98 protein-coding genes and 8 pseudogenes (2 of these 106 running past the window's edge) are annotated in these 115,343 nt (G+C 70.0%); 79 read left to right on the forward strand and 27 right to left on the reverse strand.

All coding sequences use genetic code 11. The features are described from left to right. Positions 1 to 540, reverse strand: the start of a protein-coding gene (locus Drose_RS00790; protein WP_260726260.1) for a DUF3352 domain-containing protein. It extends 1,122 nt beyond the left edge of the window; only the first 540 of its 1,662 coding nucleotides appear in the window; the start codon lies at positions 538 to 540; the stop codon falls past the left edge of the window. A 319-nt stretch (positions 541 to 859) separates the two neighbouring features. Here Drose_RS00790 and Drose_RS00795 point away from each other — a divergent pair. After that, positions 860 to 1,430 (forward strand): annotated as a pseudogene (locus Drose_RS00795) (AAA family ATPase); the annotation flags it as partial. A gap of 22 nt (positions 1,431 to 1,452) precedes the next feature. Here the strand turns inward: Drose_RS00795 and Drose_RS00800 are convergent. Next, entirely contained in the window at positions 1,453 to 1,770 is a 318-nt protein-coding gene (locus tag Drose_RS00800) for a helix-turn-helix domain-containing protein (protein WP_260726261.1), read from the reverse strand. A 96-nt stretch (positions 1,771 to 1,866) separates the two neighbouring features. Here Drose_RS00800 and Drose_RS00805 point away from each other — a divergent pair, with 96 nt between their 5' ends. Continuing rightward, a complete protein-coding gene (locus Drose_RS00805; protein ID WP_260726262.1) occupies positions 1,867 to 3,579 on the forward strand; it encodes an ATP-binding protein in 1,713 nt (570 codons plus the stop codon). A gap of 169 nt (positions 3,580 to 3,748) precedes the next feature. Beyond that, positions 3,749 to 4,244 (forward strand): annotated as a pseudogene (locus Drose_RS00810) (AAA family ATPase); the annotation flags it as partial. A gap of 35 nt (positions 4,245 to 4,279) precedes the next feature. On the opposite strand, the pseudogene Drose_RS38685 reads toward Drose_RS00810, so the two are convergent. Further along, a pseudogene (locus Drose_RS38685) lies at positions 4,280 to 4,696 on the reverse strand (hypothetical protein); the annotation flags it as partial. A gap of 142 nt (positions 4,697 to 4,838) precedes the next feature. Between Drose_RS38685 and Drose_RS00815 the strand changes: the two are divergent. After that, on the forward strand, positions 4,839 to 6,224 hold the full coding sequence (locus Drose_RS00815; protein ID WP_260726263.1) for an ATP-binding protein: 1,386 nt from the start codon (positions 4,839 to 4,841) through the stop codon (positions 6,222 to 6,224). Positions 6,225 to 6,357: 133 nt separating this feature from the next. Next, positions 6,358 to 7,134 (forward strand): helix-turn-helix domain-containing protein, encoded by a 777-nt coding sequence (locus Drose_RS00820; RefSeq protein WP_260726264.1) that lies wholly within the window; start codon positions 6,358 to 6,360, stop codon positions 7,132 to 7,134. Between the two features lie 223 nt (positions 7,135 to 7,357). On the opposite strand, the gene Drose_RS00825 is transcribed toward Drose_RS00820, so the two are convergent. The 5 genes from Drose_RS00825 to Drose_RS38920 form a co-directional block, all read right to left on the reverse strand. Next, the gene (locus Drose_RS00825; RefSeq protein WP_260726265.1) at positions 7,358 to 7,864 is read right to left on the reverse strand and encodes a DEAD/DEAH box helicase family protein; all 507 of its coding nucleotides are present in this window, start codon (positions 7,862 to 7,864) and stop codon (positions 7,358 to 7,360) included. A gap of 552 nt (positions 7,865 to 8,416) precedes the next feature. Then, entirely contained in the window at positions 8,417 to 8,845 is a 429-nt protein-coding gene (locus Drose_RS00830) for a GNAT family N-acetyltransferase (RefSeq protein WP_260726266.1), read from the reverse strand. Positions 8,846 to 8,914: 69 nt separating this feature from the next. Then, the gene (locus tag Drose_RS00835; RefSeq protein WP_260726267.1) at positions 8,915 to 10,009 is read right to left on the reverse strand and encodes an FxsB family cyclophane-forming radical SAM/SPASM peptide maturase; all 1,095 of its coding nucleotides are present in this window, start codon (positions 10,007 to 10,009) and stop codon (positions 8,915 to 8,917) included. Positions 10,010 to 10,218: 209 nt separating this feature from the next. Further along, complete coding sequence (haaT, locus tag Drose_RS00840; RefSeq protein ID WP_260726268.1) at positions 10,219 to 12,888, reverse strand: cyclophane-containing RiPP biosynthesis TPR protein HaaT; 2,670 nt, start codon at positions 12,886 to 12,888, stop codon at positions 10,219 to 10,221. An 81-nt stretch (positions 12,889 to 12,969) separates the two neighbouring features. Then, entirely contained in the window at positions 12,970 to 13,251 is a 282-nt protein-coding gene (locus Drose_RS38920) for a helix-turn-helix domain-containing protein (RefSeq protein ID WP_390891296.1), read from the reverse strand. On the opposite strand from Drose_RS38920, the gene Drose_RS00850 reads away from it, so the two are divergent. The 5 genes and pseudogenes from Drose_RS00850 to Drose_RS38690 all read left to right on the forward strand — a co-directional run. Next, on the forward strand, positions 13,250 to 13,423 hold the full coding sequence (locus tag Drose_RS00850; RefSeq protein WP_260726270.1) for a hypothetical protein: 174 nt from the start codon (positions 13,250 to 13,252) through the stop codon (positions 13,421 to 13,423). The genes Drose_RS38920 and Drose_RS00850 overlap by 2 nt on opposite strands. A 661-nt stretch (positions 13,424 to 14,084) precedes the next feature. After that, positions 14,085 to 14,597: pseudogene (locus Drose_RS00855) on the forward strand (replication-relaxation family protein). Then, positions 14,569 to 14,811 (forward strand): replication-relaxation family protein, encoded by a 243-nt coding sequence (locus tag Drose_RS38925; protein WP_390891297.1) that lies wholly within the window; start codon positions 14,569 to 14,571, stop codon positions 14,809 to 14,811. The pseudogene Drose_RS00855 and the gene Drose_RS38925 overlap by 29 nt, the downstream one beginning before the upstream one ends. A 10-nt stretch (positions 14,812 to 14,821) precedes the next feature. Continuing rightward, complete coding sequence (locus Drose_RS00860; RefSeq protein ID WP_260726271.1) at positions 14,822 to 14,971, forward strand: hypothetical protein; 150 nt, start codon at positions 14,822 to 14,824, stop codon at positions 14,969 to 14,971. 116 nt (positions 14,972 to 15,087) lie between these two features. After that, a pseudogene (locus Drose_RS38690) lies at positions 15,088 to 15,165 on the forward strand (DUF2637 domain-containing protein); the annotation flags it as partial. A 403-nt stretch (positions 15,166 to 15,568) separates the two neighbouring features. Here the strand turns inward: Drose_RS38690 and Drose_RS00865 are convergent. The 3 genes from Drose_RS00865 to Drose_RS00875 all read right to left on the reverse strand — a co-directional run bounded on the left by Drose_RS00865 (position 15,569) and on the right by Drose_RS00875 (position 20,000). Next, complete coding sequence (locus Drose_RS00865; RefSeq protein ID WP_260726272.1) at positions 15,569 to 17,632, reverse strand: HelD family protein; 2,064 nt, start codon at positions 17,630 to 17,632, stop codon at positions 15,569 to 15,571. Positions 17,633 to 17,865: 233 nt separating this feature from the next. Further along, a complete protein-coding gene (locus tag Drose_RS00870; protein ID WP_260726273.1) occupies positions 17,866 to 18,729 on the reverse strand; it encodes a hypothetical protein in 864 nt (287 codons plus the stop codon). Between the two features lie 5 nt (positions 18,730 to 18,734). Then, positions 18,735 to 20,000 carry a recombinase family protein gene (locus tag Drose_RS00875; RefSeq protein ID WP_313900033.1) on the reverse strand — a complete coding sequence of 422 codons (1,266 nt, stop codon included), beginning with the start codon at positions 19,998 to 20,000 and terminating at the stop codon, positions 18,735 to 18,737. A 27-nt stretch (positions 20,001 to 20,027) separates the two neighbouring features. Between Drose_RS00875 and Drose_RS00880 the strand changes: the two are divergent. The 3 genes and pseudogenes from Drose_RS00880 to Drose_RS00890 all read left to right on the forward strand — a co-directional run. Continuing rightward, positions 20,028 to 21,446, forward strand: a pseudogene (locus Drose_RS00880) (HelD family protein); the annotation flags it as partial. A gap of 185 nt (positions 21,447 to 21,631) precedes the next feature. Then, positions 21,632 to 22,219: an ArsR/SmtB family transcription factor gene (locus tag Drose_RS00885; RefSeq protein ID WP_260726274.1), complete on the forward strand. Its 588-nt coding sequence runs from the start codon at positions 21,632 to 21,634 to the stop codon at positions 22,217 to 22,219. Between the two features lie 60 nt (positions 22,220 to 22,279). Continuing rightward, positions 22,280 to 23,524, forward strand: a complete 1,245-nt coding sequence (locus tag Drose_RS00890; protein ID WP_260726275.1) for an MFS transporter — start codon at positions 22,280 to 22,282, stop codon at positions 23,522 to 23,524. Here Drose_RS00890 and Drose_RS00895 read toward each other — a convergent pair. Beyond that, on the reverse strand, positions 23,436 to 24,290 hold the full coding sequence (locus Drose_RS00895; protein WP_260726276.1) for a hypothetical protein: 855 nt from the start codon (positions 24,288 to 24,290) through the stop codon (positions 23,436 to 23,438). The genes Drose_RS00890 and Drose_RS00895 overlap by 89 nt on opposite strands. 66 nt (positions 24,291 to 24,356) lie before the next feature. Here Drose_RS00895 and Drose_RS00900 point away from each other — a divergent pair, with 66 nt between their 5' ends. Next, entirely contained in the window at positions 24,357 to 25,214 is an 858-nt protein-coding gene (locus tag Drose_RS00900; RefSeq protein ID WP_260726277.1) for a menaquinone biosynthetic enzyme MqnA/MqnD family protein, read from the forward strand. A gap of 158 nt (positions 25,215 to 25,372) precedes the next feature. Here Drose_RS00900 and Drose_RS00905 read toward each other — a convergent pair whose 3' ends face one another. Further along, entirely contained in the window at positions 25,373 to 26,251 is an 879-nt protein-coding gene (locus tag Drose_RS00905; RefSeq protein ID WP_260726278.1) for a serine hydrolase, read from the reverse strand. Positions 26,252 to 26,497: 246 nt separating this feature from the next. Between Drose_RS00905 and paaA the strand changes: the two genes are divergently transcribed. The 7 genes from paaA (at position 26,498) to Drose_RS00940 (ending at position 31,692) form a co-directional block, all read left to right on the forward strand. After that, positions 26,498 to 27,517, forward strand: coding sequence for a 1,2-phenylacetyl-CoA epoxidase subunit PaaA (gene paaA, locus Drose_RS00910; protein ID WP_260726279.1), 1,020 nt, complete (start codon positions 26,498 to 26,500; stop codon positions 27,515 to 27,517). After that, positions 27,510 to 27,788 (forward strand): 1,2-phenylacetyl-CoA epoxidase subunit PaaB, encoded by a 279-nt coding sequence (gene paaB / locus Drose_RS00915; protein WP_259860692.1) that lies wholly within the window; start codon positions 27,510 to 27,512, stop codon positions 27,786 to 27,788. Before paaA ends, paaB begins: the two co-directional genes overlap by 8 nt. Beyond that, positions 27,785 to 28,489 carry a 1,2-phenylacetyl-CoA epoxidase subunit PaaC gene (paaC, locus tag Drose_RS00920; RefSeq protein ID WP_260726280.1) on the forward strand — a complete coding sequence of 235 codons (705 nt, stop codon included), beginning with the start codon at positions 27,785 to 27,787 and terminating at the stop codon, positions 28,487 to 28,489. Before paaB ends, paaC begins: the two co-directional genes overlap by 4 nt. After that, positions 28,486 to 28,959: a 1,2-phenylacetyl-CoA epoxidase subunit PaaD gene (gene paaD, locus Drose_RS00925; protein WP_260726281.1), complete on the forward strand. Its 474-nt coding sequence runs from the start codon at positions 28,486 to 28,488 to the stop codon at positions 28,957 to 28,959. The genes paaC and paaD overlap by 4 nt, the downstream gene beginning before the upstream one ends. Then, positions 28,956 to 30,053, forward strand: coding sequence for a 1,2-phenylacetyl-CoA epoxidase subunit PaaE (gene paaE, locus Drose_RS00930; RefSeq protein ID WP_260726282.1), 1,098 nt, complete (start codon positions 28,956 to 28,958; stop codon positions 30,051 to 30,053). The genes paaD and paaE overlap by 4 nt, the downstream gene beginning before the upstream one ends. A 275-nt stretch (positions 30,054 to 30,328) precedes the next feature. Further along, a complete protein-coding gene (sigK, locus tag Drose_RS00935) occupies positions 30,329 to 30,949 on the forward strand; it encodes an ECF RNA polymerase sigma factor SigK (protein ID WP_260726283.1) in 621 nt (206 codons plus the stop codon). A 35-nt stretch (positions 30,950 to 30,984) separates the two neighbouring features. After that, positions 30,985 to 31,692 (forward strand): anti-sigma factor, encoded by a 708-nt coding sequence (locus Drose_RS00940; protein ID WP_260726284.1) that lies wholly within the window; start codon positions 30,985 to 30,987, stop codon positions 31,690 to 31,692. A 4-nt stretch (positions 31,693 to 31,696) separates the two neighbouring features. Here Drose_RS00940 and Drose_RS00945 read toward each other — a convergent pair whose 3' ends face one another. After that, a complete protein-coding gene (locus Drose_RS00945; RefSeq protein ID WP_260729560.1) occupies positions 31,697 to 32,653 on the reverse strand; it encodes an aldo/keto reductase in 957 nt (318 codons plus the stop codon). Positions 32,654 to 32,721: 68 nt separating this feature from the next. On the opposite strand from Drose_RS00945, the gene mqnC reads away from it, so the two are divergent. Together mqnC and Drose_RS00955 are read left to right on the forward strand one after the other, a co-directional pair. Next, positions 32,722 to 33,933: a cyclic dehypoxanthinyl futalosine synthase gene (gene mqnC / locus Drose_RS00950; RefSeq protein ID WP_260726285.1), complete on the forward strand. Its 1,212-nt coding sequence runs from the start codon at positions 32,722 to 32,724 to the stop codon at positions 33,931 to 33,933. After that, positions 33,930 to 34,622 carry a demethylmenaquinone methyltransferase gene (locus tag Drose_RS00955; RefSeq protein ID WP_260726286.1) on the forward strand — a complete coding sequence of 231 codons (693 nt, stop codon included), beginning with the start codon at positions 33,930 to 33,932 and terminating at the stop codon, positions 34,620 to 34,622. Before mqnC ends, Drose_RS00955 begins: the two co-directional genes overlap by 4 nt. 10 nt (positions 34,623 to 34,632) lie before the next feature. On the opposite strand, the gene Drose_RS00960 is transcribed toward Drose_RS00955, so the two are convergent. Next, entirely contained in the window at positions 34,633 to 35,562 is a 930-nt protein-coding gene (locus tag Drose_RS00960; protein ID WP_260726287.1) for a hypothetical protein, read from the reverse strand. 312 nt (positions 35,563 to 35,874) lie between these two features. Here Drose_RS00960 and Drose_RS00965 point away from each other — a divergent pair, with 312 nt between their 5' ends. The 19 genes from Drose_RS00965 (at position 35,875) to Drose_RS01055 (ending at position 56,988) form a co-directional block, all read left to right on the forward strand. Next, positions 35,875 to 37,149 carry a geranylgeranyl reductase family protein gene (locus tag Drose_RS00965; RefSeq protein WP_260726288.1) on the forward strand — a complete coding sequence of 425 codons (1,275 nt, stop codon included), beginning with the start codon at positions 35,875 to 35,877 and terminating at the stop codon, positions 37,147 to 37,149. 145 nt (positions 37,150 to 37,294) lie between these two features. Further along, positions 37,295 to 37,660, forward strand: coding sequence for an NADH-quinone oxidoreductase subunit A (locus Drose_RS00970; RefSeq protein ID WP_260726289.1), 366 nt, complete (start codon positions 37,295 to 37,297; stop codon positions 37,658 to 37,660). A 3-nt stretch (positions 37,661 to 37,663) separates the two neighbouring features. Next, entirely contained in the window at positions 37,664 to 38,347 is a 684-nt protein-coding gene (locus tag Drose_RS00975) for a NuoB/complex I 20 kDa subunit family protein (RefSeq protein WP_260726290.1), read from the forward strand. Next, positions 38,344 to 39,042, forward strand: coding sequence for an NADH-quinone oxidoreductase subunit C (locus Drose_RS00980; protein ID WP_260726291.1), 699 nt, complete (start codon positions 38,344 to 38,346; stop codon positions 39,040 to 39,042). The genes Drose_RS00975 and Drose_RS00980 overlap by 4 nt, the downstream gene beginning before the upstream one ends. A gap of 73 nt (positions 39,043 to 39,115) precedes the next feature. Further along, complete coding sequence (locus Drose_RS00985; RefSeq protein WP_260726292.1) at positions 39,116 to 40,432, forward strand: NADH-quinone oxidoreductase subunit D; 1,317 nt, start codon at positions 39,116 to 39,118, stop codon at positions 40,430 to 40,432. Beyond that, positions 40,429 to 41,214, forward strand: a complete 786-nt coding sequence (nuoE, locus tag Drose_RS00990; protein WP_313899986.1) for an NADH-quinone oxidoreductase subunit NuoE — start codon at positions 40,429 to 40,431, stop codon at positions 41,212 to 41,214. Before Drose_RS00985 ends, nuoE begins: the two co-directional genes overlap by 4 nt. Then, positions 41,211 to 42,533, forward strand: a complete 1,323-nt coding sequence (gene nuoF / locus Drose_RS00995; RefSeq protein WP_260726293.1) for an NADH-quinone oxidoreductase subunit NuoF — start codon at positions 41,211 to 41,213, stop codon at positions 42,531 to 42,533. Before nuoE ends, nuoF begins: the two co-directional genes overlap by 4 nt. After that, complete coding sequence (locus Drose_RS01000) at positions 42,533 to 44,995, forward strand: NADH-quinone oxidoreductase subunit G (protein ID WP_260726294.1); 2,463 nt, start codon at positions 42,533 to 42,535, stop codon at positions 44,993 to 44,995. Before nuoF ends, Drose_RS01000 begins: the two co-directional genes overlap by 1 nt. Then, positions 44,992 to 46,341 carry an NADH-quinone oxidoreductase subunit NuoH gene (nuoH, locus tag Drose_RS01005; protein WP_260726295.1) on the forward strand — a complete coding sequence of 450 codons (1,350 nt, stop codon included), beginning with the start codon at positions 44,992 to 44,994 and terminating at the stop codon, positions 46,339 to 46,341. Before Drose_RS01000 ends, nuoH begins: the two co-directional genes overlap by 4 nt. 4 nt (positions 46,342 to 46,345) lie before the next feature. Further along, positions 46,346 to 46,894 carry an NADH-quinone oxidoreductase subunit NuoI gene (gene nuoI, locus Drose_RS01010; protein WP_313899987.1) on the forward strand — a complete coding sequence of 183 codons (549 nt, stop codon included), beginning with the start codon at positions 46,346 to 46,348 and terminating at the stop codon, positions 46,892 to 46,894. Beyond that, complete coding sequence (locus tag Drose_RS01015) at positions 46,891 to 47,664, forward strand: NADH-quinone oxidoreductase subunit J (RefSeq protein ID WP_260726296.1); 774 nt, start codon at positions 46,891 to 46,893, stop codon at positions 47,662 to 47,664. Before nuoI ends, Drose_RS01015 begins: the two co-directional genes overlap by 4 nt. Next, positions 47,661 to 47,960, forward strand: a complete 300-nt coding sequence (nuoK, locus tag Drose_RS01020; protein WP_190254991.1) for an NADH-quinone oxidoreductase subunit NuoK — start codon at positions 47,661 to 47,663, stop codon at positions 47,958 to 47,960. The genes Drose_RS01015 and nuoK overlap by 4 nt, the downstream gene beginning before the upstream one ends. Before the next feature lie 7 nt (positions 47,961 to 47,967). Then, positions 47,968 to 49,884 (forward strand): NADH-quinone oxidoreductase subunit L, encoded by a 1,917-nt coding sequence (gene nuoL, locus Drose_RS01025; protein ID WP_260726297.1) that lies wholly within the window; start codon positions 47,968 to 47,970, stop codon positions 49,882 to 49,884. Continuing rightward, positions 49,881 to 51,410, forward strand: a complete 1,530-nt coding sequence (locus Drose_RS01030; protein ID WP_260726298.1) for an NADH-quinone oxidoreductase subunit M — start codon at positions 49,881 to 49,883, stop codon at positions 51,408 to 51,410. Before nuoL ends, Drose_RS01030 begins: the two co-directional genes overlap by 4 nt. Positions 51,411 to 51,457: 47 nt before the next feature. Continuing rightward, the gene (gene nuoN / locus Drose_RS01035) at positions 51,458 to 52,942 is read left to right on the forward strand and encodes an NADH-quinone oxidoreductase subunit NuoN (protein WP_260729561.1); all 1,485 of its coding nucleotides are present in this window, start codon (positions 51,458 to 51,460) and stop codon (positions 52,940 to 52,942) included. 94 nt (positions 52,943 to 53,036) lie between these two features. Next, a complete protein-coding gene (locus Drose_RS01040) occupies positions 53,037 to 54,059 on the forward strand; it encodes a polyprenyl synthetase family protein (RefSeq protein WP_390891299.1) in 1,023 nt (340 codons plus the stop codon). A 688-nt stretch (positions 54,060 to 54,747) separates the two neighbouring features. After that, positions 54,748 to 55,530 carry an IclR family transcriptional regulator gene (locus Drose_RS01045; protein ID WP_260726299.1) on the forward strand — a complete coding sequence of 261 codons (783 nt, stop codon included), beginning with the start codon at positions 54,748 to 54,750 and terminating at the stop codon, positions 55,528 to 55,530. Positions 55,531 to 55,681: 151 nt separating this feature from the next. Then, complete coding sequence (locus Drose_RS01050) at positions 55,682 to 56,197, forward strand: sigma-70 family RNA polymerase sigma factor (RefSeq protein WP_390891300.1); 516 nt, start codon at positions 55,682 to 55,684, stop codon at positions 56,195 to 56,197. Then, positions 56,194 to 56,988: an anti-sigma factor gene (locus Drose_RS01055; RefSeq protein WP_260726300.1), complete on the forward strand. Its 795-nt coding sequence runs from the start codon at positions 56,194 to 56,196 to the stop codon at positions 56,986 to 56,988. The genes Drose_RS01050 and Drose_RS01055 overlap by 4 nt, the downstream gene beginning before the upstream one ends. A 15-nt stretch (positions 56,989 to 57,003) precedes the next feature. Here Drose_RS01055 and rarD read toward each other — a convergent pair whose 3' ends face one another. The 3 genes and pseudogenes from rarD to eccE all read right to left on the reverse strand — a co-directional run bounded on the left by rarD (position 57,004) and on the right by eccE (position 60,280). Then, entirely contained in the window at positions 57,004 to 57,942 is a 939-nt protein-coding gene (gene rarD, locus Drose_RS01060) for an EamA family transporter RarD (RefSeq protein WP_260726301.1), read from the reverse strand. Positions 57,943 to 58,085: 143 nt separating this feature from the next. Beyond that, positions 58,086 to 58,433: pseudogene (locus Drose_RS01065) on the reverse strand (phage holin family protein); the annotation flags it as partial. 80 nt (positions 58,434 to 58,513) lie between these two features. Next, entirely contained in the window at positions 58,514 to 60,280 is a 1,767-nt protein-coding gene (gene eccE / locus Drose_RS01070) for a type VII secretion protein EccE (RefSeq protein ID WP_260726302.1), read from the reverse strand. A gap of 67 nt (positions 60,281 to 60,347) precedes the next feature. Here eccE and eccB point away from each other — a divergent pair, with 67 nt between their 5' ends. Then, positions 60,348 to 61,691 (forward strand): type VII secretion protein EccB, encoded by a 1,344-nt coding sequence (eccB, locus tag Drose_RS01075; protein ID WP_260726303.1) that lies wholly within the window; start codon positions 60,348 to 60,350, stop codon positions 61,689 to 61,691. Here the strand turns inward: eccB and Drose_RS01080 are convergent. After that, positions 61,685 to 62,482, reverse strand: coding sequence for a DNA adenine methylase (locus Drose_RS01080; RefSeq protein ID WP_260726304.1), 798 nt, complete (start codon positions 62,480 to 62,482; stop codon positions 61,685 to 61,687). The two genes, eccB and Drose_RS01080, sit on opposite strands and share 7 nt — an antisense overlap. 208 nt (positions 62,483 to 62,690) lie before the next feature. On the opposite strand from Drose_RS01080, the gene Drose_RS01085 reads away from it, so the two are divergent. Together Drose_RS01085 and Drose_RS01090 are read left to right on the forward strand one after the other, a co-directional pair. Beyond that, positions 62,691 to 63,014: a WXG100 family type VII secretion target gene (locus Drose_RS01085; RefSeq protein WP_260726305.1), complete on the forward strand. Its 324-nt coding sequence runs from the start codon at positions 62,691 to 62,693 to the stop codon at positions 63,012 to 63,014. 13 nt (positions 63,015 to 63,027) lie between these two features. After that, complete coding sequence (locus tag Drose_RS01090; protein ID WP_260726306.1) at positions 63,028 to 63,327, forward strand: WXG100 family type VII secretion target; 300 nt, start codon at positions 63,028 to 63,030, stop codon at positions 63,325 to 63,327. A 3-nt stretch (positions 63,328 to 63,330) separates the two neighbouring features. On the opposite strand, the gene mycP is transcribed toward Drose_RS01090, so the two are convergent. After that, positions 63,331 to 64,521, reverse strand: coding sequence for a type VII secretion-associated serine protease mycosin (gene mycP, locus Drose_RS01095; protein ID WP_260726307.1), 1,191 nt, complete (start codon positions 64,519 to 64,521; stop codon positions 63,331 to 63,333). A 211-nt stretch (positions 64,522 to 64,732) separates the two neighbouring features. On the opposite strand from mycP, the gene Drose_RS38930 reads away from it, so the two are divergent. Together Drose_RS38930 and Drose_RS01105 are read left to right on the forward strand one after the other, a co-directional pair. Then, positions 64,733 to 68,143 carry an SseB family protein gene (locus tag Drose_RS38930; protein WP_390891301.1) on the forward strand — a complete coding sequence of 1,137 codons (3,411 nt, stop codon included), beginning with the start codon at positions 64,733 to 64,735 and terminating at the stop codon, positions 68,141 to 68,143. Continuing rightward, entirely contained in the window at positions 68,140 to 68,505 is a 366-nt protein-coding gene (locus Drose_RS01105; RefSeq protein WP_260726308.1) for a hypothetical protein, read from the forward strand. The genes Drose_RS38930 and Drose_RS01105 overlap by 4 nt, the downstream gene beginning before the upstream one ends. 4 nt (positions 68,506 to 68,509) lie before the next feature. Here the strand turns inward: Drose_RS01105 and Drose_RS01110 are convergent, their stop codons facing one another. Continuing rightward, on the reverse strand, positions 68,510 to 69,433 hold the full coding sequence (locus Drose_RS01110) for an alpha/beta fold hydrolase (protein ID WP_260726309.1): 924 nt from the start codon (positions 69,431 to 69,433) through the stop codon (positions 68,510 to 68,512). Between the two features lie 50 nt (positions 69,434 to 69,483). Here Drose_RS01110 and Drose_RS01115 point away from each other — a divergent pair, with 50 nt between their 5' ends. The 3 genes from Drose_RS01115 to Drose_RS01125 all read left to right on the forward strand — a co-directional run bounded on the left by Drose_RS01115 (position 69,484) and on the right by Drose_RS01125 (position 74,342). Beyond that, on the forward strand, positions 69,484 to 70,638 hold the full coding sequence (locus Drose_RS01115; protein WP_260726310.1) for a C45 family autoproteolytic acyltransferase/hydolase: 1,155 nt from the start codon (positions 69,484 to 69,486) through the stop codon (positions 70,636 to 70,638). A gap of 305 nt (positions 70,639 to 70,943) precedes the next feature. Further along, on the forward strand, positions 70,944 to 72,944 hold the full coding sequence (locus Drose_RS01120) for a DUF1800 domain-containing protein (protein WP_260726311.1): 2,001 nt from the start codon (positions 70,944 to 70,946) through the stop codon (positions 72,942 to 72,944). Between the two features lie 9 nt (positions 72,945 to 72,953). Beyond that, positions 72,954 to 74,342, forward strand: a complete 1,389-nt coding sequence (locus tag Drose_RS01125; RefSeq protein WP_260726312.1) for a DUF1501 domain-containing protein — start codon at positions 72,954 to 72,956, stop codon at positions 74,340 to 74,342. Between the two features lie 1,322 nt (positions 74,343 to 75,664). Here Drose_RS01125 and acs read toward each other — a convergent pair. After that, on the reverse strand, positions 75,665 to 77,629 hold the full coding sequence (gene acs, locus Drose_RS01130) for an acetate--CoA ligase (RefSeq protein WP_260726313.1): 1,965 nt from the start codon (positions 77,627 to 77,629) through the stop codon (positions 75,665 to 75,667). Between the two features lie 149 nt (positions 77,630 to 77,778). Here acs and Drose_RS01135 point away from each other — a divergent pair, with 149 nt between their 5' ends. Beyond that, positions 77,779 to 78,522 carry a Fic family protein gene (locus tag Drose_RS01135; RefSeq protein WP_260726314.1) on the forward strand — a complete coding sequence of 248 codons (744 nt, stop codon included), beginning with the start codon at positions 77,779 to 77,781 and terminating at the stop codon, positions 78,520 to 78,522. Positions 78,523 to 78,834: 312 nt separating this feature from the next. On the opposite strand, the gene Drose_RS01140 is transcribed toward Drose_RS01135, so the two are convergent. Further along, a complete protein-coding gene (locus tag Drose_RS01140; protein WP_260729564.1) occupies positions 78,835 to 79,662 on the reverse strand; it encodes an HAD family hydrolase in 828 nt (275 codons plus the stop codon). Positions 79,663 to 80,420: 758 nt separating this feature from the next. Here Drose_RS01140 and ssd point away from each other — a divergent pair. From ssd to Drose_RS01175, 7 genes and pseudogenes are all read left to right on the forward strand, one after another. Next, positions 80,421 to 81,515: a septum site-determining protein Ssd gene (gene ssd, locus Drose_RS01145; RefSeq protein ID WP_260726315.1), complete on the forward strand. Its 1,095-nt coding sequence runs from the start codon at positions 80,421 to 80,423 to the stop codon at positions 81,513 to 81,515. Continuing rightward, positions 81,512 to 82,645 carry a TadA family conjugal transfer-associated ATPase gene (locus Drose_RS01150; RefSeq protein ID WP_260726316.1) on the forward strand — a complete coding sequence of 378 codons (1,134 nt, stop codon included), beginning with the start codon at positions 81,512 to 81,514 and terminating at the stop codon, positions 82,643 to 82,645. Before ssd ends, Drose_RS01150 begins: the two co-directional genes overlap by 4 nt. Further along, positions 82,642 to 83,466, forward strand: a complete 825-nt coding sequence (locus Drose_RS01155; protein ID WP_260726317.1) for a type II secretion system F family protein — start codon at positions 82,642 to 82,644, stop codon at positions 83,464 to 83,466. Before Drose_RS01150 ends, Drose_RS01155 begins: the two co-directional genes overlap by 4 nt. Further along, on the forward strand, positions 83,463 to 84,068 hold the full coding sequence (locus tag Drose_RS01160) for a type II secretion system F family protein (RefSeq protein ID WP_260726318.1): 606 nt from the start codon (positions 83,463 to 83,465) through the stop codon (positions 84,066 to 84,068). The genes Drose_RS01155 and Drose_RS01160 overlap by 4 nt, the downstream gene beginning before the upstream one ends. A gap of 44 nt (positions 84,069 to 84,112) precedes the next feature. Beyond that, a complete protein-coding gene (locus Drose_RS01165) occupies positions 84,113 to 84,292 on the forward strand; it encodes a DUF4244 domain-containing protein (protein WP_260726319.1) in 180 nt (59 codons plus the stop codon). After that, positions 84,289 to 84,705, forward strand: coding sequence for a TadE family type IV pilus minor pilin (locus tag Drose_RS01170; protein WP_260726320.1), 417 nt, complete (start codon positions 84,289 to 84,291; stop codon positions 84,703 to 84,705). The genes Drose_RS01165 and Drose_RS01170 overlap by 4 nt, the downstream gene beginning before the upstream one ends. Further along, positions 84,702 to 85,010: pseudogene (locus tag Drose_RS01175) on the forward strand (Rv3654c family TadE-like protein); the annotation flags it as partial. The gene Drose_RS01170 and the pseudogene Drose_RS01175, both read left to right, overlap by 4 nt. 155 nt (positions 85,011 to 85,165) lie before the next feature. On the opposite strand, the gene Drose_RS01180 reads toward Drose_RS01175, so the two are convergent. After that, on the reverse strand, positions 85,166 to 87,484 hold the full coding sequence (locus Drose_RS01180; RefSeq protein WP_260726321.1) for a DEAD/DEAH box helicase: 2,319 nt from the start codon (positions 87,482 to 87,484) through the stop codon (positions 85,166 to 85,168). Between the two features lie 152 nt (positions 87,485 to 87,636). Between Drose_RS01180 and Drose_RS01185 the strand changes: the two genes are divergently transcribed. The 6 genes from Drose_RS01185 to topA all read left to right on the forward strand — a co-directional run bounded on the left by Drose_RS01185 (position 87,637) and on the right by topA (position 95,817). Beyond that, a complete protein-coding gene (locus Drose_RS01185) occupies positions 87,637 to 88,011 on the forward strand; it encodes an STAS domain-containing protein (RefSeq protein WP_260726322.1) in 375 nt (124 codons plus the stop codon). Positions 88,012 to 88,015: 4 nt separating this feature from the next. Beyond that, positions 88,016 to 88,495, forward strand: coding sequence for an ATP-binding protein (locus Drose_RS01190; protein WP_260726323.1), 480 nt, complete (start codon positions 88,016 to 88,018; stop codon positions 88,493 to 88,495). Between the two features lie 221 nt (positions 88,496 to 88,716). After that, positions 88,717 to 91,077, forward strand: coding sequence for a sodium-translocating pyrophosphatase (locus Drose_RS01195; RefSeq protein ID WP_260726324.1), 2,361 nt, complete (start codon positions 88,717 to 88,719; stop codon positions 91,075 to 91,077). Positions 91,078 to 91,166: 89 nt separating this feature from the next. After that, complete coding sequence (locus Drose_RS01200) at positions 91,167 to 91,700, forward strand: hypothetical protein (RefSeq protein ID WP_260726325.1); 534 nt, start codon at positions 91,167 to 91,169, stop codon at positions 91,698 to 91,700. After that, positions 91,691 to 92,782, forward strand: coding sequence for a hypothetical protein (locus Drose_RS01205; RefSeq protein ID WP_260729980.1), 1,092 nt, complete (start codon positions 91,691 to 91,693; stop codon positions 92,780 to 92,782). The genes Drose_RS01200 and Drose_RS01205 overlap by 10 nt, the downstream gene beginning before the upstream one ends. Positions 92,783 to 93,030: 248 nt before the next feature. Beyond that, positions 93,031 to 95,817, forward strand: a complete 2,787-nt coding sequence (gene topA, locus Drose_RS01210) for a type I DNA topoisomerase (protein WP_260726326.1) — start codon at positions 93,031 to 93,033, stop codon at positions 95,815 to 95,817. A 159-nt stretch (positions 95,818 to 95,976) separates the two neighbouring features. Here the strand turns inward: topA and Drose_RS01215 are convergent, their stop codons facing one another. Next, positions 95,977 to 97,281 carry a D-arabinono-1,4-lactone oxidase gene (locus Drose_RS01215; protein ID WP_260726327.1) on the reverse strand — a complete coding sequence of 435 codons (1,305 nt, stop codon included), beginning with the start codon at positions 97,279 to 97,281 and terminating at the stop codon, positions 95,977 to 95,979. Positions 97,282 to 97,508: 227 nt separating this feature from the next. Here Drose_RS01215 and Drose_RS39315 point away from each other — a divergent pair, with 227 nt between their 5' ends. The 10 genes from Drose_RS39315 to nadC all read left to right on the forward strand — a co-directional run bounded on the left by Drose_RS39315 (position 97,509) and on the right by nadC (position 106,830). Then, a complete protein-coding gene (locus Drose_RS39315) occupies positions 97,509 to 98,054 on the forward strand; it encodes a TetR/AcrR family transcriptional regulator (RefSeq protein ID WP_260729565.1) in 546 nt (181 codons plus the stop codon). 131 nt (positions 98,055 to 98,185) lie between these two features. After that, positions 98,186 to 99,088, forward strand: coding sequence for a Rossmann-like and DUF2520 domain-containing protein (locus Drose_RS01225; RefSeq protein WP_260726328.1), 903 nt, complete (start codon positions 98,186 to 98,188; stop codon positions 99,086 to 99,088). Then, a complete protein-coding gene (gene panC, locus Drose_RS01230; protein ID WP_260726329.1) occupies positions 99,085 to 99,909 on the forward strand; it encodes a pantoate--beta-alanine ligase in 825 nt (274 codons plus the stop codon). The genes Drose_RS01225 and panC overlap by 4 nt, the downstream gene beginning before the upstream one ends. Next, positions 99,906 to 100,331 (forward strand): aspartate 1-decarboxylase, encoded by a 426-nt coding sequence (gene panD / locus Drose_RS01235; RefSeq protein ID WP_260726330.1) that lies wholly within the window; start codon positions 99,906 to 99,908, stop codon positions 100,329 to 100,331. The genes panC and panD overlap by 4 nt, the downstream gene beginning before the upstream one ends. Positions 100,332 to 100,430: 99 nt before the next feature. Beyond that, entirely contained in the window at positions 100,431 to 101,354 is a 924-nt protein-coding gene (locus Drose_RS01240; RefSeq protein WP_260726331.1) for a septum formation family protein, read from the forward strand. A gap of 93 nt (positions 101,355 to 101,447) precedes the next feature. Beyond that, on the forward strand, positions 101,448 to 102,359 hold the full coding sequence (locus Drose_RS01245; RefSeq protein WP_260726332.1) for a septum formation family protein: 912 nt from the start codon (positions 101,448 to 101,450) through the stop codon (positions 102,357 to 102,359). Positions 102,360 to 102,370: 11 nt separating this feature from the next. Then, a complete protein-coding gene (locus Drose_RS01250) occupies positions 102,371 to 103,261 on the forward strand; it encodes a septum formation family protein (protein WP_260726333.1) in 891 nt (296 codons plus the stop codon). A 17-nt stretch (positions 103,262 to 103,278) separates the two neighbouring features. After that, entirely contained in the window at positions 103,279 to 104,166 is an 888-nt protein-coding gene (locus tag Drose_RS01255; protein WP_260726334.1) for a septum formation family protein, read from the forward strand. Positions 104,167 to 104,314: 148 nt separating this feature from the next. Continuing rightward, positions 104,315 to 105,955 carry an L-aspartate oxidase gene (locus Drose_RS01260; RefSeq protein WP_260726335.1) on the forward strand — a complete coding sequence of 547 codons (1,641 nt, stop codon included), beginning with the start codon at positions 104,315 to 104,317 and terminating at the stop codon, positions 105,953 to 105,955. Then, positions 105,952 to 106,830, forward strand: a complete 879-nt coding sequence (gene nadC, locus Drose_RS01265) for a carboxylating nicotinate-nucleotide diphosphorylase (protein ID WP_260726336.1) — start codon at positions 105,952 to 105,954, stop codon at positions 106,828 to 106,830. The genes Drose_RS01260 and nadC overlap by 4 nt, the downstream gene beginning before the upstream one ends. Before the next feature lie 16 nt (positions 106,831 to 106,846). On the opposite strand, the gene Drose_RS01270 is transcribed toward nadC, so the two are convergent. Then, positions 106,847 to 108,760, reverse strand: coding sequence for a hypothetical protein (locus Drose_RS01270; protein WP_260726337.1), 1,914 nt, complete (start codon positions 108,758 to 108,760; stop codon positions 106,847 to 106,849). A gap of 74 nt (positions 108,761 to 108,834) precedes the next feature. Between Drose_RS01270 and Drose_RS01275 the strand changes: the two genes are divergently transcribed. After that, positions 108,835 to 109,596 carry a type III pantothenate kinase gene (locus tag Drose_RS01275; RefSeq protein WP_260726338.1) on the forward strand — a complete coding sequence of 254 codons (762 nt, stop codon included), beginning with the start codon at positions 108,835 to 108,837 and terminating at the stop codon, positions 109,594 to 109,596. Positions 109,597 to 109,603: 7 nt separating this feature from the next. On the opposite strand, the gene Drose_RS01280 is transcribed toward Drose_RS01275, so the two are convergent. After that, positions 109,604 to 109,816, reverse strand: a complete 213-nt coding sequence (locus tag Drose_RS01280) for a hypothetical protein (RefSeq protein ID WP_260726339.1) — start codon at positions 109,814 to 109,816, stop codon at positions 109,604 to 109,606. Between the two features lie 113 nt (positions 109,817 to 109,929). Between Drose_RS01280 and lysS the strand changes: the two genes are divergently transcribed. From lysS to Drose_RS01300, 4 genes are all read left to right on the forward strand, one after another. Then, a complete protein-coding gene (gene lysS / locus Drose_RS01285) occupies positions 109,930 to 111,381 on the forward strand; it encodes a lysine--tRNA ligase (RefSeq protein ID WP_390891410.1) in 1,452 nt (483 codons plus the stop codon). An 89-nt stretch (positions 111,382 to 111,470) separates the two neighbouring features. Then, on the forward strand, positions 111,471 to 111,827 hold the full coding sequence (locus Drose_RS01290; RefSeq protein ID WP_260726341.1) for a histone-like nucleoid-structuring protein Lsr2: 357 nt from the start codon (positions 111,471 to 111,473) through the stop codon (positions 111,825 to 111,827). A 407-nt stretch (positions 111,828 to 112,234) separates the two neighbouring features. Then, positions 112,235 to 114,769: an ATP-dependent Clp protease ATP-binding subunit gene (locus tag Drose_RS01295; RefSeq protein WP_260726342.1), complete on the forward strand. Its 2,535-nt coding sequence runs from the start codon at positions 112,235 to 112,237 to the stop codon at positions 114,767 to 114,769. Between the two features lie 166 nt (positions 114,770 to 114,935). Then, positions 114,936 to 115,343, forward strand: the start of a protein-coding gene (locus Drose_RS01300; protein WP_260726343.1) for a hypothetical protein. 468 nt of this gene lie beyond the right edge of the window; the window shows 408 of its 876 coding nt (coding positions 1-408); it begins with the start codon at positions 114,936 to 114,938; its stop codon lies beyond the right edge, outside the window.

The raw sequence follows: 115,343 nt of genomic DNA on the forward strand, positions 1-115,343 counted from the left end.
GTCCGATCCTTGCTTCTGCTGTACGGCGGCGAGGCTCTTCTTCGCCTTCTCCGAGTCCTTCGCGGCGACGGCGGCGAGCACCGTGGGCTTGCCGGCGGCGTCCGGCCAGACGGCGATGCCGATCCGGTCGTCGAACCAGGCGGCGACGTCGTCGTAGAAGATCGGGGCCCGGAGGTCGCCGAACGCCTGGCGCTTGGTCTCGTCGACCGACTTCGGGCCGCTGCCGCCCGCGCGGCGCAGCAGGGCGTCGAACTTGACCCGCTGCCCGATGCCGGGCGCCAGGTCCAGGCGGGCGAACGCGGCGACCGAGGCCGGCATTACCGCCTCAGGGAGGGTGCCGACCGGGCCGTTCCAGTAGCGGACGACGGCGAACGCGCCGCCGGCCACGAGCACCGCGGTGGCGACGCCGGCGGCGGCCAGGATCGCGCCGAGGCGGCGGGGCTTGACCGGGGCCGGTGCGACGCCGTCCTGGAGCGGGGTTCCGTCCGCAAGCATCACCCCGGCGGATACAGGGACCCCGGCGAGCAGGGTCGCGTCCACCGGCGCCGGACTGTCACCGACCGCCGGACCGTCGCCGAACGCGGAGCCGTCGCCAAACGCCGGACCGGCGCCGGCCGCTGGAGCTTCGCTGGCCGCTGGAGCTTCGCTGGCCGCTGGAGCCGAGGCACCTCCGGGCGACAGGCCGGCGCCGGGAAGGGCCGGATAGTCGCCCGGCGCCGGGGCAGCGGCGGTCTGCGAAGCAGGAGGACCCTCAGGAGCTTCGGAACCGGGCATAGACATACGACATTTCCTCCCCCGCGGACGTGATTGGCATTGTAGCGACGGACGCCCATGTCCGAGGTCCCCCGAACAGTCACAGCTCTACGCCAGCGGCGCCTCGATCGCCGGTGACCCGTTCGCCGCAGAGACGCTCGGCATCACGCTGGCACGGCGAGTTGCCGAGCTGGCCGACGACCCGCGTACACCGCTCTTCTTCGGCCGGCTGGACCTCGACGGAGCGGCCCATCAGCGGTCCGCAGGGCGGCGGCGCCCCTGCCGTCGAAGAAACGCTGAGCGGCCGGTTCTGCATCGGCCGTCGCCATGTCACCGACGAGCGCGGCGAGCCGCTCGTCCTGGACTGGCGCGCTCCGGTCAGCCGGGCCTTCTACCGGGCCAGCGCCCGTGATCCGCAGGGCGCCCAGATCCGCCGCGGGTTCGGCTTCTCCGTAGGTGAGCTGACCAGCTTCGAAGATGTGCACCTCGACCGCGGCGAGGAGCTGGGCACCGCCAGCCGCATCCTCACCGAGGAGATCGAGCGGCCCCGTGTCGGACCGATGCGCGACATCGTCGCCACCATCCAACCCGAACAGGACGAACTCGTCCGCGCCGAACTCGACGAGTCGATCTGCGTCCAGGGCGCACCGGGCACCGGGAACCCCAACCCCGGAATTTGGCACACATTTATGCGCGCCATCAAGCGATAGCGGCGGTGTCTCCATCATCGAAGTAGATGGCCTGGTGCAGCCGACCGCCCAGCGCGGCGGCGTAGCGGGCTACCACGTCCTGGCCGGAGATCTTGCCCTGCTCGATCTGCGAGACGCGCCCCTTGGTGACACCCATCCGCTCGGCGACCTCCTGTTGCGTGAAGCCGCGAGTACGACGAACCTCCGCCAGGCGGTGCCCCACCACCTGCGCCAGCAACTCCTGCTTGCCCGCTTCGAACGCCTCTTCACCACCGGCCCGCTCGACATGCTCGGCCCGGATATCTTTCCACCGCACGTAGCCGCTCACCGGCCTTCCTCCGACCGAGGAGCGGTTGCTAAAGTCTTGTGCAAAAGACTTTAGCAACCGGGGGGCCAAATGGGCGGTCCAGAGCTAGCACGCCTGGTGGCGTTGCTACGTCAGGCCGGGACCGACCTGGCCGATGTCGAGGTGAAAGCGGCCGTCGGCGGCTTGCCGAAGTCGGTGCGGGACACCTTGAGCGCGTTCAGCAATGATCGTGGCGGCACGCTCATCCTCGGGCTGGAAGAAGAACATGACTTTCGCCCGGCTCCTGGATTCGACGCCGCGCGCATCTGCGACGCACTTGCCGCTGCGTGCAATGACGACATGCATCCACCCGTGCGTGCCGAGATCGAAATCGTCAGTCTTGACCATGCCCTGGTCGTGACAGCCGAAGTCGGCGAACTCGACCCTCGATTCAAACCCTGTTACGTAGCCGCTCGCGGCGAGTACAACGGCTCCTTCACTCGTGGCGGCGACGGCGACCGCAGGCTGACAGATTTCGAGATCCACCTGCTCCACACCAACCGTGGCCAGCCCGACGACGACCGCCAGGCAGTGACCGAAGCAACGCTGGCTGATCTCGACCCGACATCGTGCCAGTTGCTAGTAGCTCGAGTTCGCCAGCGGCAACCCGGAGCATTCGCCGGCCTGCCCGAGGACAAGGTGCTACGAAGGCTCAACGTCATCAGGGACGATGTCAACGGCGTGACTCGGCCCACGCTGGGCGGTCTGTTGGCGCTGGGTGCCTATCCACAACAGTTCTTCCCTCAACTGAACGTAACGTTCGTCGTTTATCCAGGGATCTCCACAGAAGACGTTCCAGTCGGCGGACCGCGATTCCTCGACAACCGCTCGTTCGACGGGCCCATCCCGGTGATGGTGGATGAAGTTGTCACCGCCGTCCTGCGCAACACCTCGGTACGGTCCTTTGTGGATGGAAGCGGCCGCACCGATGTGTACGACTATCCGGCAGAGGTGGTACGCGAGGCCGTTGCCAACGCGCTACTACACCGCGACTACTCACCCTACTCGCGCGGAACACCGGTACAGATCACGCTTTACGCAGACCGTCTGGTGGTCGCCAACCCAGGTGGGCTGTTCGGAGCGATCACCGAGGATGACCTCGGCGGCGAAGGGGTCACATCCACCCGAAACCCAGTTCTTGCGAAGTTACTTCAGGACGTCCGACTGCCCGAAACCGGCCGGATGGTGTGCGAGAACCGCGCCAGTGGCATTCCCACCATGCTTCGAGAACTCCGCCGCGCCGGCTCCCCGCTTCCCGAGTTTCATAGTCGGATCACCCGCTTCAAGGTGATCATGCCGAGGTACTCATTGCTCGACGACGAGACAATGGCGTGGATTGCAAATCTAGGGCAGCCGGGGCTGACACCGACCCAGCATCTCGCACTCGCAGAGATGCATGCAGGCCGGCCGGTCACCAATGGAACGATGCGCAATCTCGGTCTCGAGGCCCACCGCGCCACGACCGAACTGTCCGACCTAGTCAACCGTGGCATCGCGGTGCGAATTGGCGAACGTCGCCATGCGAGATATCTGCTTGCCCCTGATGTCGCGCCGATGCCGCCGACACATGAGCCGACCGGCCAACTCGGCAACGACGCTGAAGAACTGATCTGGCAGGCGCTCGCGGACAGCGCCGAACTTAGCCGTCGCGATCTGGAGGCACGCACCGGCCTCAGCTACATGAAGGTGCTGCGTGCACTCAAGAATCTGGAGATCACGGGCCGCGTCACAGCTACTGCGCCTGCACGATCTCCGCATCGACGTTACCGGCGTGTCTCCTCGGCACCATGAGCAGGCCGGAACCAGCGGCAAGGAATTCAGTGGAACGGACCCGGCACGGCGCGTATCGTGGTTGCCGCTTGACGGGCGCGGTGAGGTAGGCACCGCAGCGGGCGTCCCACGCGCCAGGGATCTTTCTGGATACGCGAGCGAGCCGACCGACACCTCCAAGAGGATCAACGTGCCCGCAACCGAAGAACGCCACCAAGAACGCCTCGAAGAGGAGCTCGCCGCCGAACGGGCCCACCTCGACGCCTCACGAAAAGCACTCCGCCGGATGCGCGAACGCGCCGAAGACCTCTTCGCCACCGGGGACAAAGTTGCCGGCGACGCGTACACCGCCGAAACGCTCGGCCGGCACATGGCCCACCGCATCGCCGAACTCGCCGACAACCCCAACACACCCCTGTTCTTCGGACGCCTCGACATCGACCACGGCCAGTTCCACGTCGGACGCCGACACGTCACAGACGCCGCCGGCGAGCCCATGGTGCTCGACTGGCGGGCACCGCTGTCGCGGCGGTTCTACCAGGCCAGCGTCAAAGGACCCGCAGGACGTCGACGTCCGGCGCCGGTTCGGCTTCGTCAAAGGCGAGCTGACCAGCTTCGAGGACGAGCACCTGAGGCAGGGCGAGGAACTGGGCACCAACAGCGCGATCCTGACCGCCGAAATCGAGACGCTGCCGGCCTCGATCTGCGACACCCGGGCCACCGAGACGCCCATCCGGGATGCGACCTGTTCCTGGGTCATCTCGCGCCGCTTCCGCAGCTCGGCCAGCCGCCAGCCGCGAGCTTCGTCGAGCATCGCGCCGACCGCGGCATCGTACGCCTCGCGGCCGCCAGCGGTTTTGACTGCACGATCCAGGTGATCGGTGTCCCGCCACCGCTTAACGCCGCTCATCGCCGATCTCGTTCTCTCGCGTGTGGGTCTCGCGTTGGTCGGTCTGGGCCACACCCAGCAGGTCCAGGTACCCGTGTACCGCGTCCCACAGGTGGGTCTCGGGATAGACCCCAATCCCCGGTGGGCCCGGCGCCAGTCGCGCTCCCAGAAACCTGCTTCGATCCGCCGCAGGTGGGCCAGGGACCGTTCGCACCCGGCGTACCGCGGTCCCATGTCGCACTGAGCCATCTTGCCGCAGGCACGACCGCGCGTCACCGACGCCGCCCGGACGCCGACGTTGTAGCGGTCGGCGTTGCTCGACAGCTTGCATTACGAGCGATTCGTAGTACAAGCTGCTTGTAGCACAAACTGTTTGTAGTAGCTTGTCACTGTGAACCCCATAGGACGCGCGAACGAGCTGGCGGAACTGGCGACCGCCTGGGACCGAGTCGTCGCCGGCGCGCCGGAACTGGCGGTGGTCTGGGGTCGTCGCCGTGTGGGCAAAACCTACCTGCTCACCCATTTCGCCCAGAACAAGCGGTCGGTCTACTTCACCGCGACCCGTCAGGACACCGACGACCGACAACTCCGGCGGTTCGCCGAAGCGCTACGCGAGCAGCTGGGAGACGAGGTCGCCGACCTGGCCCCACCGACGTTCCCCACTTGGGAGGCCGCCCTGCGGTTCGTTGCGGGCATCGCCCGCGCCGAGCCCCTCTTGGTGGTGCTCGACGAGGCGCCTCGCCTCTCCGGTGGGCATGCCGACTTCGCCGACACTGTCTCGGCGGTCTGGGAAAACCACATCCGAAACCAACGGCTGATGCTCGTCCTCTCGGGCTCGGCCGTCGCAGTAATGGAGCAGATGCTGGGTCCGCAGGGCGGACTGCACCGCCGGGCCGGCGTCGAGCGGCGGATGGATCCATTCCCACTGACCGATGCACGGGCGTTCCTGCCGGATCTGCCGCCGGCAGACTTCATCCAGGCGTATGCGGCTTGCGGTGGCTATCCACTGCACCTCAGGCGCTGGTCGGCGCAGCGGTCCACCGATGAGAATCTTGACGATCTGGCCTTCACCCCGGGCGGACTGTTACTGCGTGACGCACCAGACATTCTCTCGGAAGACCTCGACTGGCGCGGCGGGTATGAGCGAGTCCTCACGGCGATGGCCGGCGGCGCACGGCGGCGGTCCAAGATCGCCGGGCGGGCGCAGCAGCGCATCGACTACACGCTTGACCGGCTACGGCGTGCCGGCTACGTACGGACGGTCCGTGCCCTCGGCACTGGCGGCTCTCCCGATCCGTTCTACGAAATCGCCGACGACTACCTCGCCTACTGGTTCGCCGTGCTCCGCGACGACGCCGACCTGATCGACGGCGGCCAGGGTCCGGCCGTAAGGCAGCGCACCTCTGGACGATGGCAGACCCATCTCGCCCGCGTCTTCGAGGCGGCTGCCCGCGATCACGCGCAACGGCTGGTAGCGGCCGGCACTCTGCCTAGTGACACGGTGATCGGCCGCTGGTGGAAGGACGAGACCGTCGAAATCGATGTACTAGGGCTCACGGGTGATCGACCAGTGCTCGTCGGCGAATGCCGATGGCAGGCCAAACCGCTCACGCAGCGCGATCTCGGTGACCTACGGCGCCGGGCCGCCCACCTGGCGTCACCGGGCTCGGCTGGACTGACATTTGCATTCTGGTCTCGCGGTGGGGTGGACGAGACGCTGACCAACCATCCCGAGATTCGGAGTTTCACCCCTGCCGACATCGTGAGCACCGGCTGAAGTCGCCGCTGCCGCGCGGTGAACCACGGCCGGCCAACGCCGAGCAGCCAGATAAGGTAGCCCGACAAGGCTGTCGGCCGCCATGGGACGAATGGCCCACATGAGATCCGGCCGGCTGCGCGAGTGTGACTCTTTGAAGTTCGTCGCCTATGTTGATCCAGGCCGCTGGTTGCTTCCGTCGCGAGGGGTGCTGAAGATGACCGACGACGCATTGCTGGACCAGGTGCGGCAGATGCGTGAGCAGGGCAGGTCACCGAAGCAGATCGCCAAAGAACTCGGGCTGCGCCCGGCTGCCGTCGCTTCGCTGGTCCGCCAGGTCGCCATACTCCAGCAGTCGCACGACAACCCGGCCGACCGGGTCCTGCTCGGGTGCTGGATCAGCCCCGGCTGGAGCGTCGGGCTGGGGTTGGACGAGACGCCGCCGACGTGGGCGGCGCTCGACCCGCTCGGCACTGCCAAGTCTCGGTTGGCCGGCTTGGCGAATGTCCTGATCGTCCGTCAGGAGCGGGCAAGCCGGGTGACTGCCTGCGGGTTCCTAGTGGACGTGTACTGCCTGGGCGTCAAGGATGCGGTGGGGCCGTTGCCGATGGGCTCCAGCGCCATCGAGCAGTTCGGCCGCAAGTTCTTCAGCGCCTTCGACGACCCACCCGTGTCCGTCCCGCTCGAACTCGCTCAGGCCGTGGTGCACGGCGCGGCGGCATACGCCCGCACGTTGGGCTTCGAGCCTCACCCAGACTTCGATGCTGCGGCGCCCTACCTCGGTGCACCGGCCGCTCCCAGTCCCATTCGCTTCGGGCGGGAGGGCAAGCCGTTCTACATCTCCGGCCCATACGACAAGCCTCGGAACGTGCATGACACGTTGGAAACCACCGTCGGCGCCGGCAACTACGACTACATGGTGCATATATAGGCGCTGCTCACTCTCTCGTTGGGCTACGTGTGGGTGTCGGGCTGGTGGGTCTGGGTTGCATCCAGCAGGTCCAGGTAGCCGTGTACCACGTCCCGCAGGTGGTTCTCCGGGTAGACACCCAATCCGCGGTGGCCGAGCGCCAGCCGCGTTCCCAGAAGCCCGCTTCGACCCGGCGCAGGTGCGCAAACTCGCGGCCAGTTCGGCCATCAACTGCTCATGCCGCTCAGCGTTGGTGGGCGCCGTTGTACGCCACGGTGACCGGTGCGTCGGGCACGTAGTCGTCCAGGCCAGGGCCGTCGCCTTCGGGTACCGCCTCCCCCGACAGGACCCGGTAGACGCGCTGGATCGTGGAGATCACCACGCTGGAGCTGGCGAGCATGCCAGCGCTGGTGAGCTTGTCGACGTTGTACAGCTCGGTGAAGCGTCGGCCGTCGCCCGGAGTGCGGTAGTTCTGGAACTCGGCGAGGGTCTGGTCGGCGAGGTTATTGCGGTCGACCAGGAAGAGAATCCGGGTAAAACCACCGTGCTTGAGGAGCCGGTAGCACCCCGTCACGGCGGTGTAAGTCTTTCCCGCGCTGGTGGCCATTTGCACGAGCGACCGGTCGAAACGCTGCTCCGCCAACGAACGCTCGATACCCTCGATCGCAGTGATCTGCGCCGGCCGCAGCGGATCGATGTCCAGGGGTGGCAGCGCGAGGTCGGGTGCTGCGGGTCCGTATCGACGTCCCACGGGATGCGCTTGAGTGTCGCCGTCCGAGGGAATGCGAAGATCCGCCGCGCTCTCGGTGCCGGATCGTAGCCATTCGTAAAATGGGTCTCCGATCCGCTGGCCTCAAAGACAAATGGGAGTCGGCCATCCAGGGCGAGTGCCCGCAAGCGCACGTTGGCTGGTAGCCCCTCGGCGTATATGGCCGACTGCCACTCGACACCGGAGAGCGGAGTGCCCTGGGACTTGGCTTCGATCACCCCGACGACCCGCTGGTCCACATACAGCAGGTAGTCGGCTCGGCCGTGTCCGGCCGCCATGATCGCCTTGCGCACAGCGATGCCTTGGCCTGCGAAAAGATTCAAATCAACGCGGTCCTGCACCGCCCAGCCAGCATCTCGGAGCTGGCCATCGATCAGGACTCGTGCGCACTGCTCCGCCTGCAGCCGAAGATCTTCCGCCGATGGGCTCACAACCGAAAGGCATTCAGCCGGATCAACTTCTGTCACCCCGGCTCGGCGGGAATGTATCCATCGACGAGCAGGTCTACCAGAAATGCTGAAAGCCCGTGGCGACTCAGCCGAGTTGGTCCGGATCAGTGCAAGCTACACGGTAGTTGACCTTTCCTTCGAATTCTTCGAACCCGAGGCGCCGGTAGAAGGCGCGTGCGCCGTCGTTGTCCCGGTCGGTCATCCACTCCACGCGGCTGCAGCCCGGCCGGTCAGCCGCGATTGCCCGCAGCTCGCGCATGAGTCGCGTCCCAGTGCCCAGTCGACGCCCGTCCGGTCGGACGTACAGCTCCTTGAGGAACAGGGAGTGCGTCGATCCTGCTGCCGGCCACAGGAAGGAGTACGCCGCCAACCCCACCACCTCACTGTCGGCGACCGCTAGCACGCAGTACGCCAGCGGTGGTGTGCCGAACAGCGCAGCTTCAACCTGTGCCAGCCGCTGCTCGAACGGCTGGATCGTCGTGGCGCCGTAGTACCGCTCGATCTCCTCGATCATCGCTGCGATGGTCTTGGCGTCACTCGGCTCGGCGTGGCGGACGACGAGGTGCTGCACGGTGCTCCTCCTTCAGGCTGGAAGCGTGGCTTGGACGTGCCGGATGAGGTAGGCGAGATCCTGACAGTAGACGGACGGGTTGCGGTATCCGCGCTCGGCGCTCAGCCGGTGCGGCAGATAGCCGCCACCGCAGACAGACACCAGTGGACAGCGCTGGCACTCCTCCGCCAAGGCCGCCGCGCCGGTCTGGCGTTGCCGGATCGCCGGATGCCGGGCCACCTCGTTGAAGGTGTGGTCGAAGACGTTGAGGCCGAGGCCAGCGGCGCCCGGGGCGGCGGCTTTGAGCGTGTCGACGTTCTCGATCGAGCCGTCGGACTCGACCACGACGATGTCGGCTGGTGCGAGACCGAGCGACTCGACGGAGCCCTTCGCTCCGAGGCTGAGCGCCACGATGTCTTCGAGTATCCGCACCGAGTGGGTGGAAGAGTCGGCGCCGATCCAGGCGTCGTAAACGCGGCTCAGCCACCGGCCATACTCCGGCTCGTCGGGATCAGTACGCCGTGGCGGGGAGTCGTGCGTGGCGTGGGGCAGGTTGAAGTCAATGACCGCCGGTCCGAGTGCTGCGAGATCGTCGTGGACCTCGACCGGGTCGTTGTGGAGGTCAACGACGGCCAGGATGCCGGCGAACAGGTGGGGCCGGCCGCGGAGCAGCTCGATTCCGTGGACTGCCGTGTCGAACGTGGACCGGCCGCGATGGCTGACACGATGGCGGTTGTTGGCGGCCGGTGGTCCGTCGAGGCTCACGCCGACCTGGACACCGAACTGCTCGAAGAGGTCGAGCCATTCGTTGTCGATCAGCATGCCGTTGGTCTGCAACTCGAAGCTGACGAACGGCAGATGGTCGCGAAGGATCTGCAGGATGGCGCCGAGGTGGCGCGGCCCGGCGAGCAGCGGTTCGCCACCGTGCAGCACCACGTCGATGTGGTCGAGGTCGTGGGCCGTGGCGTGCTCGGCGATCCGTTGCGCTGCGGCGTAGGCCACGTCGGTGCTCATCCGCACGGGCAGTTCGCGCCACGACTGGTCCGGTCCGTGGAAGACGTAGCAGTAGTCGCAGTTGATGTTGCAGCGGTTGACCACCTTGAGGATGAAGGTCCGCAGTGGTGGCATGTCCGCGCTCCGCAGTAGGTCAGGGATGCTCGGGAATCGAGGCTGAATGTGCGGCTCGAACGGCGTCGGGCTTGACCTGCTCAGCCGCAATTCGGACCCGGACCCTCTGCAGCACCTTGGCAAGCACTGGCTGCACGGTTGACGTGGTTGGCTGCTGCATGGCCGCCCCCTTCACTCTCCTACGGTGACGATACCGATACGGAATGAGATCACGCATGTCGATTTCCGAGCCGTTCATAAAGCACTTGGGCGGCGCTGCGGAGCTCGGCCGCTTGCTCCGGTCGGCCTCGCGCGAGTTCGCAGCGTACGAGGCCGTCCAGCGCATGAGCCTCCTGCAGCGGCACGCCCAGTTCCCGCGCGAGGGACAACGCACGCTCGTATCGGTCTGTCGCTTGATCGTGTTCGCCGGCGTCGAGGTGCAACGCGCCGATGTGGTTGTGCACTTCGAGTTGGCCGGTCCGGTCGCCGAGTTCGGCGTACCACGCAGCAGCGCTGTCCAGCGCGCTTCTTGCGGCGACGAGGTCGCCGTCGAGACGACGCAAAACGCCCAGCTCGGCCGTGGCGGCGGCCAGACCGCCCCGGCTTTCAAGTTCGATGTAGATGGCGCTCACCTGTTCCTGTGCCTCGATCGCCGCGGCCCGGGCTCCTCGGAGCCGATGTAGTACGCCGAGGTGCCGGATGGCGTTCGCCTCGCCGAACCGGTCACCGAGTTCGGCGTACTTGGCCAGGGCTTCCTCATGCGCCGCGGTCGCACCGTCGAGGTCGCCCTGCAAGCGACGGGCGACGCCCAGTTCGTTAAGTGCGTACGCCTGGTGCACCGGATCGCCGATCTCCGCGTAAATGGCCAGCGCTTCGCGGGCGTGGCGTTCCGCGTCGACGTGGTCGCCGGTCAGCGCCCGGACCAGGCCGAGGTCGCGCAACGCGTTCGCCTCGCCATAGCGGTCGCCGATCCGCCGATAGATCTCCAACGCCTCGATCGACGCCTCGGCGGAGCTTTCGAGGCTCCCCGTCATCCGTCGCACCATGCCCAGGTCGGCCAGCGCGTTGGCCTGCCCCAGCAGATCACCCGCCACACGGCAGATCTCCAGCGCCTCGATCTGGGCCTGCGCCGCCTGGTCGTACGCGGCGGTCAGGTAGTACACGATGCCGAGCTGATTGAGCACGAACGCCTGGCCGTCGAGATTGCCCGTATCGCGGTAGACGCCCAGCGACTCGTCAAGGGTGTCCACGGCCGTGCGGTACCGGGCCATGAGACGGTGCACCATGCCGAGGTTCGCCAACGCGTTGGCCTCGGCGTCTCGGTCTCCGGTTCGGCGTGCTGCGGTGATCGCGGTGCGGTGCAGGTCGGCCGCCTGATCCCAGGGGCCGGCGTGGCGGAGGTACGGCGCCATCGCGGCGGCGAGGCCGACGACCAGGCTGTGCCGTTCCCGGCGGACACATTCCTCGACGCAGGCCAGGACGTTGGCGCGTTCGGTGTCGAGCCAGGCCGAGGCCGCGGCCAACGAGTCGAATCGGGTGGTCGTGGCTGTGCCGCCACGGCCGATGTAGGTGTTCGCGGCGCCGATGGTCGTCAGGTAGTGATCCGCGAGGCGTTCGATCGACATCGTCCCGTCCTGCTCGTCGTCGTCCGCGAGGCTGCGTCCGTAGTCCCTGACGAGGTCATGGAATCGGTACCGTCCGTGTTCGGTCTCATCCAGCAGGTGATCCTCGTAGAGGGCTTCGAGGTCGAGCCGGGCCTGCGCCACGGGCACGGCACCGAGCGCGGCAGCGGCCTCGTCGTTGACGTCGAGGCCGGGGAATCGGCTGAGCCTGCGGAAGAACCGTTGCCGCCCGGGCGGCAGGTCCTGATACGACAGGTCGAACGCCGCCGCGACGGCACGCTCGCCGGCCCGCAGCTCTGACAGTCGGTGCTGCGCCGCGAGCAGTCGGTCCTTGAGGTGTTCGACGGTCCAGGATGGGTGGTGCCGCAGGCGTGCGGCCAGCAGCGAGACAGCCAGCGGCAAGGAGCCGCAGGTGCTGACGAGCGCGGCCACCGCCGAGGCGTCGAGCTGTCCACGCCCGGCAAGCCGGGTGAAGAGAGCGGCGGCATCCGCCGCCGACAGCGCCCGCATCTGGAGGGTGGCTGCCTCGGGTGCGGCGAGCCTGCGGCGGCTGGTGACCAGCACGAGGCTGCCTGCGGTACCGGGCAGGAGGTGCTCGACCTGTGCGTAGGTGGCGGCGTTGTCGAGGATGAGCAGCATGCGCCGGTCGGCGACCCGCGTGCGCCACATCGCCGTGCGGGCCTCGGTCACCGCCCACAGGTCATCGCCGTTGGGAACTTTCTGCGGCGCGACACCGTCGGCGAGCAGCAGGGAGGCCAGCGCCTCGGCAGGCCGCACCGGCTCCCGCCCCGGCGTGTGCCCGTTGAGGTTGAGGAAAAGCTGACCGTCCGGGAACTTCGGCGCCAGCAGGTGACCGACGTGAATGGCGAAAGCGGTCTTCCCAACGCCCGGCATACCGTCGATCGTGCGTACCGGCATGACGGGCTCGGTCGTCGCCACGTCGTTGAGGATCTGCTCGATCTCGTCCTGGCGGTTGGTGAAGCCGGCGATGTCACGCGGCAAGGTCCGCAGGACCACCGCCGAGCCAACCGACGGCGAAGGGACAGCGTGCGTGGCGGGCGGCGTGGCGGCGGAAACGGCGGGCAGCGTCGCGGCGAGCGCCACGGCGACGACGGCGAGCAGCGCGAACGACGGCCACGGGTACCGCTGCACCAACGACAGCCATCCGGGCCACTGCTGCTGTTCGGAGGCTGCGTTGGTTACTAGGCCGACCATCAACGTCACAGCGGCGACTCCGGCAGCAACCAGTGCTGCCATGGTTACCCGACGCAACTTCACGATCAGCACCGTAGTGCACATCGACAAGGAGCACTATGAGCCTGTCGTCAGATGGATTTGGAACTGCGCGGCAATACCCACCTAACGGATACCGTGGCGCCCTCGCACACGTTGCAACTCCAGCAGCGGTACATCCAGGCTCGCGGCAAGCGCCTCCAGCGCCGAACGACGCGGCCGCCGGACATCGCGTTCGTAGCGGGAGAGCTCATGGCGGGTCACTGTTGTGCGACCCAATGCCGCGCAGACCCGGTCGGCGAGGTCACGCTGACTGAGACCGAGTTGACGCCTACGCCGGGCGATCAGATGTGCGAACGACTCGCCGTCGGCATGACGCGGCACGGTGTTGTCTGCGATTGAGGCCATGGCACTGATCTCCTGGCTGGCGACGGAGTGGAGCGTGGACGTCGATCCACGCTCGACTTCCCGCGAAGGTCAAGTCGTCGCACCATCGCCCGTCGCCGCCGACTCGCCTTCGCAGTGGAGCGCAGGCCGGCGTTTTGTCGACGGCGTCAAGCGGGGCGAGTTCGACCTGTAGCCGCCAACCTCGTGGACTAGGCAGAACGAAACAGCACGGAATCGCGCCGTTTAGCACACAGTCGAGACATCGTCAATAACCGAAATCAAATCGTGACCCATACCCGATTGACCAATGAAGTGTTGATGTTGCCCAATAGAGGGGTTCCGTGTGGCTGATCGCCTTCCCCACTGGTCCGTACGCAAAGCGGTGACGGGCTGGGAAGAGTAGTCGGTTGACGTCGGGGCGACCCGTCGGCCATAGGGCGGACCTCCTTCCGGAGGGACCGACGTCGGCGAGTTGAGGCCCGGTGTCCGGCGCACCGCAACCACTGCGGCGTGTCGGCACCCTGTGCGCTCCTCGCGGCCGCTTTCAACGATGCCGTGCCGCGACCGTGCTCTCTGCGGTCGCGGCGGTCGGTCGTGGGTTGGCGCACTCGTGCGGCACGCGCATCTATCCACGTTCTGACCAGGAGTCATCTTGTCCCGCTCCCTGCTTGCCCTCCACCCGATCGTCCCGTTCCCGGTCCTCGTCGACTTCCGATTTCGACCGGACACCCAACCGGACCCCTCGAACCCGCTCACAGCCCAGGTCAACGGCGCTGTCAGCCACTGCGCCAACGCTGCGACAGACCCTTGTCTCGGGATCTCCCCTGGGGTACCCCAGGCGTATGGGGTGGCCCATGGGTGATCCCGTCCTGCGCGTGCAGGCCCAACTGACCAGCCGCGACCATCTGCTACTCGGCTGGCTCGCCGACCACGGCGTACTGCTCTCGTTCCAGATCGCTCGCGCACTCTTCCCGTCCATCGACTACGCGCAGGAGCGCCTGCGTAAGCTCACCGCCCTCGGCGTGCTCGACCGGTTCCGGTCGTAGAGGCCCGACGGCGGCTCGTACCCCTACCACTACGTCCTGGCACAGCTCGGCGTCGACGTGGTTGCCGCGCAGCGCGGAGAGGACCTGCCAAGACGGAATCACGCCCGGCTACGTCGCTGGCACCTGACACAGCGGGCCAATCTGCCGCACCTGCTGGGTACCAACGGGTTCTTCACGGATCTCGCCGGCCACGCCCGCGTACACCCGGCCTGTGAGCTGCAGTGCTGGTGGCCAGCCGCCCGCTGCCAAGGCATGGGCGCGTTCGCGCAGCACGGCGACGGCGTCCACGTCCGTGCCTACGCCCCCCAGCGTCCGGCCTGACGGCCACGGCGTGTGGGCAGCGCAAGCCCGGACGGTGCCGTTCTTCTTGGAGTACGACACCGGCACCGAGCGCCCGCTCAGCCGTCTCGTCGACAAGCTCGATGGGTACACCGACCTCGCCCGCGTCACAGGCCGGGTGTGGCCGGTCCTGTTCTGGTTGCATTCCGCCGGCCGGGGAGCGCCGCCTGCACCAACTCCTCGCCGAGCGGGGTAGCTACCCGCTGGTGGCCACCGCGACGTACGACGTGGCCACCGCGACCGGCGGTGCCGATCCCGCCGGGGCGGTGTGGTGGTTGTACCGGCATGCCGGTGGACCGCTGCGCCTGGCGGACCTGGCCGACCATGTCCTCGTATCGACGGCGGGTCGCCGCTGATGCGGGCTGAGAGAACGGTGGGACTCACTGACAGCGCCGAACCCGTTGATCTGACAGCGTCGGGAGGTAGCATCCGCTCCTCGCGACGGGCCGAGGGGGTCGTCCAGATCGTCATCATGCTCGCAATCGGCAGTGCGGCCGGCGCCGCGAGCTTCACTCACGTCCACAACGTCGCCGCTTCTCACGGCCAGCCTTAAAGACCGAAACCCAGTAACGCTTCGAACCTCATCCGTACCTACAAAGGAGACCGATCGAGCCATGCCTACGACGCCCGCCATCCGCATCGGTATACGCCGAGGAGTCTCATGCAGCCACGCAGTTCGCGTGCTGCCGCACGCCGTACTGCACCACGTCCACGACGGACGCCCAAGACCCAGGCCGATCCACCCACCAACGACACGAAGGTCTCAGAACCTCCGCCGTCGAAGACCGACCTCGCCATCGAGGCGGCCATCAAGGCGCTGGTCGAGTCCGCGCCACCTCTGAGCCCGGAAACCCGCGAACGCCCCGCCGACCTGCTCTCCGCGAGCCGACGCAAGCTCCGTCCATAGCCGAGCTGCCGGTCGGGACGGAGCCGATTCGGTCCCGACCGACGGCTCAGCCGACGAGCGCGGCCGGCAGCGGTTCGCGGTGCAGCACGCTCAGCCGAGACACCGCGCGAGTGAGCACCACGTACAGTCGGTGCAGACCACGCGGCTCAGCGGCGACGATGGCGGCCGGCTCGATCACGATGACGTGGTCGTACTCCAGGCCCTTGGCGAGGGTCGCCGGCACGACGGTGACCTGGCCGGCGACGGGGCTGTCGAGGTCGACGGGCTGCATGCCCGCCAATTCGAGCGCGGCACGAATCTGATCGATCTGGTGGTCAGCGGCGATCACGCCGATGGATCCGGGGTAGGCCATCGCGGTCTTGGCCTCGGCGACCGTGGCGGTCGTGAGGTCGTCAACTGCTTGGACGGTCAGTTCGCCGTCGCGGCGCAGCGAAACGGCTGGCGGAATGTTGACGGCGAGGGCGGGCAGCAGCCGGTTGGCGAGGGTGACGACCGCGTCGGGCACCCGGAAGCCGACGCTGAGCGGGACGACGCCGGCGTTGGGTTTGCCGAGGTGGCGCAGCGACTCGGTCCAGTCGGTCGCGGCCCAGGGCGCGGTGCCCTGGGCGAGGTCGCCGAGGAGGGTGATCGAGCCGTGGGTGCTGCGGCGGGCGATCGCGCGGCACTGCATCGGCGAGAGATCCTGTGCCTCGTCGAGAACGATGTGACCGACACTCGCCTGGCGTTCGATGAGCCCGGCCGCCTCGTCGATGAGCACGAGGTCCGCGGCACTCCACTTGGCGCTGCGGGCGGTCTTGGCCGGCTTCGGCCAGACGATCGCGGCCTGCTCGTCCGCGGTCAGGATGCCGTCGGCAGCGCGGGCGAGCAGTTCGGCATCGCGAAGGAGGTCGAACACGAGGCCTTCCGGTGTCACCGCCGGCCACGCGCCGTCCAGCACCTCGGTCAACGGCTTCGCCTTGCCCATCTTCCGAGCCCAGGTCTCCGGCGGCGACTCGCCGGACTTGGCTTCGGCCTGGCGCTGCAGCAGCGACACGATGCGCGCCCGGGCCCGCTCTCGGCCGAGCGCGTAGTGGGGGCCCTCGCGCCATACGTCGTCGACGACACGACGCAGCGCTTCGACGCTGACCCGCCAACGGTATGCGCCGTCGGAGACTTGCAGCGGCTCCTCAGGCCGAGTCAGGCGGGACCACAGCGCCCGCCGGAGCACCTCGGCCATGCGGGGGTCGTGCTTGACCACTTGAGCCTTGACCGGGTCCGTCGCTCGGACCGGTACACGGCCGATGAGGTCTTCGATCGTGGACTGCTGGACTTCGAGCTCGCCCAGGGCGGGCAGGACCGCGGCGATGTAGCCGAGGAATGCCTGGTTCGGCCCGACGATCAGCACCCCGGCCCGGCGAAGGCGCTCGCGGTGGAGGTACAGCAGATACGCCGCACGGTGGAGTCCGACAGCGGTCTTTCCTGTGCCGGGGGCGCCCTGGACGCAGACCGAAGTGTCGAGGTCGGCGCGAACCAGCTCGTCCTGCTCCGGCTGGATGGTGGCGACGATGTCGCGCATCGGGCCGACGCGGGGCCGCTCGATCTCCTCCGTGAGGATGCGGCTGGCGGTGCCGAGCTCCTCGCCGCGGTCGAGGTGCTCGTCCTCGAAGCTGGTCAGCTGCCCCTCGACGATGCCGAACCGGCGCCGGATCTGTACGCCCTGCGGGTCTCGGGCACTGGCCCGGTAGAACGCCCGGCTGACCGGTGCGCGCCAGTCCAGCACGAGTGGCTCGCCGTGCTCGTCGGTGACGTGCCGGCGACCGATGTGAAATCGGCCGCCCAGAGTCTCGTCGACCGGCAGTGCGCCACCGGTCTGCGGGCCGCGAATCGGCGCGTCGAGGAGATCCAGTCGGCCGAAGAACAGTGGCGTGCGCGGGTTGTCTGCCAGCTCGGCGACGCGGCGCGCCAAGGCGATGCCGAGCGTCTCGGCGGCGAACGGGTCGCCGGCGACGGAGGCGCCACTGGCGTAGAGTTGCTCCGCGCGCAGCCGCATCGCGTGCAGGGCGGCCCGGGAGGTGGTCAGGTGGGCGCGCTCGGCGTCGAGCTGAGCGTCGAGGTCGTTCTCTGCAAGCACGTTGATCCCCTTCGAGGGCTCGGTCTGCTCGCTTGCGTATCCGGGTCAGATGGCCGACTTCCGGCGCGGGGACGTCCGCTGCGGTGGCTACCTCACCGCGGCCGTCAGCGGTCAACCAGCTTATGCGCGCTCAGTCAGCTCCACCACCGAATAAACAGCACGGTGCGGTACGGCAGGCTCACCGCGTCCGTTCAGCTCGTCAACCCGCTGGAGTTACAAGCCCCCGTGCGGTTTCAATCCGAGTCTTCGGACGTCGGAGGTGCGCTGTCGGTCTGCGATGGCCACGACGTCGGAGGTGGGCCAAATGCGCGACGACCGGCTCTCACGGCCAGCATGGCGAGGGCAGCGTTGGCTCCACCACCGATCGCAGCGCCGATACCGAACGGTGCCACTCGACCGAGAACGATGATTCCCTGCTTGGTCCCGTACTTCGTGATGAAGTGCTTTCCCAGGATCCCGTTGATCCGACGCAACGTCTCGGCAGGCACCTTGGCGACAATCTGACGTCCCCAGTGTTGCCCCGTACGCTCGGCGACCTTAGAGATGGTGGCGGAGCCGGATCCGCCGAGCATGATGCCCATCACGATCGTTCGGCGACGCTCGAGCTCGTCGAGGGGAACTCCGTGGACTTCGGCGATCGAGAGCGCGAAGAGGGCACTCAGCTCAAGAGATGAGAGAGCCTCGCCTGCCGACAACGCCAGCGCGACTCCCGTGCCGACTCCGGGCGCGGCTGCAGCCCCTCCAATAGCAGCGCCCGACCCGGTCAAGGCACTTACGTACATTCGCTCCAGATTGCGGATCACCTGTGCTGGTGTCGCCTCTGGGTTCCGCTGACGGGCCCTGGCAATGTTCTTTCGCACCAGTGGGCCTTGAACGCCGATTGCCTTGTCCAAGAGGTCGAGGACTCGCTGCCCACGTCCACCTGCTGCCGGAACCGGTCCTTCGAGGGCATCTGTTGCCATGCCTTGGACTCCTTCGATCGCCAGGTCCCACCTGGGTTTACCACTCAACCAGCCGAGCGAACCGTGCGCCAGATCGTTGATTGAGGTGTCCGCGGCGTGGGCGGTTCGAACAGCGTCCACCTGGATCGCAGTCAATCAAACTACGCAGTGGCGCGCGGCCGTCCTTTCCAGCGAATTTCCACCGCAGCCGGGTCGAAGCCACGGCCCTTACGCCCGGTGGGAAGGATCCGAACGGTCACCAGTTCCTTGACCACGAGCCGCTGGTGGCTGAGCGGCAGCCCATCCCACATCGCCCGGACATCCTCCGCCTCGATCAACGGCCTCAGCGGCGAGTTGACCACCGCCGCCTGTAGCTCACGCTCGATCTCTGTTAGCCGTGCCTGCCCCGCCGCCGTCGCGGCGATGAGCTGGCCACGGTCGATGAGCCCAAGAGCCTTGTCGGCAGCCATCTCGTCCAGGTTCTTGCGGATCGCCTTCCTCTCGGCCCGCAGCCCTTTGACATTCACCTCGGGCACAGCCGGCCTGATGAGATCCGCCGCGTCGTCCTCCGCCAGCCGCTTCAAGATCGCGCCCACAACGTACTGGTCGGTGTACTTCACCGAACGCACGAGGTGCGCTTTGTCGCCGCATCGATACGCCGGCACCCGTGAGCCCACCCGCACGTGGTAGGTGACTCGGACGCTCAGATCTTCTGGCGTGCAGGCCCCGCACATGTAAAGCCGACTGCCCAGCCACTTCGGCGCGGCGCCCGGATTGATGACCCGCCCTGGCTCCGTAAGGATCCGCTGGACCGCCCGGAAGGTCTCCAGCGGCACGATCGGCCCCCAAGGCGCATCGCCGATCTCCTCTCCCCGGTAGACGATCCGCGCGGCGTTGCGAGCCCGCAACAGCACCTCGCGCAGCCCTTCGGCTCGCCACGGCGCACCGGCTACGGTGACCAGTCCGCGCTGACGAAGATCCAGAGCGACGGACCGCAACGAGGCACCCTGGACCAGCCGCTCGCTGCACTCGGCGATGACCGCAGCCTCGTCGGGCCGGATCGTCCGCCCGTCATCCTCGAAGCCGTACGGCCGCCCGCCGCCGTACTGCCCAGCAAGCGCCTGACGTTCACGAGCAGCAGCGACCCGTCGCGCGGTGTCCCGCGAGGACTTGTTCGCCATCGCGACCATGACCCGCGCCATCGTGATGTCCGCGTCGGTGGCGAGCCGCAGCGATCCGGTCACCGACTCGACCGGAATCTTGAACTGCTCCGCGACGTCGATGAGATCCTCAAGATCCCGCGGATCCCGCACTACTCGGTCGAGGTCGAGCGCCAGCAGCCCATCGTGCGTGCCGCCGGCCAGCAGCGCAAGGCTCTCCCGGAACGCCGGTCGGAAGGTCCTCCACTCGCTCCGTCCGTCCGGCAGCGTGCTCCGTTAGTGTGGCGAAATCAAGGGTCCGGGAAGACCGCTGTCGGTCTGCACCGGGCGGCCTACCTGCTGTACCTGCACCGCGAGCGCCTTCGCCGGGCCGGGGTGCTGATCGTCGGGCCGAACCAGGCGTTCCTCGGCTACATCGCCGCGGTCCTGCCCGCCCTGGGCGAGCTCGAAGTCCAGCAGTCCACGATCGAGGACCTGATCGCCCGGATGCCGGTCCGCGCCACCGACCCGGTCGAGGCGCAGGTGGTCAAGCACGATCCGCGCATGGCGCAAGTGCTGCACCGGGCGCTGTGGTCACTGCTATCCCGGCCGGAGGAGCCGCTGCAGGTCTCCGACGGCGCGTACCGCTGGCGGGTCAGCGTCGAGGCTCTCCGCCGGGTCATCGACGACGTCCGGAGAGAGGATCCGCCGTACGCACTGGGCCGGGAGCGGGCCCGGGCGCGCATCGTGTCACTGCTGCAGCGCCAGGCCGAAGCCAAGTCCGGCGAGTCGCCGCCGGAGACCTGGGCACGCAAGATGGGCAGGTCCCGGCCCGTGGTCGAGGTCCTGGACACATCCTGGCCTGCGGTGACGCCAGATGGGCTCGTCTTCGACCTCCTCCGCGATCCCGAAGCGCTCGCCCGGGCGGCAGACGGCGTCGTGACCGCGGACGAGCAGGCCGCGATCGTCTGGCCGAAGCCGGCCAAGACCGCCCGCAGCGCCAAGTGGAGTGCCGCCGACCTCGTGCTCATCGACGAGGCGGCCGGGCTCATCGAACGCCAGGCGAGTGTCGGTCACATCGTTCTCGACGAGGCACAGGATCTCTCGCCGATGCAGTGCCGCGCGATCGCCCGCCGCAGCACCCACGGCTCGATCACCCTCCTCGGCGACCTCGCCCAGGGCACCGCGCCCTGGGCCGCGACCGACTGGACCGAGTCGCTGCGCCACCTCGGCAAACCCAACGCCGGCGTCGTCCCGCTCAGCGTCGGCTTCCGGGTGCCCGACGCGGTCGTCACCCTCGCCAACCGGCTGCTGCCCGCCCTCGCCGTCAACATTCCGCCAGCCGTTTCGCTGCGCCGCGACGGCGAACTGACCGTCCAAGCAGTTGACGACCTCACGACCGCCACGGTCGCCGAGGCCAAGACCGCGATGGCCTACCCCGGATCCATCGGCGTGATCGCCGCTGACCACCAGATCGATCAGATTCGTGCCGCGCTCGAATTGGCGGGCATGCAGCCCGTCGACCTCGACAGCCCCGTCGCCGGCCAGGTCACCGTCGTGCCGGCGACCCTCGCCAAGGGCCTGGAGTACGACCACGTCATCGTGATCGAGCCGGCCGCCATCGTCGCCGCTGAGCCGCGCGGCCTGCACCGGCTCTACGTGGTGCTCACCCGCGCCGTGTCCCGGCTCAGTGTCCTGCACCGCGAACCTTTGCCGAGCGCGCTCGTCGGCTGAACCGTGGGTGGTCAACCGGTGGCGAGGAGGTCCTCGGCGGGTATCTGGTACTCGGTAGAAGTCCGCGGCGGTCGTCGCGTCACCGGTGCTCTGACTTCCTGATCGTCTGAAGGGTCACAGATTCCGGTCGGATCCGGTCGTGCGCCGTCCGTCGGCGCGGTCAGGGCGTTACTACGCTTTGTCGGGTGGCTGACGAAACTTCTCCGCGGTCGGATCCGCAACGGGCGCAGGTGCGCGACGCGGCGACCATGCGTGCCCTCGCGCACCCGGCCCGGATCGCGATCATCGACCGGCTCTTCAGCGGGGAGTCAGCCACCGCCACCGAGTTGGCCCAGGTCAGCGGGTTGTCGCCGAGTGCGACCAGCTATCACCTGCGTGCGCTTGCCAAGGCCGGGCTGATCGAGGAGGCACCCAGCCGAGGTGACGGGCGTGAGCGGGTCTGGCAGAGCCAGTTGCGGGGGCTCAACGTGGAGACGCCGCCGGAGCGCGGGGCGGCCGAGCGGGCGGCGGACCGGGAGCTGGCCGAGGTGTTCATGGATCTCGAGAACCAACGGGCCCGGGCGTGGCTGGCCCGCCGTGACGGCGAGCCCTACGAGTGGTATCAGGCCGCCACCGCCGCGGGTGTCCAGCTCGTGGTCACCGCCGAAGAGCTGCGGCAGCTCAACGACCAGGTGCTGAGCGTCCTGGAGCCGTACGCGCGGCGGAACCGCACCGATCCGCCGCCCGGTGCCCGGCGGGTGGATGTGACCTACCGCGTCGTGCCGAGGGCCTGACAGCAGTACCACCGGCACAGGGCCTTGTGCCGGCTAGATGTGAAGCATTATTTTCAAAGTATGTCTTTCGCGTCTCCGCGCGACGTGTACCTCCTCGCCACCGCCCGCGGCATCTCCTACCTCGGCGACTTCATGGCGGCCACCGCCTTGGTGCTCGCCTTCCAGGACCGCGGAGCCGGCGGCACGGCCGTCGCCGCGGTGCTCGTCGCCTCGGTGCTGCCGGTCGTCGCCTTCGCGCCGCTCGTCGGGCGGCTCGTCGACCGCGTCGACAGCCGTGTGCTGCTCACCGTGGTCGGGCTCGGGCAGGCCGTGTGCTGCGCGGGGATGGCCCTCACCACCAGCACCTGGCTGCTCGTGGCGCTCGTCGCGCTGCTCGCGCTGGGCGTGGCGATCACCACGCCGACGTTCAACGCCCTGCTGCCCGAGATGGCCGGGCCGGACGGGGTCGGCCGGGCGATGGCGATCGGGCAGACCGCCAACTCGATCGGTTCGCTCGCCGGACCGGCCCTCGCCGGGGTGCTGGTCGGCGCGTTCGGGCTGCGCGTACCACTGCTCATCGACGCGGTCACCTATCTCGCCGTGGTCGGCGCCGGGCTGCTGCTTCGCACGCGGCGCAGCGTCACGGCGCAGGAGCGCGCCTCAGCCGGTACCACCCCATGGAAGATCCGGCAGGATTCCATGCTGCTCGCGTTGACCGCCCTGATCGCGGCCCTCGTGCTGGCCATCAACGTCAGCATGGTCGTCGGGGTGTTCTTCATCCGTGAGACGCTCGGCGGGAGTCCTGCCGAGTTCGGGCTGGTCGAGGCGGCGTGGACGGGCGGGATGCTGGTCGGTGGCTGGTTCGCCGCCGCCCGCGCGCGCACCGACGCGGCGCTCGGCCGCCTGCTGGTGGTGCTGCACCTGGTGACGGCGCTGGTAGTCCTGGCGTCGGGCTTCGCGACGATGGTGTGGATGGTGTACCCGCTGTGGCTGCTGGGCGGCGCCACGAACGGGGCCGAGAACAACTTCCTGGGTGTGATCGCGGCACGGCGGGTGCCGGCGGCCCTGCGCGGCCGGTTCTTCGCGCGGTTCGGCGCGGTCGTCAACGCGGCGAACCTGATCGGTTACGGTGCCGGTGGCCTGCTGGTCGAGCGCTTCGAGCCGCGGCAGGTCGTCATCGGCTGCGGCGTGGCCGGGGTGCTGGCCGTGGTCGCGTTCGGGCCGGCGCTGTGGCGGGCTAGTGCTGCGTCAGGAGCTGCTTCGTCACTTCCCGGCACGTCTTCGCCCCGTAGTCCTTCCCCAGTGAGCTCGGGTAGTGCGCCATGACGCCGATGCTCCAGCCGTCGCCGAGGGCCATGCAGGCGATGTGCCACTGACCGTCGTCACGGGCCAGCCAGCCGTTCTTGATCGCGGTCGTCTTCTGCGCGTCGGCCGGCAACGCCTCGATCGGCCCGAACCGGCCCGGGCCGCGCACGTTGCGCATCTCGTTGAGCAGCCAGCCAGTCCACTTCGGGCCCGCCGCCCGGCCGTCGCCGATGCACTTCGCGAGCCGGGTCACGTCGCGGGCCGACATCTGTGTCAGGCTCCACGAGTTTTGTGTGCCCTTCGTCTCGGTCAGGCCACACAGCGTGATCATGCGCTTGATCGAGCTCAGGTTGCCGTTCTGGACGTGGTACTTGAAGGTGTTCTCGGTCTCGGAGTCCCGGATCATCCGGCTGATCTCGTTGAGCGCGGCGCTGCTGGGCTGCTTGTTCTGCTCTCCCTGGCGGCGCAGCCAGTCCGCCGCCACCCACGCCTTGGCCATCGAGGCCGTGTCGCTGGTCGTGAAGGGCGCGGATCCGTACAGATGATCGGTCCTGTGCTCGAAGAACGCCCACGACCAGTAGCCCTTGACGTTCATCGTCACGGTCGCGGTCGGCGTGAACAGCGGGCCGCTCGGCTTGGGGCCCGGGCTCGTGCCGGGCTCCGCGGCACTCGGTGACGACTCGGCCGAGGCCGTCGCGGGGGATGCGTGCTCCTGGTCGGCCGGGGCCCTAGAGCAGCCGGCCAGCAGTGTCAAGGCGGCAATGATCACGCCGAGTGGGCGTCGCACCCCACGAGGGTACGCCGCTGTGAGAATCACCGCCTTGACCGCTTGACCGGTCACGGTTGGGGCAACATGGGCTCTGTGTCTGCACTGCAGCGGCCCCGTGTCGGCCACATTCAGTTCTTGAACTGTCTTCCGATCTACTGGGGACTGATGCGCTCAGGCGCGCTGATCGACGTGGATCTGCACAAGGACTCGCCGGAGCGGCTCAACGCCGCGCTCGTCGCGGGTGACCTCGACATCGGCCCGATCTCGCTGGTGGAGTATCTTCGCAGCGCCGGGGACCTGCTCCTCCTGCCGGACCTCGCGGTCGGCAGCGACGGACCTGTCCTGTCCGTCAACATCGTGTCGACGGTCCCGCTGGACCGGCTCGACGACCGGCCGGTGGCCCTCGGCGCGACCTCGCGCACCGGCGTCCTGCTCGCGCAGATGTACCTCGAGACGTACGTCGGTGTCCGCCCGACGTACTTCCGCAGCCCGCCCGACCTGGCCCGCATGCTGGACGAGGCGGACGCCGCCGTGATCATCGGCGATGTGGCCCTGCGGGCGCTGCACGACTCGCCGCAGCACGGCTGGCAGGTCACCGACCTGGGCCAGGCCTGGCGCGACTGGACCGGCCTGCCGATGGTCTTCGCCGCCTGGGCGGTGCGCCGGGACTTCGCCACCGCGCACCCCGGCCTGGTCAAGGACGTGCACGAGGCGTTCCTGCGCTCGAGGGAGCTCTGCCTGACCGAGCTCGACGAAGTCGCCGAGGCGGCGGCGCGCTGGGAGACGCTGTCGGCGGCGACGCTGGCGCACTACTTCCGCACGCTGGACTTCTCGCTCGGTGATCGGCAGGTGGCCGGGCTGCACGAGTTCGCCCGGAGGGCCGCCGCGCTGGGCGCGGTGCCCCCGCTACCGCCGGCCGGCCCGGCCTTCTTCAAAGGCTGACCCGCCCCGCACACCCCCCATCTACGTCGATCATGCGCAGCGCAACGCCGCCGCCCCCTTCTGCGTTGATCATGCAGTTATGGTGCCTTGACACTCCCAGAATGTCGGGTTTGTCAGGCACCACAACTGCATGATCAACGCAGAAAGGGGGCGGGCGGTCAGGCCTGGAGTTGGCGGGTGACGGTGGAGCAGATGTTGGCGCCGTAGTTCATGCCCTTCGACGCCGGGTACACGGTCAGGACGCCCAGCACCCAGTCGGTGCCGATGGCCATGCAGTTGACGTGCCACTTGCCGTCGCTGCGGGCGATCCAGCCGTTCTTCACCGCAGTCGTCGCCTTCTCGGTCTCGGGCAGTGCCGGGACGATGCCGAACTCCTGGCTCGACGACACGTTGCGCATCTCGTTGAGGACCCAGTCGGTCCACTTCGGACCGGCGGCGCGGCCGTCGCCGATGCAGGCGCCCATGCGCACGGCGTCGCGAGCCGAGACCATCGTGCTGGCCCAGTCGATGTAGTACCTGCTGTCGGTCAGCCCGCAGATCTGGACCAGCCGCGCGATGCTCGCCGCCCTGCCGTTGAGGCCCCAGAAGTACGAGGCGGCGGTGTTGTCGCTGTTGCGGATCATGATGCTGAGCTGCCGGAGGTTCGACTGGCTCGGGTTGGTGGTCCGGCGCAGGTAGTCGGACGCCAGCCACGCCTTGATCATCGAGGCCGTGCGCTGCGTCGTCGCGGCGTTCGCCGAGCCCGCCATCTCACCGGTACGGCGGTCGAGCACGGTCCACGACCAGAAGCCCGTCGCGTCGACGGCCACCGTCGCGGGGTGCAGTAGCGCCGGGGGGAACGCGGGCGCGGGCGGAGGCGCCGGTGCGGCCTTGCGAGCCGGGGCGTCCGACGGCGCCGGACTCCCGGCGAACGGGGCCGGGGCGGCGGCGTCCGACCGGTTGTGGCTCAGCACGTCGCTGCCCCACAGGTACGGCACCACGACCAGCGCCGCGCCGAGGAGTAGTACGAATATGACAAATCCGACGCGCTTGCGCATGGATCGGTGATCCTTCCCTGGCGATCGGCCCTATTGCAGCGATCGCCGGTCATGAGCAGGTGTTGCCGGTGTTAACACCTCGTATGGGACATCTGGGTTCCATGGGACGCGAGGGACAGTCTCTCGTTCCGGGGCGCGGCTTGCAGGCCAAACAGGCTCAAAAGTCACTGGTGGTTGACTCAAGTCGGCGTCGTGCGACTGTGACAATTTCTTGCAGTGGCGGTCGGTTGCTGTAACACTGAGGGGGTGTACGGCAACGATTTCGGCCCACTCCTCGATCAGGTCGACAGCGCCGAGCGTGACCTCCGGCAGGCCGCTGACCGGGCCGTCGAAAACGACGGTGACCCGCAGGGATACTTCGACGCGATCGTCGCCGCCGACCAGAAGGTCGAGCCCCGGGACTGGATGCCGGAGGCGTACCGCAAGACGCTGATCCGGCAGATCGCGCAGCATGCGCACTCCGAGATCATCGGCATGCAGCCCGAGGGCAACTGGATCTCGCGCGCGCCGTCCCTCAAGCGCAAGGCGATCCTGCTGGCCAAGGTCCAGGACGAGGCCGGCCACGGGTTGTATCTCTACGCGGCGGCCGAGACGCTCGGCATCTCCCGGCAGGAGCTGGTCGAGATGCTGATCGAGGGGCGCCAGAAGTACAGCTCCATCTTCAATTACCCGACGCTGAGCTGGGCGGACGTCGGCGCGATCGGCTGGCTCGTCGACGGGGCCGCGATCGTCAACCAGGTGCCGCTGTGCCGCTGCTCCTACGGACCTTATGCGCGGGCGATGATCCGCATCTGCAAGGAGGAGTCGTTCCACCAGCGTCAGGGGTACGAGATCCTGTACACCCTGTCGCACGGCACGCCCGAGCAGAAGGCGATGGCCCAGGACGCGGTCGACCGCTGGTGGTATCCGTCGCTGGCGATGTTCGGCCCGTCCGACAGCGACTCCACCCATTCCGAGCAGTCGATGACCTGGAAGATCAAGCGGTTCTCCAACGACGAGCTGCGGCAGCGGTTCGTGGACATGTGCGTGCAGCAGGCGGGCGTGCTCGACCTGCGGATTCCCGACCCGGACCTGCGCTGGAACGCCGAGCGCGGCGCCCACGACTACACACAGCCCGACTACGACGAGCTCATGCAGGTCATCAAGGGCAACGGTCCGTGCAACCGGCAGCGCATCGAGCACCGCAGGCGTGCACATGAAGAGGGCGCCTGGGTGCGCGAGGCCGCTGCCGCCCACGCCGCGAAGAAGGCGGTGGCGCATGTCTGAGCCGCTGTGGGAGGTCTTCGTCCGGCCGCGCCGGGGACTGTCGCACGCCCACGTCGGCAGCCTGCACGCCCCCGACGCCGAGATGGCGCTGCGCAACGCGCGTGACGTCTACACGCGCCGCCAGGAGGGCGTGTCCATCTGGGTCGTTCCGGCCGGCGCGATCACGGCGAGCAGTCCCGACGAGAAGGACGCGTTCTTCGACCCCGCGGCCGACAAGGTGTACCGGCATCCGACGTTTTACGCCGTGCCGGAAGGTGCTGAACACATATGATCCGGTTTGGGGACGTGCTGGGTCTCGCCGACGACGCGCTGATCGCGGCGCAGCGGCTCGGCGAGTGGTGCTCACGCGCGCCGGAGATGGAAGAGGACATCGCGCTGGCCAACATCGCGCTGGACCAGCTCGGCGCGGCGCGGCTGCTATTCGCCTACGCCGGTGAGCTGGAGGGCCACGGCCGCAGCGAGGACGACTTCGCCTTCCTGCGCGGCGATCGCGAGTTCCGTAACGTGCAGCTCGTCGAGCTGGCCAACGGCGATTTCGCGGTCACCATGGCCAAGCTGCTGTTTCTCTCCGCCTACCAGCGGTTGCTCTACGACCGCCTGGCCGGCGGCACCGACGAGCGGCTGGCGGCGATCGCGGCGAAGGCTCGCAAGGAGTCCGCGTACCACGTCGACCACAGCTCCCGCTGGGTCGTCCGCCTCGGTGACGGCACGGACGAGTCGCACCGCCGCATGCAGAGCGGGGTCGACGCCGTCTGGCCGTACACGCACGAGTTGTTCGAGGGTTCCTCGGCCGACCTCCGCGAGCCCTGGCTGGCCGAGATCGACAAGGTGTTCGCCGAGGCCACCCTGACCCGGCCGGCCGACGGCTGGGCGCCGACCGGCGGACGGCGGGGCCTGCACACCGAGGCCCTGTCGCGGCTGCTCGCGGAGATGCAGGTGCTGCACCGGGCACACCCGGGGGCGACGTGGTGACGACCGCTCAGGTCGTTGATCTCGTCGCGGCGGTCCGCGATCCTGAGCTGCGGGTCGTCACGATCGGTGAGCTGGGCATCGTGCGGGACGTCGCCGTGCGCGACGACCGCGTCACCGTGACAATCACACCGACCTACTCCGGCTGTCCCGCCATGGACATGATCCGCTCCGACATAGAGGCGGCCCTGCACGCCGCCGGGTTCGCCGAAGTCGCTGTCGACACCGTGCTGTCACCGGCCTGGAGCACCGACTGGATCAGCGAGCCGGGCCGGCGGAAGCTGGCCGAGGCCGGCATCGCGCCGCCCGCCGCCGGTGGCCACCGACCCGTGTCGCTGTCCCTGACCGTCCGATGTCCGCGGTGCGGGTCGCCGGACACCGAGGAACTGTCCCGGTTCGGGTCGACCGCCTGCAAATCACTGCGGCGCTGCCGCGCCTGTCTCGAGCCTTTTGATGCGGTGAAGACCCTATGACCGTTTCCATCACGCGTCCCGCCAAGCGGCGACCCACGTTCCACCGGCTGGCGGTCGTCGACGTGGAGCGCCTGACCGACGACGCGGTCGCGGTGACGTTCGACGTGCCGCCCAGGCTGCGGCCGGTGTTCGAGTTCCGAGCCGGGCAGCACCTGACCGTCCGCCGGGAGGAGATCCGCAGGTCGTACTCGATCTGCTCCACCCCGGCGACGCTCGCCGAGGAAGGCGTCCTGCGCATCGGGATCAAGCGGGTCCCGGGCGGGGCGTTCTCGACGTTCGCCCTGTCGGCACTCGCCCCCGGCGACGAGGTCGACGTGATGCCGCCGTTGGGCCACTTCACCAGCGCGTTCTCCGCCGAGCGGACCCGGCACTATGCGGGCGTCGTCGCAGGGTCGGGGATCACGCCGGTGCTGTCGCTGACGGCGACCGCCCTGGCCGTCGAGCCCGGCAGCCGGTTCACGCTGATCTACGGCAACCGGGCCGCCGGCACCGTCATGTTCGCCGAGGAACTGGCCGACCTGAAGGACCGGTACCGGGATCGGCTGCACGTCATCCATGTGCTCTCCCGTGAGGCGCAGGAGTCGCCGCTGCTGTCCGGTCGGCTCGACCAGGAGCGCATCGGGCGGATCCTCGACGCGCTGGTCCCGCCGGGGACGGTCGACGAGTGGTTCCTCTGCGGGCCGTACGGCATGGTTCTGGACACCCGCGTCGCGCTGAGCGTGCGCGGGGTGCCCGACGCCCAGGTGCACACCGAACTCTTCCACGTCTCCGACACGCCGCCGATCGCCGCCGAGGAGCCGACGCCCGCGGAGGGGCCCGGCGCGGAGGTCACCGTCGTGCTCGACGGGCGGAAGTCGACGTTCACGATGGCGCACGACGAGCGGATCCTAGACGCGGCGATGCGGCGGCGGCCCGAGTTGCCGTACTCGTGCAAGGGTGGCGTCTGCTCGACCTGCCGCGCCAAGATCGTCGAGGGTGAGGTCGAGATGGCTCGGAACTTCGCCCTGGAGCCCGACGAATTGGCCGCCGGCTATGTCTTGACCTGTCAGGCGATGCCGATCACCGAACGCGTCGTGGTCGACTACGACGCCTGACATTCTCTCCACGTCTGAAGGCGGGGATTCCAGCGGTCGCTCGCTGGGTTTCCTGCTTCGCCGACGACCGCTTCGTCCGAGAGGACTCTCGTTGAGGTCGCACACCGCCTCCACAGGCAATCACGGAGAGCCCCTCCGCGACCATGTGGCGGTTCTTGCGGTGGCGCGGACTTTCCTGTCCTGCTCCGCAGGGGTTCCGTTTGCTTTCCACGGCCAAGCCGGGGGTTTCCACGGAGGTTTCCGATGAGACCAATCCGGGTCGGTGGTCGCTCCGAATGAGCGACATGAGACCCGAGCACGAGGAGCTGCCCACGCAGCGGCTCGTCGCGGTGCCGACCCCGCAGCGGCGCGTCGACGCCGACGAACTGCTGGCCAGGGCCGCGCGCGGTGACGAGCGCGCCTTCGCCGAGCTCTATGGCCTGGTGTCGGCCCGCGTGTACGGGCTGATCCGCCGCGTCCTGCGCGACCCCGCCCAGTCGGAGGAGGTCATGCAGGAGGTGATGGTCGAGGTGTGGCGGACCGCCGCCCGCTACGACGGCACCCGCGGCAGCGCCACCGCCTGGGTGTTCACGATCGCGCACCGGCGGGCCGTCGACCGGGTCCGTTCCGAGCAGGCCGGCATCGAGCGCGTACGGCGGGTGGCGGCGGTCAGCGCCGAGACGCCGTACGACGACGTGGTCGAGTCGGCGACGGCGCGCATCGAGCAGCAGCAGGTCCGCCGATGTCTCGACGGCCTGACCGACCTGCAGCGGGAGGCCATCACGCTGGCCTACTACGGCGGCAACAGCTATCGGGAGGTCGCGGACCAGCTCGGCACGGCCCTGCCGACCATCAAGACGCGGATGCGGGACGGTCTGATCCGCATGCGGGACTGCTTGGGGGTGGCGCTCTCATGACCGGCCCGGAGCGGCCGGAGCGGAGCGGAGGGCGCATGACCGGGACCGTGGACATTCACGCGCTCGCGGGCGCCTACGCGTTGGACGCCGTGGACGACCTGGAGCGGGCCGCGTTCGACCGGCACCTGCGCGACTGCCCGTCCTGCGCCGTCGAGGTGGCGGAGCTGCGGGAGACCGTGGCGTGGCTGACACACCCGGTCGCCGAGGCGCCGCCGCCGCGGCTGCGGGAGTCCGTCATGGCGGAGATCGCGCGCACCCCGCAGGAGCGCAGCCGCCGGGCGCCGACCTCGCCCGGCCGCACGGCCCGGGACCGGCTGCGCCGCTGGGGCGTGACGGCGGTCGCCGCCGCCGTGCTGGCCGCCGGCGTCGGCGCCGGCACCTGGGTGGTGGCCCAGCAGCAGGTCACCAACCTTCGCGACGAGAGCGCCCGCGTCGACGCGGTCCTGGCCGCGGCCGACGCCCGGCTGGTCAGCAAGGACATGGGCGGCGGCCGGGTCACGGTGGTGGTGTCCCCGTCCCGCGACGCGGCCGTCGCCGTGCTCGACGGCCTGTCGTCTCCCGGCGACGGCAAGGCGTATCAGCTATGGATGATCGGCGATTCGCCGCGGCATGCGGGCCTGGTCCCCTCGGGAACCGGCCGTGTCTACGTGCCGTTCCTGGCGAAGGCCTTCGGCGTCACGGTAGAACCGGCCAACGGCTCTACCAAGCCAAGCTCCCCGCCGGTGGGCATCATCGACCTCTGACCGGCTACCGCTCGTTACCCTTGAGTAGCTCGTCCAGGGCCTTCATGTCGTCCTCGGACGGCTGCCAGGAGACGGCCGCGACGTTGGCCGCGACCTGAGCGGCCGACGTCGCCCCGGCGATCACGCTGGCCACCGCCGGCTTGGCCGCCAGGGCCCCGATCGCGAGGGTGAGCAGGTCGATGCCGTGCTCGTGGGCGAACGCCTCCAGCCGCTCGATGACGTCCCACGGCGCCTCGGCCAGGACCTTCGCGTAGCCGACCCGGTCGAGCCGCGAGCCGACCGGCGCCGACTCCCCACGGTGGTACTTGCCGGTCAGTAGCCCGCTGGCCAGCGGAAAGTACGGCAACAGGCCCAGCCCGAACCGCTGCGCCGCCGGGACGAGCTCCTGCTCCGGCTCGCGGTGCAGCAGCGAGTATCGGTTCTGGGCGCTCACGAACGGTGTGAGCTGCTTCGTCCCGGCGACCCAGGCGGCGTCGGCGGTCTCCCAGCCGGTGAAGTTGGAGTGACCGAGGTATCGCACCTTGCCCGACCGCACGAGGTCGTCGAGCGCGCCGAGGGTCTCCTCGATCGGTGTTTCCGGGTCGGGCGCGTGCAGTTGGTAGAGGTCGATGTAGTCGGTGCCGAGGTTGCGCAGCGACGCCTCGACGGCTCGGAAGATGTATCGCCGGCTGCCCCGCGCGCCCCAGTCGGGCCCGTAGGCGCCACGCACGTCCATGCCGAACTTGGTCGCGACGACGGCCTCGTCGCGGCGCTTGCCGAGGCTCGCACCCAACGTCCGCTCCGAGTCGCCGGGTGCGTTGCCGTAGACGTCAGCGGTGTCGAAGAGCGTGACGCCATGGTCGAGCGCGGCGTGGACGACCTCCGCCGCTTGGGTCGCGTCGATCCGGCCGCCGAAGTTGTTGCAGCCGATTCCGAGCACCGAGACGGGAAGCCCGGACCTGCCGAGACGGCGATAGCGCATGTCAGTCACACTCGTGATCCTAAGCACGGCTGAACGCCACGGCTCACCCGCTGGGTACGCTCTGGGTTGTGACGGAAACTCCGGTGATCAGCGAGATACTGCAGCGAGCGGCCGGCGGCGGGCGGATCAGCCCGGAAGAGGCGCTGCTGCTCTACACCGACGCGCCGTTCCACGAGCTCGGTGAGGCCGCCGACACCGTGCGTCGCCGACGCTATCCGGACAACATTGTCACCTACATCATCGACCGCAACATCAACTACACCAACGTCTGCGTGACGGCCTGCAAGTTCTGCGCGTTCTACCGGGCGCCGAAGCACGCCGAGGGCTGGACCCACAGCACCGAGGAGATCCTGCGCCGGTGCGCGGAGGCGGTCGAGCTCGGTGCCACGCAGGTGATGTTGCAGGGTGGACATCATCCCGACTTCGGCGTCGAGTACTACGAGGAGCTGTTCTCCGCCGTCCACTCCGCCTTCCCGGACCTGGTCATCCACTCGATCGGGCCGTCCGAGGTGCTGCACATGGCGAAGGTCTCCGGCGTCTCCATCGACGAGGCGATCACCCGGATCAAGGCCGCGGGCCTGGCCTCCATCGCGGGTGCGGGCGCGGAGATGCTGCCCGCCCGGCCGCGGCGCGCGATCGCGCCGCTGAAGGAGTCGGGCGAGCGCTGGCTCGAGGTCATGGCGGCGGCGCACCGGCTCGGTGTGTCGTCGACCGCGACGATGATGATGGGCACCGGCGAGACCAATGCCGAGCGGATCGAGCACCTGCGCCTCATCCGGGACGTCCAGGACCTCGCGGTCGGCAACGGCTACGAGGGCAGCTTCCGGTCGTTCATCCCGTGGACCTATCAGCCGGAGAACAACCACCTGAAGGGCCGCACACAGGCCACCAGCCTGGAATACCTGCGGTTGATCGCCGTGGCGCGGCTGTTCTTCGACAACGTGGACCACCTGCAGTCGTCCTGGCTGACCACCGGCAAGGACGTCGGCCAGGTGTCGCTGCACATGGGTGTCGACGACCTGGGCTCGATCATGCTCGAGGAAAACGTGATCTCCTCCGCCGGTGCCCGTCACCGCTCCCGCCTCACCGAGCTGGTGCAGATGATCCGCGACGCGGACCGCGTCCCGGCCCAACGCGACACCGAGTATCGGCACATGCGGGTCCACTGGACCCCCGCCGACGACCCGACCGACGAGCGGGTGCAGTCGCACTTCTCCTCGATCGCCCTGCCCGGCGGCGGCGCCGGCCGCTCCCTGCCGCTGACGCCGGTGAACTCATGACCCGCGCCTCGCTGGAGAAGGAGCCGCACGAGGTCGCGGCGATGTTCGACGGGGTGGCCCGTCGCTATGACCTGACCAACACCGTGCTCTCGGGCGGCCAGGATCGCATGTGGCGGCGTGAGACGCGGCTCGCCCTGGGCCTGAAGCCGGGGGAGCGGGTGCTGGATCTCGGCGCCGGAACCGGCGTCTCCACCCTCGAGCTGGCCAAGTCCGGCGCGTTCGCCGTGGGCGTGGACCTGTCGATCGGGATGCTCCAGGCCGGCCGCGCGAGGCGCCCGACGGTGTCGCTGCTGGCCGGCGACGCGCTGGCCCTGCCGTTCGCGGACGAGACCTTCGACGCGGTGACGATCTCCTTCGCGCTGCGCAACGTCAGCGACACCGAGGCCGCCCTGCGTGAGATGGCGAGGGTCACAAAACCCGGTGGCCGATTGGTCGTCTGTGAGTTCAGCCACCCGACCTGGCGACCGTTCCGTGGTGCCTACATGGGCTATCTGATGCGCGCCCTGCCCCAGGTGGCGAAACGGGTGTCGAGCAACCCGGACGCCTACGTCTATCTGGCCGAGTCGATCCGTGCCTGGCCGGACCAGGAAGGACTGTCGGCCCGGATCGCCGGCAGCGGCTGGCGCAAGGTGGCGTGGCGCAATCTCACCGGCGGTGTGGTGGCGCTGCACCGCGGCTTCCGGATCTGACCGCACCGCCTCACCACCGCACCGGGGTCAGGCGGTCGAGGCAGGCCCGCAGCTCGGCCACGACCTCGGTGGGGTGACCGGTCAGGTCGCCCCAGGTGAGCGCGGTGACCGTCCATCCGGCGGCTGCCAGCCGGACGGCTCGCTCCCGTCGCCGGGCGGCGATCTCCTGCTTCGGCTCCGCGTCGTCGGTGCCCAGCTCCGGCCCGGGTCCCAGGTCGAGCACCAACTTGGCCTCCGGGAAGACGACGTCGCCGAGGCCGATCAGGCCCCACCGGTCGTTGATCGGCTCGTGCAACTGCCAGCCCCAGATCCCGGCTCGCTGCAGCAGCCGGACCATGAGTTGCAGCGCGGCGCTGCGGTCGCCGAAGGCCACCGTCCTGATCAGGCGGACGAGCCGGGGAGTGCCGTGGCGGCCGGTCATGTCCCGGATGCGCTCGGCCAACTCGGGCATCGTCGTCCAGCCCTCCTCCAACGCCTTGGTCAGCAGTGCCGTCGCGGCCGCGTCCGGCAGCAGGCGGGCGCAGTCGAACAGCGTGCGACCCAGGGTGGTCGTCGCCACTCCGTCCACCTGGACGACGTCCGTGGGCGGTGGCTCCTCATGGAGCACGTGCACCTGCCGGCGCCGGATCCGCCGGGGATAGGCGACGAAGGTGGCGGTGCTCGGCACCTCGATGCGGTGCCACCGGGCGGCCGACGGGCCGGCGAGGACGGCGCCGGGCAGCGCCAGCACGGCCGCCGCGTCCCGCAGCCTGGGGGTGATCTCCAGGCCTCGGTCGGCGTAGACGTCCCGAACGACGACGGTCCAGTCGCCGGTCCGGCACTTCGTCTTGATCTTGGATTCGCTGTATCCGCAGTTCAGGGCCTGTGTGCGGGTGAAGAGTCCGCGCTGTGCGGTGGCGTGTGCGTCGAGCCGGTCACGGTCCGGCTGCCCGGGGTTCATGATGACCGAGGATTGTCATCCGGTCGCCGGCTGTCGACAGTAGAGATTTTCCTGTGGATAACCCAGAGCCATGATCACGATTTGTCGGGCAGAACGCCCACCGAGCAGCGATGCTGTCGACCGAGTCGGCGATCTAGGTGACGCCCTGGGTGAAAAATTAGGGTCGCCTAACTGACGGTGGGCCACCCAGCGGTTCTAGACTTCCCCCGGAGTACTTTGTGAAGACTTTCACGAGCGGGATGACAGCAGTGGCCAACGGCGGCCAGGCGAAGAACGACAGGTAGAACCGAAGGGCAAGGAGGTGTGACGGCTGTGACCGACACCGGGAAAGACGCGGATGTCATCGTCGTCGGCGCCGGACCTGGCGGCTCTTCCGCCGCGTTCCACCTGGCTCGCCACGGCCTGCGGGTGCTGCTGCTGGAGAAGACCGAGTTCCCGCGGGAGAAGGTCTGCGGTGACGGGCTGACACCCCGGGCCGTCAAGCAGTTGATCAAGATGGGGATCGACACCACCGAAGAGAAGGGCTGGCTGCGCAACCGTGGCCTGCGTGTGATCGGTGGCGGCATCCGTCTTGAGCTCGACTGGCCCGAGCTCGCGAGCTTCCCCGACTACGGGTTGACCCGCACGCGCATGGACTTCGACCAGATGCTCGCGACCGCGGCGACCGACGCCGGCGCCATCCTGCGCACAGGCACCAACGTGGGCGGCCCGATCCTCGACCGCACCGGTCGTGTGGTCGGCGTGACGGCGACCGGGCCGGACAAGGAGCCGCTGGAGTTCCGTGCGCCGCTGGTCATCGCCGCCGACGGGGTCTCCGGCCGGTTCGCACTGGCGCTGGGCATCGCCAAGCGTGAGGACCGCCCGATGGGCGTCGCCGTCCGGCAATACTTCCGCAGCGAGACGCGGCACGACGACGACTACCTCGAGTCGTGGCTCGAGCTGCGCAGCCGTGAGTCGGGCGACAAGCTTCTGCCGGGTTACGGCTGGATCTTCGGCCTGGGTGACGGCCGCGTCAACGTCGGCCTCGGCGTGCTCAACAGCAGCGTCGCCTACGGCAAGACCAACTACCGCACGCTGCTGACCGACTGGGTCGACAACACGCCCGCCGAGTGGGGGCTCTCCGACCCGGCCAACGCCGAGGGCAAGCCCCAAGGCGCGGCGCTGCCGATGGGCTTCAACCGGGTGCCGCACTACTCCCGGGGCGTGCTGCTCGTCGGTGACAGCGGTGGCATGGTCAACCCCTTCAACGGCGAGGGGATCGCCTACGCCATGGAGTCCGGCGAGCTGGCGGCGGAGATCGCCGTCCAAGGTCTCGCCCGCCCTTCGGGCACGGCGCGGGAGCGCGCGCTCGCCCACTATCCGGCCGAGCTCAAGGCCCGCTACGGCGGCTACTACCGGCTCGGGAACATCTTCGTGAAGCTCATCGGTCAGCCGCAGATCATGCGGGTGGCCACCAAACATGGCATGCCACACCCCACCCTCATGCGGTTTGTGCTCAAGCTCCTCGCCAACCTCACCGACCCGCGAGGGGGCGACGCCATGGACCGCGTGATCAACGCAATGACCCGGCTGGCACCGGCTGCCTAGCCGCAAATGCACAGCCCAAGGCCACATTTGGGGTGCCCCGGACGAAGCCGTCCGGACATCACCGAATAGTGTAAACCCGCATACAGCTTGAGTGGTCCCAGCGGCAACCACCCCGCCGGGCTCGCCGAAAGGACGGAGCAGCACGATGTCGCTCGCGCCGTACGTACCGATTCTCGGGCTCTTCGCCCTCGCCGCAGCCTTCGCGCTGTTCTCGGTGGCGGTCGCCCCGTTCGTCGGGCCGCGCCGGTTCAACAAGGCGAAGCTCGACGCCTACGAGTGCGGCATCGAACCGACGCCGCAGCCCGTCGGCGGTGGCCGCTTCCCGATCAAGTTCTACTTGACCGCGATGCTGTTCATCGTCTTCGACATCGAGATCATCTTCCTCTACCCGTGGGCTGTGAACTTCGACGCGCTCGGCCTCTTCGGGTTCGTGGAGATGGTGCTGTTCATCGTCACCGTGTTCGTCGCCTTCGCCTACGTGTGGCGGCGCGGCGGGCTGGATTGGGACTGAGCCATGGGCATCGAGGAAAAGGTACCGACCGGCGTTCTGCTGACCACCGTCGAGAAGCTGGTCAACTGGTCACGTAAGGCGAGCTTCTGGCCGGCCACGTTCGGCCTGGCCTGCTGCGCCATCGAGATGATGGCGACCGGCGCGGCACGCTACGACCTGGCGCGTTTCGGCATGGAGGTCTTCCGGGCCAGCCCCCGCCAGGCCGACCTGATGATCGTCGCCGGCCGCGTGAGCCAGAAGATGGCCCCGGTCCTGCGCCAGATCTACGACCAGATGCCCGAGCCCAAGTGGGTGCTCTCGATGGGCGTCTGCGCGTCGAGCGGCGGCATGTTCAACAACTACGCGATCGTCCAGGGCGTCGATCACATCGTGCCCGTCGACATGTATCTGCCTGGCTGCCCGCCGCGGCCGGAGATGCTGATCGACGCGATCCTGCGGCTGCACGACAAGGTCATGGCCGAGCCGCTTGGCGACCGGCGCCGCCGCGCGATCGAGGCGCGGGTCAAGGCGCGGGTCGAGCGCGACGGCGCCCCGGTGGTGGCCCCCGGCGCGATGCCGTCGAGCTACCGGTTCAACAAGGCGAAGCGCGCCGAGTGGACCAAGGCCGCCGAGCAAGGGCGCGAAGAGCAGTTGCGCATCCAGAAGTGGATGGAAGAGCGGGCGAACCTGTCCGGAGGTACGAAGTGACTGAGGTAGAGCCGGTCGGTGCCGAGCTGGGCGCCTCCGCGCAGCAGCCGCCGTCGAGCGGCGCCGGGCGGGGCATGTTCGGCGTGCAGGGAACCGGTGACACGTCCGGCTTCGGCGGTCTCCAGCGGCGCCGCGCGGTGGAGCTCGACTCGCCCCGGCCGTTCGGCGGCGAGTTCGACGAGGTCGTCGACGCGCTCGAAGAGGCCTACACCGGCTTCAACGACGCGATCGAGCGGATCGTGGTCGACCGCGGCGAGCTGACGCTGCACATCGTGCCCGAGCGCATCGCCGAGGTCTGCCAGGCCATGCGCGACGACCCGGCCCTGCGGTTCGAGCTGTGCTCCTCCGTCTCCGGCGTCGACTACCTCGGCTCCGACGGCCGTCGGCTGCACGTGACGTATCACCTGACGTCGCTGACGTTCCGCCGCCGGGTCCGTCTCGAGGCGGCCGTGACCGCCGAGGTTCCGCACCTGCCGAGCGTCACCCAGGTCTACCCGACCGCCGACTGGCAGGAGCGCGAGACCTACGACATGTTCGGCGTCGTCTTCGACGGTCACCCCAACCTGACCCGGATCCTCATGCCGGACGACTGGGAGGGCTTCCCGCAGCGGAAGGACTACCCGCTCGGCGGCGTGCCGGTCGAGTACAAGGGTGCGGAGATCCCACCGCCGGACCAGCGGAGGAGTTACCAGTGACGGAGCGGATGCGGAGTCACAAGATGGCTCAGGTTTCAGGGCGTCGGGACGCCGAGCGAAGCGAGGTGGCCCGATGACCACCGATTACGCGAGCTCGCGCGAGACCACCGAGGGCCGGGTCTTCACCGTCACGGGTGGCGACTGGGACACGGTCGTCGACGAGGCCGGCTCCGAGGAGCGCATCGTCGTCAACATGGGGCCGCAGCACCCCTCGACGCACGGCGTGCTCCGCCTGGTGCTCGAGCTGGAAGGCGAGACGGTCACCGAGGCGCGCACCGTCATCGGCTACCTGCACACCGGCATCGAGAAGAACCTCGAGTTCCGCAACTGGACGCAGGGCTCGACGTTCGTCACGCGCATGGACTACCTCGCGCCGATGTTCAACGAGACCGCCTACTGCATGGCGGTCGAGAAGCTGCTCGGCATCGAGGACCAGATCACCGAGCGGGCGAAGACGATCCGGGTCCTGATGATGGAGCTCAACCGGATCTCGTCCCACCTGGTGTGGCTCGCCACGACGGGCATGGAGCTCGGCGCTCTGTCGATGATGATCTACGGCTTCCGTGAGCGTGAGTACGTCCTCGACATCTTCGAGCTGACTTCCGGCCTCCGGATGAACCACGCGTACATCCGTCCCGGCGGCCTGGCGCAGGACCTGCCGGACGAGGCGGCGGCGAAGATCCGCGAGCTCCTCGAGTGGATGCCCGAGCGCATCGACATGTACGAGGACCTGCTCTCCGGCAACACCATCTGGCGGGAGCGCACGCAAGGCGTGGCCGTCCTCGACATGGCCGGCTGCCTGGCGCTGGGCATCACCGGTCCGGTGCTGCGCTCCGCCGGCCTGGCCTGGGATCTCCGCAAGACGCAGCCGTACCTCGGATACGAGACCTACGACTTCGCGGTGCCCACCGAGCCGACCGGTGACGCGTGGGGCCGCTACAAGGTCCGGCTCAACGAGATGCGGGAGTCCGTCAAGATCATCCGGCAGGCGATGGACCGCCTGGAGCCGGGTCCGATCATGATCGGCGACAAGAAGATCGCGTGGCCCGCACAGTTGGCCATCGGCGGCGACGGCCTGGGCAACTCGCTGGAGCACGTCGCGAAGATCATGGGCCAGTCCATGGAGGCCCTGATCCACCACTTCAAGCTGGTGACCGAGGGCTTCCGGGTCCCGCCCGGTCAGGTCTACGTGCCGATCGAGGCGCCCCGCGGCGAGCTCGGCGTGCACGCCGTCTCCGACGGAGGCACGCGCCCCTTCCGCGTGCACTACCGCGAGCCCAGCTTCGTCAATCTGCAGGCGATCCCGGTCATGGCCGAAGGCGGACTCCTCGCCGACGTCATCGTGGGCGGCGCCTCGCTCGACCCCGTCATGGGTGGGTGTGATCGTTGATGGTGTTCAGTGAGGTCACGCGTGACCGCGCGCGTCAGATCATCGCGCGCTACCCCGAGGGCCGCTCGCGCTCCGCGCTGCTGCCGCTGCTGCACCTGGTGCAGTCGGAAGAGGGCTACGTCTCCGCGGACGGCATCTCGTTCTGCGCGGAGGTGCTCGGCCTGACCAAGGCTGAGGTCGGCGCCGTGGCGACGTTCTACACCATGTACAAGCGTAAGCCGACCGGCGACTGGCTGGTCAGCGTCTGCACCAACACCATGTGCGGCGTGCTCGGCGGCGACAAGGCGTACCAGGCCCTGAGCGACTACCTCGGGGTCGGCCACGACGAGACGACCGCCGACGGGCGGATCACGCTGGAGCACGCCGAGTGCCTCGCGGCCTGCGACTACGCGCCCGTGATGACGGTCAACTACGAGTTCTTCGACCAGGTCACCGAGGACAGCGCGCTGGGGCTGGTCAAGCAGTTGCAGAACGGCGAGCGCCCGCAGCCGACCCGTGGCACGCGGCTGTGCACGCTGAAGGAGATGGCGGTGCAGCTCGCCGGCTTCGCTGACGACCGCGGCGACGAGGTCGTCGCCGAAGGCACCGCGGGCGGCCCGACGCTGGCCGGCAACCGGCTCGCCGAGCGGTTCGCGATCGCCGTCCCCGGGTTCGACCCCGAGACGCCGATCGCCAAGAAGGCCGACGCGCCGCCACCCAAGGCACCGGAGACCGCACCGAAGCCCGCCTCCGACGCGAAGCCGGCAGGTGACGGTCCGCTGCCGCAGAAGGAGGCCAAGTGACCCTCGACTACCAGCCCTCGCAGGAGTCGCTGTCGAAGCTGACGCCGGTGCTCACCAAGCGCTGGCTGTCGCCCGACGCGTGGAAGATCGACGTCTACGAGCGCCTCGACGGCTACACCGCGCTGCGCAAGGCGCTGAAGGCCCACCCGGACGAGCTGATCCAGCTCGTCAAGGACTCGGGCCTGCGCGGCCGTGGCGGTGCCGGCTTCCCGACCGGCATGAAGTGGGGCTTCATCCCGCAGAACGACGGCAAGCCGCACTACCTGGTCGTCAACGCCGACGAGGGCGAGCCGGGCACCTGCAAGGACCTGCCGCTGATGATGGCCGACCCGCACGCGCTGGTCGAAGGGGTCATCATCGCCTCCTACGCGATCCGGGCCAACTTCGCCGCGATCTACATCCGGGGCGAGGCGGTCCACGCGGCCCGCCGGCTGCGTGCGGCGGTTCAGCAGGCCTACGCCAAGGGCTACCTGGGCACCAACATCCTGGGCAGCGGCTTCGACCTCGACGTGGTCGTCCACAGCGGAGCCGGCGCCTACATCTGCGGCGAGGAGACGGCGCTGCTCGACTCCCTGGAGGGGTACCGCGGACAGCCCCGGCTGCGCCCGCCCTTCCCGGCGACGCACGGGCTCTACGCCTCGCCGACGGTCGTCAACAACGTCGAGACGATCGCCAGCGTGCCCTACATCGTGCTCGGCGGCTCCCAGTGGTTCCGCAGCATGGGCACCGAGAAGTCGCCGGGCCCGAAGATCTACTCGATCTCCGGGCGGGTCAACAGTCCGGGTCAGTACGAGTGCGGCCTCGGCGTCACGCTGCGGCAGCTCATCGACCTGGCGGGCGGCATGCAGCCCGGCCACAAGCTGAAGTTCTGGACGCCGGGCGGCTCTTCGACGCCGATGCTCACCGACGAGCACCTCGACACGCCGATGGACTTCGAGGGCATGGCGGGCGTCGGCACGATGCTCGGCACCACCGCCGTCCAGGTCTTCTCCGACCAGGACGACATCGTCTACGCGACCTACCGCTGGATCGCGTTCTACCACCACGAGTCCTGCGGCAAGTGCACCCCGTGCCGCGAGGGCAACTACTGGATGGTGCGGATCCTGCACCGCATCCTCGCCGGCCAAGGCACCCACCGGGATCTCGACACCCTGCTGGACGCCTGCGACAACCTGCTGGGCCGCTCGTTCTGCGCGCTCGGTGACGGTGCGACCAGCCCGGTGACGTCCTCGATCAAGTACTTCAAGCAGGACTACCTGGACTACATCGAGGGCCGCAAGGCCCCGATGTTCAAGGGCGAGCTGGTAGGAGCCCACTGATGACCGACGTGGTTCCCAAGGTCGACACCGTCAAGCTGACGATCGACGGCATCGAGGTCGAGGCGCCCAAGGGTGCACTCGTCATCCGGGTCGCCGAGCAGATGGGCATCTCGATCCCGCGCTTCTGCGACCACCCGCTGCTGGCCCCGGCCGGTGCCTGCCGGCAGTGCCTGGTCGACATCGAGGGGCAGCGCAAGCCGGTGGCGTCCTGCACGCAGCCGGTGGCCGAGGGTATGGTCGTACGGACCCAGATGACCTCCGACGTGGCCAAGAAGGCCCAAGAGGGCATCATGGAGTTCCTCCTGATCAACCACCCGCTCGACTGCCCGGTGTGCGACAAGGGTGGCGAGTGCCCGCTGCAGAACCAGGCGATGAGCAACGGTCAGGCGGAGTCGCGGTTCGTCGAGCACAAGCGGGAATACCCGAAACCGCTGCCGATCAGCACGCAGGTGCTGCTCGACCGCGAGCGGTGCGTGCTCTGCCAGCGCTGCACCCGGTTCTCCGACGAGATCGCCGGTGACAAGTTCATCGACCTGATGGAGCGGTCGTCCAACGAGCAGATCGGCGTCTTCCGCGGCGACCCCGACTCGCCGGCCGACGACGCGCCGTTCAACTCCTACTTCTCCGGCAACACCATCCAGATCTGCCCGGTCGGCGCGCTGACCAGCTCGCAGTACCGCTTCCGCGCCCGGCCCTTCGACCTGGTGTCGACGCCGAACACGTGCGAGCACTGCGCGGCCGGCTGTGACCAGCGGGCCGACCACCGCCGCGGCAAGGTCATGCGCCGCCTGGCCGGCGACGACCCGGCGGTCAACGAAGAGTGGAACTGCGACAAGGGCCGGTTCGCCTTCCAGTACGTCAACGCAAATGACCGCCTGACCACGCCGCTGGTGCGTGACGGCAAGACCGGGGAGCTGCGTGCGGCGAGCTGGCCCGAGGCGATCGCCACCGCGGCGGCCGGCCTGGCGGCGGCGAAGGACAACGGCGGCGTCGGCGTCCTGACCGGTGGCCGGCTGACCGTCGAGGACGCATACGCGTACTCGAAGTTCGCCCGCATCGCCCTCGGCACCAACGACATCGACTTCCGCGCCCGGCCGCTGTCGGCCGAGGAGACCGAGTTCCTCGGCTCGCACGTCGTGGGCCGGGCCGAGGTCACCTACGCCGATATCGAGCGGGCCCCCGCGGTGGTCTTCGTCGGGCTGGAGCCCGAGGAGGAGTGCCCGATCATCTTCCTGCGGACCCGCAAGACCTATCTCAAGCGCGGCCTGGCCAGCTACGCCGTCGCGCCGTTCGTCAGCCGCGGGTTCGAGAAGCTCGGCTCCACCGTCATCCTCACCGCGCCTGGTGCCGAGGCGGAGGTGCTCGGCGCGTCCGAGCAACTGCGCGAGGCGCTGTCGGCGGAGGGCGCGATTCTGTTCGTCGGCGAGCGGCTCGCGAGCGTCGAAGGCGGCCTGTCCGCCGCGGCGCGGCTCGCCGAGTCCACCGGCGCCCGGCTCGCGTGGGTTCCCCGCCGAGCCGGCGACCGGGGCGCGGTCGAGGCCGGCGCGCTGCCGACCCTGCTGCCCGGCGGTCGACCGGTCTTCGACCCGGCCGCGCGCAGCGAGGTCGCGACGGCGTGGAGCCTCGACGCGGGTGTACTGCCCAGCGCCTCCGGCCGTGACACCGACGGCATCGTCGCCGCCGCGCGCGACGGCCGGCTCGGGGCGTTGCTCGTCGCCGGCGTCGACCCGGCCGACCTGGCCGACCCGCTGGCGGCCGAGGAGGCCCTCGACAACGTCGGGTTCGTGGTCAGCCTGGAGCTGCGGGCGAGCGCCGTCACCAGGCGGGCCGACGTCGTCTTCCCGGTCGCCGCGGCGGTCGAGAAGAGCGGCTCCTTCGTCAACTGGGAGGGCCGGGTCCGGCCGTTCGGCACCGTGCTCAAGACCCCGGCGATGAGCGACGCGCGGGTGCTCGACACGCTGGCCCGCGAGTTGGGCGTCCAGTTGGGCGTCGGCGACGTCACCACGGTCCGTGCGCAGCTCGCCGCGCTGGCCCAGCTACCGCTGCCGGGCACGGCGACGGTCGGCCTGGTCGGTGCCGGCACCAGCACCCGGGGCACCGCCCCGTCGGTGGCGCCCGGCACGGTCGCCCAGCCGGCCGGCGGCCAGGCGATCCTCGCCTCCTGGCACCACCTGATCGACAACGGCTCGCTGCAGGACGGCGACGGCCACCTGGCCGGCACCGCCCGCCCCGCCGTGGTCCGGATCTCCAAGAGCACCGCGGCCGACCTCGGTGTGGTCGACGGCGACGCGGTGACGGTCGGCACCGGGCGGGGTGCGATCACCCTGCCGGCGCTCGTCACCGACATGGTCGACGGGGTCGTGTGGATCCCGACGAACTCACCGGGCTCGACCCTGCGCCGCACGCTCGGCGTCGCCGAGGGCGCGCTGGTCGAGATCAGCACTGGGGGTAGCACAAAATGACGCCTCTCGCGTACGGCAACCTGGACCAGTTCGGCAAGGACCCATGGTGGCTGGTGCTGGCCAAGGTCGTCGTGATCTTCGCCTTCCTGGTCGTCATGACGCTCTTCGCCATCTGGTACGAGCGGCGCGTCGTCGCCCGGATGCAGGTCCGGCCCGGCCCGAACCGCAACGGCCCCTTCGGTCTGCTGCAGTCGCTGGCCGACGGCCTGAAGCTGGCGTTCAAGGAAGACATCATGCCGAAGATGGCCGACAAGGTCGTCTTCTTCTTCGCGCCGGTCATCTCGACCGTCTGCGCGTTCACCGCGTTCTCGGTCATGCCGTTCGGCCCGACGGTGTCGATCTTCGGCCACCAGTCGCCGCTGCAGCTCACCGACATCCCGGTGGCGGTGCTGCTGGTGCTGGCCTGCTCGTCGATGGGCATCTACGGCATCGTGCTGGGCGGCTGGGCCTCCGGCTCGACCTACCCGTTGCTGGGTGGTCTGCGGTCGAGCGCGCAGATGATCTCGTACGAGGTGGCGATGGGCCTGTCCATCGTCTCGGTCTTCCTGGTGGCCGGCACCATGTCGACCTCGGGGATCGTCGAGGCGCAGGCGGGCAACGGCACGATCGGCATCGGTAGCTGGACCTTCGACGCCCCGGCCTGGTACGCGATTTTGCTGCTGCCGAGCTTCCTGATCTACTTCACCTCCGCGGTCGGTGAGACCAACCGCGCACCGTTCGACCTGCCCGAGGCCGAGTCCGAGCTGGTCGGTGGCTTCCACACCGAATACTCGTCGCTGAAGTTCGCGCTGTTCTTCCTCGCCGAGTACATCAACATGGTCACCGTCTCCGGCCTGTGCGCGACGCTGTTCCTCGGCGGCTGGCGGGCCCCGTGGCCGATCTCGCTCTGGGACGGCGCGAACCACGGCTGGTGGCCGGTGCTCTGGTTCACCATCAAGGTCCTCCTGCTGCTGTTCGTCTTCGTGTGGCTCCGCGGCACGCTGCCCCGGCTGCGCTACGACCAGTTCATGCGATTCGGCTGGAAGGTGCTGATCCCGGCCAACCTGGTGTGGATCCTGGCGCTGTCGGGCATCCGCCTCATGCAGAAGGGCGAGCTGAGCACCGGCAACCGGGTCGGCATCGGCGCCGGGATCGCCGTGCTGGTCCTGCTCGTGCTGGTCATGGTCGGCATGCAGCGCGGCCGCAAGGACGTCCTCGCCGACATGCCGAAGCCGGACCCCGGCGGCCGGGTCGGCGGTGCCAACGGCTTCCCGCTGCCTCCGATGAACCTCGAGGTGCCGCCGAGCCCGCGGGCCAAGCGCGTGATCGTCGAGCGGGAAACCGTCTCGACCAGCAAGGAGAGCTGACAACATGAGCATCGGTGGGACTCTGAAGGGTTTCGGGGTCACCTTCTCGCACATGTTCAAGAAGGTGGTCACCGAGGAGTACCCGGAGCAGCGCAAGCCACCAGCGCCGCGCTACCACGGGCGGCACATCCTCAACCGGTGGCCGGACGGTCTCGAGAAGTGCATCGGCTGCGAGCTGTGCGCGTGGGCCTGCCCCGCGGACGCGATCTTCGTCGAGGGCGCCGACAACACCGAAGAGGCTCGCTTCTCGCCCGGTGAGCGGTACGCGCAGACGTACCAGATCAACTACGCGCGCTGCATCTTCTGCGGCCTGTGTATCGAGGCCTGCCCGACCCGTTCGCTCACCATGAGCAACGAGTACGAGCTGGCCCGGGACAACCGCCGCGACCTGATCTTCACCAAGGAGCAGTTGCTCGCGCCGCTGCTGCCGGGGATGGAGCGCCCGCCGCACGACATGCGGCTCGGCGACTCCGAGAAGGACTACTACGTCGGCGCGCTGGAGAACCCCGGCACCTCGGCCGGCGCCGAGCGGTACAAGGGGGCCGGCTCGTGAACCTCTCACTGCAGCTACTGGCCGCGTCCGGCGACGTGAAGGGCGGTGAGGCCGCCGCCTTCTGGATCCTCGCGCCGCTCGCGGTGCTGGGGGCCATCGGCATGGTCTGGGCCCGCAACGCGGTGCACTCCGCGCTGTTCCTGGTGATCACGATGATGTGCCTGGGCGTGTTCTACGTCCTGCAGGCCGGGCCGTTCATCGGCATGGTACAGATCATCGTCTACACCGGCGCGATCATGATGCTGTTCCTGTTCGTGCTGATGCTCGTCGGTCGTGACTCGTCCGACTCGCTGATCGAGACGTTGCGCGGGCAACGGATGGCCGCCATAGCGCTGGGCGTCGGCCTGGCGCTGCTGCTGGGTATCGGCCTGTACCGCGCGCTCGGCGGCAGCACCCCGCAGGGCCTCGCGAACGCCAACTCGGCGGGCAACGTGATCGGCATCTCCCGGCTGTTGTTCACCAAGTACGTCTTCGTCTTCGAGGTCACCTCGGCGCTGCTGATCACGGCGGCGGTGGGCGCGATGATCCTGGCCCACATCGAGAAGCGCAAGGAAGACAAGGTCAGCCAGCCGGAGCTCATGGTGGCGCGGTTCCGCCCGGGCAACTACCCGGCGCCGAAGCCGGGCCCCGGCGTGTTCGCCACCTCCGACTCGGTGGCGACGCCCGCGCGGCTGCCTGACGGTACGCCGGCGGACCGCAGCATCTCCAAGATCCTCCCGACCCGGGAGTTGACGTCCGCCGACGTCGCACCTAAGGGGACCGAGAAGTGACTCCGACGTACTACATCGTCCTCGCGGCGATCCTGTTCACGATCGGTGCAGTCGGCGTGCTCATCCGCCGGAACGCGATCGTGCTGTTCATGTGCATCGAGTTGATGCTGAACGCGGCCAACCTCGCGCTGGTCACGTTCAGCCGGATCAACGGCACGCTCGACGGGCAGATCATGGCGTTCTTCGTCATGGTCGTGGCGGCGGCCGAGGTCGTCGTCGGCCTGGCGATCATCATGTCGATCTTCCGGACTCGGCGCTCTGCCAGCGTCGACGACGCGAACCTGCTGAAGTACTAAGGAGCGGGTGGTGGAGGAAATCGCCTACTCGGCGGCGACCGGGTGGCTGGGCACGTTCTGGCTGCTCCTGGCGATCCCGCTGGCCAGCGCAGCGATCCTGCTGCTGCTGGGCAAGCGGGCCGACCGCTGGGGTCACTGGCTCGGTGTGCTCAGCGTCGCCGCGTCGTTCGTGCTCGGCCTGACGTACTTCTTCACGCTGCGCGGACTGGAGAACCGCAGCGGTGTCGAACTCAAGCTGTGGGACTACATCGGCGTCGGGAGCTTCCACGTCGACATGGGCCTGCTGTTCGACCCGCTGTCGGCGATGTTCGTGCTGCTGATCACGGGTGTCGGCTCGCTGATCCACCTGTACGCCGTGGGCTACATGGCGCACGACCCGGGCCGACGGAAGTTCTTCGCGTACTTCAACCTGTTCATCGCGGCGATGCTGTTGCTGGTCCTCGGCAACAACTACGTGATGCTCTACTTCGGCTGGGAGGGCGTGGGTCTCGCCTCCTACCTGCTGATCTCGTTCTGGTATCTGCGGCCCAGCGCGGCGACGGCCGGCAAGAAGGCGTTCCTCATGAACCGCGTCGGTGACGCCGGGTTCGCGATCGCCATCTTCATGATGTTCGCCTACCTCGGCACGGTGAACTACGACGAGGTCTTCAACAACGTGCACAACCTCAGCAGCGGCGTGGTCCTGGCGATGGCGCTCCTGCTGCTGCTCGGCGCGACCGGCAAGTCAGGTCAGTTCCCGCTGCAGGCCTGGTTGCCCGACGCCATGGAGGGTCCGACCCCGGTCTCCGCCCTGATCCACGCCGCGACGATGGTCACCGGTGGCGTCTACCTGATCGCCCGCTCGCACGCGATCTTCGACCTGAACGAGACCGCGCAGCTCATCGTCGTCGCGGTCGGTGCCCTCACGCTGCTGATGGGCTGTATCATCGGCGCGGCGAAGGACGACATCAAGCGGGTTCTGGCCTGGTCGACGGTCAGCCAGATCGGCTACATGTTCCTCGGCGTCGGGCTCGGCGGCGGGGCATACGCGCTGGCGCTGATTCACCTGCTGGCGCACGGCTTCTTCAAGGCCAACATGTTCCTCGGCGCCGGGTCGGTCATGCACGGCATGAACGACCAGGTCAACATCCGCCGCTTCGGCGCACTGTGGCGGATCATGCCGATCACGTACTGGACGTTCGCCGCCGGCTGGCTCGCGATCATCGGCATGTGGCCGTTGTCCGGCTACTTCTCGAAGGAGCCGATCATCGCCGCCGCCTTCGAGCGCGAGGGCTGGCAGGGCTGGGTCTTCGGGGGTGCGGCGCTGCTGGGCGCGGGGTTGACCGCGTTCTACATGACGCGGCTGTTCATCCTCACCTTCCACGGCCCGAAGCGGTGGACCGAGGACATCAAGCACCCGCACGAGTCGCCGTACATCATGACCGTTCCGCTGATCCTGCTGGCGATCGGCTCGTTCTTCGCCGGCATGCTCCTCACCGGCAACGTGCAGGAGTGGCTCACCCCGGTCTACGGCCCCGAGCCGGCCGAGGAGGCGCACGGCGTCATCGGCCACACGACGGTCACGATCCTGTCGTTCGCGCTCATGTTCATCGGCGCGGGTCTGGCCTGGGCGCTGTTCCGCAAGGGCACCGCCCTGGAGGAGCAGCCGGCCGGTGTGGTGGTCACCGCCGCGCGCAAGAACCTCTACACCGACTCCTTCAACGAGGCGGTCTTCGAGGCGCCGGGCCGCTACCTGACCCGCGCGCTGGTCTACCTCGACAACCGCGGCATCGACGGGCTGGTCAACGGCCTGGCCGCGGGCGTCGGTGGCGGATCCGGCCGACTACGCCGGGCCCAGACCGGGTTCGTGCGCTCCTATGCCCTGTCCATCCTCGGTGGTGCGGTGCTCGTCGTCGCCGCCACGCTCGCGGTGAGGTTCGGATGAGCCACTTCCCATACCTGACCGTCCTCACGGCCGCGCCGCTCGTCGGCGCGGCGGGGATCGCCTTCCTGCCGAAGGGCAAGCCCGAGCTGGCCAAGCGCGCCGCGCTGGCCTGGTCGGTCGTCGTCCTGGCGCTGACCGTGGGGCTGTGGACGCAGTTCGACGCCGGCGGGGAGCGGTTCCAACTGAAGGACTCGTGGACGTGGATCCCGCAGTGGGGTGCCAAGTTCACGTTCGCCATCGACGGCATCGCGCTCGTCATGATCGCGCTGATCGCGCTGCTCGTGCCGGTGGTCATCCTGGCCTCCTGGCACGACGCCGACAACAGCAAACGGTCGGTGCCGGCGTACTTCGCGCTGCTGCTCGCGCTCGAATGCACGATGATCGGCGTCTTCGCCGCGCAGGACGTGTTCCTGTTCTACGTGTTTTTCGAGGTCATGCTCGTGCCGATGTACTTCCTGATCGGTTCGTACGGCGGGCACCAGAAGCAGTACGCGGCGGTGAAGTTCTTCCTGTACTCGCTGCTCGGCGGTCTGTTCATGCTCGCCTCGGTGGTCGGGTTGTGGGTGCTCGGCGGCCACACGTTCGACTGGCAGCAGTTGGTTTCCGCGGACTTCTCGGTCAACACCGAGCGCTGGCTGTTCCTCGGCTTCTTCGTCGCCTTCGCGATCAAGGCGCCGTTCTTCCCGTTCCACACCTGGCTGCCCGACGCCGGTGGCGCCGCGCCGGCGGGTGCGGCGGCGCTGCTGGTCGGCGTGCTGGACAAGGTCGGCACGTTCGGCATCCTGCGGTACTGCCTGCCGCTGTTCCCGAACGCGTCGAAGGACTTCGCCTGGCTCGGCCTCACGCTGGCGCTCATCGGCATCGTCTACGGCGCGCTGGTGGCCATCGGCCAGAACGACCTCAAGCGCCTGGTGTCCTACACCTCGATCGCCCACTTCGGCTTCATCGGTATCGGCATCTTCGCCTTCACCACGCAGGCCGGCACCGGCGCGGTCCTCTACATGGTCAACCACGGCCTCGCGACCGGCCTGCTGTTCCTGGTCGTCGGCATGCTGGTGTCCCGCCGGGGCAGCGCACTGGTGACCGACTTCGGCGGCGCGGGCAAGCTGATGCCGGTCCTCGCCGGGGTCTTCTTCATCGCCGGTCTCGCCTCGCTGGCGCTGCCGGGCACGTCGCCGTTCATCTCCGAGTTCCTCGTGCTGCTCGGCACGTTCACGGTGAACAAGACGGTGGCGATCATCGCGACGGCCGGCATCGTCCTCGCCGCGGGATACGTGCTGTGGATGATCCAGCGGACCACGCAGGGCACGCCGAACCCGAAGCTGCTGGAGATCAAGGCGATGGGCCGGGACCTGTCGCTGCGTGAGGCCGTTGTCGTCACTCCGCTGATCGCCCTGATCCTGCTGCTCGGCTTCTATCCGAAGCCGGTCATCGACGTGATCAACCCGGCGGTGAAGGCGACCATGCAGGACGTCGGCAAGACCGACCCGAAGCCCATTGCAGGCACCGTGGAGGCCGGCAAGTGAACGACAAACTCCAACTGCCGAACCTGGATTACGCGGCGCTCTCGCCGATGCTGATCCTCTTCGGCGTCGCGTGCGTCGGGGTCCTCGTCGAGGGCTTCGTTCCGCGGCGGGTTCGGCACACGGTCCAGTTGACGCTGGCGCTGCTCGGCCTGGTCGCCGCCCTGGTGATGGTGATCCGGCAGGGCAGCACCGAGGTCATCACCGCGCAGACCGCGGTGGCCGTCGACGGGCCGGGACTGTTCCTGTCCGGCGCGATCATCGTGCTGGGCATCGTCTCCCTGCTGCTGATCGGTGAGCGGACCCTGGAGCCGGGCGGCGCGTTCGTCGCCCAGGCCGCGGTCACCGCCAACACCGACCGCGACCAGGAGCAGGCCCTGCGGGCACACGGCGCGACCGAGGTGTTCCCGCTGACGATGTTCGCGCTCGCCGGCATGCTGCTGTTCTGCACGGCAAACGACCTGTTGACGATGTTCGTCGCGCTCGAGGTCTTCTCGCTGCCGCTCTACCTGCTCTGCGCGTTGGCCCGCCGCCGGCGGCTGCTGTCGCAGGAGGCCGCGATGAAGTACTTCCTCCTGGGCTCGTTCGCGTCGGCGTTCTTCCTGTTCGGCATCGCGCTCGTCTACGGCTTCGCCGGCCAGGTGGACTTCAAGGCGATCGACACCGCGATCGGGAACTCGCCCAACGACGACATCCTGCTCTACGTCGGCCTGGCGATGCTGGCGATCGGCCTGCTGTTCAAGGCCGCGGCGGTGCCGTTCCACGTGTGGACGCCGGACGTGTACCAGGGTGCGCCGACGCCGATCACCGCGCTCATGGCGGCCTGCACCAAGGTCGCCGCGTTCGGCGGGCTGCTGCGCCTGGTGTACGTCGGGTTCAAGGGCACCGAGTGGACCATCCAGCCGGTGCTGGGCACTGTGGCGGTTCTCACCATGATCGTCGGGGCGATCCTGGCGGTCACCCAGACCGACATCAAGCGGCTGCTGGCCTACTCCTCCATCGCCAACGCGGGTTACCTGCTCGTCGGCGTGCTGGCGCTCAACGAGCAGGGCCTGTCCAGCTCGATGTTCTACCTGGTGGCCTACGGCTTCACCGTTCTCGCCGCGTTCGGCGTGGTCACGCTGGTCCGCGACGCCGACGGGGAGGCCACGCACCTGTCGCGCTGGGCCGGGCTGGGTCGGCGGTCGCCGCTGTACGCGTCGCTGTTCACCTTCATCCTGCTGGCCTTCGCCGGCCTTCCGCTCACCAGCGGCTTCACCGCCAAGTTCGGCGTGTTCGCCGCGGCCATCGACGGCCACCAGACCTGGTTGGTGATCGCGGGTGTGGTGAGCAGCGCGATTCTGGCATTCCCGTACCTGCGGGTGGTCGTCATGATGTGGCTGTCCGAGCCGGGCGAGGCGACGCCGGCGGTGTCCATCCCGGGTGCGATGACCGCGGCCGCGCTCGTCATCGGCGCGGTCGCCACACTGGTCCTTGGCGTGGCACCGGGTGCGCTGCTCGAGGTCACCCAGAATGCCGGTACCTTCCTCAGGTAAGACCGCAATGACAGTGACGTCCCCCCGTGGCCTTCCACGCGGGGACGTCCCTGTATCAGGAGCCCGATGAGGGTGTGGCATCGTTGGAGCTGTGGTGAGTACGGGAACCGTGCAGTCGAGTGCCTCCGTCGGATTGACCTTCGCCGATCCGGAGCTGGAAAGCAGCGTCACGGCGATCCTGCGGGACGTCGAGGCGGTGCTCGTCGACTCCGTGAACAGCGCGAACCCGCTGGTCACCGAGGCGGCCCGGCACCTTGTCGACGCGGGCGGCAAGCGGTTCCGGCCGTTACTGGTGGCGCTGGCCGCGCACTTCGGCGACCCGAGCTCCCGTGACGTGGTCACCGCCGGTGCCGTCGTCGAGCTCACCCACCTGGCCACCCTGTACCACGACGACGTCATGGACGAGGCGTCCGTGCGTCGGGGCGCGCCCAGCGCGAACTCCCGCTGGGGCAACTCGCTCGCGATTCTGATCGGCGATTACCTGTTCGCCCGTGCCGCCGACCTCGCGACCCACCTCGGCATCGAAGCGGTCAAGATCCAGGCGAGCACCTTCTCGCGGCTCGTGCACGGCCAGGTCGCCGAGACCGCCGGCCCGCTCGACGGCGAAGACGCGATTTCGCACTATCTGCGGGTCATCTCGCAGAAGACCGGCTCGCTGATCTCGACGAGCGCGCGGTTCGGTGGCATGTTCGGCGGGTGTACGCCGGAGCAGATCGATGCGCTGGCGACGTTCGCCGAGACGTTCGGCATCGCGTTCCAGCTCTCCGACGACCTCATCGACATCGCCAGCGAGAGCACCCAGTCCGGCAAGACCCCGGGCACCGACCTGCGCGAGGGCGTGCCGACCCTCCCGGTGCTGTACGCGCTGGCCTCGACCGACGACGACGTGGCGTCGGTCCGGCTGCGGGAGATCCTTTCCGCGGGTCCGGTGACCGACGACGCGCTGCACGCCGAGGCGCTCGGCCTGCTGCGCGAGTCCGCCGCGCTGAAGCAGGCCCGTGAGACGGTCCGCGGCTACGCCGACCGTGCTCGCGCCTCGCTGACCCCGCTCCCGCACGTGCCGGCCCGTGCGGCGCTCGAGTCCCTCTGCGACTTCATCGCGGACCGCACGAACTAGCGCCTGGGTTGTTGCGCGGGCTCTGCCCGGCACCGTGCGGTTGTATCCGTGCGCGGTCGTAGGGCCGTCATGCCTTTCCGCCCCGCCCGCCCTGCCAGCCCCGCCCGCCGTGGACGCCCTGCCCGGGCCGCCCCTCGGCGTGGTCCTCGGTGCCCGGTGAACGGCCACAGGACAGTGGCTGCCCGGCCGGGAGGGCAAAAACCCGCCTGATGTGCCGTCTCGGCGGTTCACGGCCCTGACACCGTCGACCGAGCCCCGGTGCGCTGACGCCCGGCTCCGCCCGGTTCACGACCGCCATGGGAGCGTTCGCGGCACCGCTGGTGCCGCCTTCTCCTTGTCGCAATGCACGTTGCTCAATGCCAGCAGGCGGCGATACCCGGTGCGACGACAAGTCGCAACGGGCCGATGACAGCCAGGAGCGGCACAACGACATGGAACGGCGTAGTACTCATCAAGGTGGTCATTACTTACTCAACTGAGAATGATGATCATCGATGTCTACTCAAGCTGTGCGGTGTGTCGTAGACACTTCGGCACGATCGCCATGTCCAGTATGATGCATTCATCGCTATGTGCTGTACGGCGGTATCTCCCGACCTCGCCGTATAGATGATCAAACTGTTCCGTTGAGCGTCTCCAGTTTCATATGGTGTGAACCCAGTTACTGCTGCGGCTGGGGAGGGCGGCGGTGCGGGATCCACAAGCCGAACCCTCGGATCTCATCCGGAGCGTGTCGAGGGCCCTACGAGTGCTGGAGGCGGTGGGGCAGTCATCTCGCGGTCTGACGGTGAAGCAGATCGCGAGGCGGTGCGAGTTCACGGTCGCGACGACCTACCACCTGGTCCGGACCCTCGCCTATGAGGGCTACGTCATCCGCCGTGAGAACGGCACCTATGTGGTCGGCCTGGAGATCGCCGACCGCTACCGGGAACTGGTGCTCGCGTTCCGCGGACCGAGTGCGGTCATCGACCGCCTGCGGCGAGCGGCCGCCGAGACCGGGTACACCCACTACATCGGCCGGTTCATCGGCGGGCGGATCGCCGTCACCGCGTCGGCCGAGGGGCCGCGGACGCCGCCGTCCGACGATCTGGTGCCCGGGTATGACGAGGCCGCCCACGCCACAGCGCTGGGCAAGGCACTGCTCGCCACTATGACGTCCGATCAGCGTTGGCGGTTCCTGAAGGAGTCCGGGATGCGGGCATACACGTCGGCGACCCTGACGTCGCCCGAAGCACTCGACTCCGACCTGGCCGCCGGCGAGCGGCGGGGCATGCAGATCGAGATCGGCCAGTTTCGGCAGGGGCTCGCGTGTGCGGCCGTGGTCGTGGTCAACGACCGCGATCCCGAGCGGCGGGTCGTGCTGGCCTGCGCGCTACCGCCCGCCGAGCTGATGTCCTCGGCGAAGGTCGTCCGCACCCGCCTGCTGGCCGCCGCCCACCACTTGGCCACGGTGTTCGCCGAGCAACAGTAGAGTCCGATTCGAGGCCACCGCCTGACTACGCCTGCCTGTCGCGGCGCCGTCAACTGGGAGGATGTCGCATCCACGACACGTGAACCAGGGCTGAACCGCTGTGGGTATTAGTGCGTAGAAGCGGGTGGAGGGGGTCTGAACCATATCGAGCGTGAGTAGAGACGAAGCTGACCCGCTGAGGGCGCTCCACACGGAGCATGGAGACGCGCTGCTCGCCCATGCCCTGCGGCTGACCGGCGGCGACCGTCAGCGCGCCGAGGATCTGGTGCAGGAGACCCTGCTCCGGGCCTGGCAACACCCCGGCGCACTCGACCCGGCCCGCGGCTCGATCCGTGCCTGGCTCTTCACCACCGCTCGGAACCTGGCCATCGACGCGTGGCGGCGACGCTCCGTGCGGGTGGGCGAGGTCCTCACCGACCATTTGCCGGAGACTCCAGCGGCCGACGACGAGACGGAGCGCGCGGTGGAGTCCTGGGTCGTGTCCGAGGCGCTGGCCCGGCTCTCCCAGTCGCACCGCGAGGTCCTGGTGGAGTGCTTCTACCGCGGGCGCTCCGTCGCCGAGGCCGCTGAGCGGCTGGGTGTGCCACCCGGCACGGTCAAGTCGCGGACCTTCTACGCACTGCGTTCGTTGAAGCTCGTCCTGGAGGAGTTGGGGGTGACGCAATGAGGTGTGAACGCCTCCATGACTCGGCCGTGTACGTGCTGGGAGCGCTGTCGCCGCCGGAGCGCGAGACGTACGAGCGGCATCTCGTTGGATGCGCGGAGTGCCGCGCGGAGGTGGCGCAGTTCGCCGACCTGCCGGGGCTGCTCGGCCGGCTCGACCGGACCGCCGCCGAGGCGGCCGTGGTGGCCGGCGACACCGAACCCGGCACGCCACCACAGGTGCGAGACCGCGGCAAGGCCGCGGCCGGCCGGGCGGGCACCATCGAGGCGACGAGCTCCGATGGTGGTCAACCGGCCGTCAACGGCAGCCCCGTGGATCACCTGCTGCCCCGCGTCCTGGACCGGGACGACGCCAGGCGACGGTCGGGCCGCCGCCGGCGGCGCTGGCAGTTGGCCGGCACCGCGCTTACCGCCGCCTGCCTCGGCATCCTGGCGGTGCTCGGCGTGCGTGCCGCCGGCATCGGCCAGCCGGAGGCGCCGGACTTCGTGGCGATGCAGGAGGTCGCGTCATCGGTGCCGGTGACCGCAGGCCTGGCGCTCGAGCCGATCGACGGCGGCACGCTGGTGCGCATGCGGTGCAAGTACAAAGCGGTTGCCGCAGGTGCGCACGGCAAGTGGACCTACAAGCTGGTCGTCGTGTCGAAGGGCGGCGAGGTCGAGGAACTCGACTCGTGGACGGCCGGCTACGGCGACGAGTATGGCCTCAAGGCCCGCAGTCGCATCCCGCGCGCCGACATCGCACGGGTCGAGATTCGCAAGGGCGACGACACGCCGCTGTTGCAGCTCACGGCCTGAGCACGTTCGTCTCACTCACGGGGCTGGTGCGGCAGCCGTCTTCCCGACGGCGGCCGCCTCGTCCCGTTGCGCGGCTCGGGTGCGGCGTGTGGTGCGGATCGCGTCCCAGGTGAAGATCGCGAGGGCGCACCACACGATCACGAACCCGGCGAGCCGGCCCGGCGGCAGCGGCTCGGCGAACACGACCACGCCGAGCAGGAGCTGCATCGTCGGGGTCAGGTACTGCAGGATGCCGAGGCCGGAGAGCGGAACGCGATTGGCGGCCTCCGCGAACAGCAGCAGCGGTGCGGCCGTGAGCAGTCCGCTGAGCGCCAGCATCACGGTGTGCCAGCCGGACACCGTGCCGAACGTCGACGTGTGGTGCGCGGTCAGCCACGTGAGGTACGCCAGGCCGGGCAGCGTCAGCACCGCGGACTCGAGGAACAGCCCTTCGGCGGCGGGCAGGCCGAGCCGCTTCTTGATCAGCCCGTAGCAGCCGAACGACGCGGCCAGGGTGAGCGCGATCCAGGGGAGCCGGCCGTAGTCGATGCTCAGCACGACCACGGCGAACGCGCCGACGCCGAGAGCGACCCACTGCGACGGGCGCAACCGCTCCCGCAGGACGAGGACGCCGAGCAGGATGACGAACAGGGGGTTGACGAAGTATCCGAGGGAAGCCTCGATGACCCGCTCGGTGTCGACGGCGTAGATGTAGACGCCCCAGTTGACGGCGATCAACAGCGCCGCGACCGAGATCCCGGCCAGCCGCCTGCCGTCCCGCAGGAGCGCGCCGAGCGGCCGCCAACGCCACACGACCGCCAGCATCAGCGCCACCGTCACGAGTGACCAGACGATGCGGTGCGCGAGCACCTCGACAGCGCCCGCCGGGCGCAGCGCCCGGAAGTACAGCGGGAAGACACCCCAGAGGATGTTGGCGGACAGGGCGGACAAATAGCCTCGGCGCAACGGATCCACGACTCAACCGTAAGGGGGGGACCGCTGTCCACCCCTCATCGGGATCAGCGGTGGTCCTGGTAGCCGCCGCGCTGCCCGTACTGCTGGTGCGGGCGGTCCCGGCTCTTGCGGTCGCGGTCGCCGCCGTCCGGGACGAAGAAGTTGATCAGCCAGCTCACGATGCCGATGAACAGCGCGCCGAGCACGGCTGTCGGCCAGAACTCGTCGACGTTGAACGACAGGTCGAGGGCTTCGGCGATCTTGCTGGTGAGCAGCAGCAGGAGGCCGTTGACGACGAGCGAGACCAGGCCAAGCGTCAGAATGTACGCCCAGCAACCGATGGTCTTGATGATCGGGCGCAGCACCGCGTTGACGATGCCGAAGATCGCGGCGACCGCGACGACCGTGAGCACCTTCCGACCGGTGGTGCCCTCGACGGTGATGCCCGGAATCACCAGCGTGGCCAGCCAGACCGTGAACGCGCTCACGGCGAGCCGGATGAGGATTCCCATGCCGGTGATCGTGCCACGGCGGTGCCAGTCCGGAACACCCCGCTATCACCGATTCTTCCCTGACGTTTCGCGGCCGGCTGCTACCGGGCCGGGCCGCCGGTCAGTTGCCGCTCGATCGGTGTCGTCGACAGCCGGGTCCAGCGGACGGTGTGTCGGCTGACGACCACGCCGAGCATCTCCGGGCCGATCCGGGTCAGCCAACCGGCCGACTCGCCGAGCCCGAGCGCTCTCGCCGCGAGCGTCGCCTCCGGCGGGGAGAGCGGCTGCAACAGCGCGAGGTCGACCCGGGCGAGCAGGTCGCCGTCGGCCGGGGTCAGCTCGTCGCGGACCAGCAGTGTGGCGCGCCAGGCGCGCTCCACCACCGTCGCGCCCCGGCCCTCGGCCGGTCCGACGTCGATGATCAGTAACTGCGGCCGGGTCGAGGTCGGCGCCGGCGGCTCCGTGAGGCGGCCCACCGGGGCCAGCGCGACCGGCTCGCCGCTGCCGAGCCCGCGCAGGAACGGCTCCCAGGCGTGCGGCCGGGTCGACTGCACGATGACCTGTGCGCCGACCGCCAGCGCACGCAGGACGAGCAGTTCCGCACAGCGCAGCCCGCCGATCAGCGCCGCCCGGGTCGGCTCGGCGCGGAACAGCCGGACGACCACCGGCGCGCCGTGCCGGTCGCGGCCGAGCATCAGGCCCTCGCCGCCGATCGGCGGCTCGATCTCGGCGAGCCGCACCGCCGTCGCGTGCACGGTCCGGCCGCCGCCGACGACCAGCGTGTCGTGCGCGGCCACCAACCCGGCCAGAGCCGCGCCGTCGCTCGGCGCGCCGCCGCCGAGCGGCAGGGTCGCGGCGAACCCGTCGAACTGCGCGCCGTCGAGCCGCCGCACGCGGGCCTGTGCGACCGAAACCAGCCGATCGAGGGCCGTGACCGCCCCGGCCAGCGCGGCCGCCGTCGGCGCGGCCAGCCGCACGGTGACCTCGGCCTCGGTGGAGCGGCTGGTGGCCGTCAGCGACACCGCCGTGCCGGACGTCGGCAGCCGCAGCAGTGGTCCGGTCAGCCGGTCCTGGTCGGGCCAGCGGCCCAACCGGAACGCGGCCTGCTGGAGCCCGCCGGCCCGCACCCCGGTCCACGTCTCGCGCACCGGGTGCGCCGGATCGTGGTGCGCCGCCTCGGCCAGCGCGGCCAGCGCCGACGCCGCCGACAACGGAAGCGCCGGCAGCCCGGCCTTGACCAGCAGGCGGCACACGCGCCGCACCGCCGCCGCCAAGGCCGGCTCGAGATCCGGTCTTCGGAAGCCGCCGGCCCGGCGGACCCGGACGCCGACCAGCACCCGCTGGTGCGCGAGGACGCGGCCGTCGGTGAGCTGCCGGTAGGACGTCGCAGCAGGGCTCGCCCCGGCCGTCGGCCCGGGCGCGGTGACCGCGGTCACCAGGAGTTGGAGCCGGACCTCGGGCACGTCGGGAGCCGGCGCGGGCAGGAGGGAGCTGAGCGCCGGGACCGGCGGCATGACGTCGCCGAGCAGCGCTGTGAGGTCGCCGACCCGCACGACCGCGGCGAATCCGTCGGTGTCCTCGAACACGCCCACGTCCGCGCCGTCGACCTCGATCGAGGTCGTCGCGGCACCCGGACGGAGCAGCGTGAGCAGCTCGGCCGCGGCGGCACCCGCCGGCAACGCGCGGCGCCGACCACGGAACCGGAACGTGCCGCCGAGCCGGCCCGGCAGCGCACCGCTCGCGGCCGGCACCGCCGCCGCCAGTGCGACGGGCAGCGCGACAAGGGCCCAGTAGGGCCCGGCCGCCCACGCCGCGGCCGAAACGGCGATCGCCGCCTGCGCCAGCACCACCCGCGTCCCGAGTCTCACATCGCCCCCCGCCAATGCGATCTGCGGCATATCGTAGGGCGCCGATACGACAATTTCGGAGGGGTCGATGCCGTCGCGGCAGGACCAGCTACACTCGTACCAGTTCATGGTCCAGCGGGTGATCGCCGCCCTCGTCATGCGGGAGACCGATCCCGCCCAGTCGCCGTTCCGCAGGGTGGCCGGCGCGACGCTGGTCGGCGCGCTGCTCGCCGCGCTCGGTGTGGGTGGCACCGCCGCATACGCCGTGCTCAAGCCGGGCGCGTCCGGCAAGTGGCGCAACGACAAGGCGATTGTCGTCGAGGCGGAGTCGGGCGCCCTGTTCGTGTACCGCGACCAGGTGCTCCATCCCGTCCTCAACCAGGCGTCGGCGCTGCTCGTCCTCAACGCCGCCGACGTGCGGACGGTCATCGTCCCACGTGCCGCCCTGGCCGGTGCGCCCCGCGGTGCGCCGCTCGGCATCCTCGGCGCGCCGGCGTCGCTGCCGGCGGCGTCCGGCCTGCGCAAGGAGCCGTGGACGGTGTGCTCGAGCCCGGAGGGTGCGACGGTGTTCGTCGGCGGCCGGCCGGGCGGCGGCGCACCGCTGGGTGAACGGGGACTCCTGGTCACCGGGCCGGCCCAGGAGACGTACCTCATCCGGAACGGTCACAAGCACCTCATCCGCCGGCCCGGTGCCGCGCTGCCCGCCCTCGTCTGGTCCGGCCGGCCGCAGACGGCCGTCGCGCAGGCGTTCCTGCACGCCGTCCCGTCCGGCGCCGACCTGGTCACCCCGACCGTGCCGGAGCGGGGCAGAAGCGTCGCGGCCGGCACCGTGGGCCAGCTCTTCGGGGTGCGCACCGGTGACCGGGTCGACGCGTTCCTGGTGACGGCGGGCGGGCTCGCCTCGGTCACCCCGTTGCAGGCCGCGTTGCTGCTCGCCGCGCCGGAGACGGCGGCGGTGCAGGGCCGCAAGGATCTCATCCCGCTGACCCCGGCCGAGTTCTCCGGCCTGGTGCAGGGCCGGCAGGTCGTGCCGTTCGCGGCGGACCCGGGCGTCGGCGGCGCGCTGCCGGCCGACGTGCCGGACCTGTTCGAGGGCCGGCCGCGGACCGTCTGCACCGGCCAGGAGCTGACGACGGACAGCGTGCTGCCGGACCTGTCCCGCGCGGTCGGCACCGCCGCGGCGGGCGAGAACGGCGGTGTCCTCGCCGATCGGGTGGTCGTGCCGCCGGGCAACGGGGCGCTGGTGCGTACCGACACCGGGGTACTGCACCTCGTCACCGACGTCGGTCGCCGGCATGCGCTGCCCGTCGTGGGCGTGTTGCCCGCGCTCGGGTACCAGGGACAGGAGCCGGTCATCGTCCCGGGTGAGGTGGTCGGGCTCCTGCCGGCCGGCCCCGCGCTCGATCCCGCGGCGGCCGCCCAGCCTCAGTAGTTGGTCAGTACCAGATCCGACGAGGCGCGTGCCGCGGCCCGCAGGTTGATGTCGCGCCGCGTCGCCATACGGGTCGCCTGGAAGTCGTGGTAGATCCGCCGGGTCGCGTCGGTGTCGCTGTTCGTCATCGTGAGCAGCACGCCGCGCGAGGAGGCGTCACGCATCGCCGCGGCCAGCCGTTCGTGGTCGTCGTCGTGGAACTGGCCCGGGGTGTACCGCTTGAAGTCGGCGAAGCCGCCCTCCGGCAGGTACGGCGGGTCGAGGAACACCCAGTCGCCGGCCGCCGCTTCACGCAGCGGATCGGCGAAGTCGCACACGCGGATGTCGACGCCGGCGAGTGCCGCCGAGGCGGCGAGCAGCGTGTCGCGGTTGTAGTACGGGCGGTCGTAGGCCCCGTAGGGCACGTTGAACCGGCCCCGCCGGTTGACCCGCCACAGGCCGCGAAACGCCGTCTTGTTCAGGTAGATCACGCGCGCCGCCCGGGCCGCGGTGTCGAGGCTCGCGGGATCCTGCGCGCGCACCGCCGCGAACTGCGCGGGCGTGTTGGGCAGCGCGTCGAGGCGGGTCATCACGGCCTCGGGATCCGCGGCGACGGCCCGGAAACACGCCACCAGTTCCGGGTTGGCGTCCGACAGCACCGCCTTGGCCGGGCGCAGCTCGAAGAAGACCGCGGCGCTGCCCATGAACGGCTCCCAGTAGCAGCCGGTGAACGGCGGAGCCAGCGCGACCAGTTGTGCCGAGTAGCGGGTCTTGCCGCCGGCCCACTTGATGAACGACCGGCCCTCCGCCATGCCGCACATCCTAGAGCGCGCATCGATCTTGCAGTTGCGGTGCCTGACAAACCAGTCATTCAGGGAGTGTCTCGACACCAGAACTGCAAGATCGGCGAGGGGGGAGGGGTGGTGGAGGTGGGAGTTATCCACAGGCGCGGATCAGGGGTGGTGGGGGATTGGTTGTTGCCGATACGGTCGTCTTCTTCAGGAACGGGGGTGAGCACCGATGGTCCAGACCACACAGGCTCAGCAGGCGGAGCTCAATTCGGCAGCGCAGCGGTTCGAGCAGGTCAACGAGGAGTTGCAGAGCATGCTCGGCACCTTGATGCGTGAGCTCGAGATCACCAAGAGCGGCTGGCAGGGCGCCGGCGGCCGGTCCTTCGAGGCGGTCAAACACGCGTGGAAGGCCGACCAGGAGGCGCTCAACCAGAACCTTCTGGAAACCGCCGAAGGGCTGAAGACCGCCGGCCGGAACTACGCGGTGACCGACACCGAGGCCGACAGCCGCTTCCGTCGCGTCGGCCGCGCCGACCTGTCCGCACTCGGCTGATCGGAGAGCACTCATGGACGACACCCTCGTGGTCGACTTCGGCGCGATGCAGCACGCCGGCCAGTCCATCCAGACCGCGCTCAACACGCTCAACGCCCGCCTGGACGAGGTCTCGCAGCTCGGACGGCGCCTCACGGCGGGCTGGCAGGGCGAGTCCCGTGAGGCGTATGCGGTCCGCCAGGCCGGCTGGGAGCGCGCCGGCAACGATCTCGCGCTGACGCTGAAGGACATCAAGGCCGCGCTCGACGAGTCGACGCAGCGGTATCTCGAGACCGAGCACCGCAACCGCCAACTGTTCCCCGGCGCTCGCTGACGATCAGCGCGGGTTGCCCACGCCGGGCCGCCACGCACGACGACGGCCCCGCGGCAGCACGATCACGGCGAGCGCCAGCAGCGACACCAGGGCCAGGCCGGCACCGCCCAGGAGCAGGGTCCGGCGCTCGGCCGCGGCCCGTGGGGCGGCGGCCGCGTCGTCCCGCGGCGGTGCCGGCGCCGGGCCGGCCGGCTTCGGGGAGGCGACGGCGCGCTCGGTCAGCGCGCGGTACGGGTTCAGCACGCCCGCGCCGTAGCCCGGACCGGCCGAGCCGCCGTCGGCGGTCGCGGTCAGCGTGGCCGCGACCGCGGCCGCGGACAGCTCGGGCCGGTACTGGCGCAGGAGCGCCGCCGTCGCGGCCACGAACGGCACCGCGAAGCTGGTCCCGTCGGCCACCGTCAGGCCCTGCGGTGTCGCCGTGGTCACGATCTGTGCGCCGGGGGCGACCAGGTCGACGTGCGGGCCGGTCTGCGAGCTCGGCACGCGCCGGCCGTCCGGATCGATCGCGCCGACGCCGACGACCCCGTCGTACGCGGCCGGATACGGCGTCGGGTTGCCCTGCTCGAACCGGTTGCCGGCCGCCGCGACGAGGACGACGTCGCGGGAGATCGCGAACCGCACCGCCTCGCGGACCTCCGGCTCGTCGCGGTAGGAGACCAGCGACAGGTTGATCACCTTCGCGCCGCGGTCGACCGCGTCCCGGATCGCCGCGGCCAGCCCGCCGGCGGTGCCGCGCCGGCCCGCCGTCGTGCCGTCCTCCAGCTCGATCAGCTCGCTCACGCGCAGCGCCACGATCGTCGCGGCGGGTGCCAGGCCGCGGAACGTCGCCCCGCCGGCCGGGCGTGCGGCGATGATGCCGGCGACGCCCGTACCGTGGCCGACGCAGTCCAGGACGGAGCTGCCGCCGTCGAGCTGGTCGGTGCCGGACCGCACCGCACCGCGCAGTTGCGGGTGCCGTGCGTCGACGCCGGAGTCGATCACCGCGACGATCACGCCGTGGCCGTCGGCGAGCGGGGCCAGCCGGCGCTGGTCGTACCGCTGCTGGGGCCAAGGCGTGCCGGTGGGCGCCGGTTGTGGCGGGCGGAGCGGGCCGGGGCAGGCCGCCGGGGCGTGCGCCGCGGCCGGCAGGGGCACGAGACAGCCGGCCAGGGCCAGCAGGATCGCCGAACCGGAGGATCGGGCACGGCGTGGCATGGCCCACATGTTAGGTGCTCGTCCATCGATGGAGCTGCCCGTCGTACCAGCGCCGACGGGTGCCGTGAATGGGACAGCCCTGTGATCGCGCCGCCTTCGATCGCTATGCTGGCCGGAGCGCTTGCTCGCGTCGCCACCCCTCGAATTGCCGTGGCCGTATAGGTTAGGTTTCGGCGACGCGGCGGTTTCGAGCCCGACAGAGGGGGTGGCCGTGACCGAGTGGGAGCCGGCCACCGAGGCCGAGATCGCCATGCGGGATGCCCTGCGTGCCAACGATCAGGAGCAGTATTTCCGCATCCTGGCGCGCACCGACATCCTGCTGCCGATCGCGCCCGACGCCCAGACCAGCGGCGACGGCGGCGGCTGGGGCACCTGGACCACCGAGGGCCGCACTCACGTGCTGGCCTTCACCTCGCCCACCGCGCTGCACGAGTGCCTGGCCGGGCATCCGGGCACCCACCGCCGGGTGCCGTTCCGTGACCTGGCCGGCATATGGCCCAACGTCGAGTGGTGGCTGGCGGTCAATCCCGGCCTGCCGATCGAGGGCTACCTGCCGAGCTGGTTCGTGACCCAGATCAGCCGCGGCGACGTCCGCCTTCCCGGTCGCACACTCGGTGCGCGGGCCCGCATGGATCAGGCCGGCTCCCGGGCCCGGGCGGTGGCGCAGGTGCCGGTGCGGCCCGTGCCCAACCAGCCCGCCCCGACCCCGATCGAGCGCCAGCGGATGCGCTCCGACCAGGCCGGTCAGCCGCCGTCCACGTTCGCGCCGCGGCGCGACGTCCCACCGCCGGACGTCGCACCTCCCGGAGCCTTCCACCCGACGCGGGCCGATCGTCCGGTCAACTTCGAGCGCACGATGGGCGCTCGTCCAGATGCGCCGGTTTCGCCGCCTTCCGGGGGTTTCAGCGCTTTGGGCGGTGCCGGTGGTCCAGTGTCAGGTGGTCCCGTGTCGGGTGGTCCCGCGCCGGGCGCGGCTCGCGGGCGGGCGGCGTTCCCGCGGCGCGGACTGTTCGACGAGGACGACCGCAAGTCGCTCGACGTGCCGAACGAGCGCGACCTCTTCGCCGATGTCGACCATGGCCCGGGCCGGTCCGACCTGCCCCGGCGTCCAACGTCGAACGGCGCCGGACGGCCGGCCGAACCGGCGCCGGGTGCCGGCCCGCCGGCGTGGACGCCGGGTGCCGGCGCCGCCGACCCCGGGTCTGACGAGGCGAACGGCGACCCCCGGCGGCACTGGCCGCGCCGGGATCCTTCGCGGAGCCTCGGCGAGGTGTTCACCGAGCACGCCGATCCGGTGATCCCGGCCGCCTGGCAGCCGCCGCCGGTCCTGCCGAGCCCGGCCGGTCTGCCACTGCCGACCCGCCAGCCGCAGGCGCCACAGCCGCCGTTCGGCGTCGGCGGGACGTTGCCGTCGCGTCCGTCGGGTGCCCTGGACGACGCGCGGCCCACGTCGCCGGCCGGCGAGTCGCGGCCGGCGGGCGGGTTCTTCGGTGCGGCCGCTCCGACGGAGCCGGCGGTCGGCTGGGGCGAGCAGCCGGTGGAGGAGCCCCGTGCGTACCGGCCCGAGGCCGGCCCGCTGCCGAGGCGGCCCGGCAGTGAGCAGACGCAGCCGATCAGTTCGGGTTGGGACGGGCCCGGCGACGTGCGCCCCGTCAGCCCGGGGCCGACAGCGGTGCGGCCTTCTGGCGGCGATCCCGCCGGCGAGCCTGCCTTCCGTCCGGCCGAGGAGGGGCCGGTGGCCTACCAACCGGCCGGGGAGTTCGCCGCCTTCCAGACGGGTGTAGAGCCCTACCGGCCGGTCGAGCAGCCCGCGCCCTACCGGCCCGTCGAGGAGCCCGGCGCGGTTGCCCCGTTCCCGGTCGCTGAGGAGGCCGGCGTGCTGCCCGCGGAGCCGTTGCCGTTCGACCCGCCCGGGTCCGGCCGGCTCGCCGCCGAGCATCCCGAGCATCCCGAGCATCCCGAGCCTCCCGAGCATCCCGAGGCCGACAACGCGCAAGGGGCATCGCCGTTCGGGGAGGTGGCGGCCAAGGCGCGGGCCGCGGGCTTCGGGCGGAGCACCGACCTGGACCAGCATCCGTTCTTCGCCGATGCACCCGATTTCGCGCCTGTCGAGTCCACGGTCGAGCCGTTCGTCGAGGCCGCCGACCGGCCGCCCGCGGAGCGAGCGTTCGAGTCGCGCTCGTTCTTCGAGCCGGTCGAAGCACCCGCGCCGGAGTCGCCGTTCACGGCACCGTCCGAGGTGATCTACGAGGCGCGAATCGAGCCGCGCGCCGAGCGGGCCCCCGACCTGATCGACGTGCCCACCGAGCCGGTCGAACACCCGGAGCAGCAGCCGGCTGCCGAACGGCCGTTCCAGACGTCCTTCGCGTCGGGACTCGACGCCTTCGCCGAGCCGCACGCCGCCGCGGAAACCACAGCAGCGGCCAAGGACCAGGAGGAGCACGAGCCGTCGCCCGAGCTGCGGTCGTTCTTCGAGGCCGGGGCGGCCGAGCGGGAGCAGTCGCAGGCGGAGGAGCCGGCCTACTCGTGGTCGTACACGCCCGAGACCGGGTACGAGCCGGAGGTCGTCGACGCCGGGGTGGTCGTCCCGGCGACGCCGGAGCCCGCGATCGAGGACCCGCCGGCCGTGGCGTCACCGCCGGCCACAAGCTCCCCACCGGCGCCGGACTTCCACCCGGCCAACAACGTCGAGCAGGACCTCTTCGACGCCGTCCAGGCCAACAGCACCGACCGGTTCCTGTCGACGCTGCTGCTGGCCAAGGTGATCGTGCCGCTGTGGACCGGTGAGGGGCCGGTCGAGCCGACCCGCTGGCGGACCGAGCACATGAACGGCGTGCCGCACCTCGTCGTCTTCTCGTCGCAGGAGCGGATGGCCGACCGGCTCGGGCCGGACATGCCGGGTAGCTGGATCAAGTTCACCCGGCTGATCCGCCACTGGCCGCCGGGCGACGAACTCGCGTTCGCGATCAACCCGGAGTCGCCGGCCGGTGCCGTGCTGCCGGGCACGGAGGTCGTACAACTGGCCACGTGGGCTGCCGAAATGGGTCTCGGCGTCGACGAGCCGGACGAGCAGCCCGGCGCACCGAAACCGACCGAGGCCAGCCAGCCGCGGCCCACGTTCGAGCCGCCCACGTCCAGCGACCAGCTCGTGATGCAGAAGCCGATTTCGCCCGAGCAACTGTCGTACTACCTGGAGCGCAACTACGACCGCGTCTCCGGCTTCGTCCACCGGGCCAGTGAGGTCGCCCATCTGGAGACGCCCGAGCAGCTCTACAACGCGCTGGGCCTCGACTACGCGGGGTCGTCGTTCAAGCCGGACGCCGGCGAGGTGTACGTGCTGCGGTGGATCGCCTACCGCGGCAACCTCTACCGGATTCCGTACGGCGGTTCGTCCCCGGAGGCGATGCGTGCCATGCGGGGCTGGGTGATCGAGCGAGCGCCGTTCCGCGGCAACGGGTTCGCGCCGAGCGAAACCAGCGACGTCATCGCCGAGTTCAAGGTGGACAGCGCGCGGCTCCCGCACGACGCCGAGTTGTGGCGGCTGCGGCGCGACGGCCGGCAGGAGCTCATCGCGCGGCTCGACGCCGACGGCCCGAACTGGCGGAAGACCGGTGCGCTGTGATCCGTGACGGTTACGCGGCCCGGTGGCGCGGCGCGGAGTACGAGGCGAGCCCCGACGGCGACGACGTCCGGTTGTACCGCCCGGATCCGGGCGACGGGTTCGACGAGGTACGGCCCGGCCGGTACCGCCGCATCGTCTCCCTGGCCGAGGTCGACGACCTGACCTATGTGCGGACCACGTGCTTCTGGCGCGGGCAGCCGTTCATCGTGCTGGGCGAGCACGACGGGTGGCTGCGGGTCGAGTACACCGGCGGGCGGGCGCCCGTCGCCGCCGAGCTCGGCCTGGAGGAGTTCGACTACGGCGTGTATCAAGGCTGGGCGCCCAAGGTCGAGGTCTCCGAGCTGCGCGAGTACCGCGTTTGAGGCGCTAGCCGCCCTTCACCCAGCGCAGGATCTCGCCGGCGACCAGCTCGGGCTGCTCGAGGTGCGAGAAGTGCGACGCGTTGGGCAGCAGGCGCCACTCGTACTCGGCCAGCACATAGCGCCCGGATCCCTGTGCGGTGCGTGGCAGCACCGCGGGATCGAGCGCGCCGTGCAGTTGCAGGGTCGGCGCGGTGACCGGCCGTTGCAGTTGCTTGACGAAGCGGTACCCCTGGAGCCGCAGCGCCGACCGCACCGCCCAGCGGTAGGTCTCCAGCGCGCAGAACGCCGCCTGCGGGATCTGCATCGCTTCGCGGCAGCATTGTTCGTACGCGCGGAAGTCGGCACTGCCGACCCAGGCGGGTGCCCCCCACCGTTCCAGGTAGTCGCCGACGAGCGCCGCGTTGTCCCGGGTCAGGATGTGCTCGAAGCGCGGCACCTGGAACTTCAGCACGGGCCTCGCGGCGGCGAGCTGCCCGCGCGGGTCGGCGGCGAGCGCGGCCCGCAGCCGCAGCGGGTGGGCGGCGCCGAGGACGACGAGCCGCCGGACCAGCTTCGGGTGGAACGCGGCGGTCGCCCAGGCGATCATCCCGCCGCATCCGGCGCCGACGAGGTAGGCGCTGCGCTCGCCGAGGGCGCGGATCAGGCCGGCCACGTCGCCGGCCATCGTGTACCCGTCGTAACCGCGCGGTGGCTTGTCGCTCGCCCCGTATCCGCGGAGGTCGATCGCGACCGCACGGAACCCGGCGTCGGCCACGGCGGTCAGCTCGTGGTGCCATGCGTACCAGAACTCGGGAAAGCCGTGCAGGAACAGCACCAACGGTCCGGTGCCGGCCTCCACGACGTGGAACCTGGTGCCGTTGGCGCTCACGAAACGGTGCGACCACGGGCCGTCGAGCATGACGCACGTGTCGTCAACGGAGGGGTTCATGTCGCTCAGCGTAGGGCCAGCGGGTCCGATTTCCTGCCAGGTGAGCGGCTGTGATCCGGGTTGTCGAGGGTCGCGCGCAGGGCGTGGTGGCGTTTAGCGTCTTCGGCATGGACCTGCCGTTGCCGCTCATCACCGTCGAAGGTACACCCGGTGAGTGCGGGATCGCATACGGTAACTCGGCCGCCGACTTGATCGCGGCCAACACCGCGAACTACTTGGCGCGGTTCGCCTCGGACGCCGGCATCGACGCGGCGTCGGCCCGGCGGTTCGGTTCGCTGTTCCGCGACGCCTCCCACCGCCACGCGCCGCGGGTGGCGCAGATGCTCGACGGCGTGGCCGAGGGCTCCGGCGTGGACGTCACCGAGATCTACGCGCTCAACGGCCGCTCCGAGTTGCTGTACGCCGGGAACAATGCCGCGACGGAGTGCACGGCGATCGGTGTGCTCGACACGCGGACGGCGAGCGGGCACACGCTGCTCGCGCAGAACTGGGACTGGCATCCGGCGCAACGGCCGTACGCCCTGCTGCTCGCCACCCGCGACGAGCACGGATCGCAGGTGCTCGCGCTGACCGAGGCCGGCATGCTCGCCAAGGCCGGCTTCAATGACGCGGGCCTCGGCGTCTGCGTCAACTTGCTGGGCTCCGACCGTGACGGCCGTTCGGGTGGGGTGCCGTACCACGTGTTGCTGCGCGCCGTCCTCGAGGCGCGCGTGCTCGGTACGGCGATCGCGGCGGCGTGTGCGACGCCGCGCGGCTGTAGCATCAACCTGCTGGTCGGTCAGGCGTTCGGCGACGGCATTCCGGGTGAGGTGCTCGACATGGAGGTCGCGCCCGGCGACGTCGGGTTCCTGAACCCGGTCGACGGCGTGATCACGCACGCCAACCACTTCGAGGCGCCGCTGCCGCTGTTCGACGTCCTTCGCGGCATCGGCAGCGCGTCGTTCTTCCGTGGCGCACGGTCACGCCGGCTGCTCGGCGACGGCCTGCTCGACGAGTCGCGGATCCGGGCCGTGCTCGCCGATCATGGCGGCTATCCGCAGTCGATCTGCCGGCACGACGTCCACGCGCCGAGTGCGGCAGGTCTCACTGAATCGCTGTATGCGGTGCTGCTCGACCTGGACGAGCGCCGCATGTCGATCGCCGCCGGACCGCCGTGTCAGGCCGACAAGTACCACGACATCCGACTTGACGGACTTTTCGTCTGATTCTTCACCGGTACGGCCCGTGCCGTGCCCTCATGACCAGCGATTTTCCGGCTGTGCCGCAGCTTAAATGTATCTGTGCTGATGTCTGCGGACCGGGCCGCGGTTTCCCGCTTGCGACGCCTCGTTTCCGCAGTTCACCCTGGGGATGCCCGACCTCATGCGGGCAATCGCGGCCTCCGGTCCCCACCAGGCGTCTTAAGTCCTGGTCAGGGCGCTTCAGGGGTGGGTTGTTCATGGTCTGGGCGGCTACTACCTTCCGCTATCGACGCACGTGAGCCCCACATCGTCGGAATCGGGATTTGTAGATGAGCGAGCGAGACGTGCCGAGACGGCGCCCGGGACGGGGCCTCGACGGCAGCCACGACCCGTACGCGGACCCGTACTACGAGTCCGGCTACGAGGACCAGACCGGACAACTCGGGCAGCACCCCCGATACGCCGGTCGGTGGGGCAACGGCGCGATGCCCGCCGACCGTGGCGGCTCCGGCCCGCACTTCTACGGCCCGGGCGCCATGTCCCGCAGCCGCGGTGCCGGCCTGCCGGACATCGACGACGAGGACGACGAGCCGTCGAACTGGCGCCGCCGCACGGCGATGGTCGCCATCGGCGGTGGCGCGGCCGCGCTGATCGGCGGCGGCGCCTACGCCGTCACCCAGTTCTTCGGCAAGGGCACGCGGCCGGCCGCCGACAACGGCGAGCTGCCCGTCGACACCGCTGCCCCGGCCTACGTCGACCAGAACCAGAGCCTCATGAACGGCCAGGCGGGCCTGGGCATCCGCAAGAACACCCCGACCACGGGCTCGTCGTTCGGCACCCCGGCCGACGCGGCCAAGAACGCGGTGGTCGTCGGCAACACGGTCCTACCGAAGAAGGACTCGGTGCGGCACCTCGCCAGCCGGCTCACCTTCGGGCCGAACAGCCGGGTGATCAGCGACATCAACAAGCTCGGCATCGACGGCTGGATCGCCAAACAGCTCAAGCCGGAGACGATCCCGCTGACCCGCGGCGAGCAGAAGGCCGACGCGGAGCTGATCACCTGGAACATGTCGTACGAGCAGCTCAAGGCACAGCGCGAGGATCTGGGCAAGAAAGGCATTAGGGCCGACGAGCAGAACGTGCGGTACGCCATCGCCAAGCAGCTCTTCTCCGACCGCCAGCTCTTCGAGATGCTGGTCGACTTCTTCAACGACTACCTGCACGTGGCGGCCTTCCACGACGGCAACGAGCTGGTCCGGGCCGCCTTCGAGCGCGACGTCGTCCGCAAGCACGCGCTGGGCAACTACGTCGACATGTTCCTCGCGGCGAACAAGCACCCGGCGCTGCTGCGGTACCTGGACCAGCAGTCCTCGACCAAGGACCAGATCAACGAGAACCTGGCCCGCGAGAACCTGGAGCTCTACACCGTCGGCGCCTTCAACGGGTACAACGAGACCGACGTCCGGCAGGCGGCCATGCTGCAGACCGGCCGGAGCATCCGCGACAACCAGTACGTGTACCGGCCGGAGCAGCACTACGTCGGTCCGGTGAAGATCATGGGGTTCTCCCACGCCAACAACTCCGCCGAGGGCGGTGAGGCGGTGCAGGAGGCGTACTTCCGGTACCTCGCCCTGCACCCGAACACCGCCCGGTACATGGCGCAGAACCTCGCCACCCGCTTCGTCTCCGACGTGCCGCCGAAGACGCTGGTCGACGCCATGGCCAAGACCTACATCGACAAGAAGAGCAACATCACGGCCGTGCTCATGACGATGCTGAGCCGCACGGAGTTCTGGGCCTCCGTCGGGCAGAAGGTCCGCCGCCCCGGCGAGTACCTCACCGCCACCTACCGAGCCCTGGACATCAACCCCGACGCCCCGGCCGGCTTCACCTCGAACAACACGAACGTCAGCCCGTTCGTCCAGGGTCTCGGCGACATCGTGCGCAAGCTCGAGGAGTTCGGCCACGCGCCGATGGAGCTGCCGACGCCCAACGGCTACCCCGACGTCTACGTCGCCTGGACCTCCGCCGGGACGATGGTCAATCAGTGGAACGACGCCTACAACGCCGTCGTCGGCAACCGTCGGCAGTTCACCTGGCAGAAGCCCGAGGCGATCGTCGCCGAGCCGCCGAACACCGCTGGTGCGTACCTGGACGCGTTGAGCAAGAAGCTGATCAACGTCACGCTCGACAACACCCGGAAGACCGCGATCCTGAAGATCGCCGGTCCGAACGTCACCGCCTCGACCCCGGTGGACGCCACGTTCAACGGTGCGATCGCCGCCGTCGTCCGGGCCCTCTTCACGACCCCTCACCACTACCTGCGGTAGGCGGCACACATGGAGAAGCAGACAGTGCGTCCCTCGAACTCGCTCCACCCGGAATGCCCGGACCTGTTGCGGCTGGGACCCAACCGGTTGGAAGCGGCGTTGCGGGCCGAGGCGATCGCCGTGCGGGAGGAGCAGAAGGGCGTCCGCGACCAGTACCTCGAACTGGCCCGCCAAGAGGACGAGCAGGAAGAGGGCAAGGGTGTGACCCGCCGCCGGTTCTTCGTCGGCGCGGCGGCCACGGCCACGGCCCTGGCCACCAGCCAGTTCCTCACCACGCAGGCGTCGTTCGCGGCCGCCCCGACCGGCACGCTGATCCACGTGTTCCTCTACGGCGGCGCCGACGCCCTCTCGCTGTTCGCGCCGATGAACGACGCGACCCTGCAGCGGGTCCGGCCCTCGTTCACGCTGCCGGAGAACACCTCGATCCCGCTGGAGCGCGGGTTCGGGCTCAACGAGTCGTTCGCGCCGCTCAAGAAGTATCTCGACGCCGGCCAGCTCGCCCTCATCCCCGCGGTGAGCGACCGGCGCCTCGACCGCAGCCACTTCGCGGCGACCGACATCTGCCAGCTCGGCGGCCTGCCGGCCGAGACCGGCGGCATGGGCTGGCTGACCAACCTGGCCGACAAGCTCGGCCCCGGCACCGCGTTCCGCGCCATCGGCATCGGCTCGACCCTGCCCCGCTCGCTCGTCGGCGGCAGCGGCGCACTGGCCCTGAGCAACGTCGGCGCACTGAACGTCAACGGCGACGGCAAGTTCAAGCAGCCGACCGTCGACGCGATCAAGACGCTGTTCACCGGGGTCAACCACCCGATCGAGAGCCCCGTCCGGGCCGGGATCGACGCGTTGACCCTGGCGCAGAAGCTGGCCCAGGAGGGGTACATGCCCGCGAACGGCGTGCGCTACACCGGCGTGGGCAACGCCTTCAAGGAGCTCGCCCAGTTGATCAAGGGTGGCGCGAACGTCCGGATCGCCACGATCGGCATGGGCGGCTGGGACACCCACCAGAACCAGGGCACCCGCGGCGGCTACGTCGCCCGGCGCTTCGGTGAGCTGGCCGCGGGCATGGCGGCGTTCTTCGACGACCTGGGTCCCGACCTCGCGGCGAACGTCACGGTCATGGTGTCGAGCGAGTTCGGCCGCCGGGTGGCGGAGAACGGCGGCGGTACCGACCACGGTCACGGCGGCGGCGTCGTGATCCTGTCGGGCAAGAAGCTCGCCGGCAAGGTCCTCGGCACCTGGAACGGCCTGGGCACCCTCACCAACGGTGACGTGCCCGAGATGAACAACATGTTCAGCGTGTTCGGCTCGGTCGCCCAGGGCCGGTTCGGGCTGACGGACGCGGAGGTCGGCCGGATCTTCCCGCGCCAGACATACACGCCGGTCAAGATCTACGCGTAGCTCCACCTACGCGTGCGGAGAGGGGCGGCCCCGGTCCCGGGGGCCGCCCCTCACTCGTCCGGTACCCGGCTCGTCCCGTTGGGCCGGGATGGCCGCGCTCCGGGTCGGGTGGCTCGTTGATCAGGGAAAGGGTTGGCGGTCGGAGCGCAAGGCCGCGAAGCTCAGCCCAACAGCCTCTGGTCACACCGAACAAGGCTGACAATTCGGGCGTAGGACTCGGGGTGTTCGCCGCCGAGGCGTGCCGGCTGGCGCGTTCCGCCGCAATCCGCCGCTCGGTGGCTCGGTGGCTCGGTGGCTCGACCTCATGATCATGGGAAAGATGTGGCTGCCCCGATAGCCAGAACTTTCCCACGATCATGGAGCTGCCCGGCCCTGAGCGCCGGCCCAGTTCCAGTGGCGACCATGATCGACAGGCGCTACCCGTGCGACGGTGCGCCACCATCCGGTAGCGCAACACCGGGTTGACGGGCGACCGCACGGCTTGACTACGCGGCCTTGTGGCGGGCGGCCACTCCGTACCCTTGATCATGGGGCCGGGCGGCATGGCGGCGGATTGTGCTCGAAACGCGCGCCGGCCGGCGCACCTCGGTGGCGACATCTTCGAGTCCCGTGCCCGAACTGTCGGCCTTGTCCGGGTCGACGGCGGTTTGGCGAGCATCCAGGGGTGCCATAAGGCTTGGAGTACATGGAGGGCAGGGTCCGCCGCATGTCCGATGCGCGATGACGCCGGATTGCCGACCTGTCGATAGTGACATGCTCGCGATTCCGTTGAAGTCGACACGACGTCCGTTGCGCAAGTAGCACTCCGTGGTGATTCAACCACGGAAAATGCATAACCATCGACATCCGTCAAATAGTGATGCGCTCGGCCAACAGGGTTGGTCCGGAATTGCGGCCTTGACGAGTGCGCGCCGGTGGACCGGTGAGTCCGTCACTGGGTCGCGATCCCCCGGCATTCGAAGCCGTGAACTGGAAACGCCACCAACTCCCGCCCGCTCGCCGGTGCGGGTCGTCGTCATGAGACGGCCGCAGATCCCGGCCGCGTGCGCGGCCCGGCGGTGCTGCGGCCCGACGCTCCGGCCTGCGGCCCGACGGGCCTGCTGACTCCGCGCTCCTGGCCGAATGCGCGGGCGGACCGGGGCGAGCTTGCTGACCCGCGCTTGCGGCTCGACCTGCGGCTCGACGTGCCGCCTGGGAGTGCGGCCTGAGAGTGCGCGCCGACCGCCTGTGGCTCGGCGGCCGCGCTTCCAGGCCGAAGAAGCCCTGATCCGGTGTATTTTTCCGGGCCACGCCGGACCAGGGCGGGCGAACAGGGGCGGCGGTCAGTCCTCCGACTTGCCCGACTTCAGGCCGGACGCGATCAGGTCCATCACCGTCGAGTCCTGCAAGGTGGTCACGTCGCCCAGGCTGCGGTTCTCGGCGACGTCACGGAGCAGGCGGCGCATGATTTTGCCGGAGCGGGTCTTCGGGAGCTCGGGCACGAGCATGATCTGCCGCGGCTTCGCGATCGGACCGAGGGTCTTGGCGACGTGATTGCGCAGCTCCTGGATCAGGGCCTCGCCGGTCTCGCCGTCGGTGTCGACGCTGCCACGCGGGATCGTGAACGCCACGATCGCCTGGCCCGTCGTCGGATCGGTCGCGCCCACGACCGCGGCCTCGGCGACCTTCGGGTGGCTGACGAGCGCCGACTCCACCTCGGTCGTCGAGATGTTGTGGCCGGACACCAGCATGACGTCGTCGACGCGGCCCAGCAGCCACAGGTCGCCGTCGGCGTCCTTCTTGGCGCCGTCGCCGGCGAAGTACATCTCCTGGAACCGGGACCAGTAGGTCTCCTTGAACCGCTCGTCGTCGCCCCAGATGGTGCGCAGCATCGAGGGCCACGGCTCGCGGAGCACGAGGTAACCGCCGCCGCCGTCGGGCACCGAGTTGCCCTGGTCGTCGACGACGTCGGCGGAGATGCCGGGGAGCGGGCGCATCGCGCTGCCGGGCTTGGTCGCGGTCACGCCCGGCAGCGGGGAGATCATGATCGCGCCGGTCTCGGTCTGCCACCACGTGTCGACGATCGGGCAGCGCTCGCCGCCGATGTGTTCGCGGTACCACATCCAGGCCTCGGGATTGATCGGCTCGCCGACCGACCCGAGCAGGCGCAGCGACGACAGGTCGAACTGCTTGGGGATGTCGTCGCCCCACTTCATGAAGGTGCGGATCGCCGTCGGCGCGGTGTACAGGATCGTGATCTTGTACTTCTGGATGAGCTCCCAGAACCGGCCGCGGTGCGGCGTGTCGGGAGTGCCCTCATACATGACCTGGGTCGCACCGTTGGACATGGGGCCGTAGACGATGTAGCTGTGGCCGGTGACCCAGCCGATGTCGGCCGTGCACCAGTACACGTCGCTGTCCGGCTTGAGGTCGAACACCGCGTGGTGCGTGAAGCTGGTCTGGGTGAGGAAACCGCCGGTGGTGTGCAGGATGCCCTTCGGCTTCGCCGTGGTGCCCGACGTGTAGAGGATGAACAGCGGGTGCTCGGCGTCGAACGCCTCGGCGGTGTGCTCGGCCGAAGCGGTCTCGACGACCTCGTGCCACCACAGGTCACGATCGTCCTTCCACTCGACGTCCTGGCCGGTGCGGCGGACCACGAGGACCTTCTCGATGCTGGGCGTCCTGGCCACGGCCTCGTCGACGATCACCTTGAGGCCGCTGGGCTTGCCGCGCCGGAAGCCGCCGTCGGCGGTGATGACGACCTTCGCGCTGGCGTCGTCGATGCGGCCGCTCAGGGCGTCGGCGGAGAAGCCGCCGAAGACCACGCTGTGGGTCGCGCCGATGCGCGCGCAGGCCAGCATGGCGATCGCGGCCTCGGGAATCATCGGCAGATAGATCGCCACCCGGTCGCCGGCCACGACGCCGAGGCTGGTCAGCGCGTTGGCGGCCTGGCAGACGGAGCGGTGGAGATCGGCGTAGGTGATCGTGCGGGTGTCGCCCGGCTCGCCCTCCCAGTGGATGGCGACCTTGTCGCCGCGGCCGGCCTCGACGTGCCGGTCGAGGCAGTTGTACGCCACGTTGAGCTTGCCGCCCACGAACCATTTGGCGAACGGCGGGTTGGACCAGTCGAGCGTCTGGTCCCACTCCTTGGCCCAACTCAGCCGTCGAGCCTGCTGCTCCCAGAACGCCAGCCGGTCCTCCTTGGCCTCGGCGTAGGCACTCTCGGTGAGGTTGGCGGCGGCAGCGAACTCGGCAGACGGGGGGAACCGCCGCGTCTCGTTGAGAAGGTTTTCCAAGGTGTCGCTCATCAGTGATGGCTCCTCGATGTGGTCCAGCGCTCGCAAGCAGGCTAGTTGGGGGGTGTGACAAGAAGCGAGGCCTCTGCGCCGAGCGGCTCCTTCGCAGCGCCGGTTTTCTCTAAACATTGTTCACAGTAGCGGCACGATACCGTCTGCTGGTGCCAAGTGATCCTCTCGCTCCACTGCTCGACCTCGCCGACGTCGCGCCCGCCTTCGAGCAGGCCCGAGCCGCCGTCGACTCTGCCATGCGCAACCGGGTCCTGCGCCGCTCGGGTGGCCAGGTGGCCGCGGAGGTGGCCCTGCGCACATCGGTGGCCAGTGCCGCCCTCGACACGCACGGCTTCGACCTCGAGGGGGTCCGGGCGGGCGTGGTCACCGACCCTGTGGTCCACGGCGCGCTGCGCGCCACGGCCGCACTCGACGGGCTGACGGCCACCTGGACGCGCGCGCCCCGGCAGGTGCTGGCCAAGCTGCACACCCTCGTCGCCCGCGACGTGGTGCCGGCCGCCGAGCTGGGCCGTCCGGTCGACCCGCAGGCGGCGCCCCGGCTGGCCGCGCTGGCCGAGCTGATCACCGGCGGGACCACGGTGCCGGTCTTGTTGCAAGCCGCGGTCGTACATGCCGAGCTGCTGGCCCTGAAGGCATTCGCGGGGCCGAACGGGGTGGTGGCCCGCGCCGCCGGACGCCTGACCCTGATCGCCGGCGGGGTCGACCCGCGGGGACTGCTCGCGATGGACGTCGGGCACCGCTCCCGCGAGCCGGAGTACGTCGGGTCGGCCAATGCCTTCGCCACCGGTACACCCGACGGCATCCGCTCCTGGTTGCGCCATTACGCGGCGGCGGCCGAGCGGGCAGCCGAGGAGCTGACCGAGGTCTGCGAGACGGCCACGGACCGGGGATAGTTCCCGTGGAGGGCCGTGAACAGCCGGGATCGCCGAACGCGTCCCGTGTGCCCCGAAAACAGTGAACGGCGCCTCGTTTGCCGGAGGCGCCGCACACACACGTCCGACCGGGTTACCAGGCGTGCACTCCAAGTCCGTTGAACAGCGGTCCTCGCGGAGCCGCTGCAACGCGCCTACCGCGGCTGGTCGCTCGTGGGTGCCCGGTGGCCGTGCACGAGGTCGCTCGCGTAAGCGTCGTGACCTCGCATTTCTTTTCTACGCCCCAGATCCCACGATCGGAACCCCTGGCGCGGAGAATGTGACTGCTGAGGCTCAGGTGGCCAGAGCGGCAGCGGCCTGCCGGGCCCGGCGGTGCTTGCCGTAGAGCGCCAGCCCGATCGCCAGTGCCGCGCCGATACCGATCGCGGCCGCGGCGACCGGGACGGCCGGCCGCTCACGCAGCCGCCGGCTCAGCGGGATGGGGTGACGGAACTCGAGCATCGGCCAGTCGCGCTCGACGGCGATGCGGCGCAGGCCCCGGTCAGGGTTGACCGCCGTCGGGTGCCCGACCAGGCTGAGCAGCCCGGCATCGGTCACCGAGTCGGAGTACGCGAAGGACTCCGACAGGTCATAGTCCCGCGTCGCGGCCAGCTCCTTGACCGCGACCACCTTGTTGGGACCCGCGGCGTAGAAGTCGATCTCCCCGGTGTAGCAGCCGTCCTCACCGACGTTCATTCGGGTCGCGATGATGTCGCTGATGCCCAGCAGCTCACCGATGGGCCGGACCATCTCGTCGCCGGAGGTCGATACGAGCACGACGTCACGGCCGGCGGCCCGGTGCTCCGCGATGAGCGCGGCGGCCTCGGCGTAGACATACGGGTTGATGAGCTCGTCCAACGTTTCGCGCACGATCTGGCGGACCTGCTCGGCACGCCAGCCCTTGACGAGAGCGGCCAGATAGTCTCTGGTCTTGGTCATGCTCTGCTCGTCGGAGCCACCGCCGACGCGGAAGATGAGCTGCGCGTAGGCACCCTTGATGACGTCTCGCCGGCTGATCAGCCCGTCACGGTAGAACGGTCGACCGAAGGCCAAGGCACTTGACTTGGCGATCACCGTTTTGTCCAGGTCGAAAAACGCGGCGCTACGCCCCACGGCGGGCAGTGTAGCGGTGGTGGTCACACTGTGGCGGCCCGACTTGCCCGACTTCTCGTCGTGTCGCGCTCGGCTCGGGGGCGATCACGCCGAAGATTCCCTCAAGTGAAATATTGATTGGCGTGTTGCAAGCCTGTCCTACTCGACGTATGGCGGTCGACTCAGGCATGCTTATGTTTGCGACGCGGTTTCACGTCTCCTACGACAACGACCCGTTATTGACCCTCGGCGGTTGCACCCCCCGTGACCGCTGAGTGGGTTCGGCTCGACCCCCCCGGAGCCGAACCCCCCGGCGACCCCCGTCACCCCCCGGCGGGGGTCGTCCCCTCTGTATGGGATGGTCTTCCAGCAGTATCGGACATCCGGGCGACTTTTCTGCCATATGGCAATTCGGAATATAGCTCCCCGGTTTCGATGGATAGACCGTATTGACGCCGAGTGCTTTGTTGAGCGTTCACGAAATTTCACACTTGCCCCGTTTCGGCACGTCGTAGTCGCTGCACCTGAGCGGTCGGTCGGGGGTGCCGCCTGCGGCAGTCACACCGGCATATCGACATCGGACATCAGGCTGATCGGGACTCCAGGCCCGCCGGCCATTTTTCTGCGGCATCGCCAGAGATGTAATTTTGTTCCGAATAGGCGATTTGTCCGGAACTGGATACCAGATCCACGTACCCACCGCGAGCCTTGTCCACAAGCCGTCGGCTGTCCACAGATCCGGCCTTGACGGCCCGAAGCCGATCGGTGGCACGCGCCAAGGTGTTCGCGTGCATCGACCACTGTTCGTCACCGACGACCATGAGCTGCTCGACGACGTGCTCAACCTTGCCGCCGTGCTGCCGCTCGACCTCGACGTGGAGTCCGGTCCGGAGTCCGCGCGGAGCCGCTACACCTCGGCACCGATCGTCCTGATCGGCGAGGGGTCGGCAACGGCCTGCGCCCGGGCGCGGCTGCCGCACCGGTCCGACGTGTTCCTGCTGTCCCACGGCCCCGGGCACCACGGCTCCGGGCACCACGGGATGGACCGGCTGACGATGCTGGCAGACGCCATCGGCGCCGATCACATCGTGCAGATCCCCGACGGCGCCGGTTGGCTGCTCGACAGGTTCGCCCGGCTCACCGGCCCGGTGGCCGAACACCGGGGCCGGATTCTCGCCGTGCTCGGCGGGCGCGGCGGAGCCGGCGCCAGCGTGCTCGCCGCCGGGCTGGCGGTCACCGCCGGCAACGTCGGCCTGCGCTCGTTGCTCGTCGACGCCGACCCGCTCGGCGGCGGCGTCGACCTGGTCCTCGGCTGGGAGGACCTCGCCGGACTCCGCTGGCCAGGGCTCGCCGAGGCCACCGGCGTGGTCGACCCGCCGGCCATGGTCGACGCGCTGCCCAGCCGCGGCGACGTCGCCGTGTTGTCCTGCGACCGCGAGGCGCCCGGCGCCGGCCTGCCGTCCGACGCGATGGCGGCCGCGCTCGACGCCGGCAGCCGCGGGCGTGACCTCGTCGTCGCCGACCTGCCCCGCCGTCTCGACGACGCCGCTGTTCTCGCGCTGCGGGCCGCCGACCGGGTCCTGCTGATCGTCCCCGCCGAGCTCCGCGCCTGCGTGGCCGCGGCCCGGGTGGCGGCGACCGTCACGCCGCACACCGACGCGCTGCATCTGGTCGTGCGCGGCCCGGCACCGGGCCGGTTACGCACCCGGCAGATCTCCCGGTCGCTCGGCCTGCCCGTGGCCGGCACGCTGCGGGCCGAGACCGACCTGCCGCGGCGGCTGGAGCGCGGCGCCCCACCGGCTGGCACCGGCCGCGGCCCGCTCGCGGCGCTGTGCCGCCGCATCCTCGGTGATCTGGGCCTGGCGACCGGGGTGGCGGCATGATCCCGACGAAGGCGGCCCCGGGCAAAGCGGTTGCGGGCAGGCAGCTCGCACCGATGACGACAGCGCCGATCGTGCCCGGCACCGCCCTCCTCGGCGCGGGCAAGCTCGCGCCGCTGCTCAACGACCCCTCGGTCACCGACGTCCTCGTCAACGGTGTGGAGGTCTGGGTCGACCGCGGCTCCGGCCTGCGCCGGGTGCCCGGCACGCTCGGCGACCAGGCCGAGGTGCGGCGCCTCGCGCAGCGGCTGGCCTCCAGCGCGGGACGCCGCCTCGACGACGCCAGCCCGTGGGTGGACGTGCGGCTTCCCGACGGCACCCGCCTGCACGCGGTGCTCCCGCCGGTCGGGCGGGACGGGCCGTATCTGTCGTTGCGCACGTTCCAGCGACGGGCGTTCACCGTCGACGAGCTCGTCGCCTGCGGGACCGTCGACCCCGGCGCGGCCCGGCTGCTGGCCGCCGTCGTGGCCGCCCGGTTGCCCTACCTGATCACCGGCGGCACCGGCACCGGCAAGACGACGATGCTCTCGACGCTGCTGTCGCTGGTGCCGCCGGCCGAGCGGCTCGTGATCGTGGAGGACGCCGCCGAGCTGGCCCCGGCTCACCCGCACGTCGTCTCCCTGCAATCGCGGATGTCCAACGTGGAGGGCGCCGGCGAGATCACGCTGCGCGACCTGGTCCGTCAGGCCCTGCGGATGCGACCCGACCGGCTCGTGGTCGGCGAGTGCCGGGGCGCCGAGATCGTCGACCTGCTCGGCGCTCTGAACACCGGGCACGAGGGGGGCGCGGCCACGCTGCACGCCAACTCGCCGGCCGACGTTCCCGCCCGGCTGGAGGCCCTCGGGCTGCTCGGCAGCATTCCGCGGGCGGCATTGCACGCACTCGTGCTGGCCGCGCTGCGGGTCGTGATCCACCTGCGGCGAAGCCCGGACGGGACGCGGGTGCTGACCGAGATCTGCGTTCTGGACGCCCATCCCGACCAGCGCACCGCCGTCGTGCTGACGGCCTGGCGGCGTGGCAGCGGACCGGCCCCGGGCGCCGAGCATCTCGACGCGCTGCTGGCGGCCCGCGACGTGAACCCGCCACGGCCGTCGGGTCCGTGGCGGTACGTGCCGGAGAGGGGCTGGGTATGAACCCGATCAACCTGGCGGTCACGGCCGGGACCGTCCTCGCGGTCGTCTTCGCGCTGCTCTGGCTGCGGCACCGGCGGCCGGCGGCAGCCCGCCTCGTGCGGATTTCCGGCCCGCCGGACGAGACTGCGGCACGGTCCGGGCGGCTCGCACGGCTCTCCCGGCGGGCCGCCCGGGTGCTGATCGAGCGGCCGGTCGCCGCGCTCATCGCCGTCGTGCCGCTCGTCGGCGGGATCGCCCTGCTCGTGGGCGGGCCGGTCGCGGCGGTCGTGACCGTCCTGTATGCCGCCACGGCCAGCACCGCCGCCCGCCGCATCATGGTGCGGCGCCTCGTGAACCGGGTGCTCGGCGACCTGCTCGAAGCGGTCGAGGCCGCCACCGGTGATCTCCGCGCGGGCATCGTGGCCGGCGTCGAGGACCTCACCGCTCGGGCGTCCGGATCGCCGATCCCGGCACCGGTCCGCGACGACGCGGCCGTGCGGACCGCGGTGGCCCGGCTGGAGGCGGCACAGCGGGTCGGTGCGGAGCTCGGCATTCCGCTGGCCGGCCTGCTCGACCGGGTCGACGCCGACGTGCGGGCAGGGCAGGCGCTGCGGATCGAGGCCGCGGGCCAGACCTCGACCGCTCAGGCCACGGCCATGCTGCTGATGTGCCTGCCAGTCATGGGCTTGTGGATCGGCACCGTCGTCGGGACCGACCCGATCCAGCAGTTGCTGCACACCCCGCTGGGCGGTGCCTGCGCCGTCATCGGCGTCACGTTGCAGACCGCCGGGTTCTTCTGGACCGTTCGGATCCTTGCCGGCATCGGTGAGGAGGCCAGGTGAGCGCCGGGGCGCGCTGGTCGGCGGCGCTGCTGTGTGGGCTGGTCCTCGCGGTGATGATCGGCGGCGTGGCGGGCGTCGTCGTGGGCGTCCTCGCCGCCGTGACGGCCGGCCTGGTCCTGCGCCGGGTCGAGTCACCGCAGGTCCGTCGCGAGCGCGCCGTGGCCCGCGCCGACCTGCCGTTCGCCGCCGAACTGCTCGCCGCGGCATTGCGTGCGGGCGCGCCGCCCGACCGGGCCGTGCTCGTCGTCGGCGAGGCGATGGGCGGACCGGTGGGACTGTGCCTGACCCGCACCGGCCGATCGTTGCGGCTGGGCGCGACGCCGGAGGCCGCCTGGGCGCACACGGCCGGCCTGCCCGGCGGGCGGCGCTTCGCCACCGCGGCCACGCGCAGCGCCGAGCGCGGCACCGCGCTCGCCCTGGTCCTCGACCGTCAGGCCGCCGACCTGCGGCTGGCCAGGGCCGCCGCGGTCGAGGCCGCGGTCAAACGGGTCGGTGTCCTGGCCGTGCTGCCGGTCGGCATGTGCTTCCTGCCGGCGTTCGTGCTGGTGGGCGTCGTGCCCGTCGTCGTCGCCGTCCTGCGTGAGGTGTTCGTCGCGCTCTGAGACCTGCCTGTCCAATCCGTAGTTCAGCTCATCGAAGGAGCGCTGTGCACACCATCCGAACCCGTCTCCGCCGTTGCCGTCTCGGGGACGCCGGAGTCACCACCGCCGAATACGCCATGTGCATGCTCGTCGGGGTCGGCCTCGCCGGCGTGCTGCTGAAGGTCGTCCTGTCCGACAGCACTCGCATCGCCCTGACCAACATCATCGGGCGAGCCCTGACATGAGCAGCGACCGGGATCGTGGCGCCCACCGCGGGACAGCGCGGCACCGGCGCCGCCGGATCGGTGCGGCCGGCGGCCCCCGCGACCGCGGCTCGGCGACGGCCGAGCTCGCCGCGGCGTTTCCTGTCGTCGTCCTGCTGCTGCTCGCCGGCCTCACCGGCCTGGCCGCGCTGTCGGCCAAGGTTCGGTGCTCGGACGCGGCCGGCGTGGCGGCACGGGCGGCGGCCCGCGGCGAGCCGGCGTCGGCGGCCGCCTCGCAGACCGCGCCGTCGGGCGCCACGATCTCGGTCCACCGCGACGGCGGCCTGGTGCGTGCGACGGTCCGGTTCCGTGTCCGACCGATGGCGCTGCTGCCGGCGTTCACGGTCGAGGAGGACGCGGTGGCCATGGTCGAGCCGGAGGCCGAGGGCCCATGACCGGCCGGAAGCGAAGCGGAGGCCGCGGGACCCGATCCGGCGCTGCTCGTGAGCGGGGGTCGGCGACGGTGTGGGTGCTGGCGGTCGGGCTGGTCCTTGTGCTCGCCGCGGGCATCGTGACGGCGGTGGGCGGGGCGATCGTGGTCCGGCACCGGGCGCGCAACGCCGCCGATGCCGGTGCGCTGGCAGGGGCGCTGACGGCGGTCGAGGGCGAGCGGGCGGCGTGTGCGGCGGCCGGCCGCCTGGTGTCCGCCAACGGCGGCCGGCTGGTTTCCTGCCGGGTCGAGGGCCTCGACGTCACGGTGACGGCGGAGCTGCCCGGGCCGGCGGGGCTGGAGGTGCGCGCCTCGGCGAAGGCCGGCCCGGTTCCGCTGGCCTTAGCCGTCGGCCGGACCGCCCCCGGCCCGCAGGACGGCCAGCCCGACGCTGCCGTGCGGGCCGGCCCCAGGAGATCAGGCGGTCAGGCCGCCGGCCGGGACAAGGCGTCGAGGACCAGCGTCAGGACCCGCACCGCGTCGGCCTTGCCGAGAGGGTTGTTGCCGTTGCCGCACTTCGGGGACTGGACGCACGACGGGCAGCCGTGCTCGCACCGGCATTCGGCGACGACCGTCCGGGTGGCGCCCAGCCATTCGGGCGCGACCTCGAAGGCGCGTTCGGCGAAGCCGGCGCCGCCGGGGTGGCCGTCGTACACGAACACGGTCGGCAGGCCGGTGTCGGCGTGCGCGGCGGTGGAGAGGCCGCCGATGTCCCAGCGGTCGCAGGTGGCGATCAGCGGGAGCAGGCCGATGGAGGCGTGCTCGGCGGCGTGGAGAGCGCCGGGCCGGTCGACGTCGAGGATGCCGGCTCGGTCGAGGGCCTCGGGGGTGACGGTCCACCAGACGGCGATCGTGCGCAGCACGCGCTGGGGGAGGTCGAGCTGGCACGTGTCGATGACCTCGCCGGTGACAAGGCGCCGGCGTTGGTAGCTGACGACCTGCGAGGTGACCTCCACCTCGCCGAGGGACAGAGTCACCGGGCCGATGGCGCGGGTGTCGCGGACGGCGAGCACGGTGAGGTCGGTGACGTCGCGGGGGTGGGTGCTCCAATCGGGATCCTCGGCGTGGACGAGGGCCACGGAGTCGGCGAGGTCGAGCTCGTCGACGACGTAGGAGGTGCCCTGGTGGAGGTAGACGGCGCCGGTGTGGACCTGGTGGTGGGCCGAGCCGGTGTCCACGGTGCCGAGGAGGCGGCCGGTGGCCGATTCGACGACGGCGACGGGGCCGCCACCGGCGCCGCGGAGGTCGACGTCGGGGCGTTGGCGTTCGGTCCAGTACCAGCCGCTGGGGCGTTTGCGGAGGATGCCCGCAGCGACGAGAGCGTCGAGGGTCGGCCCGGCGGTCGGGCCGAAGATCGGCAGGTCGGCGGGGGTGATGGGGAGCTCGGCGGCGGCGCAGCAGAGTTGCGGGGCGAGGACGTGCGGGTTGCCGGGATCGAAGACGGCGGCCTCGACGGGGCGGCCGAAGAGCGCCTCGGGGTGGTGGACGAGGTAGGTGTCGAGGGGGTCGTCGCGGGCGATGAGCACGCAGAAGGCGTCGCGACCTGCGCGGCCCGCCCGGCCGGCCTGCTGCCAGAGGGAGGCGAGGGTGCCGGGGTAGCCGGCGATGAGCACCGCGTCGAGGCCGGTCAGGTCCACACCCAGCTCCAGGGCATTGGTGGAGGCCAGGCCGAGCAGGGTGCCGTCGATGAGGTCGCGTTCGAGGGCGCGGCGGTCCTCGCGCAGATAGCCGGAGCGGTAGGCGGCGACCCGGGAGCCGAGGCCGGGGACGGCGAGGTCGAGGGAGCGGCGGGCCATGGTGGCGACGAGTTCGGCGCCCTTGCGGGAGCGGACGAAGGCGAGGGTGCGGACTCCGGCGGACACGGCGTCGGCGAGGAGGTCCGCGGTTTCGGCGAGGGCGGACCGCCGGACCGGCTCGGCGTCGGTGAACGCGGCGGTGAAGGCGTCCGTGAAGGCGTCCGTGGTCCGCGCGGGCAGCAACGGCGGCTCCCACAGCGCGAACGTCACCCCACCCCGCGGGGAGGAGTCCTCAGTGAAGGCGGCGACGGGGAGGCCGGCCAGCCGGGTGCCGGAGCGGGCGGGGTCGCCGGCGGTGGCGGAGGCCAGCACGAAGCAGGGGGCGGACCGGTAGCGGGCGGCCACCCGGCGCAGGCGGCGCAGCACGTGGGCGACGTGCGAGCCGAAGACGCCGCGGTAGGCGTGGGACTCGTCGACGATGACGTAGCGCAGGCCGCGCAGGAACCTGGCCCAAGCGGCGTGGCCGGGCAGGATGCCGTGGTGGAGCATGTCGGGGTTGGTGAGCACGACCCGGGCGTGCCGGCGGACCCATTCGCGTTCCTCGCGGTTGGTGTCGCCGTCGTAGGTGGCCGGGCGGATGCCGGGCAGGTCCAGGGATTCGAGGGTGCGAAGCTGGTCGGCGGCGAGGGCCTTGGTCGGGGCGAGGTAGAGCGCGGTGGCCCGGTCGTCGGAGAGTAGCGTCGCGAGAGCGGGAAGCTGGTAGGCGAGGGATTTGCCGGAGCCGGTTCCGGTGGCGACGACGGTGTGGGTGCCGTCCCAGGCGGAGGTGGCCGCGGCAGCCTGGTGGCGCCAGGGTGCGGCGACGCCGCGAGCGGCGAACGCCGAGCTCAGCGCGGGTGGGACCCAGGCGGGCCAGGGGACGGGGTCACCGCTGCGCGGTGGGAGTTCCTCGATGTGCGTGAGGGACGCGGACCGGCGCAGCGGCGGGAAGGTTGGTGCGACCGTCACGCCTGCACTCTAAGACACCTGTTCGAAGCCGCGGCGACGGTACGCACCCGGCGAATGTGGGAAAGGGGGTGGAGCGTCGCCTCAGGGTGGCGTCGATGGTTAGATGCCCGTGGAGGACTCGGTTCGCGCAACGGCCAGAAGAGGAGGTCCGCATGGAGACGCTGTCGTTGTCGACGTATGCCTCCGGCGACCACACAGTGCTCGAAGTCGGCGGTGAGGTGGACGTCTACACCGCCCCGCGGCTCCGCGAGAAGCTGGTCGAGTTGGTCGAGCAGGGCGCCCGGCACGTCGTCGTCGACCTGGGCCGGGTCGAGTTCCTCGACTCGACGGGGCTGGGCGTGCTGGTCGGCGCGCTCAAGCGGCTCCGTGCGGTCAACGGCACCTTCGGCCTGGTCTGCTCCCATGAGCGACTGCTGAAGATCTTCCGCATCACCGCCCTGGACCGGGTCTTCTCGTTGTACGACACCGTGGCCGCCGCGACGAGTGCGGACGGCTCGGACGTAGACCCCAAAGCTCCCAAAGCGTAGGTCCATGCCCACCGTCCGACTGTCGTTCTCGCCGGCCGCCGCGCACGTCCGCACCGCCCGGCTGGTCGGCGTGGCCGTCGCGCGGCGGGCGGGAGTGGCCGAAGAGCTGCTGGAAGAGGTCCGTCTGGCGATCGGTGAGGCGTGCTCCCGCGCCGTGGCGCTGCACCGATCGCGCGGCCTCGACGACCTGGTCGACGTCGCGATGGCCGACGGCGACCGATTCACCGTCCGGGTGGTCGACCGGGCTGCCAACGGCGCCATGGTCACCCGCACGCCCGAGGGCGGCGACGCCGCCGTGCTGCTGTCCGATCCCGCGTTGCCGCTGAGCACGCCCCCCGACCTCCTGGCCGAGGAGGCGGTTGCCGCCCGCATGGGTCTCGCCCTGCTCGCGGGCCTGGTGGACGACCTCAACGTGTCCGAATTGTCCGAAGGGGTCGGCACCGAGGTACGCATGTCTTGGCCGCTGGAACGCCCCAACGACTGACGAAACGGGCCAGAACCAGCGACTAGTGATGAAATTCAATGTGGCAATCGCGCAAGTCGGTGTGACCACTGACACGGTAGACGGCTAGAGTACGGCGATCGTGTATAGCGGGCCTGGGCATCGGGTACCTCGACCGCTCATCACGGCTCCCCACGTGGAGAACCCGCCGCCGGCCTGACCCGCTCGCGGCGCTGTCATGTGTCGGTACAGGAGGACAACGAATGTCCGGATCACTCGCCGCGGCTGGCGAGATTTCCCTTTCCGGGAGCAACCTGACCTATGTCGTCGTCGCGCTGGTCATCGCCTTCGTGGCATTGGGCTTCGCTGCGGCGCTGGTCAAGGCAGTACTCGCGACCGGACGGGGCACCCCCAAGATGCAGGAGATCTCCGGGGCGGTGCAGGAGGGCGCGTCCGCGTACCTCACGCGCCAGTTCAAGACCCTCGGCATCTTCGTGGTCATCGCGGTCGTGCTTTTGTTCCTGCTCCCGGTGAGTGACACCGGGGGCAACGAGACCCTAGTCAAGATCGGCCGGTCGGCGTTCTTCGTCGTCGGTGCCGTGTTCTCGGCCTTCATCGGTGGCGCCGGCATGGCGCTGGCCACCCGCGCCAACCTGCGCGTCGCGGCGGCGGCCCGGGAGGACGGCGGCCGTGAGAAGGCGATGCAGATCGCGTTCCGCACCGGTGGCGTCGTCGGCTTCCTCACCGTGGGCCTGGGCCTGTTCGGTGCGGCGCTGGTGGTGCTCATCTTCAAGGGTGACGCCCCGACCGTGCTGGAGGGCTTCGGCTTCGGTGCCGCGCTGCTCGCCATGTTCATGCGGGTCGGCGGCGGCATCTTCACCAAGGCCGCCGACGTCGGCGCCGACCTGGTCGGCAAGGTCGAGAAGAACATTCCCGAGGACGACCCGCGCAACGCCGCGACGATCGCCGACAACGTCGGCGACAACGTGGGCGACTGTGCCGGTATGGCCGCGGATCTCTTCGAGTCCTACGCCGTCACCCTGGTCGCGGCCCTGATCCTGGGCCGTGCCGCGTTCGGTGTCGACGGCCTGGTCTTCCCGCTCGTCGTCTCCACCATCGGCGTCCTCGTGGCGATCCTCGGTGTGGCGCTCACCCGCCTGCGCCCGTCCGACCGCAACGGTCTCGTCGCGATCAACCGCGCGTTCTACATCTCCGCCGTCGTCTCCGCCGTGCTGGTCGCCGCCGCGGCCCTGTTCTTCCTGCCGACCGGCTGGGCCGATCTGCTGGGCAACGAGTGGCGCGCCACGCTGCACCTCGCCGACGGTGACGCCCCGCCGTTCGGCCCGCACGTCACCGCCATCATCGCCGTGGTCATCGGCATCGCACTGGCCGCGGTCATCCAGGCCCTGACCGGCTACTTCACCGAGACCGAGCGCCGCCCGGTCAAGGACATCGGCAAGAGCGCGCTGACCGGTCCGGCCACCGTGGTGCTCGCCGGGGTGAGCGTCGGCTTCGAGTCGGCCGTCTACTCGGCGATCGTCATCGGCGCGGGCGTCTTCGGTGCCTTCCTGCTCGGTGGCGGCTCGATCACCCTGTCGCTCTTCGCCGTCGCCATGGCCGGCACCGGCCTGCTCACCACCGTCGGCGTCATCGTCGCGATGGACACGTTCGGCCCGATCAGCGACAACGCGCAGGGCATCGCCGAGATGTCCGGCGACATCGACGAGCGCGGCGCCCGCACGCTGACCGAGCTCGACGCGGTCGGCAACACCACCAAGGCGATCACCAAGGGCATCGCGATCGCGACGGCGGTGCTCGCGGCGACCGCGCTGTTCGGGTCGTACACCGACACGATGCAGCGGGCGCTGGTCGAGGCGAAGTCGGCGCTGTCGACCGACGTGCTGCTCAACGTCGCCAACCCGCGCAACCTGGTGGGCCTGCTCATCGGCGCGGCCGTCGTGTTCCTGTTCTCCGGCCTGGCGATCAACGCGGTCGCCCGTTCGGCGGGCTCGGTCGTGTTCGAGGTGCGCCGCCAGTTCCGCGAGTTCCCGGGCATCATGGACGGCTCGCAGCGTCCGGAGTACGGCAAGGTCGTCGACATCTGCACCCGCGACGCCCAGCGTGAGCTGATCACGCCGGGTCTGCTCGCGGTGATGGCGCCGATCGCCGTCGGCTTCGGTCTCGGTGTCGGCCCGCTGGCCGCCTACCTGGCCGGTGCCATCGGCACCGGCACACTGATGGCGGTGTTCCTGGCCAACTCCGGTGGGGCGTGGGACAACGCGAAGAAGCTGGTCGAGGACGGCACCCACGGCGGCAAGGGCTCGCCCGCGCACGCCGCGACGGTCATCGGCGACACCGTCGGCGACCCGTTCAAGGACACCGCAGGCCCGGCCATCAACCCGCTGATCAAGGTGATGAACCTGGTCTCGCTGCTCATCGCGCCCGCCGTGGTCATCTACACGGTCGGCGACGGCAACCAGGCGATTCGCTACGGCATCGCGATCGTCGCGGTCGCGGTCATCGCGGTGGCGGTCATCGCCAGCAAGCGCAAGCCGGTGGCGGTCGACGCCGGTGACGGCACCGCCTCCGACGAGGCTGCTCCGGAGCAGCGGGTCACCGCCTGACCCGTCCGGCGCATCGACGCCCCGACCGGATCCGTTCCGGTCGGGGCGTCATGTTTCTCGAACACACGATCGGTTCTAGGCTGCAAGTCATGCGTGCCAGCCGTCTATTTGCCGTCGTCATGATCTTGGTGGGTACCGCGGGGTGCTCCGACGACGGCAGCGGCGACGTGGCGCCGAAGCGGTGGGCGCAGTCGGTCTGCACGGCCTTGGCACCCTGGCGCACGGAGATCGCCGACCTGACCACGAAGGCCCAGCAGCAGCTCCAGACCGCGAAGACCGCCGTACAGACCAAGACCAACATCGTCGATCTGCTGGCCGGTGCCGAGTCGGCGAGTGAGAAAGCGCGGGCCGGGGTCGACGGCGCGGGCATCCCGCAGGTCGCCGGCGGCGACAAGATCGCCGCCCAGTTCACGGCGTCGCTGTCGAAGGCCCGCGACGCGTACGGCAACGCCAAGCGCACGGTCTCGGCCCTGCCGACGATCGATTCCAAGGCGTTCTACTCCTCGGTGACCTCGGCGTTCGTCACGCTCAAGGAGGAGTACGAGCAGAGCGCGATCGATCCGGCGCACGTCGGGCAGAAGGACTTGCAGAAGGCCTTCGGCGAGGTGCCCGAGTGTCGGTGACGCCGGCCCGGGGCCGGCAACTCTCGCTGTTCGGGGTGGAGGCGCGCCCACCGGCGCCGCTCGACCTCGAGGGACTGCTGCTCGGGGCGGGGCAGGTCGGCCGGATGGGCGGCACCGGCCGGGTGTCGGTCGTGGTCGAGGAGGCCTGGCGCTGTGCCGTGCTGCGGGCCGAGTGCGGGCTGCGCGACCTGGTGGTGACCTGCGAGCCGACCGGCGAGGACGACCGGTGGCTGGTCCGGACCGCGTACTCGTCGGCGCTGGCCCCGCTCGCCGCGCGCTGGCTCGACGACGACGGCAAGCGGTGCCCGGCGGAGCTGGCGCTGGACGGGCGGCGGCTGCGTCTGTGGGTGGCGGCGGCGGGACTGTACGACGGCCAGCGTGCCTACCTGCTCCGGCTCGCTCCGAAGCCACGCCTCCCGGAGCCGCCTCCGGTGGAGGAGGGCGAGGCGGAGGAGGAAAAGCCGGAGGAGGCGGCGGCCGCCGATCGGGGTGAGCCGGAGGCGGCGGCCGCCGATCAGGGTGAGCCGGAAGCGGTCGCTGTCCCCGTGCCCGAGAACCGGGCCGCGGCGAACGGTCGCGCCGGCGGGACCAGAGTGCGCACCGCCGACCAGAAACCGAACAAACGGCGCAAGAAGAGCGAAAGCCAGGTCTCCGCGTTCGACCCCGGCCCGGACGAGTACGCGGACTTCGACGCGTTCGACGGCCCCGACGAGTACGCCGAAGTGGATCCGTTCGTCGACGAGGTGCGCGACGACTGGCCGGACTCCGGGCTCGCGGGTCTGCCGGCCGTCGTGCTGGATCCGGTCACGGATCCGGCTACCGAGCCGGAACCGCCCGAAATTGCGCCAGAAGCAAAACAACCGGCTGAAAACCCGGCAGAAGACGTCATCGATCGGCGGGTCGCGGACAACTGGCTGGCGGTCGGCGAGGCCCTTGCCGCGGTCGGCCTGCCGGCGGTGTTCATCGCGCCTGACCAGGGCGGACCGGCGTACCGCATCGTGGGAGCTCGCCGGATCGCACGCCTCGCCGAACTCGTCGGGGAGGCGCCTCCGGAGGCTCTGGCGGGAGCTTGGCCGGGGTAGGGTGGCGTAACTAACCCACGTGACGTGAACCGCCGGTAACCGGACCGATGACAGGGTGACAAATCGTCACAAATACGGCAGCCGATGCGACACGATCGCAAGATCGGGCAGGTCGCGGTTGCCTATGGGTGTACCGTGGCGCCGATCGGCGTGTCGCGTGCCGACCGTCGGGGCCCGCGCCCATTGCGCAACCCGGCGAGCAGGCGCGCGTTACGTTTGACGTCTGTCCGTCCGCACCGGGGAGAACTGTGCCGAACTCCGCCAACACGAAGCGGCTGGTGATCGTGGAGTCGCCGGCCAAGGCCAAGACGATTTCGGGCTATCTCGGCCCGAATTACGTCGTGGAGGCGAGCTTCGGCCATGTCCGTGACCTGCCGGCGGGCAAGAAGGACATGCCCGACGACCTCAAGAGCAAGCCGTGGGCCTACCTCGGGGTCGATGTCGACAACGATTTCGCCCCGGTCTATATCATCTCGGCCGACCGCCGAAAGCAGATCACCCGTCTGAAAGCCCTCCTCAAGGACGCGAGCGAGGTCTACCTCGCCACGGACGAGGACCGCGAGGGCGAGGCGATCGCCTGGCACCTTTTCGAGACGCTCAAGCCGAAGGTGCCGGTCAAGCGGATGGTCTTCCACGAGATCACCCGGCCGGCGATCCAGGCCGCCGTCGCCAATCCGCGGGACATCAACCGCGCCCTGGTCGACGCCCAGGAGGCGCGCCGCATCCTGGACCGCCTGTACGGGTACGACGTCTCCACCGTCTTGTGGAAGAAGGTCCAGCGCGGCCTGTCGGCGGGACGGGTGCAGTCGGTCGCGACCCGCATCGTGGTCGAGCGCGAGCGGCAGCGGATGCGGTTCCGTTCGGCCGAATACTGGGACATCGTCGCCAAGCTGCTGCCGGAGAACGACACCCGCACGTTCAACGCCAACCTCATCGCGATCGACGGTGACCGCGTCGCGACCGGCCGTGACTTCGGGCCGGAGACGGGTCTGGTCAAGCCCGGCGCCGGCGTGATCCACCTCGACGAGCAGGGCGCCCGCGGCCTGGCCGCCCGCCTGGAGGGCCGGCCGTTCACGGTCACCCGGGTCGAGGAGAAGCCGTACCGCCGCAAGCCATACCCGCCGTTCATCACCTCCACGCTGCAGCAGGAGTCGGCCCGCAAGCTGCGGCTGTCCAGCGCGCAGACCATGCGGGTGGCCCAGCGGCTGTATGAGAACGGCTACATCACGTACATGCGTACGGACTCGGTCAACCTGTCCGAGGCCGCGATCGCCGCCGCCCGCCGGCAGATCCAGGATCTGTACGGCGCGTCCGCCGTCCCGCCGCAGCCCCGCCGGTACACCGGCAAGGTCAAGAACGCGCAGGAGGCCCACGAGGCGATCCGCCCCGCCGGTGACTCGTTCCGGACGCCCGGTGACGTCGCCAAGGAGCTGTCCGCCGAGGAGCTGCGGCTCTACGAGCTGATCTGGCAGCGGACCATCGCCTCCCAGATGACCGACGCGGTCGGCAACAGCACCTCCGTGCGGATCAACGCGACGACCCCGGCGCAGGAGTCGGTGGACTTCGCCGCGACCGGCAAGACCATCACCGACCCGGGCTTCCTGCGGGCCTACGTCGAGTCGTCCGACGACGAGAACGCCGAGGCCGAGGACGCCGAGCGGCGCCTGCCGGTGCTGGTCAAGGGCCAGCCGCTGACCGAGCAGGGCCTCACCCCGACCGGGCACACCACCCAGCCGCCGCCGCGGTACACCGAGGCGTCGCTGGTGAAGGCCATGGAGGAGCTCGGTATCGGCCGGCCGTCGACGTATGCGTCGATCATGCAGACCATCCAGGACCGCGGGTACGTCTTCAAGCGCGGCCAGGCACTCATCCCCTCGTTCCTCGCGTTCGCCGTCGTGGGGCTGCTGGAGAAGCACTTCCCGCGCCTGGTCGACTACGACTTCACCGCGTCGATGGAAAACGTCCTCGACGAGATCGCGGCCGGTGACGAGAGCACCGTCGACTTCCTGCGCCCCTTCTACTTCGGTGGCGACACCGGCGACGAAGGGTCGGTGGCCCGTCAGGGCGGTCTGAAGCGCATGGTGACCGAACGACTGGGTGAGATCGACGCTCGCGGGATCAACTCGATCCCGCTTTTCCGTGACGAGGCCAATCGCGACGTGGTGGTGCGCGTCGGGCGATACGGCCCCTACTTGCAGCGGACCGTGGCCGGTGCGCCCGAGGGCGAGGAGGGCGACCGGGCGCCGGTGCCCGAGGGCATCGCACCCGACGAGCTCACCCCGGAGAAGGTGGCGGAGCTCTTCGTCGGCGGTAGCGGCGGCGAGCGCAAGCTCGGCGAGCACCCGGAGACGGGTGAGCCGGTGGTGCTGAAGTCCGGGCGGTACGGGCCCTACGTGTCGACCGGCGACAAGAACGCCTCCCTGCTGTCGACCCAGTCGCCGGAGCACCTGACCCTGGCCGAGGCGCTCAAGCTGCTCACGCTGCCTCGGGTCGTCGGCAAGGACGAGGCCGGCGAGGAGATCAAGGCATCGCCGGGGCGGTACGGGCCGTACATCAAGCGCGGCAACGACACCCGCTCACTGGCGAGCGAAGACCAGCTTTTCACGATCACGCTCGAGGAGGCGCTGGCCCTGCTGGCGGCGCCGAAGACGCGTGGCCGGGCGGTCGCCAAGCCGCCGCTGCGGGAGATGGGCGTCGACCCGGCGACCGAGAAGCCGTTGGTGATCAAGGACGGGCGGTTCGGGCCGTACGTCACCGACGGCGAGTTCAACGCCTCGCTGCGGCGCAGCCAGTCGGTCGAGACGCTGACCGTCAACGAGGCAAGCGAGATGCTCGCCGAGAAGCGGGCCAAGGGCCCGGCGCCGAAGAAGGCCCGCGCGGCGAAGAAGGCCACAGCCGGCGACGCCACCCCGGCCAAGAAGCCCGCGGCGAAGAAGACCGCGGCGAAGGCGACGGCGACCAAGGCAACGGCCGCGAAGAAGGCAACCCCGGCGAAGAAGGCCACCGCCAGGAAGCCACCCCCACCAACGCCCTGACCCCCACCCTCACCCTGACCCCCGCCCTCGTCCCCGCCCCCAAGCCCTGCGTTGATCATGCAATTGTGGTGCCTTGACACTCCCAGAATGCCGGGTTTGTCAGGCACCACAACTGCATGATCAACGCAGGGGTGCCGGGGTGGGTGGCGGCTTGCGTGATCAATGTGGGAGAGGGGGGCCGAGGGTGCGGGCGGTGTATGGGTTGGCGAACAGGTGGCCGGGGTCGAGTTCGTCGCGCATGGCGACGAAGTCGGTGAACCTCGGGTAGGACTGCGCCAGGGAGGCCGCGTCCCGGTAGTGCATCTTGCCCCAGTGCGGGCGGCCGTCGAGCGCCGTGGCGATGGCCTCGAAGCGGCGGAAGTACTCCTCGTAGGGCGCGCCGACGAACTGATGGATCGCGATGTACGCGTTGTCGCGGCCGTGGCCGTGCGACAGCCAGATGTCGTCGGCCGCGGTGAACCGCACCTCCACCGGGAACTGCACGCGGAACGGCAGGCCGGCCACCACCGAGCGGAGGCCGTCGAACGCCTCGCGCAGCGCCGCGCGGGGCAGCCCGTACTCCATCTCCACGAAACGGACCCGCCGAGGGGTGCAGAACACGTCGTGGGACGGCGCCGTGTACGTGCGCGCCGAGAGGGCCCGGGCGGAAACGCGGCTTACGGTCGGTACCACCGCCGGGAACGTCCGGCCGAACCGGCAGGCGCCGCCGAAGACCGCGTTGGACAGGAAGTCGTCGTCGAGCCACCGCCGCCAGCCGGCCAGCGGGCGGTCCGAGACCTCGACGCGGTTGTTGCGCTTCATCTGGACCCGGTCGGTGTACGGGAACCAGTAGAACTCGAAGTGGTCGTTCTCGGCGATGTGCTCGTCGAGGCCGGACCAGACGTCGGCCAGCGGCGCCGGGCGCTCGTCGGCACGCAGCACGAACGCCGGCACGCAGCGCAGCGTGACCGAGGTCAGCACGCCGAGCGCGCCGATGTTGACCCTGGCCGCCGCGAACAGCTCCGGCCGCTCGGTGGCCGAGCAGCGCAGGACCGAGCCGCCGGCGGTGACCAGCTCCAGCGCCTCGACGAAGGTGGACAGGCAGCCGAAGGCGGCGCCGGTGCCGTGGGTGCCGGTGGACAGCGCGCCGGAGATGGTCTGCGCGTCGATGTCGCCGAGGTTGGGCATCGCGAGGCCGTGGGCGGCTAGGACGGCGTTGAGTTTCGCCAGCGGCATGCCGGCCCGCACGGTCACGAGGTCACCCTCGACCCGGACGAGTGACGCCATCCGGTCGAGCTCGACACGCACTCCGTCGGTGGCCGCGGCCGACGTGAACGAGTGACCGCTGCCGACCGCCTTCACCCGCAGGCCCTCACCCGCCGCCGTGCGCAGGACTTCTCCCAGCTCATCCGGGGTTTCCGGGTGTGCGACACGGGCAGCGCGTGCGGTCTGGTTGCCGGCCCAGTTGGCCCACGGTGAGGTCACGAAACCTGAGTACCCTTCACATATGCCCCCCGTCAATGACCCGATCAATCACAAGGGTGAAATGGGCTATCCGCCGATCGTGCCCGGTCGTTGACGTGAGTAGGTTTCAAACCAGTAGATGGAGGGGGGACGACCGGGTGGCGACGCAGACAGTGGCCGGCGTCGGGACGAGGAAGCCGCTGCGCCGGGTGCCGGTGCAGGGCCGCAGCGTGGCGCGCGTGGGGCGGATGCTCGACGCCTGCGCCGAGCTCGTCGACGAAGTTGGATACGACGGCCTGACCACGACATTGCTGGCCGAGCGGGCGGGGGTGGCGATCGGTTCGGTCTACCAGTTCTTCCCGGACAAGCGGGCCATCGTCCAGGCCCTGACGCTGCGCAGCCTCGAGGGCTACCTACAGCGGCTCAGTGACCGGCTCGCCGGCGAGGGCATCGCGAACTGGTGGGACGCCGTCGACGCCGCGATCGACGAGTACATCGACATGCACCGCACGGTGCCGGGCTTCCGCACGCTGCACTTCGGCGACGTGGTGGACATCCACCTGCTCGACGACGAGCGGGACAACAACGACGTGATCGTTTCGCAGCTCTCGGCGCTGCTCGTGGCCCGGTTCGGCATCCTCGACGCCAGCCGTCTCCAGTTCGTGCTGGCGATCGCGGTCGAGGCCGCCGACGCGCTGATCAAGCTGGCGTTCCGCCGCTCACCGGACGGCGAGGCCGCGGTGCTCGGCGAGGCGAAGGCCCTGATCAGGGAGTATCTGCACCACCGTCTCTAGGAACGCGCCACGCGGCGGGTAAAGCGCTTGAAACGCGCTGTTGACAATCCCACAACGTCTGTCTGCTTTGCCCGCTGCGGCGCATACTTCTGATCGACCGGTACCCCACTGTCGAGGACTGGATCCATCAGATGAACAGGCAAAACATCGGCATCATCGGTGCCGGGCGAGTAGGGGCGGTGCTCGGCGCCGCACTCGTCCGAGCCGGGCACCGGGTGATCGCCGCGGTCGGGGTCTCCGCCGCTTCCAAGGCCCGTGCCGAGCAGCTCCTGCCGGGCGTGCAGCTCCTTCCCGCCGACCGGGTCGCCGGCTCCGCCGACCTGGTCCTGCTGGCCGTGCCCGACGACGTGCTCGCCGGCCTGGTCAACGGCCTGGTCGACACCGGCGCGCTGCGCCCCGGTCAGATCGTCGCACACACCTCCGGCGCTCACGGCCTGGCCGTGCTCGCCCCGGTCACGACCGTCGGCGCCGAGCCCCTCGCGCTGCACCCGGCGATGACCTTCACCGGCACCGAGGACGACCTGCGCCGGCTCGACGGCGCGTCGTTCGGTGTCACCGCCCCCGACCACCTGCGGGAGACCGCCGCGGCGCTCGTCGCCGACCTGGGCGGCGTCGCCGAGTGGATCGACGAGGAGCGCCGGCCGCTGTACCATGCCGCGCTCGCCCACGGCGCCAACCACCTCGCCACGCTCGTCAACGAGGCGATGGACCGGCTGCGCGACGCCGGCGTGCGCCACCCCGAGCAGGTGCTCGCCCCGCTGCTGGGCGCGGCCCTGGACAACACGCTCCGCCTCGGCGACGCGGCGATCACCGGCCCGGTGTCCCGCGGCGACGCCGGCACCGTCGCCAAGCACCTCAAGGCGCTGGAGTCGGTCGCACCCGGTTCGGTGCCGCCCTACCTGGCGCTCGCCCGCCGCACCGCCGACCGGGTCATCGCGGCCGGCCGGCTGCGCCCGATCGACGCCGAGCCGCTGCTCGACGTGCTCGGCACCGCCGCACGGACCCGCCGCGACGCGGAGGAGCGGGCGGCATGAGGGTCGTCGGCACCCGCGAGGAGCTCAAGGCCGCCCGCGACACGGCCGCCGGCACCGTCGCGGTCGTCATGACCATGGGGGCCCTCCACGAGGGGCACGCCGCGCTGCTGCGGACGGCGCGTGCCGAGGCCGACACGGTGCTGTTGACGATCTTTGTCAACCCGCTGCAGTTCGGCCCCAACGAGGACCTCGACCGTTACCCGCGCACCCTCGACGCCGACCTCGCCCTGGCCCGCGAGCTCGGGGTCGATGTCGTGTTCACGCCGTCCCGCGAGGTCATGTACCCGCGGGGCGCGCCCGCCGTCCGGGTCGACCCGGGCCCGGCCGGGGAGCGGTTCGAGGGCGCCAGCCGCCCCGGCTTCTTCCACGGCGTGCTCACCGTGGTCAACAAGCTGTTCCAACTGACCCGGCCGGACGTCGCCTATTTCGGCGAGAAGGACTACCAGCAGCTCGGCATGATCCGGGCGATGGTCCGCGACTTCGACCTGCCGATCGACGTGCGCGGCGTGCCGACCGTGCGCGAGGCCGACGGCCTGGCACTGTCCAGCCGCAACCGCTACCTCGCGCCGGACGAGCGCGAGTCGGCGTTGACCCTGTCGCGGGCGCTGCTCACGGCGAAGACCGAGGGCGAGCGCGGCGGCGACGCGGTCGCGGCCGGCCTCGCCGAGTTCACGAAGTCGCCCGAGGTGAAGCTCGACTACTTCGTGCTCACCGATCCCATGCTCGGCCCGCCCCCGGCGCACGGCCCGGCCCGGCTGCTCACCGCGGCCTGGGTGGGTGCCACGCGCCTCATCGACAACGCAGCGGTGGAGTTGCCGTGATCCGTACCATGCTCAAGTCCAAGATCCACCGCGCCACGGTCACCCAGGCCGACCTGCACTACGTGGGCTCGGTGACCGTCGACGAGGACCTGATGGACGCCGCCGACCTGCTCGCCGGCGAGCAGGTCGCGATCGTCGACGTCACCAACGGCGCGCGGCTGGAGACCTACGTGATCGCCGGGCCGCGCGGCTCCGGGGTCATCGGGATCAACGGGGCGGCCGCCCATCTCGTGCACCCAGGCGACCTGGTGATCCTGATCTCGTACGGGCAGATGGACGACGCCGAGGCCCGCTCGTACGAGCCGCGGATCGTCCACGTCGACGCGGACAACAAGGTCATCGAGCTCGGTCACGATCCTGCTGGCGTTGTGCCAGGTATGGTGGGATCGCCCGTTCGGGGGGATCTCGCTCGGGCGTCGTGAGCGGTCCGTAGCGCAGCGGAGGGGCCGCTCACCGGGCGGCTCAGGCTCAAGCTCGCGTGGCCGGAGCGCAGCGGAGGGCGCGCGAGCTGGGGAGGTCCGGTGCGAGGCGCACTCGCCGTCTGCGCGGTGCTGGGTGCGCTCGCCCTCCTGCTGTCGGCCTGCACCCCGGCCCCGCCGCCGGGCACCGACGGCGACCTGGTCGACGGCTGGCCGATGCTGCCCGGCGCGGCGCTCGTCCCGCCGGTCGCGCCGGCCTGCTACCGGCTGCCCGACAACGCTTCCTCGGCCGACGTCACCAAGTGGCCCGAGCCGGTCCCGTGCACCGAGCCGCACCAGGTCGAGCTGGTCAGCGTCGGGCAGTTCGGCGGCGTCGACGCCGACCGGGCCACCCCGCCGGGCACCGGCAGCCCGGCCTTGCGTGCCGCCTTCGCGAAGTGCTCCGCCGACGCCACGGCCCTGCTCGGCGGGGACTGGCGCGCCGGGCGGCTGTCGCTGAGCGTCGATCTGCCCACCCCGACCCTGTGGGATGCCGGCGCCCGCTGGTACCGCTGCGATCTCCAGGCGCTCGAAGACCTCGACCGGTTCGCTCCGATGACCCGGACCGCCACGCTCAAGGACGCTCTCAAGCCCGGCGGTGACCTGCTCGTCGGCTGCGTCACGGTGACCCAGCCGGCCGGGGGCAGGGCCGGGCAGATCGACCGGCTGCTCCCGGCGTCGTGCGCCACGCGGCACGACGCCGAGTTCGCCGGGCTTTTCGAGGCGCCGGACGGGCCGTATCCGGCCGATGCGACCGCCCGGCGGGAGGCGAACCTCGCCGGGTGCCGGCCGAAGGTGGCCGCGTTCGTCGACGTTCCCAACGACGCGAACTTCCGTGCGCGTACCGGTCTGATCACAATGCCCTTCGACAAGGCGGCGTGGGAGCTCGGCAACCGCGCCGTCCGCTGCTACGTCTGGCCGCCCAAGCCGGTCACGGCGTCGCTGAAGGGGGCCGGGACCGGCGCTTTGCCCATTACCACGGCCTGAGGCGCAGCCGCGCGTGTCGTCGGGTTGCCAAGGACATTTATGGTTGGCACACTGCACCGGCGTTCTGTGCGCGCGGGGGAGGGGACAACAAGGATGACGAGTTTACGGCGGCTCTTTCCGGCCGTGCTGCCGGTCGTCGCGCTGATGCTGCTCGCTGCCTGCGGCGTGCCCGCAGGGGTCGACAAGGATCTCACCGACGACTGGGCGATGCTGGCCGAACCGAAGGTGCCGTCCCCGCCCGTCGGTGCCTGTTACAACACCACCGTCAGTTACTTCGCTCACGACACCACCACGATCTTCTCGTTCAAGCCGGTCGAGTCCTGCGGCACCTCCCACGCGAGCGAGACGTTCTTCGTCGGTGAGCTGACCGGCTCCGCGGCGAACGGATCGACGCCGCCGAAGGGCGCCGCGCTCAACACCGCCTGGAGCAAGTGCGCCAAGGAGGCCGAGACGTTCCTCGGCGGCGACTACCACGACGGCCGGCTCACGCTGTTGGTCCTCGCGCCCTCGACGGCGCAGTGGGCCGGCGGCGCCCGCTACTTCCGCTGCGACCTCGCCGAGGTGGCCAGCGACGGCAACAAGCCGGTCAACCGCACCAGCTCGCTCAAGGACGGCCTGCGCGGCGACAAGCCGGTGGCGCTGACCTGTGCCCAGGAGACCTACGAGAGCGACGGCAAGACGTGGCTCGACTACAACGCCACGGCCTGCACCAACGTGCACAACATGGAGTACGTCGGCACGTATACGTCCGGTGAGCGCCCGTTCCCGACCAACTCGGAGGAACGGCGCGCGGCGATGCGGCCCGGCTGCGAGGCACTCGGCGCGAAGTACCTCGGGATGAGCGCGTCGACGCTGCAGAACCACCAGCAGCTCGGCATCGGCTTCTGGCTGGTCGACGAAGAGGGCTGGGCCCGCGGCGACCGCTCCGCCCGCTGCTACGCGATGCTGTTCGACAAGCTCACCACCGTCAGGTCCGTCAAGAATCTCGGCAACGGCAAGGTGTAGGAGTAGCCCACATGAAGCGGTGGCAGGCCGGCCTGTCGTTGGCGCTCGTGCTGATGGTTGCCGGCTGCGGCAACCCCGCAGGCACCGACGGTGACCTGGTGGACGACTGGTCGGCTCTGGGCGCTCCGGCCGTGCCGGTGCCCACGGTCGGCCAGTGCTGGACCGGCACCGCCACGGCCGAGAAGCTCGAACCGGGCGCCGGCATGACCGCCGTGGGGTGCGACGCCGACCACGCCAGCGAGACCTTCCACGTCGGGGAGTTCACCGGCACGCTCGCGCAGGCCTCGGCGCCGCCCACCGGCGCCGACCTGTCCGAGGCGTACCAGACCTGCGACGAGAAGGCCAAGACGTTCCTCAACGGCGACTGGCACGACGCCCGGCTGGTCCTGCGGGTCTTCACACCGTCCGCGAAGCAGTGGACCGGCGAGGCACGCCATTTCCGCTGCGACCTCATCGAGGTCAGCAACGACGTCGGCACCGTCTTCCAGCGCAAGTCGAGCCTCAAGGCGACGCTGGACGGCAGCCGGCCGATCGCACTCGGTTGCGTGTCGGTGAAGCTCGACAGCCAGAGCTATATCGAGGACTTCGTGCCGGTCGCGTGCGAGACGCAGCACAACGGCGAATACGCCGGCACGTTCCGCTCGCCCGACGACCGGCCGTATCCGACCGACGCCAACACCCGCCGGTCGCTGATCCAGCCGGGCTGCAAGAAGCTCATCGCGTCGTTCCTTGGCGTCAGCGAGGCGGCGTACGACCAGAACAAGCAGGTCACGTTCGCCTGGTCGACGGCGAGTCCGACCCGGTGGTCGTACGGTGACCGCACTGCCCGCTGCTACCTGATGCTCGAGGGCAAGCTCAGCGTCGGCCGCTCCCTGCGCGCCAACGGCAACAATCCCATCTAGGAAGTTACCGTCCGGTAATGGCACACTGCTTCCTCATGAAGCAGCGGGTCGCACTCCTCGCCGTCGCGCTCGTCCTGCTCGGCGGCGGCGCCTACTGGCTCCTCCACGACGACGGCCGGGCCATCCCGAGCACCCCCTCGGCCGGCGCGCCGCCGGTCGGCTCGTGCTGGCAGATCGACGCCGGCGGCACCAACGCCGCCTTCCCCTGGCCCGGCGCGCCGGTCGACTGTGCCGGATCCCACACCGTCGAGGTGTTCCACGTCGGGCAGGTCGGCAAGGACCTGCTGCACCGGCTCGACGCCGCCGAGGGCGAGGACGTCAAGCTCACCGAGAACCTGCTGTACGCGCAGGCGCGGCGGGCCTGCCTGGTGCGGGGTCCGATGTTCCTGGGCGGCGGCTGGCACGAGGCCCGGGTGCAGATCCTCGCCTCATGGGTCAAGCCGTCGGCGGACGGCTTCTTCGGCTGCGCGCTGGCCGAGGTGACGGGCCCTACCGCGGACGAGTTCGTGACCCGCTCGGGCAGCCTGTCGGGGGCGCTCAAGCAGGAGCCGCCGCTGGCGATCGCATGCGTCCGTCGCGACGGTGAGCGGCTCCGGTACGTCGGGTGCGCCGAATCCCACGACGGCGAGTACGCCGGTGTCTACACCATCACGCCCCCGGAGGCCCCCTTCGACGAGGCGGCGGTCCGCTCGTCCACGGCGAAGGGCTGTACGACGCTCGGCCTGAAGTACCTCGGCCTGCCCGAGGACGGCGCCCGGACCGACCTGGCGCCCGGCTCGGTCGGCCCGAAGACGGCGTCGGAGTGGCTGGGCAGCGACCAGGCCTTCACCTGCTACCTGATGAGCGCGAAACCGCTGAAGGCGAGCGTGCGCGGCCTGGGCCTGGCCCCCCTCCCGCTGGCCTGACCGCCCTCTTTTCCGCCGCGATCTTGCAGTTATGGTGGCTGACTTATCCGAAATTTCGACATAAAGTCGGGGCCACAACTGCAAGATCGACGCGGGAAGAGGGGGCGGGGAGCGCGACGAGCATCACCACCCGTCACCCGGGTCAGTGATGTTGACTGTATGGATGACATTGCCGAGCGTGCCGCGTCGACTTGCCGGGCCGGAGCCCGGATGGGCCGAGCCGACCGACGTCGTGGTCATCGGGTCGGGCGTGGCGGGGCTGACCGCCGCGTTGCATCTGCGTGAGGCGGGCCTCCACGTCACCGTCGTCACCAAGGTCAACATCGACGACGGCTCCACCCGGTGGGCGCAGGGCGGCATCGCCGCCGTGCTCGACCCGCTCGACACCCCCGAGGCCCACGCGCAGGACACCCTGGTCGCGGGCGTCGGGCTGTGCGACCCGGCCGCCGTCGAGGTGCTGGTCCGCGAAGGACCGACACGGGTGCGGGAGCTGATGCGCTGGGGTGCGGAGTTCGACCGCAACAGTGACGGCTCGCTCATGCTGACCCGCGAGGGCGGCCACCACGCCAACCGGATCATCCACGCCGGGGGCGACGCCACCGGAGCCGAGGTGCAGCGCGCCCTGCACGCCGCCGTGCGCCGCGATCCGTGGATCCGCCTCATCGAGCACGCACTCGTGCTCGACCTGCTCACGGACAAGGACGGGCGGGCCTGCGGGGTCACCCTGCACGTCCTCGGCGAAGGCTCCGAGGACGGCGTCGGGGCGGTGCTCGCCCGGGCCGTGGTGCTCGCCACCGGCGGGATGGGCCAGATCTTCGCCGCGACCACCAACCCGATCGTCTCCACCGGTGACGGGGTCGCGCTCGCGCTGCGGGCCGGCGCGACGGTCACCGACATCGAGTTCGTCCAGTTCCACCCGACCGCGCTGGCGCTCAACAATCGCGACTCCCAGCAGCCGCTGGTCAGCGAGGCACTGCGCGGCGAGGGCGCCTACCTTCGCGACGGCGACGGCAACCGCTTCATGGTCGGCAAGCACGACCTCGCCGAGCTGGCGCCGCGGGACATCGTCGCCAAGGGCATCTACCGCGTGATGCGCGCCGAAGGCACCGACCGCGTCTGGCTCGACGCCCGCCACCTCGGCCGCGAGTTCATCGAGGGACGCTTCCCGACGATCGTGGCGTCCTGCCGGGCCGCCGGCGTCGACCCCGTCGCCGATCTGATCCCGGTCTCTCCCGCGGCCCATTACGCCTCCGGCGGTGTCCGCACCGACCTGCGCGGCCGCACCTCGATCCCGGGGCTGTACGCGTGCGGCGAGGTCGCCTGCACCGGCGTCCACGGCGCCAACCGGCTGGCGTCCAACTCGCTGCTCGAGGGTCTGGTGTTCGCCCGTCGCATCGCCGAGGACGTCGCCCATGGGCTGCCGGCGCAGGCCGACCCGGTCGCCGCCGAGGCCGCCACCTGGTCCGCGGACCCTGGCATCCGCCAGCAGCTCCAAGCCGCGATGTCGTCACACGCGTCGGTGCTGCGCAGCGGCGAGTCGCTCGACCAGGCCGCTCAGGCGCTCACCAAGCTCGCGCTCGACCGCTCGAGCGCGCACGTCGCCGCCTGGGAGGCGACGAACCTGCTGACCGTCGCCGGCGCGCTCGTCGGCGCTGCGGCGCTGCGGCAGGAGACCCGCGGCTGTCATTGGCGCGAGGACTTCCCCGACGCCAGCGACGTCTTCCGGGGTCACTTCCTCGCCGCCCTCGACGACACCGGCGCGCTGACCGAAACCTGGGAGGCGGCATGAGGCCGGAGACCGAGGCCGCGCTGCGGAAGGTCGGGCTCGACCCGGCCGCCGTGGCCGACATCGTCGAGCGCACGCTCACGGAAGACCTCGGCCCCGACCGGCTCGATGTCACCAGCGTGGCGACGATCCCCGAGGAGCAGACCGATGAGGCCGACATCGTCGCCCGCGCCGACGGGGTCGTGGCGGGGCTGGTCGTGGCCGCCGCGGTCTTCGAGGCCGCGTCCGACCACGTCGCCGTGGAGCCGCGCAAGCGCGACGGGGACGCCGTCCGGCGCGGCGACGTACTGCTGAGCGTGACGGGACCGACCCGGGCGCTGCTGACCGCCGAGCGCTCCGCGCTCAACCTGCTGTGCCGCATGTCCGGCGTCGCCACGCACACCCGCCGCTGGGCCGATGTGCTGGAAGGCGCCAAGGCACTCGTCCTCGACACCCGCAAGACCACACCGGGCCTGCGCATCCTCGAAAAGTACGCGGTGCGGGCCGGCGGCGGCACCAACAAGCGCATGGGCCTCTACGACGTCGCCATGATCAAGGACAACCACAAGCTCGCGGCCGGCGGCATCACCGCGGCGTACGAGCGGGTCCGTGCGGCGTTCCCCGACGTGCCGGTGCAGGTGGAGGTCACCACCGTCGGCGAGGCCGTCGAGGCGGTGACCGCGGGCGCCACCTTCCTGCTGCTCGACAACATGACCCCGGATCTGCTCCGCGAGGTCGTCAGCGCGGTCGGCGGCCGGGCCGAGCTGGAGGCGACCGGCAACCTGCGCCTGGAGACGGCGGCGGAATACGCGGCCACCGGCGTCGACTACCTGTCGGTCGGCGGGCTCACGCACTCGTCGCCGATCCTCGACATCGCCATGGACCTGCGCACGCACTGACCGTGGCCCGCAAGGGTCAGCGACCCGGCGGGAAGGCCGTCGCGACGATCGGGTCGATCTGGTGGAGACGCCAGTCGGCCGGCACGACGCGGCCGCAAACGTCGACGGGAGCCACGCAGATGACGGCGTCGACCGAGGACACGCTCGGCGCCGGGCGGGTCGGGACCCCGGACTCCAACGACACCAGCTCCACCTCGGTCAGCGTGATCTGGAACGGGTACTCCCAGAGGTCGCCCTCCATCACCATGCCCACCCGCCGCGCGCCGGAGGCCCGCACGTCGTCGATCGCCGTGCGGTACGAGACGGCTTGGTCGGGCATGCGCACGAACCGCTCCTGCCAGTCGTCCAGCGTGAAGACCGAGCCCTGGCCGATCAGCCGCCGCGGCTGACCGAGCAGCACGCAGGTGTAGGCGTACGCGAAGGCACCGGCCAGCACCAGCACCACCCCGGCGGCGACGACCTTGCGCCGCACGATCCGCCCGAGCCAGTAGCCGGCGAGCGGGACGCCGAGCGCGAACGTCGGCAGGATCAGCCGGTTGCCCCAGTCCTGCCACTTCACGATGGCGGCGGTGAGGACGAACGCGCCGAGCACCGCCGCCGAGTAGGGCCGGGTCGGGCGGGCGAAGAGGCTCACGGCGATCGCGACGAGGACGAGCGCGGACTGGATCGGATACGGCGAGCGGTCCTCGTCGGGCTTCCACCGCGTGCCGGGGAAGACACTGCGCCAGTGCGTGATCGCCGGGTCGTTCGGGTCCACGCCCACCTGGTGGGCCACATCGACGACGGCCTTGCCGACGGCCCCGTTGACCTGCGGTACCGGCGTCAGGAGCGTCGACGCGACGAGGCGCAGGCCGTTGACCAGTACCGCCGCCGGGTCATGCCGCTGCGTGGACAGGCTGGCGCGGTAGTCGTCCGGGCCGAGCGGCGAGCCGAAGGCCTCGTGCACACGGAACAGCGCGGGCCCGGCGAGCAGGCCGATCAGCGCCACGACGGCGAGGGTGGCGGCGGCGGTACGGCCGATCGCCCGTTGCCGTAGCTGGCAGATGCCCCAGAACAGCAGTACCGGCGCCAGGGCCATGAGTGCCGTCGACTTCGTCACAACGACCAGGCCCGCCGTGGCGCCGAGGGCGAGCACGTCGGCAAGGGCTGCCCGGCGGCGGACGCCGTCCAGGGCGATCGTCGCCGCGCAGGCCACCCAGGCGGCCACGACGAGGTCGTTCTGAGTGCTGGTGGACTCCAGGACGATCGCGGGCGTGGTGAGGAACACGGCGGCGGCCAGCCACTGGCCGAGCCGCCCCGCACCGAGCTGCGCCGCGCACCGGGCGACGGCGACCGCGCCGAGCAGGCCGGCGCCCCATTGCACCAGGTTGAACTGCCCGTCGCCGCCGGTGAGCAGGCGCAGGTGCAACAGCAGGTATTCGGCGCCGGGGACCAGGATGATCTGCTGGATCTGGACGGTGGGGTAGACGCCCAGGTCGCCGTTGGCGACCCAGTGCTCGATCTTGGCCAGGTGGTAGTGGTTGGAGTCGAAGTTGTTCGGCGACGAGGCCACCGCCAGGACGAGTTCCATGGCGACGAGCAGGCCGAGGGGGATCGCGACGCTCAGCGCGGTGCCGAGGCGCAGCGCGGGTCGCTCGAATCGAGGCAGCCGGCGCCAGGCGAGGTAGCCGGTGCCGAGCGTGGCGAGCGTCCACAGCACGATGACCGGCGCGGCGGCTATGGCGCCGAACAGTGACAACACCTCGACGCTGACGATCGCGGCGGCGCAGACGGCGGCGGTGGCCTGGATGACGGTGCGGCGGAGGTCTCGCGGATTCCGGTCTCCGGGGGTTCCCGCGGGTTCCCGCGGTGTGTCCTCCGCGCGGGGATGCAGCGCAACGGTGGTGAAGAGGAGCGTTGCGAGCGGCAGCAGCGCGAGGAGTCCGGTCATTGGGACGGCATCGTAGATGAGCCGCCGCCATGGGCGTCGACCGGATCGTGCCGGGCTGCCGATAGGCTTCCGACGTGCTGCTGTGCATCGACATCGGAAACACCAACACGGTGCTCGCCACGTTCGAGGGCGAGAAGATCGTTCATTCGTGGCGGATCAAGACCGACGCGCGTGCCACCGCTGACGAGCTGGGCCTGCTGTACCGGGGGCTGCTCGCCACCGACGCCGTGTCGCTGACCGGCGTGGCGGCGTGTTCGACCGTGCCGGCCGCCCTGCGCAACCTGCGCGCGATGCTGCAGCGGTACTACTCGGGCGTCCCCACCGTGATCGTGGAGCCTGGCGTGCGGACCGGCGTCCAGTTGGCCATCGACAACCCGAAGGAGGTCGGCACCGACCGGGTGGCCAACACGCTCGCCGCCTACAGCCTCTTCGGCGGGCCGTCGATCGTCGTCGACTTCGGCACCTCGACCAACTTCGACGTCGTGTCCGCCAAGGGTGAGTTCCTCGGCGGGGTGCTGGCGCCCGGCATCGAGATCTCCGTCGACGCGCTCGCCGACCGGGCCGCCCAGTTGCGCAAGGTCGAGCTGGTCAAGCCGCCCCGGGTGATCGGCAAGAACACCGTCGAGTGCCTACAGGCGGGCGTGGTCTACGGCTTCGCGGGGCAGGTCGACGGGGTCGTCCGCGGGGTGACGGCGGAGCTGGGCGGCTCGGTGAAGGCGGTCGTGGCGACCGGTGGCCTGGCCTCGATCGTGATCGGCGAGAGCCAGACGGTGACGCATCATGAGCCGATGCTGACGCTGATCGGGCTGCGCCTGATCTTCGACCGCAACACGTAGGGCTCGGCTAGTGCTTGGTCGCGCGGTAGACGCCGGCCGCCGGGGTGCAGCACCCGGGCGATTTCGGTGTGTAGTGGTAGGCCTGGCCGGCGGTCACGACGTCGAGGGTTGTGTCGCCGTCGAGAGCCCACCGCAGTGCGGGGCGCGGATAGCGGGGGCGGGCCCGGTCGTAGCGGGTGGCGGCCGGTCCGAAGGAGGAGGCATGCGCTGCGAAATCCACGCTCCGAAGGTACCGAAGTAGGCTCTTGAAGAATTTCCACTCTTGTCGCAGAGGATTGTTGTGCAGTGAAGGACCAGCCCGCCGTCGAACCGGACGTCGACCTCCCCGAGCAGATGAAGGTCCGCCGGGAGAAGCGGGCCCGGCTGCTGGAAGAGGGCCGGGAACCGTACCCCGTGGACTTCCCGCGCACCGCCACGATCGCCGAGATCCGGCAGCGGTACGGTGACCTGCCGACCGACACCGCCACCGGGGACAAGGCGGCGGTGGCCGGGCGGGTCATCTTCATCCGCAACACCGGCAAGCTCGCGTTCGCCACCTTGCGCGCCGGCGACGGCGCAGAGTTGCAGGCGATGCTGTCGTTGGACAAGGTCGGCGCGGAGGCGCTGGAGGAATGGAAGCGGCTGGTCGACCTCGGCGACCATGTCGGCGTCACCGGTGAGGTCATCACGAGCCGCCGTGGCGAGCTTTCCATTCTTGCCGACACGTGGCAGATCACCGCCAAGGCGCTTCGTCCGCTGCCCGTCGCGCACAAGCCGATGAGCGAGGAAAGCCGGGTGCGGCAGCGATATGTCGACCTCGTGGTGCGCCCGCAGGCCCGCGAAATGGTACGCACCCGGGCGGCGGTGGTCCGTTCGTTGCGGGCAACGTTGCACGATCTGGACTATCTCGAGGTGGAAACCCCCATGTTGCAGTTGCTCCATGGAGGTGCGGCCGCACGGCCATTCGTCACACATAGCAATGCACTCGACACGGATTTGTACCTCCGGATCGCTCCCGAGCTATTCCTGAAGCGCTGCGTGGTCGGCGGCATCGAGCGGGTCTTCGAGATCAACCGCAACTTCCGCAATGAGGGCATCGACTCCTCGCACTCTCCGGAGTTCGCGATGCTGGAGGCCTACCAGGCCTATGCGGACTACGACGTCATGGCCGACCTTACCCGGCGGCTGGTGCAGCGGGCGGCGGAAGCGCTGACCGGGTCGCACGTGGTGCGTTATGCCGACGGCGAGTACGACCTCGGTGGCCAGTGGCGCAGCGTGACGCTTTACGGCGCGCTTTCCGAAGCGGTGGGCGACGAGGTGACGGTCGAAACGCCGTACGGCCGCCTGACCGAGCTGGCCGACAAGCACGACGTCAAGGCCGACCCGAAGTGGGGCCCCGGAAAGCTCGCCGAGGAACTGTTCGAGGCGCTGGTCGTACCGGACCTGATCGAGCCGACCTTCGTGCGCGATTATCCGGAGGAGACCTCGCCGCTCACGCGGGCGCACCGCGTCACGCCGGGGCTGACCGAGAAGTGGGACCTCTACGTGCAGGGCTTCGAGCTCGCCACGGCCTACTCGGAACTGGTCGACCCGGTTGTGCAGCGTGAGCGTTTGGTCGCGCAGTCGCTCCTGGCCGCCAAGGGTGATCCGGACGCTATGCAACTGGATGAAGACTATCTGCGCGCGTTGGAGTACGGAATGCCACCGAGCGGCGGCATGGGCATGGGAATCGATCGCCTTCTCATGGCACTCACCGGGCTCGGCATTCGGGAAACGATCCTGTTTCCGCTGGTGCGGCCGGAGTAGTTTCGGCGTACCGTTGACGGGGCGGTCCCATACTGCGTTATCTTTGCATTCGCAGATACGGGGCGGCCTTCCTCGAAGGGAATACGACAGTGGCGAAGCGGACCATCCACGTGCTGGTCGACGACATCGACGGCGGGGAAGCCGACGAGACCGTGAAGTTCGCGCTCGACGGCGTTCAGTACGAGATCGATCTCTCCAAGAAGAACGCGTCGAAGCTCAGGGATGCCTTCGCCCCCTTCCTGGCCGCCGGCACCAAGGTCGGCCGGGGCGGCGTAGTTGTCGGTGGACGTGCGGCCAGTGCCCGCGGTCGGGGCGGCGCGGCCGCCGATCGCGAGCAGAACAAAGCGATTCGGGAATGGGCGCAGAGCAAGGGCATCAAGGTCTCCGACCGCGGCCGGATCAAGCAGGAAATCGTCGACCGTTATAACGCCGAAGCGGGTCGCTAGCGAGTCTTGTCCGCTTGTGGCCCGACCGCTCGGTATAGCCGCTCACGCACGTTTTGACCGTTTCGGTACTCAACGTAACGATCTGGTTACGGTGGGTACCGTGTCTCCCGCGAGGATTTCGCTCTTGGCGTACGAGGCGGGGTGCTGGAACAGGGTGCGAGGTGCGAGCGTTGGGCAAAAGCACCGGGTACACGTGGTGCCCGCAGGGTAGGCAACTACCGCGCAACGACCATGGCGCGGTCCGATCGTGGGGTGCGGCGATACCGCACACCCGCAATGTGTCGGTCCGCGGCGATAGAGTGATGGCACGGTCACGTTGGCGTCCGACAGAGCTTCGGCGTGGCGGCCCTCTCCCAGGGGTTCCGCGAGGAAGCGGCGGCGACGGACACGGCACGTGAGGAGCAGGGATGTTCGAGCGGTTCACCGACCGAGCACGACGGGTTGTCGTTCTGGCCCAAGAAGAGGCCCGGATGCTCAACCACAACTACATCGGCACCGAGCACATCCTGCTCGGCCTCATCCACGAGGGTGAGGGCGTGGCGGCCAAGGCGCTCGAGAGCCTCGGCATCTCGCTGGAGGGTGTCCGCCAGCAGGTCGAGGAGATCATCGGGCAGGGCCAGCAGGCGCCGAGCGGGCACATCCCGTTCACGCCACGCGCCAAGAAGGTGCTGGAGCTGTCGTTGCGTGAGGCGCTGCAGCTCGGGCACAACTACATCGGCACCGAGCACATCCTCCTCGGCCTGATTCGGGAGGGCGAGGGCGTCGCTGCCCAGGTGCTGGTCAAGCTGGGCGCCGACCTCAACCGGGTCCGCCAGCAGGTCATCCAGTTGCTTTCCGGCTACCAGGGCAAGGAGCCGGCCGCCGCCGGCACCGGCGCCCCGGGCGAAGCGGCCCCGTCGACGAGCCTGGTGCTCGACCAGTTCGGTCGGAACCTCACCCAGGCCGCGCGTGAGGGCAAGCTCGACCCCGTGATCGGCCGGGAGAAGGAAATCGAGCGGGTCATGCAGGTGCTGTCCCGCCGGACGAAGAACAACCCGGTCCTCATCGGCGAGCCCGGCGTGGGCAAGACCGCCGTGGTCGAGGGGCTGTCCCAGCGGATCGTCAAGGGCGAGGTGCCCGAGACGCTCAAGGACAAGCAGCTCTACACGCTCGACCTCGGTGCGTTGGTCGCCGGTTCCCGCTACCGCGGTGACTTCGAGGAGCGGCTGAAGAAGGTCCTCAAGGAGATCCGGACCCGCGGCGACATCATCCTGTTCATCGACGAGATCCACACGCTCGTCGGTGCGGGTGCCGCGGAGGGCGCGATCGACGCGGCGAGCATCCTCAAGCCGATGCTGGCCCGTGGCGAACTGCAGACCATCGGCGCGACCACCCTGGACGAATACCGCAAGCATCTTGAGAAGGACGCCGCGCTCGAGCGGCGCTTCCAGCCGATCCAGGTGGGCGAGCCGTCGCTGGCGCACACCATCGAGATCCTCAAGGGCCTGCGGGACCGCTACGAGGCGCACCACCGAGTGACGATCACCGACGCCGCCCTGGTGGCCGCCGCCACGCTCGCCGACCGCTACATCTCCGATCGCTACCTGCCGGACAAGGCGATCGACCTGATCGACGAGGCCGGTGCCCGCATGCGCATCCGCCGGATGACCGCGCCGCCGGACCTGCGTGACTTCGACGAGCGCATCGCTCAGGTGCGTCGCGACAAGGAGTCCGCGATCGACGCGCAGGACTTCGAGCGTGCCGCGCAGTTGCGTGACAAGGAAAAGCAGTTGCTCGGGCAGAAGGCGCAGCGGGAGAAGGAGTGGAAGGCCGGCGACCTGGACGTCGTGTCCGAGGTCGACGACGAGCAGATCGCCGAGGTTCTGGCGAACTGGACCGGCATCCCGGTCTACAAGCTGACCGAGGAGGAGACGGCCCGACTGCTCCGCATGGAGGACGAGCTGCACAAGCGCCTCGTCGGCCAGGACGACGCCGTCAAGGCGGTCTCCAAGGCCATCCGGCGCACCCGGGCCGGCCTGAAGGACCCGAAGCGGCCCTCCGGCTCGTTCATCTTCGCCGGCCCGTCCGGTGTCGGAAAGACGGAGCTGTCCAAGGCGCTCGCCGAGTTCCTCTTCGGCTCCGAGGACGCGCTGATCCAGCTCGACATGTCCGAGTTCCACGATCGGTATACGGTGTCCCGCCTCGTCGGTGCGCCTCCCGGCTACGTCGGTTACGACGAGGGTGGCCAACTGACCGAGAAGGTCCGCCGCCGGCCGTTCTCGGTGGTCCTCTTCGACGAGATCGAGAAGGCCCACCCCGACGTGTTCAACACCCTGCTGCAGATCCTCGAGGACGGTCGGCTCACCGACGGTCAGGGTCGCATCGTGGACTTCAAGAACACGGTGATCATCCTGACCACCAACCTGGGCACCCGTGACGTGGCCAAGGCCGTGTCCCTGGGCTTCCAGGCGTCGGAGGACACCGAGTCCAACTACGAGCGGATGAAGCAGAAGGTCAACGACGAGCTGAAGCAGCACTTCCGCCCGGAGTTCCTCAACCGCATCGATGACACGATCGTCTTCCACCAGCTCATGCAGGATCAGATCCTCGGCATCGTCGACCTGATGATCGCCCGGATCGAGACCCAGCTCCGCAACAAGGACATGGGTCTGGAGCTGACGGACAACGCCAAGAAGTTCCTGGCGAACAAGGGCTACGACCCGGTGCTGGGCGCCCGGCCGCTGCGCCGGACCATCCAGCGCGAGATCGAGGACGCCCTGTCCGAGCGCATCCTGTTCAACGAGCTGCGTCCGGGCCAGATCGTGGTCATCGACTGCGAGGGCGACCCGGCCCAGTTCGAGAAGGCCAAGCTGGTCTTCAACGGCGCTGACCGGCCGGGCGCCGTGCCCGACGCGGTTCCGGCCGAGCTGGCCGGCGGTTCGTCCGAGGAGTCGGCCGCCTGAGGCGGCGGCCTCCAGCACGTCGAGAGGCCCCCGGCTCGCGCATCGAGCCGGGGGCCTCTCGACGTGGTTGTTGATACGTGGAGTTTCTTGGCTGCCAGGGCGACCACGGGACTCCACGCCGGGTCGGGACGGGTCCGAGGAGGTCCTCCCGGGTTATGTTCCCGACGTGAGCAAGGAGCGTATCGGCATCGGCGCCGCACGGTTCGGTCGCCAGCCGGCGCCCAAGCCGATCGGGCGGCCTGCGCTGCTCGACCGACTAAGCCTGTCCCGCGAACGGCTCACCGTCGTCGTGGCGGGGGTCGGGGCGGGCAAGAGCACGCTCCTCAGCGCCTGGGTCTCCGCCTGCGGGGTGGCCCTGCTCGACCTGGGAACGGCGCCGGTCGAGACGCTCCAGGACGTGCCGCTCGTCGTCGACGGGATCGACGAGCTGCCGGCGGACAGTCCGCTCCTGCCGCGGCTCGCGAGCCTGTGCACGACCGGCACGGCACGGCTCGTCCTGGCCTCCCGCGACAGCCTGCCGTTCGACACCGGGCCCGCGCAGCGGCTCGGAGAGGCCGATCTGGCGTTCGCCGAG

This window comes from Dactylosporangium roseum, from assembly GCF_025264685.1.
In the GTDB taxonomy this organism is placed as follows: domain Bacteria; phylum Actinomycetota; class Actinomycetes; order Mycobacteriales; family Micromonosporaceae; genus Dactylosporangium; species Dactylosporangium roseum.

Excerpts from the sequence above, each read along its gene's own strand:
- Drose_RS01255 (WP_260726334.1), top strand. The coding sequence starts at position 103,279 with ATGGCACACTGCTTCCTCATGAAGCAGCGGGTCGCACTCCTCGCCGTC.
- Drose_RS01190 (WP_260726323.1), top strand. The coding sequence starts at position 88,016 with ATGCCCACCGTCCGACTGTCGTTCTCGCCGGCCGCCGCGCACGTCCGC.
- Drose_RS00955 (WP_260726286.1), top strand. The coding sequence starts at position 33,930 with ATGACCCGCGCCTCGCTGGAGAAGGAGCCGCACGAGGTCGCGGCGATG.
- nuoN (WP_260729561.1), top strand. The coding sequence starts at position 51,458 with ATGCTGATCCTCTTCGGCGTCGCGTGCGTCGGGGTCCTCGTCGAGGGC.
- Drose_RS00960 (WP_260726287.1), bottom strand. The coding sequence starts at position 35,562 with ATGAACCCCGGGCAGCCGGACCGTGACCGGCTCGACGCACACGCCACC.
- nuoH (WP_260726295.1), top strand. The coding sequence starts at position 44,992 with ATGACGCCTCTCGCGTACGGCAACCTGGACCAGTTCGGCAAGGACCCA.
- nuoI (WP_313899987.1), top strand. The coding sequence starts at position 46,346 with ATGAGCATCGGTGGGACTCTGAAGGGTTTCGGGGTCACCTTCTCGCAC.
- paaE (WP_260726282.1), top strand. The coding sequence starts at position 28,956 with ATGACCGTTTCCATCACGCGTCCCGCCAAGCGGCGACCCACGTTCCAC.
- Drose_RS00940 (WP_260726284.1), top strand. The coding sequence starts at position 30,985 with ATGACCGGGACCGTGGACATTCACGCGCTCGCGGGCGCCTACGCGTTG.
- Drose_RS00900 (WP_260726277.1), top strand. The coding sequence starts at position 24,357 with ATGGGCTCTGTGTCTGCACTGCAGCGGCCCCGTGTCGGCCACATTCAG.
- Drose_RS01225 (WP_260726328.1), top strand. The coding sequence starts at position 98,186 with ATGAACAGGCAAAACATCGGCATCATCGGTGCCGGGCGAGTAGGGGCG.
- eccB (WP_260726303.1), top strand. The coding sequence starts at position 60,348 with ATGCCGTCGCGGCAGGACCAGCTACACTCGTACCAGTTCATGGTCCAG.
- Drose_RS39315 (WP_260729565.1), top strand. The coding sequence starts at position 97,509 with ATGCTCGACGCCTGCGCCGAGCTCGTCGACGAAGTTGGATACGACGGC.
- Drose_RS01200 (WP_260726325.1), top strand. The coding sequence starts at position 91,167 with ATGCGTGCCAGCCGTCTATTTGCCGTCGTCATGATCTTGGTGGGTACC.
- Drose_RS01085 (WP_260726305.1), top strand. The coding sequence starts at position 62,691 with ATGGTCCAGACCACACAGGCTCAGCAGGCGGAGCTCAATTCGGCAGCG.
- Drose_RS01195 (WP_260726324.1), top strand. The coding sequence starts at position 88,717 with ATGTCCGGATCACTCGCCGCGGCTGGCGAGATTTCCCTTTCCGGGAGC.
- Drose_RS01120 (WP_260726311.1), top strand. The coding sequence starts at position 70,944 with ATGAGCGAGCGAGACGTGCCGAGACGGCGCCCGGGACGGGGCCTCGAC.
- panC (WP_260726329.1), top strand. The coding sequence starts at position 99,085 with ATGAGGGTCGTCGGCACCCGCGAGGAGCTCAAGGCCGCCCGCGACACG.
- Drose_RS01155 (WP_260726317.1), top strand. The coding sequence starts at position 82,642 with ATGAACCCGATCAACCTGGCGGTCACGGCCGGGACCGTCCTCGCGGTC.
- nadC (WP_260726336.1), top strand. The coding sequence starts at position 105,952 with ATGAGGCCGGAGACCGAGGCCGCGCTGCGGAAGGTCGGGCTCGACCCG.
- Drose_RS01125 (WP_260726312.1), top strand. The coding sequence starts at position 72,954 with ATGGAGAAGCAGACAGTGCGTCCCTCGAACTCGCTCCACCCGGAATGC.
- Drose_RS00835 (WP_260726267.1), bottom strand. The coding sequence starts at position 10,009 with ATGCCACCACTGCGGACCTTCATCCTCAAGGTGGTCAACCGCTGCAAC.
- Drose_RS00985 (WP_260726292.1), top strand. The coding sequence starts at position 39,116 with ATGACCACCGATTACGCGAGCTCGCGCGAGACCACCGAGGGCCGGGTC.
- paaC (WP_260726280.1), top strand. The coding sequence starts at position 27,785 with ATGATCCGGTTTGGGGACGTGCTGGGTCTCGCCGACGACGCGCTGATC.
- Drose_RS01000 (WP_260726294.1), top strand. The coding sequence starts at position 42,533 with ATGACCGACGTGGTTCCCAAGGTCGACACCGTCAAGCTGACGATCGAC.
- Drose_RS00905 (WP_260726278.1), bottom strand. The coding sequence starts at position 26,251 with ATGCGCAAGCGCGTCGGATTTGTCATATTCGTACTACTCCTCGGCGCG.
- acs (WP_260726313.1), bottom strand. The coding sequence starts at position 77,629 with ATGAGCGACACCTTGGAAAACCTTCTCAACGAGACGCGGCGGTTCCCC.
- Drose_RS01250 (WP_260726333.1), top strand. The coding sequence starts at position 102,371 with ATGAAGCGGTGGCAGGCCGGCCTGTCGTTGGCGCTCGTGCTGATGGTT.
- Drose_RS01090 (WP_260726306.1), top strand. The coding sequence starts at position 63,028 with ATGGACGACACCCTCGTGGTCGACTTCGGCGCGATGCAGCACGCCGGC.
- Drose_RS01055 (WP_260726300.1), top strand. The coding sequence starts at position 56,194 with ATGAGGTGTGAACGCCTCCATGACTCGGCCGTGTACGTGCTGGGAGCG.
- Drose_RS00945 (WP_260729560.1), bottom strand. The coding sequence starts at position 32,653 with ATGCGCTATCGCCGTCTCGGCAGGTCCGGGCTTCCCGTCTCGGTGCTC.
- Drose_RS00890 (WP_260726275.1), top strand. The coding sequence starts at position 22,280 with ATGTCTTTCGCGTCTCCGCGCGACGTGTACCTCCTCGCCACCGCCCGC.
- Drose_RS01245 (WP_260726332.1), top strand. The coding sequence starts at position 101,448 with ATGACGAGTTTACGGCGGCTCTTTCCGGCCGTGCTGCCGGTCGTCGCG.
- Drose_RS00850 (WP_260726270.1), top strand. The coding sequence starts at position 13,250 with ATGGCACTGATCTCCTGGCTGGCGACGGAGTGGAGCGTGGACGTCGAT.
- Drose_RS00970 (WP_260726289.1), top strand. The coding sequence starts at position 37,295 with ATGTCGCTCGCGCCGTACGTACCGATTCTCGGGCTCTTCGCCCTCGCC.
- lysS (WP_390891410.1), top strand. The coding sequence starts at position 109,930 with ATGAAGGTCCGCCGGGAGAAGCGGGCCCGGCTGCTGGAAGAGGGCCGG.
- mycP (WP_260726307.1), bottom strand. The coding sequence starts at position 64,521 with ATGCCACGCCGTGCCCGATCCTCCGGTTCGGCGATCCTGCTGGCCCTG.
- Drose_RS00830 (WP_260726266.1), bottom strand. The coding sequence starts at position 8,845 with ATGATCGAGGAGATCGAGCGGTACTACGGCGCCACGACGATCCAGCCG.
- Drose_RS00975 (WP_260726290.1), top strand. The coding sequence starts at position 37,664 with ATGGGCATCGAGGAAAAGGTACCGACCGGCGTTCTGCTGACCACCGTC.
- Drose_RS01260 (WP_260726335.1), top strand. The coding sequence starts at position 104,315 with ATGTTGACTGTATGGATGACATTGCCGAGCGTGCCGCGTCGACTTGCC.
- Drose_RS01170 (WP_260726320.1), top strand. The coding sequence starts at position 84,289 with ATGAGCAGCGACCGGGATCGTGGCGCCCACCGCGGGACAGCGCGGCAC.
- Drose_RS01080 (WP_260726304.1), bottom strand. The coding sequence starts at position 62,482 with ATGGCGGAGGGCCGGTCGTTCATCAAGTGGGCCGGCGGCAAGACCCGC.
- Drose_RS01030 (WP_260726298.1), top strand. The coding sequence starts at position 49,881 with ATGAGCCACTTCCCATACCTGACCGTCCTCACGGCCGCGCCGCTCGTC.
- Drose_RS01295 (WP_260726342.1), top strand. The coding sequence starts at position 112,235 with ATGTTCGAGCGGTTCACCGACCGAGCACGACGGGTTGTCGTTCTGGCC.
- Drose_RS01110 (WP_260726309.1), bottom strand. The coding sequence starts at position 69,433 with ATGAACCCCTCCGTTGACGACACGTGCGTCATGCTCGACGGCCCGTGG.
- Drose_RS38920 (WP_390891296.1), bottom strand. The coding sequence starts at position 13,251 with ATGGCCTCAATCGCAGACAACACCGTGCCGCGTCATGCCGACGGCGAG.
- Drose_RS01270 (WP_260726337.1), bottom strand. The coding sequence starts at position 108,760 with ATGACCGGACTCCTCGCGCTGCTGCCGCTCGCAACGCTCCTCTTCACC.
- Drose_RS01185 (WP_260726322.1), top strand. The coding sequence starts at position 87,637 with ATGGAGACGCTGTCGTTGTCGACGTATGCCTCCGGCGACCACACAGTG.
- sigK (WP_260726283.1), top strand. The coding sequence starts at position 30,329 with ATGAGCGACATGAGACCCGAGCACGAGGAGCTGCCCACGCAGCGGCTC.
- Drose_RS01150 (WP_260726316.1), top strand. The coding sequence starts at position 81,512 with ATGATCCCGACGAAGGCGGCCCCGGGCAAAGCGGTTGCGGGCAGGCAG.
- paaB (WP_259860692.1), top strand. The coding sequence starts at position 27,510 with ATGTCTGAGCCGCTGTGGGAGGTCTTCGTCCGGCCGCGCCGGGGACTG.